Origin of the sequence: Proteus vulgaris (assembly GCF_023100685.1) — a bacterium.
Classification (GTDB): domain Bacteria; phylum Pseudomonadota; class Gammaproteobacteria; order Enterobacterales; family Enterobacteriaceae; genus Proteus.
This window is the reverse complement of sequence record NZ_CP090064.1, coordinates 3,282,665-3,398,007: the sequence shown is the minus strand read 5'-3', so window position 1 is coordinate 3,398,007 and position 115,343 is coordinate 3,282,665. Positions and strand designations below refer to the sequence as shown.

At 37.6% G+C, this 115,343-nt stretch carries 118 protein-coding genes, 2 tRNA genes and 6 pseudogenes (1 of these 126 cut by a window edge); 67 read left to right on the top strand and 59 right to left on the bottom strand.

Translation table 11 applies throughout. The annotated features are described in order from the left end of the window. Window positions 1-640: 640 nt before the first annotated feature. Entirely contained in the window at window positions 641-1,276 is a 636-nt protein-coding gene (locus LW139_RS16380; protein ID WP_109409787.1) for a response regulator transcription factor, read from the bottom strand. A 467-nt stretch (window positions 1,277-1,743) separates the two neighbouring features. Between LW139_RS16380 and LW139_RS16375 the strand changes: the two genes are divergently transcribed. Continuing rightward, the gene (locus tag LW139_RS16375; protein WP_227335973.1) at window positions 1,744-2,739 is read left to right on the top strand and encodes a LacI family DNA-binding transcriptional regulator; all 996 of its coding nucleotides are present in this window, start codon (window positions 1,744-1,746) and stop codon (window positions 2,737-2,739) included. Window positions 2,740-2,785: 46 nt separating this feature from the next. Here LW139_RS16375 and LW139_RS16370 read toward each other — a convergent pair whose 3' ends face one another. Then, on the bottom strand, window positions 2,786-4,252 hold the full coding sequence (locus LW139_RS16370) for a glycoside hydrolase family 32 protein (protein ID WP_247850257.1): 1,467 nt from the start codon (window positions 4,250-4,252) through the stop codon (window positions 2,786-2,788). A gap of 275 nt (window positions 4,253-4,527) precedes the next feature. Here LW139_RS16370 and LW139_RS16365 point away from each other — a divergent pair, with 275 nt between their 5' ends. The 3 genes from LW139_RS16365 to purT all read left to right on the top strand — a co-directional run bounded on the left by LW139_RS16365 (window position 4,528) and on the right by purT (window position 7,928). Continuing rightward, window positions 4,528-5,475 carry an aminoimidazole riboside kinase gene (locus LW139_RS16365; protein ID WP_109409790.1) on the top strand — a complete coding sequence of 316 codons (948 nt, stop codon included), beginning with the start codon at window positions 4,528-4,530 and terminating at the stop codon, window positions 5,473-5,475. Window positions 5,476-5,709: 234 nt separating this feature from the next. Then, entirely contained in the window at window positions 5,710-6,621 is a 912-nt protein-coding gene (gene rarD / locus LW139_RS16360; RefSeq protein ID WP_247850256.1) for an EamA family transporter RarD, read from the top strand. 122 nt (window positions 6,622-6,743) lie between these two features. Then, window positions 6,744-7,928 carry a formate-dependent phosphoribosylglycinamide formyltransferase gene (gene purT / locus LW139_RS16355; RefSeq protein ID WP_247850255.1) on the top strand — a complete coding sequence of 395 codons (1,185 nt, stop codon included), beginning with the start codon at window positions 6,744-6,746 and terminating at the stop codon, window positions 7,926-7,928. 43 nt (window positions 7,929-7,971) lie between these two features. On the opposite strand, the gene modA is transcribed toward purT, so the two are convergent. Together modA and LW139_RS16345 are read right to left on the bottom strand one after the other, a co-directional pair. Further along, window positions 7,972-8,691, bottom strand: a complete 720-nt coding sequence (gene modA, locus LW139_RS16350; RefSeq protein WP_166539783.1) for a molybdate ABC transporter substrate-binding protein — start codon at window positions 8,689-8,691, stop codon at window positions 7,972-7,974. 11 nt (window positions 8,692-8,702) lie between these two features. Beyond that, window positions 8,703-9,755 carry an ABC transporter substrate-binding protein gene (locus tag LW139_RS16345; RefSeq protein WP_166539784.1) on the bottom strand — a complete coding sequence of 351 codons (1,053 nt, stop codon included), beginning with the start codon at window positions 9,753-9,755 and terminating at the stop codon, window positions 8,703-8,705. 218 nt (window positions 9,756-9,973) lie between these two features. Between LW139_RS16345 and htpG the strand changes: the two genes are divergently transcribed. From htpG to LW139_RS16320, 5 genes are all read left to right on the top strand, one after another. Beyond that, window positions 9,974-11,851, top strand: a complete 1,878-nt coding sequence (htpG, locus tag LW139_RS16340) for a molecular chaperone HtpG (protein ID WP_208105135.1) — start codon at window positions 9,974-9,976, stop codon at window positions 11,849-11,851. 181 nt (window positions 11,852-12,032) lie between these two features. Continuing rightward, entirely contained in the window at window positions 12,033-12,677 is a 645-nt protein-coding gene (adk, locus tag LW139_RS16335) for an adenylate kinase (RefSeq protein WP_023582632.1), read from the top strand. 174 nt (window positions 12,678-12,851) lie between these two features. Then, window positions 12,852-13,832, top strand: a complete 981-nt coding sequence (gene hemH, locus LW139_RS16330; RefSeq protein WP_247850254.1) for a ferrochelatase — start codon at window positions 12,852-12,854, stop codon at window positions 13,830-13,832. Window positions 13,833-13,994: 162 nt separating this feature from the next. Then, the gene (gene wzz(fepE), locus LW139_RS16325) at window positions 13,995-15,113 is read left to right on the top strand and encodes an LPS O-antigen length regulator Wzz(fepE) (RefSeq protein ID WP_247850253.1); all 1,119 of its coding nucleotides are present in this window, start codon (window positions 13,995-13,997) and stop codon (window positions 15,111-15,113) included. Window positions 15,114-15,216: 103 nt separating this feature from the next. After that, entirely contained in the window at window positions 15,217-16,527 is a 1,311-nt protein-coding gene (locus LW139_RS16320) for an inosine/guanosine kinase (RefSeq protein ID WP_072070131.1), read from the top strand. Between the two features lie 112 nt (window positions 16,528-16,639). Here the strand turns inward: LW139_RS16320 and ybaL are convergent, their stop codons facing one another. Together ybaL and LW139_RS16310 are read right to left on the bottom strand one after the other, a co-directional pair. Continuing rightward, window positions 16,640-18,400, bottom strand: coding sequence for a YbaL family putative K(+) efflux transporter (gene ybaL / locus LW139_RS16315; protein ID WP_166539787.1), 1,761 nt, complete (start codon window positions 18,398-18,400; stop codon window positions 16,640-16,642). Window positions 18,401-18,639: 239 nt separating this feature from the next. Continuing rightward, window positions 18,640-19,878, bottom strand: a complete 1,239-nt coding sequence (locus LW139_RS16310; RefSeq protein WP_166539788.1) for an MFS transporter — start codon at window positions 19,876-19,878, stop codon at window positions 18,640-18,642. A 261-nt stretch (window positions 19,879-20,139) separates the two neighbouring features. Between LW139_RS16310 and ushA the strand changes: the two genes are divergently transcribed. Further along, window positions 20,140-21,804, top strand: coding sequence for a bifunctional UDP-sugar hydrolase/5'-nucleotidase UshA (gene ushA / locus LW139_RS16305; RefSeq protein ID WP_166539789.1), 1,665 nt, complete (start codon window positions 20,140-20,142; stop codon window positions 21,802-21,804). Window positions 21,805-21,924: 120 nt separating this feature from the next. Here ushA and ybaK read toward each other — a convergent pair whose 3' ends face one another. The 4 genes from ybaK to copA all read right to left on the bottom strand — a co-directional run bounded on the left by ybaK (window position 21,925) and on the right by copA (window position 28,077). After that, on the bottom strand, window positions 21,925-22,404 hold the full coding sequence (gene ybaK, locus LW139_RS16300; RefSeq protein WP_109409801.1) for a Cys-tRNA(Pro)/Cys-tRNA(Cys) deacylase YbaK: 480 nt from the start codon (window positions 22,402-22,404) through the stop codon (window positions 21,925-21,927). A gap of 34 nt (window positions 22,405-22,438) precedes the next feature. Continuing rightward, window positions 22,439-23,248 (bottom strand): TraB/GumN family protein, encoded by an 810-nt coding sequence (locus tag LW139_RS16295; protein ID WP_247850252.1) that lies wholly within the window; start codon window positions 23,246-23,248, stop codon window positions 22,439-22,441. Window positions 23,249-23,358: 110 nt separating this feature from the next. Then, window positions 23,359-24,765: a YadA C-terminal domain-containing protein gene (locus tag LW139_RS16290; protein ID WP_247850251.1), complete on the bottom strand. Its 1,407-nt coding sequence runs from the start codon at window positions 24,763-24,765 to the stop codon at window positions 23,359-23,361. A gap of 369 nt (window positions 24,766-25,134) precedes the next feature. Further along, window positions 25,135-28,077 (bottom strand): copper-exporting P-type ATPase CopA, encoded by a 2,943-nt coding sequence (gene copA / locus LW139_RS16285; RefSeq protein ID WP_227335965.1) that lies wholly within the window; start codon window positions 28,075-28,077, stop codon window positions 25,135-25,137. A gap of 134 nt (window positions 28,078-28,211) precedes the next feature. Between copA and cueR the strand changes: the two genes are divergently transcribed. Further along, complete coding sequence (cueR, locus tag LW139_RS16280; protein ID WP_109409590.1) at window positions 28,212-28,625, top strand: Cu(I)-responsive transcriptional regulator; 414 nt, start codon at window positions 28,212-28,214, stop codon at window positions 28,623-28,625. On the opposite strand, the gene LW139_RS16275 is transcribed toward cueR, so the two are convergent. The 5 genes from LW139_RS16275 to tesA all read right to left on the bottom strand — a co-directional run bounded on the left by LW139_RS16275 (window position 28,579) and on the right by tesA (window position 32,438). After that, window positions 28,579-29,067: an NfeD family protein gene (locus LW139_RS16275; RefSeq protein WP_109409666.1), complete on the bottom strand. Its 489-nt coding sequence runs from the start codon at window positions 29,065-29,067 to the stop codon at window positions 28,579-28,581. The genes cueR and LW139_RS16275 overlap by 47 nt on opposite strands. Window positions 29,068-29,069: 2 nt before the next feature. Beyond that, window positions 29,070-29,993 (bottom strand): SPFH domain-containing protein, encoded by a 924-nt coding sequence (locus LW139_RS16270; protein WP_227335964.1) that lies wholly within the window; start codon window positions 29,991-29,993, stop codon window positions 29,070-29,072. Between the two features lie 37 nt (window positions 29,994-30,030). Continuing rightward, on the bottom strand, window positions 30,031-30,888 hold the full coding sequence (locus LW139_RS16265) for a co-chaperone YbbN (RefSeq protein ID WP_166539794.1): 858 nt from the start codon (window positions 30,886-30,888) through the stop codon (window positions 30,031-30,033). Window positions 30,889-30,972: 84 nt separating this feature from the next. Continuing rightward, window positions 30,973-31,758, bottom strand: a complete 786-nt coding sequence (locus LW139_RS16260) for an SDR family oxidoreductase (protein ID WP_166539795.1) — start codon at window positions 31,756-31,758, stop codon at window positions 30,973-30,975. A gap of 50 nt (window positions 31,759-31,808) precedes the next feature. Then, the gene (tesA, locus tag LW139_RS16255) at window positions 31,809-32,438 is read right to left on the bottom strand and encodes a multifunctional acyl-CoA thioesterase I/protease I/lysophospholipase L1 (protein WP_227335963.1); all 630 of its coding nucleotides are present in this window, start codon (window positions 32,436-32,438) and stop codon (window positions 31,809-31,811) included. Here tesA and ybbA point away from each other — a divergent pair. Further along, a complete protein-coding gene (gene ybbA, locus LW139_RS16250; RefSeq protein ID WP_109409595.1) occupies window positions 32,409-33,095 on the top strand; it encodes a putative ABC transporter ATP-binding protein YbbA in 687 nt (228 codons plus the stop codon). The two genes, tesA and ybbA, sit on opposite strands and share 30 nt — an antisense overlap. Further along, a complete protein-coding gene (gene ybbP, locus LW139_RS16245; RefSeq protein ID WP_247850250.1) occupies window positions 33,092-35,533 on the top strand; it encodes a putative ABC transporter permease subunit YbbP in 2,442 nt (813 codons plus the stop codon). Before ybbA ends, ybbP begins: the two co-directional genes overlap by 4 nt. Before the next feature lie 85 nt (window positions 35,534-35,618). Here ybbP and LW139_RS16240 read toward each other — a convergent pair whose 3' ends face one another. The 7 genes from LW139_RS16240 to ppiB form a co-directional block, all read right to left on the bottom strand. Next, entirely contained in the window at window positions 35,619-37,781 is a 2,163-nt protein-coding gene (locus LW139_RS16240; RefSeq protein WP_247850249.1) for an ornithine decarboxylase, read from the bottom strand. A gap of 176 nt (window positions 37,782-37,957) precedes the next feature. Further along, window positions 37,958-38,983 (bottom strand): mechanosensitive ion channel family protein, encoded by a 1,026-nt coding sequence (locus tag LW139_RS16235; RefSeq protein ID WP_109409598.1) that lies wholly within the window; start codon window positions 38,981-38,983, stop codon window positions 37,958-37,960. A gap of 67 nt (window positions 38,984-39,050) precedes the next feature. Next, window positions 39,051-40,310, bottom strand: a complete 1,260-nt coding sequence (locus tag LW139_RS16230) for an MFS transporter (RefSeq protein WP_166539799.1) — start codon at window positions 40,308-40,310, stop codon at window positions 39,051-39,053. Between the two features lie 123 nt (window positions 40,311-40,433). Then, on the bottom strand, window positions 40,434-41,501 hold the full coding sequence (gene purK / locus LW139_RS16225) for a 5-(carboxyamino)imidazole ribonucleotide synthase (RefSeq protein WP_247850248.1): 1,068 nt from the start codon (window positions 41,499-41,501) through the stop codon (window positions 40,434-40,436). After that, entirely contained in the window at window positions 41,498-42,019 is a 522-nt protein-coding gene (purE, locus tag LW139_RS16220) for a 5-(carboxyamino)imidazole ribonucleotide mutase (protein WP_227335958.1), read from the bottom strand. Before purE ends, purK begins: the two co-directional genes overlap by 4 nt. 134 nt (window positions 42,020-42,153) lie before the next feature. Then, window positions 42,154-42,876, bottom strand: a complete 723-nt coding sequence (locus LW139_RS16215) for a UDP-2,3-diacylglucosamine diphosphatase (RefSeq protein WP_227335957.1) — start codon at window positions 42,874-42,876, stop codon at window positions 42,154-42,156. A 12-nt stretch (window positions 42,877-42,888) separates the two neighbouring features. Next, a complete protein-coding gene (gene ppiB / locus LW139_RS16210; RefSeq protein WP_036934689.1) occupies window positions 42,889-43,383 on the bottom strand; it encodes a peptidylprolyl isomerase B in 495 nt (164 codons plus the stop codon). A gap of 375 nt (window positions 43,384-43,758) precedes the next feature. Between ppiB and cysS the strand changes: the two genes are divergently transcribed. After that, window positions 43,759-45,150, top strand: coding sequence for a cysteine--tRNA ligase (cysS, locus tag LW139_RS16205; protein WP_109409603.1), 1,392 nt, complete (start codon window positions 43,759-43,761; stop codon window positions 45,148-45,150). A 97-nt stretch (window positions 45,151-45,247) separates the two neighbouring features. Here cysS and LW139_RS16200 read toward each other — a convergent pair whose 3' ends face one another. The 4 genes from LW139_RS16200 to folD form a co-directional block, all read right to left on the bottom strand. Further along, a complete protein-coding gene (locus LW139_RS16200; RefSeq protein ID WP_109409604.1) occupies window positions 45,248-45,691 on the bottom strand; it encodes a hypothetical protein in 444 nt (147 codons plus the stop codon). A 236-nt stretch (window positions 45,692-45,927) separates the two neighbouring features. Beyond that, window positions 45,928-46,869 (bottom strand): 1-phosphofructokinase, encoded by a 942-nt coding sequence (gene fruK / locus LW139_RS16195; protein ID WP_109409605.1) that lies wholly within the window; start codon window positions 46,867-46,869, stop codon window positions 45,928-45,930. A 641-nt stretch (window positions 46,870-47,510) separates the two neighbouring features. After that, window positions 47,511-47,723 (bottom strand): ribosome-associated protein YbcJ, encoded by a 213-nt coding sequence (gene ybcJ, locus LW139_RS16190; protein WP_109409606.1) that lies wholly within the window; start codon window positions 47,721-47,723, stop codon window positions 47,511-47,513. 3 nt (window positions 47,724-47,726) lie between these two features. Continuing rightward, on the bottom strand, window positions 47,727-48,599 hold the full coding sequence (gene folD, locus LW139_RS16185; protein WP_109409607.1) for a bifunctional methylenetetrahydrofolate dehydrogenase/methenyltetrahydrofolate cyclohydrolase FolD: 873 nt from the start codon (window positions 48,597-48,599) through the stop codon (window positions 47,727-47,729). Window positions 48,600-48,789: 190 nt separating this feature from the next. On the opposite strand from folD, the gene LW139_RS16180 reads away from it, so the two are divergent. Next, window positions 48,790-48,866, top strand: a tRNA-Arg gene (locus tag LW139_RS16180). A gap of 76 nt (window positions 48,867-48,942) precedes the next feature. Here the strand turns inward: LW139_RS16180 and LW139_RS16175 are convergent. The 10 genes and pseudogenes from LW139_RS16175 to LW139_RS16130 all read right to left on the bottom strand — a co-directional run bounded on the left by LW139_RS16175 (window position 48,943) and on the right by LW139_RS16130 (window position 55,134). Then, window positions 48,943-49,131, bottom strand: a complete 189-nt coding sequence (locus LW139_RS16175; protein WP_099660096.1) for a helix-turn-helix transcriptional regulator — start codon at window positions 49,129-49,131, stop codon at window positions 48,943-48,945. Window positions 49,132-49,184: 53 nt separating this feature from the next. After that, a pseudogene (locus LW139_RS16170) lies at window positions 49,185-49,657 on the bottom strand (SAM-dependent methyltransferase). 46 nt (window positions 49,658-49,703) lie between these two features. Next, the gene (locus tag LW139_RS16165; protein WP_211838185.1) at window positions 49,704-50,414 is read right to left on the bottom strand and encodes a hypothetical protein; all 711 of its coding nucleotides are present in this window, start codon (window positions 50,412-50,414) and stop codon (window positions 49,704-49,706) included. Between the two features lie 73 nt (window positions 50,415-50,487). After that, a complete protein-coding gene (ssb, locus tag LW139_RS16160; protein WP_100160156.1) occupies window positions 50,488-50,985 on the bottom strand; it encodes a single-stranded DNA-binding protein in 498 nt (165 codons plus the stop codon). A 58-nt stretch (window positions 50,986-51,043) separates the two neighbouring features. Then, on the bottom strand, window positions 51,044-51,871 hold the full coding sequence (locus LW139_RS16155; RefSeq protein ID WP_099660098.1) for a YfdQ family protein: 828 nt from the start codon (window positions 51,869-51,871) through the stop codon (window positions 51,044-51,046). 65 nt (window positions 51,872-51,936) lie between these two features. After that, window positions 51,937-52,311, bottom strand: a complete 375-nt coding sequence (locus LW139_RS16150; protein ID WP_006533955.1) for a hypothetical protein — start codon at window positions 52,309-52,311, stop codon at window positions 51,937-51,939. A 326-nt stretch (window positions 52,312-52,637) separates the two neighbouring features. After that, complete coding sequence (locus tag LW139_RS16145; RefSeq protein ID WP_247850247.1) at window positions 52,638-52,841, bottom strand: hypothetical protein; 204 nt, start codon at window positions 52,839-52,841, stop codon at window positions 52,638-52,640. 241 nt (window positions 52,842-53,082) lie between these two features. Next, the gene (locus LW139_RS16140) at window positions 53,083-53,838 is read right to left on the bottom strand and encodes a DUF1828 domain-containing protein (RefSeq protein ID WP_247850246.1); all 756 of its coding nucleotides are present in this window, start codon (window positions 53,836-53,838) and stop codon (window positions 53,083-53,085) included. Beyond that, window positions 53,835-54,395, bottom strand: coding sequence for a hypothetical protein (locus tag LW139_RS16135; protein ID WP_247850245.1), 561 nt, complete (start codon window positions 54,393-54,395; stop codon window positions 53,835-53,837). Before LW139_RS16135 ends, LW139_RS16140 begins: the two co-directional genes overlap by 4 nt. Window positions 54,396-54,459: 64 nt before the next feature. Continuing rightward, window positions 54,460-55,134, bottom strand: a complete 675-nt coding sequence (locus tag LW139_RS16130; protein WP_247850244.1) for an XRE family transcriptional regulator — start codon at window positions 55,132-55,134, stop codon at window positions 54,460-54,462. A gap of 95 nt (window positions 55,135-55,229) precedes the next feature. Between LW139_RS16130 and LW139_RS16125 the strand changes: the two genes are divergently transcribed. The 46 genes and pseudogenes from LW139_RS16125 (at window position 55,230) to LW139_RS15900 (ending at window position 86,080) form a co-directional block, all read left to right on the top strand. Further along, entirely contained in the window at window positions 55,230-55,457 is a 228-nt protein-coding gene (locus tag LW139_RS16125) for a helix-turn-helix domain-containing protein (RefSeq protein ID WP_036900931.1), read from the top strand. A 38-nt stretch (window positions 55,458-55,495) separates the two neighbouring features. Continuing rightward, window positions 55,496-55,954: a YmfL family putative regulatory protein gene (locus LW139_RS16120; RefSeq protein ID WP_135022262.1), complete on the top strand. Its 459-nt coding sequence runs from the start codon at window positions 55,496-55,498 to the stop codon at window positions 55,952-55,954. A gap of 88 nt (window positions 55,955-56,042) precedes the next feature. After that, window positions 56,043-56,222, top strand: a complete 180-nt coding sequence (locus tag LW139_RS16115; protein ID WP_109395845.1) for a hypothetical protein — start codon at window positions 56,043-56,045, stop codon at window positions 56,220-56,222. Then, window positions 56,212-56,391 (top strand): DUF4222 domain-containing protein, encoded by a 180-nt coding sequence (locus tag LW139_RS16110; RefSeq protein WP_247850243.1) that lies wholly within the window; start codon window positions 56,212-56,214, stop codon window positions 56,389-56,391. The genes LW139_RS16115 and LW139_RS16110 overlap by 11 nt, the downstream gene beginning before the upstream one ends. A 9-nt stretch (window positions 56,392-56,400) precedes the next feature. Continuing rightward, a complete protein-coding gene (locus tag LW139_RS16105; RefSeq protein ID WP_159242322.1) occupies window positions 56,401-57,522 on the top strand; it encodes a replication protein 15 in 1,122 nt (373 codons plus the stop codon). Further along, window positions 57,519-58,157 (top strand): phage N-6-adenine-methyltransferase, encoded by a 639-nt coding sequence (locus LW139_RS16100; RefSeq protein WP_247850242.1) that lies wholly within the window; start codon window positions 57,519-57,521, stop codon window positions 58,155-58,157. Before LW139_RS16105 ends, LW139_RS16100 begins: the two co-directional genes overlap by 4 nt. After that, complete coding sequence (locus LW139_RS16095; protein ID WP_159242324.1) at window positions 58,154-58,546, top strand: hypothetical protein; 393 nt, start codon at window positions 58,154-58,156, stop codon at window positions 58,544-58,546. Before LW139_RS16100 ends, LW139_RS16095 begins: the two co-directional genes overlap by 4 nt. Further along, window positions 58,546-58,716, top strand: coding sequence for a Lar family restriction alleviation protein (locus tag LW139_RS16090; RefSeq protein WP_115349545.1), 171 nt, complete (start codon window positions 58,546-58,548; stop codon window positions 58,714-58,716). The genes LW139_RS16095 and LW139_RS16090 overlap by 1 nt, the downstream gene beginning before the upstream one ends. Before the next feature lie 62 nt (window positions 58,717-58,778). Beyond that, on the top strand, window positions 58,779-59,165 hold the full coding sequence (locus LW139_RS16085; RefSeq protein WP_247850241.1) for a RusA family crossover junction endodeoxyribonuclease: 387 nt from the start codon (window positions 58,779-58,781) through the stop codon (window positions 59,163-59,165). Between the two features lie 18 nt (window positions 59,166-59,183). Beyond that, the gene (locus LW139_RS16080; RefSeq protein WP_223672903.1) at window positions 59,184-59,987 is read left to right on the top strand and encodes a KilA-N domain-containing protein; all 804 of its coding nucleotides are present in this window, start codon (window positions 59,184-59,186) and stop codon (window positions 59,985-59,987) included. After that, window positions 59,984-61,009, top strand: coding sequence for a DUF968 domain-containing protein (locus LW139_RS16075; RefSeq protein ID WP_247850240.1), 1,026 nt, complete (start codon window positions 59,984-59,986; stop codon window positions 61,007-61,009). The genes LW139_RS16080 and LW139_RS16075 overlap by 4 nt, the downstream gene beginning before the upstream one ends. Before the next feature lie 27 nt (window positions 61,010-61,036). Beyond that, window positions 61,037-61,420 carry an antiterminator Q family protein gene (locus tag LW139_RS16070; protein ID WP_247850239.1) on the top strand — a complete coding sequence of 128 codons (384 nt, stop codon included), beginning with the start codon at window positions 61,037-61,039 and terminating at the stop codon, window positions 61,418-61,420. A 313-nt stretch (window positions 61,421-61,733) separates the two neighbouring features. Beyond that, complete coding sequence (cspE, locus tag LW139_RS16065; RefSeq protein ID WP_041701226.1) at window positions 61,734-61,946, top strand: transcription antiterminator/RNA stability regulator CspE; 213 nt, start codon at window positions 61,734-61,736, stop codon at window positions 61,944-61,946. Between the two features lie 7 nt (window positions 61,947-61,953). Then, entirely contained in the window at window positions 61,954-62,094 is a 141-nt protein-coding gene (locus LW139_RS16060) for a hypothetical protein (protein ID WP_419775812.1), read from the top strand. 339 nt (window positions 62,095-62,433) lie between these two features. Continuing rightward, window positions 62,434-62,511: transfer RNA gene (locus LW139_RS16055), tRNA-OTHER, on the top strand. A gap of 83 nt (window positions 62,512-62,594) precedes the next feature. After that, window positions 62,595-63,002 carry a phosphate-starvation-inducible protein PsiE gene (psiE, locus tag LW139_RS16050; protein ID WP_063109078.1) on the top strand — a complete coding sequence of 136 codons (408 nt, stop codon included), beginning with the start codon at window positions 62,595-62,597 and terminating at the stop codon, window positions 63,000-63,002. 147 nt (window positions 63,003-63,149) lie between these two features. Beyond that, window positions 63,150-63,419 carry a hypothetical protein gene (locus LW139_RS16045; protein ID WP_069367018.1) on the top strand — a complete coding sequence of 90 codons (270 nt, stop codon included), beginning with the start codon at window positions 63,150-63,152 and terminating at the stop codon, window positions 63,417-63,419. Continuing rightward, window positions 63,419-63,889, top strand: coding sequence for a lysozyme (locus LW139_RS16040; RefSeq protein WP_247850238.1), 471 nt, complete (start codon window positions 63,419-63,421; stop codon window positions 63,887-63,889). Before LW139_RS16045 ends, LW139_RS16040 begins: the two co-directional genes overlap by 1 nt. Next, window positions 63,871-64,029 carry a hypothetical protein gene (locus LW139_RS16035; protein WP_247850237.1) on the top strand — a complete coding sequence of 53 codons (159 nt, stop codon included), beginning with the start codon at window positions 63,871-63,873 and terminating at the stop codon, window positions 64,027-64,029. Before LW139_RS16040 ends, LW139_RS16035 begins: the two co-directional genes overlap by 19 nt. A 2-nt stretch (window positions 64,030-64,031) precedes the next feature. Continuing rightward, window positions 64,032-64,562, top strand: coding sequence for a hypothetical protein (locus LW139_RS16030; RefSeq protein ID WP_247850236.1), 531 nt, complete (start codon window positions 64,032-64,034; stop codon window positions 64,560-64,562). A 247-nt stretch (window positions 64,563-64,809) separates the two neighbouring features. Continuing rightward, window positions 64,810-64,941, top strand: a pseudogene (locus LW139_RS16025) (lysis protein); the annotation flags it as partial. 413 nt (window positions 64,942-65,354) lie between these two features. Next, window positions 65,355-65,741, top strand: a complete 387-nt coding sequence (locus LW139_RS16020) for a hypothetical protein (protein WP_247850235.1) — start codon at window positions 65,355-65,357, stop codon at window positions 65,739-65,741. 201 nt (window positions 65,742-65,942) lie between these two features. Next, on the top strand, window positions 65,943-66,308 hold the full coding sequence (locus LW139_RS16015; protein ID WP_247850234.1) for a hypothetical protein: 366 nt from the start codon (window positions 65,943-65,945) through the stop codon (window positions 66,306-66,308). A gap of 63 nt (window positions 66,309-66,371) precedes the next feature. Beyond that, window positions 66,372-66,719, top strand: a complete 348-nt coding sequence (locus tag LW139_RS16010; RefSeq protein ID WP_247850233.1) for an HNH endonuclease — start codon at window positions 66,372-66,374, stop codon at window positions 66,717-66,719. Window positions 66,720-66,901: 182 nt separating this feature from the next. Then, a complete protein-coding gene (locus LW139_RS16005; RefSeq protein WP_123822424.1) occupies window positions 66,902-67,396 on the top strand; it encodes a phage terminase small subunit P27 family in 495 nt (164 codons plus the stop codon). Continuing rightward, entirely contained in the window at window positions 67,393-69,123 is a 1,731-nt protein-coding gene (locus LW139_RS16000) for a terminase large subunit (RefSeq protein WP_247850232.1), read from the top strand. Before LW139_RS16005 ends, LW139_RS16000 begins: the two co-directional genes overlap by 4 nt. After that, window positions 69,120-69,281 (top strand): hypothetical protein, encoded by a 162-nt coding sequence (locus tag LW139_RS15995; RefSeq protein ID WP_247850231.1) that lies wholly within the window; start codon window positions 69,120-69,122, stop codon window positions 69,279-69,281. Before LW139_RS16000 ends, LW139_RS15995 begins: the two co-directional genes overlap by 4 nt. Further along, entirely contained in the window at window positions 69,271-70,500 is a 1,230-nt protein-coding gene (locus tag LW139_RS15990; RefSeq protein WP_247850230.1) for a phage portal protein, read from the top strand. Before LW139_RS15995 ends, LW139_RS15990 begins: the two co-directional genes overlap by 11 nt. Beyond that, window positions 70,490-71,095: an HK97 family phage prohead protease gene (locus LW139_RS15985; RefSeq protein ID WP_247850229.1), complete on the top strand. Its 606-nt coding sequence runs from the start codon at window positions 70,490-70,492 to the stop codon at window positions 71,093-71,095. The genes LW139_RS15990 and LW139_RS15985 overlap by 11 nt, the downstream gene beginning before the upstream one ends. Window positions 71,096-71,110: 15 nt before the next feature. After that, a complete protein-coding gene (locus tag LW139_RS15980) occupies window positions 71,111-72,340 on the top strand; it encodes a phage major capsid protein (protein ID WP_247851232.1) in 1,230 nt (409 codons plus the stop codon). 46 nt (window positions 72,341-72,386) lie between these two features. Then, window positions 72,387-72,728, top strand: coding sequence for a head-tail connector protein (locus LW139_RS15975; protein ID WP_432652192.1), 342 nt, complete (start codon window positions 72,387-72,389; stop codon window positions 72,726-72,728). A 6-nt stretch (window positions 72,729-72,734) separates the two neighbouring features. Beyond that, complete coding sequence (locus LW139_RS15970; protein WP_247850228.1) at window positions 72,735-73,061, top strand: phage head closure protein; 327 nt, start codon at window positions 72,735-72,737, stop codon at window positions 73,059-73,061. Further along, a complete protein-coding gene (locus LW139_RS15965; protein WP_247850227.1) occupies window positions 73,048-73,437 on the top strand; it encodes a hypothetical protein in 390 nt (129 codons plus the stop codon). Before LW139_RS15970 ends, LW139_RS15965 begins: the two co-directional genes overlap by 14 nt. Continuing rightward, window positions 73,437-73,838, top strand: a complete 402-nt coding sequence (locus LW139_RS15960; protein WP_247851230.1) for an HK97-gp10 family putative phage morphogenesis protein — start codon at window positions 73,437-73,439, stop codon at window positions 73,836-73,838. Before LW139_RS15965 ends, LW139_RS15960 begins: the two co-directional genes overlap by 1 nt. Before the next feature lie 11 nt (window positions 73,839-73,849). Further along, a complete protein-coding gene (locus LW139_RS15955) occupies window positions 73,850-74,323 on the top strand; it encodes a phage tail protein (RefSeq protein ID WP_247850226.1) in 474 nt (157 codons plus the stop codon). Further along, window positions 74,323-74,673 (top strand): phage tail protein, encoded by a 351-nt coding sequence (locus LW139_RS15950; protein ID WP_109848304.1) that lies wholly within the window; start codon window positions 74,323-74,325, stop codon window positions 74,671-74,673. Before LW139_RS15955 ends, LW139_RS15950 begins: the two co-directional genes overlap by 1 nt. Before the next feature lie 44 nt (window positions 74,674-74,717). After that, complete coding sequence (locus LW139_RS15945) at window positions 74,718-74,927, top strand: tail assembly chaperone (RefSeq protein WP_247850225.1); 210 nt, start codon at window positions 74,718-74,720, stop codon at window positions 74,925-74,927. Window positions 74,928-74,932: 5 nt separating this feature from the next. Then, window positions 74,933-78,253: a phage tail tape measure protein gene (locus LW139_RS15940; protein ID WP_247850224.1), complete on the top strand. Its 3,321-nt coding sequence runs from the start codon at window positions 74,933-74,935 to the stop codon at window positions 78,251-78,253. Next, window positions 78,254-78,853 (top strand): hypothetical protein, encoded by a 600-nt coding sequence (locus LW139_RS15935; protein ID WP_247850223.1) that lies wholly within the window; start codon window positions 78,254-78,256, stop codon window positions 78,851-78,853. Continuing rightward, window positions 78,850-79,431: a hypothetical protein gene (locus LW139_RS15930; protein WP_247850222.1), complete on the top strand. Its 582-nt coding sequence runs from the start codon at window positions 78,850-78,852 to the stop codon at window positions 79,429-79,431. The genes LW139_RS15935 and LW139_RS15930 overlap by 4 nt, the downstream gene beginning before the upstream one ends. 13 nt (window positions 79,432-79,444) lie before the next feature. Continuing rightward, window positions 79,445-79,720, top strand: a complete 276-nt coding sequence (locus tag LW139_RS15925; RefSeq protein ID WP_247850221.1) for a hypothetical protein — start codon at window positions 79,445-79,447, stop codon at window positions 79,718-79,720. Between the two features lie 55 nt (window positions 79,721-79,775). Then, window positions 79,776-80,174 carry a DUF6950 family protein gene (locus tag LW139_RS15920; RefSeq protein ID WP_247850220.1) on the top strand — a complete coding sequence of 133 codons (399 nt, stop codon included), beginning with the start codon at window positions 79,776-79,778 and terminating at the stop codon, window positions 80,172-80,174. After that, window positions 80,175-83,192, top strand: coding sequence for a phage tail tip protein J-related protein (locus LW139_RS15915; protein ID WP_247850219.1), 3,018 nt, complete (start codon window positions 80,175-80,177; stop codon window positions 83,190-83,192). A 3-nt stretch (window positions 83,193-83,195) separates the two neighbouring features. Further along, the gene (locus LW139_RS15910; protein WP_164526500.1) at window positions 83,196-84,227 is read left to right on the top strand and encodes a hypothetical protein; all 1,032 of its coding nucleotides are present in this window, start codon (window positions 83,196-83,198) and stop codon (window positions 84,225-84,227) included. A gap of 35 nt (window positions 84,228-84,262) precedes the next feature. Beyond that, on the top strand, window positions 84,263-85,612 hold the full coding sequence (locus LW139_RS15905) for a hypothetical protein (RefSeq protein WP_247850218.1): 1,350 nt from the start codon (window positions 84,263-84,265) through the stop codon (window positions 85,610-85,612). A 54-nt stretch (window positions 85,613-85,666) separates the two neighbouring features. Then, window positions 85,667-86,080, top strand: a complete 414-nt coding sequence (locus tag LW139_RS15900) for a hypothetical protein (RefSeq protein ID WP_161737893.1) — start codon at window positions 85,667-85,669, stop codon at window positions 86,078-86,080. Window positions 86,081-86,163: 83 nt separating this feature from the next. On the opposite strand, the gene LW139_RS15895 is transcribed toward LW139_RS15900, so the two are convergent. The 4 genes and pseudogenes from LW139_RS15895 to LW139_RS15885 all read right to left on the bottom strand — a co-directional run. Continuing rightward, entirely contained in the window at window positions 86,164-86,304 is a 141-nt protein-coding gene (locus tag LW139_RS15895) for a DNA polymerase III subunit theta (RefSeq protein ID WP_109395815.1), read from the bottom strand. Between the two features lie 13 nt (window positions 86,305-86,317). Further along, complete coding sequence (locus tag LW139_RS20790; protein ID WP_353853201.1) at window positions 86,318-86,455, bottom strand: YnfU family zinc-binding protein; 138 nt, start codon at window positions 86,453-86,455, stop codon at window positions 86,318-86,320. A 231-nt stretch (window positions 86,456-86,686) separates the two neighbouring features. After that, window positions 86,687-87,913: a tyrosine-type recombinase/integrase gene (locus tag LW139_RS15890; RefSeq protein ID WP_109409634.1), complete on the bottom strand. Its 1,227-nt coding sequence runs from the start codon at window positions 87,911-87,913 to the stop codon at window positions 86,687-86,689. A 226-nt stretch (window positions 87,914-88,139) separates the two neighbouring features. After that, window positions 88,140-88,544: pseudogene (locus LW139_RS15885) on the bottom strand (tyrosine-type recombinase/integrase); the annotation flags it as partial. A 13-nt stretch (window positions 88,545-88,557) separates the two neighbouring features. Here LW139_RS15885 and LW139_RS15880 point away from each other — a divergent pair. The 5 genes and pseudogenes from LW139_RS15880 to LW139_RS15860 all read left to right on the top strand — a co-directional run bounded on the left by LW139_RS15880 (window position 88,558) and on the right by LW139_RS15860 (window position 92,101). Beyond that, window positions 88,558-89,420, top strand: a pseudogene (locus LW139_RS15880) (DDE-type integrase/transposase/recombinase). Then, on the top strand, window positions 89,338-89,673 hold the full coding sequence (locus LW139_RS15875; RefSeq protein WP_247850217.1) for a hypothetical protein: 336 nt from the start codon (window positions 89,338-89,340) through the stop codon (window positions 89,671-89,673). Before LW139_RS15880 ends, LW139_RS15875 begins: the two are co-directional and overlap by 83 nt. A 63-nt stretch (window positions 89,674-89,736) precedes the next feature. Continuing rightward, window positions 89,737-90,018, top strand: a complete 282-nt coding sequence (locus LW139_RS15870) for a DUF6694 family lipoprotein (RefSeq protein WP_109409637.1) — start codon at window positions 89,737-89,739, stop codon at window positions 90,016-90,018. A gap of 118 nt (window positions 90,019-90,136) precedes the next feature. Beyond that, window positions 90,137-90,808 (top strand): DUF7424 family protein, encoded by a 672-nt coding sequence (locus LW139_RS15865; protein ID WP_247850216.1) that lies wholly within the window; start codon window positions 90,137-90,139, stop codon window positions 90,806-90,808. Window positions 90,809-91,441: 633 nt separating this feature from the next. Further along, the gene (locus LW139_RS15860; RefSeq protein WP_109409639.1) at window positions 91,442-92,101 is read left to right on the top strand and encodes a hypothetical protein; all 660 of its coding nucleotides are present in this window, start codon (window positions 91,442-91,444) and stop codon (window positions 92,099-92,101) included. 111 nt (window positions 92,102-92,212) lie between these two features. On the opposite strand, the pseudogene LW139_RS15855 reads toward LW139_RS15860, so the two are convergent. After that, window positions 92,213-92,437 (bottom strand): annotated as a pseudogene (locus tag LW139_RS15855) (hypothetical protein); the annotation flags it as partial. Here LW139_RS15855 and LW139_RS15850 point away from each other — a divergent pair. Further along, a complete protein-coding gene (locus LW139_RS15850) occupies window positions 92,418-92,564 on the top strand; it encodes a hypothetical protein (RefSeq protein ID WP_162557018.1) in 147 nt (48 codons plus the stop codon). The pseudogene LW139_RS15855 and the gene LW139_RS15850 sit on opposite strands and share 20 nt — an antisense overlap. 179 nt (window positions 92,565-92,743) lie before the next feature. Here LW139_RS15850 and LW139_RS15845 read toward each other — a convergent pair whose 3' ends face one another. The 18 genes and pseudogenes from LW139_RS15845 to tssC form a co-directional block, all read right to left on the bottom strand. Continuing rightward, complete coding sequence (locus LW139_RS15845; RefSeq protein WP_247850215.1) at window positions 92,744-93,271, bottom strand: hypothetical protein; 528 nt, start codon at window positions 93,269-93,271, stop codon at window positions 92,744-92,746. A gap of 305 nt (window positions 93,272-93,576) precedes the next feature. Continuing rightward, window positions 93,577-93,742, bottom strand: a pseudogene (locus LW139_RS15840) (hypothetical protein); the annotation flags it as partial. A gap of 724 nt (window positions 93,743-94,466) precedes the next feature. After that, on the bottom strand, window positions 94,467-94,775 hold the full coding sequence (locus LW139_RS15835) for a helix-turn-helix domain-containing protein (protein WP_166539844.1): 309 nt from the start codon (window positions 94,773-94,775) through the stop codon (window positions 94,467-94,469). Window positions 94,776-95,350: 575 nt separating this feature from the next. Then, on the bottom strand, window positions 95,351-97,087 hold the full coding sequence (locus LW139_RS15830; RefSeq protein ID WP_247850214.1) for a type VI secretion system baseplate subunit TssF: 1,737 nt from the start codon (window positions 97,085-97,087) through the stop codon (window positions 95,351-95,353). A gap of 60 nt (window positions 97,088-97,147) precedes the next feature. Continuing rightward, on the bottom strand, window positions 97,148-98,479 hold the full coding sequence (locus LW139_RS15825; RefSeq protein WP_227335936.1) for a VasL domain-containing protein: 1,332 nt from the start codon (window positions 98,477-98,479) through the stop codon (window positions 97,148-97,150). Window positions 98,480-98,518: 39 nt separating this feature from the next. Further along, complete coding sequence (gene tssM / locus LW139_RS15820; protein WP_247850213.1) at window positions 98,519-102,067, bottom strand: type VI secretion system membrane subunit TssM; 3,549 nt, start codon at window positions 102,065-102,067, stop codon at window positions 98,519-98,521. A 5-nt stretch (window positions 102,068-102,072) separates the two neighbouring features. Next, window positions 102,073-103,527 carry a type VI secretion system protein TssA gene (gene tssA, locus LW139_RS15815; protein ID WP_247850212.1) on the bottom strand — a complete coding sequence of 485 codons (1,455 nt, stop codon included), beginning with the start codon at window positions 103,525-103,527 and terminating at the stop codon, window positions 102,073-102,075. A 5-nt stretch (window positions 103,528-103,532) separates the two neighbouring features. Then, entirely contained in the window at window positions 103,533-104,183 is a 651-nt protein-coding gene (gene vasI, locus LW139_RS15810) for a type VI secretion system-associated protein VasI (RefSeq protein ID WP_247850211.1), read from the bottom strand. Continuing rightward, window positions 104,180-104,977 carry a Fis family transcriptional regulator gene (locus LW139_RS15805; RefSeq protein ID WP_227335933.1) on the bottom strand — a complete coding sequence of 266 codons (798 nt, stop codon included), beginning with the start codon at window positions 104,975-104,977 and terminating at the stop codon, window positions 104,180-104,182. Before LW139_RS15805 ends, vasI begins: the two co-directional genes overlap by 4 nt. Further along, a complete protein-coding gene (gene tssH / locus LW139_RS15800) occupies window positions 104,974-107,610 on the bottom strand; it encodes a type VI secretion system ATPase TssH (RefSeq protein ID WP_247850210.1) in 2,637 nt (878 codons plus the stop codon). Before tssH ends, LW139_RS15805 begins: the two co-directional genes overlap by 4 nt. A 9-nt stretch (window positions 107,611-107,619) precedes the next feature. Further along, window positions 107,620-108,375, bottom strand: coding sequence for a type IVB secretion system protein IcmH/DotU (gene icmH, locus LW139_RS15795; protein WP_166539852.1), 756 nt, complete (start codon window positions 108,373-108,375; stop codon window positions 107,620-107,622). Next, window positions 108,368-109,726 carry a type VI secretion system baseplate subunit TssK gene (tssK, locus tag LW139_RS15790; RefSeq protein WP_247850209.1) on the bottom strand — a complete coding sequence of 453 codons (1,359 nt, stop codon included), beginning with the start codon at window positions 109,724-109,726 and terminating at the stop codon, window positions 108,368-108,370. The genes icmH and tssK overlap by 8 nt, the downstream gene beginning before the upstream one ends. A gap of 2 nt (window positions 109,727-109,728) precedes the next feature. Further along, entirely contained in the window at window positions 109,729-110,283 is a 555-nt protein-coding gene (gene tssJ, locus LW139_RS15785) for a type VI secretion system lipoprotein TssJ (RefSeq protein ID WP_166539854.1), read from the bottom strand. 1 nt (window position 110,284) lies between these two features. Beyond that, entirely contained in the window at window positions 110,285-111,526 is a 1,242-nt protein-coding gene (gene tagH / locus LW139_RS15780; protein ID WP_247850208.1) for a type VI secretion system-associated FHA domain protein TagH, read from the bottom strand. 5 nt (window positions 111,527-111,531) lie between these two features. Further along, entirely contained in the window at window positions 111,532-112,581 is a 1,050-nt protein-coding gene (tssG, locus tag LW139_RS15775; RefSeq protein WP_166539856.1) for a type VI secretion system baseplate subunit TssG, read from the bottom strand. Further along, a complete protein-coding gene (gene tssF / locus LW139_RS15770) occupies window positions 112,545-114,329 on the bottom strand; it encodes a type VI secretion system baseplate subunit TssF (RefSeq protein WP_247850207.1) in 1,785 nt (594 codons plus the stop codon). The genes tssG and tssF overlap by 37 nt, the downstream gene beginning before the upstream one ends. A 1-nt stretch (window position 114,330) precedes the next feature. Next, complete coding sequence (gene tssE, locus LW139_RS15765) at window positions 114,331-114,768, bottom strand: type VI secretion system baseplate subunit TssE (protein ID WP_166539858.1); 438 nt, start codon at window positions 114,766-114,768, stop codon at window positions 114,331-114,333. A 5-nt stretch (window positions 114,769-114,773) separates the two neighbouring features. Next, window positions 114,774-115,343 carry the 3' portion of a type VI secretion system contractile sheath large subunit gene (gene tssC, locus LW139_RS15760; protein ID WP_247850206.1) on the bottom strand. Its footprint extends 909 nt past the window's final position, so the window shows 570 of its 1,479 coding nt (coding positions 910-1,479); its start codon lies beyond the right edge, outside the window; the stop codon is at window positions 114,774-114,776.

Genomic DNA, 115,343 nt, shown 5'->3' with positions numbered 1-115,343 from the left:
AATTTCTTAAGTAAAAGGGAGTATAAAGGATAATACTTATTATTCTTTCTTATTTTACGACTAAATTTACGACAATTTAAATACGTTAATTAGAATATTCTTATTAATAAAATTTCGTTTAAATCGAAAGTTAAATCGCAAAAACAATCTCTAAATGAACATAAGAAAAAGAGACCAGGATCCATTTTGTATTATTTTTTAATCATTAATAATTTCTATCGTAAAATAAGAATAAAAGAAAATGGAAATTTAAAATGAGAATGTTCATATTTATAAAAAGTAAAAAATGATTTATATCAAATGAAATGCTTCATGTATTCTTATATTGCATGGTTAATAAAAAATAGTCATTATAGTGATTAATAATAGCGATTATGAAAATAAAATATACGAATGTTTTAAATCGAAATTAAACGAACCATAATGAAAGGGTGGCATCAAAATAAGTTGCCGCCCCTTCTATCGTAGAATGGAGTCTAACGTATTAATTATTCCCATATTAGGTGCAAATCATCCCAAATAGAATATTTTAGAAGTATAGGTTTCTCTCATTAATAATAGATAATGAAAATTAAACAGGTCATATCGTTATATCTTTAGATAATACAACCTATTGATAAATAAAAATCACTTGAGGGAATTAGTTTATTCTTAAGTCATATTTCTTAAAGAAATCATACTCTTGTACTAATTGTGGTAGTGATCTTATTTTCAATTTTGTATACATATTTGAGCGATGTACTTCAACTGTACGAGGTGATAGCGAAAGTTTTTCTGCCGCTTCTTTGCTCGTATTTCCCTCAAGGATCATTTCCATAACTTCTTTTTCTCTATTTGATAACTTACCAAACTTATCTTTTAAAGATATATATGTTCGGAATTGCTCAACTTCACTTTCATAATGAAGGAATGATTCTGAGACAATATTAAGAAGTTCATTTACATTTAAAGGGCGAGTTAAATATTCAAAAGCACCTGATTTAAATGCACTACGACAACTCTCAATAGAACTATCCCCAGAAATAATAATAACCGGGATGATGTTTTTCAATTTGTTGAGTTCTTTAATCAGTGCAATTGATGGTGCCGCACTGCTTTTTGTATTAATGATGATGCACTCTTTATGTGCTCCTTTTGTTGAAGAAAAATAGTATTTCAAGAAAGCCTGTTCATTTGAATAGGTTTTCACATTAGCAGCTAAAGAAGAAAGAACAGCTTTAAGTTGAACTTTTGTACTGTCATCTTCAAATGTGATTAAGTGGATTATTGATTCCATATGTTGCTCCTGGTTTTACTCAGCTCGTTCACTAAAAGTGAATGAGTAACGAAATTTGACTAATTTATAAGTTTTTTATGTAGGGTAACATTCACGTAACGGAGCCATATTCAGAATATATCAAATTAAAAATGATTAATACTTCTGTATTATATTATAGATAAAATATCAGAACTTTGTTTTGTTTCAATATTTGTATTTTAAAGATAAGAATAATTTATTTCTATAATGGATGTTCGAATAACTATTATTAATTGTAACTAAGTTTTTTACCGTAAGTGATTTTAACTATATTAAACACACTCAATAAGTAAAAAAAATAATATATCTAGGTGTCTATTAGCGAGGAAATTAATAGTTATATTTAGTTACAATAAAATTCCCTTTGTGGCTTTTTGACTTTACTTCTTGTAAAATAGCACTTTATTTATACCTATTCCTTTTAATAAACCAATCGAGCCAATACTATGGCGTCACTGAAAGATGTAGCTCGACTTGCATCCGTTTCTTTGATGACAGTCTCAAGAGCGATTAATAACCCTGAGTTATTAAAACCAGAAACACTGAAACAAGTCCAAAGTGCTATTGATCAACTTAACTATGTTCCAGATTATTCTGCACGAAAAATCCGTGGACAAGGAACAAAAGTTTCCTCAATTGGCGTTTTAGCAATTGATACCGCAACGACACCATTTTCTGTTGAAATGATTTTATCTATTGAACAAACAGCAAGAGAATTTGGATGGAGTTCATTTGTGGTCAATTTGACTGCACAAGATTGTTATGAAAATGCTATTTGGCAGCTTTTAGCCCAGCGCCCAGATGGGATCATCTACACGACAATGGGATTACGTGAAATTTCTGTGCATGAAAAATTGCATGATAAGAATCTAGTGTTAGCGAACTGTTTGGATAAGGCACGCTCTTTTCCAACTTATATTCCAGATGATTATCATGGGCAATATTATGCAATGAAAAAAGTCATTGAAAAGGGATATCGTCATCCTTTGTGCTTCTATATACCTGAAGAATCGGTTGCGGGGCCTATTCGCCGTAAAGCGGTTGAAGATGCTTGGCAAGAAGCTGGACTACCATTAGCGCATTTACGCCAATATACGATGATGTTTGGTGATGAGCATTATCGTGATGTGATTGAAATATTGAAAAAGCATTGCACTCATCAAAAAGCAGATTTTGATATTCTGATTTGTGGTAATGACCGTATTGCTTTTTTGGCTTATCAAGTCTTGTTGTCTATGGGATTGCGTATTCCAGATCAGGTTGCTGTTTTAGGATATGACAATATGATTGGTACAGGAGATCTGTTTTATCCTCCATTAACAACGGTTCAACTACCTCATTATGAATTAGGTAAAGAAGCAACATTACATATTATTCAAGAACGAAATCATCAAAATACAGTACACGTACCTTGCCAATTAGTTGAACGTGAGTCGTTATAAGGACTCACGTTTTATCATCATTCAAATAGAATGAATGTTTTTAAAATTAGCCGATATGATTTAATCGCCAATATTCACCTGATAACAATATTGCTTCACCACTCATTGCAAAAAGGCGTAAAGAGCGTGCGTCTTGTGGCGCATAATATCGACTACTTAATGTATATTCACCTTGATTAACAAAGACTTCTATTGATGAACGATCAATGAATATGCGCAAGTTTAATTGACAGCCTTCAGGTAATGGAATACTGCGAGCACCACTGATATTGTATTGAGGATAATGACGATTAAGCACTAAACGATTTGATTGATTATCTACAAAAAGCTCAAGCCCTTCACCTAGCCATAAGCCAAATTTTTCGGCTTGGCTGTCTAAAGACCATGTTAAATCGAGTTCGATAGCTGATGTGTTATCAATTAACTCTATAGATTGATGGCTTAATGTAAGAGGTTTAATGGTGTTTTTTTCTTGGCGTAATGATTCAACTTCTTTGACTGGCACCATACGTAAACGGTTTTTGCTCTTATCAAAGGTAATTTCGCGAGGTAATGTGAAGCAACCAGACCAAAACTCCGCTTTTGATGGCATGGGTGAATTCCACATATCCATCCAGCCCATAGAAACACGACGACCATCAGGAGTCATAAATGATTGGGGGGCATAATAATCATGGCCATTATCTAACTCAACAAAGTGACCTTGTGGTTTAAAAGGTTGGCTTGGTGACCATTGACCGATTAATGCGCCAGCTTGAAAGAGGTTCCGGTATTGATAACCTTCTGCGCGTTTTCCTTGGGGCGAAAAGACAATCGCGAATTGATTGTCTTGGCTGATCGGGAAGAAGTCAGGGCACTCCCACATATAGACGTTTTTATCGTCAGTTTTTCCCAAAATAGTGTAATCGTTGCTCCACTGTTTTCCTTCTTCAAATAAGGTTTCACTAGAAAAAAGTAAAACTTGCCCTTGATCTTTTTCATCTCTGGCACCGACAACCATCCACCATTTCCCGTCTTGATACCACACTTTAGGATCACGAAAATGCATATAACCTTTAGGAGGTTCTAAAACGATCCCTTTTTTCTCAAAATGAATACCGTCTTCACTGATAGCCACACATTGTGCTTCATAAATTTGGCTATCATCACCTTCTTCGCCTAACCAATTATGACCAGTATAAAAAAGGTAGAGTTTACCGTCATGACTAATAGCTGAACCTGAAAAACAACCACTTTTATCGTAATCATCACCAGGAGCTAACGCAATCGGCTGATGTTGCCAGTGGATCATATCGGTGCTTGTGGCATGTCCCCAATGCATTGGACCCCAATCTTGAGAATAAGGATGGTGCTGATAAAAAGCATGATATAAACCATCATGATAAATAAGACCATTAGGATCATTTAACCACCCCGCAGGTGCAGCTAAATGAAATTGGGGATAAAAAGTATTACCTCGCTTTTCAATCAAGGTATTTAAGGCATTTGTTGATTGTTCTAAACGGTGTTTCATATCATTATCCTTATTATATTTTCAGTGTCGTTAGCCCACGTTTTTAGGTTATAAAAGAATAAAAAAACAGATTAAACTATACGTTTCCCTTCCTTGTTAACGATAACATTAGAGGGCAAAAAAACACTTTTCATAAGATTGACTTTATCATAATATCTCATTATGTTAACGTTATCAGAGTGGATTTACGAGCAATATCTTCCTTTAATCGTTATGAATAGTTATAAAAACAGAATATAGTGAAGAAAAATAATTGCTTATCTTCAGGAGAGATTATGAAAGTCTGGTCTTTAGGTGATGCTGTTGTTGACCTGATCCCATTGCAAAATATGCAATATGAAGCATGTGCTGGTGGCGCGCCTGTCAATGTTGCTGCGGGTGTTGCTAAACTTGGTCAACAAAGTGGTTTTATTGGGCGTGTGGGTGAAGATGCGTTCGGCCATTTTATGCAAAAAACATTGTTTGATCTGGGGGTTGATACTCGAGCAATGGAATTTGATGAGTTTCACCGTACCAGTACAGTTCTTGTCTCTTTACAAGAAAATGGTGAACGTGATTTTACTTTCTTAGTCGCTGAATCTGCAGATCAATTTTTAACAGAAAAATCTTTACCAGCGTTCGAAAAAGATATTTTGCATTTTTGCTCTTTAGCATTAGTGAATCCCATTTGTCGCTCAACTTTGGATACAGCTATTAAGAGTATTAAAGAGACGGATTCATTGCTGAGTTTTGATATTAACTTACGCCCTCAAATGTGGCGTGATCACGAAGAAATGCGCGAAGTTATCGATAATTATGCGCATAAAGCCGACATATTAAAATTATCAGAAGATGAACTTACGTGGATGACACAAGAAGTGACATTGAATAATGCCCTTAAAAAATTAGAAGGTTATCCCGCGCGTTTAAAAGTGATCACTCAAGGCTCTAAAGGATGTTTAGTGTTAACACCAAATACTCAAGTTGCATTTAGTGCTTTTACCGTTGAGTGTATTGATACTACGGGAGCAGGGGATGCCTTTATGTCTGGTTTGTTGGCGGCACTTGCAGAATATGGTTTTGCTGAAGATGAACAATACTTATCAAGAATAGTGACGCAAGCGGCTGCTTGTGGTGCTTTGGCCACAACTCAAAAAGGGGCGATAGCAGCGGCACCAAGTCGTAAAAAATTACATGATTTTGTTCAACAACAACCTCCTTTGCATGTTCGGGAGATTTTCTGATAGCTCACTGATTTTTTCTGGTTGTGGTTTTTACCACGCTTTTCTCTTAATGGTATTTCCTTACCCTCCATTAATACTGGTTTTTCTCGAAGCCATTATTAGTGGAGATTTTTTTATCTTTTCGATTAGACGCTTCTATTTTTTATCAATCAATCAGCGATGTTGATCATATTGTTCTGTCTGTTTTAAGCGTATGATATTAAAACATATCAACTTTTATTGATGGAACATTAAATGTGGGCTCAATCGGGCGCAGTATTAGCCATTTTTTCTTATATTCTTTGGGGTATCACTCCTCTGTTTTATCGGCTTTTACCGGGTGCCCAACCATTAGAAATGTTAGCCCAGCGTCTAATTTGGTCTATTCCTTTATTATTGCTAGTGTGGCTTTTTATCAAGAATAGAACTCAATGGTGTGCGGTTTTCCAAGATAAACGTTCTGTTTTTATGTGTTTATTTAGCTCAATGGCAATGGCGGTTTCTTGGTGTACCTTTACCTATGCATTAACGCATCAACAAGTATTAGAAGCGAGCTTAGGGTATTTTATTAATCCACTTTTCTCGATTTTATTAGGTGTCATTTTTCTGAAAGAAAAGCTTAATCCTGCAGAAAAGTGGGCGGTTACTTTAATTTGTGCGGGGGTGGGATACCAGCTGTGGATGTACGGGGAATTACCAGTGCTGGCTATTATGATGGGAGGCGCATTTGCTGTATATGGATTAATTCGTAAATTTATTCGTTTTGATGTCATAACCTCTTTATTTATGGAAACTCTTTGGCTAATGCCATTAGCAATAGGCGCGACCATTTGGTTGTTTATGACAGATAAAAGCGCGTTACCTTCTGCAGATAATCTGACTCGTTTTTATTATGTTTTAACTGCACCTGTTACCATCTTGCCATTATTGTTTTTTACGGCAGCCGTGAAACGAACTACGCTAACAGTTATTGGACTAGCGCAATATATAGAACCTACTATTCAATTTTTACTGGCTGTTTTCTTATTTCATGAAGCTTTTGATGAAGTTAAAGGTGTCAGTTTTTCTCTAATTTGGCTGGGGCTTTTATGCTGTATCTTGGCACTTATTCGAAAACGTCTTAATTATCTAAAAATCCAAAAAGGAAAACGCAGCCAAATTTTGTAATGGTTTTCTTTCTTTGAGTGATTATTTTTGCCTGCCTATTTTTCTATCAAGTAAAATCCGTTATGCTACTCAAAGGCAATCGTTTGCGTCATTGTATTTTTTATAAATAGTGAGGATGAAGAATGACTGTGTTGGGTACGGCTCTTACAGCTAATGCAACAAAGGTAATGCTATTAGGTGCAGGTGAATTAGGCAAAGAAGTCGCGATAGAATGCCAACGCTTGGGAATTGAAGTGATTGCCGTTGATCGCTATCTCAATGCACCCGCGATGCATATTGCACATCGCCATCATGTGGTGAATATGCTTGATAGCAATGCATTAAAGCTCATTATTGAACAAGAGCAACCTGATTTTATTGTTCCTGAAATTGAGGCGATAGCAACCTCGTTATTGGTTGAATTAGAACAAAAAGGGCAAAAAGTTGTTCCTTGTGCCCGCGCTGTAAAGCTCACAATGGATAGAGAGGGTATCCGTCGTTTAGCTTCTGAAACATTACTTTTACCAACATCAAATTATCAATTTGTTGATGATGAAGTGAATTTTAAAAAAGCCGCTTTAGATATCGGTTTCCCTTGTATTGTCAAACCTGTCATGAGTTCATCGGGGAAAGGGCAAAGTGTTATTCGTAATGAAAACGATTTAGCTCAAGCTTGGATTTACTCACAAGAGGGCGGGAGAGCAGGAAAAGGACGCGTTATCGTTGAAAAAATGATCCCGTTTGATTTTGAGATCACGTTACTGACTATTCACGCTGTTGATGGTATCCATTTTTGTGCTCCCATTGGTCATCGGCAAGAAAAAGGGGATTATCGTGAATCATGGCAACCTCAAAAGATGAGTGACATCGCACTTGCTAAAGCACACCATATTGCGAGTAAAGTGGTTGAGAACTTAGGGGGGTATGGTTTATTTGGTGTTGAGTTGTTTGTTCAAGGTGATGAGGTATTCTTTAATGAAGTCTCACCTCGCCCTCATGATACGGGATTGGTGACACTAATTTCTCAAGATTTATCAGAGTTTGCGCTTCATGTTCGTGCTTTTTTAGGCTATCCCATTGGTGGAATTCGCCAATTAGGCCCTTGTGCATCAGCGGTTATTTTACCAGAGCTTTATAGTACGAATATTGTGTATTCTGGTATTGAAAAAGCGTTGAAGGCGGATCGTCAAATTCGCCTTTTCGCCAAGCCTGAAATCGCAGGCTCTCGCCGTTTAGGTGTTGTACTTGCCCATGCTGATACAATAAAACACGCGCTTGATGAAGCCAAAGAAGGCGCTCAAGCCATTGTTGTGGGTGATGCTAAATAATTTTATATCATTAGTTATCCATTTTACTGCTAAGTGAACACTATCAGCTTAGCGGTAAAAATCCGGCTTTAATAAAATAGTCTTTTGCATAAGGGGATAAAATTTCCTGATATAAACTATAAGCTTGTGAATGGATGAGTGTTGCACAATAGTGTGCTGTGACATTAAAAGGTTTTGGAATAGTGAATGTTTTTAGTTCAGGAAATTCACTTAATTGTGTTTGATAGTGCTGGTAACCAATAAAGGCATCGGCTTGATGAGTTGTAATTAAGTAATGGGCTGCCATTCTACCTTTAGGAATAGTAAGTGAATGTTCACCGCCAACTAAAGAGAGCGCTCTTATTTTTAATGTCTGGCTTAAATCAGGATCAATTTGTGCAATATTATCAAAAAGCTGCCAACTATAATCACCTGATGGATCAGATTTTGGTGTGGATATCGCTAATTTTAATGCGGTATTTGATAATACAGTAAGCCAAGTATCCAGCTCATTAATATCATTACGACGAGTTGTAATGCAAAGTTGATTTGCAATAAAAGGGGCATATTGTAGTGCTAAACCTTTATCGATTAATTGCTGTGGATTATTTTTATCAGCAGAAAGAAATAAATGACAAACTTCTCCTTGTTCAATACGTTGGCGTAATAATCCTGCAGGCCCAAATGTAAGTGCCCACTTTTCACCAGTTTTTTGCTGATAATGCTCAATAAAAGCAGGTAGCGTTGCTTTTAAGCTACCTGCTGCAAAAAGGGAAAATGTCATTGTGTTATATCCTACTCTTTCCCTTGATATTGAGTACGATAGAATTTTTGATACCAATCATTAGCCGCTTTTTGCATATCAATATCGCTAAATTTTTCAGGATATAGTTTTTTTGCCATCCACAACTCACCAATTGCCATGGCTTCTGGCATTGGGTATCCCCATGCTTTTGCATATTCAGGCATTAAATAAATGCGATTATTTTTAACAGCATTAATGACTTGCCAACGTGTATCTTGTTTTATTTCATCCACAACTTGTGGGTATCTGTCTTGAACAAAGATAACTTCAGGATCCCATGCAATAACTTGTTCAAGAGAAACTTGTTTATATCCTTTGACGGTTGATGCCGCAACATTGAATGCGCCAGCGTGCTCCATCATCAAGCCTGTATACTTACCTGAACCATAAGTAGTTAAGTCTGGGTTTGCCATGTAAGCCCGCACTCGTTGCTCTTTAGGAATATCTTGTAAGCGCTGACTTACTTGCTCACGTTGTTTAAAAGTATCATTTACTAAGGTTTTTGCATTTTCTGATTTATTGACGATATCCCCAATCAACAAAATGCCTTCTTTTAGCCCTTCGTTATAGGCTTGTTCTTCGTTTTGTAATGTTGGATTGAGTGTTGATTTATCTTCATTAGCTTCTTTGCGTAATGAAATCGCCACAACAGGAATACCAAGAGCAGAGATCTTATCGATCATCTCTTTTGGGGCGTAATTGGTTACAAAAACAACTTGAGGTTGTAGCTTTACTAAGCTTTCAGCATCAAAACTGGTGAGATCGCCCACTTTTGGGGTATTTTCCAGTGAGGGCGCTAATTGTGCATAGCCATCACCTAATTGTTGTTTCCAGTTAGACATTACACCAACAACTTTATCTGTAGCATCAAGTTGAACTAGTAAATTCAGTGTTTGATGTTGTAAAACCACCGTTCTTTCTATTTTATCTGGAATGGTCACGGTGCGACCAATTTGGTCTACGATTTGTCTGTCTGCGTAAGAGAAGGAAGAAAGGGAGAGTATGCCAATACCTAATAAACAGTGCTGTAATAAAGCTTTCATAGTCATAAACCTAAGTTAATATCGCTATATAATAAAATATACAGCTAAAAATATACAGCAAGTATTATTTTTGCTCAAACTTTAATCATATAAGGTAGTTAATTAATTTTATAAGCTTAATTTTTTACTCAACCCTTGAAACTTGCTTATCTATCCCCACTTTTTACTCATATTGATTTTTTTTCGCCAAATTAGGATTAATTGAGGTAAAAATGAGTATGAAAGGTCAGGAAACAAGAGGATTTCAGTCAGAAGTTAAACAACTTCTTCAATTAATGATCCATTCTCTTTACTCCAATAAAGAAATTTTCCTTCGCGAATTGATTTCGAACGCATCAGATGCGGCTGATAAATTGCGTTTCCGTGCATTATCAGATGCAGCACTTTATGAAAATAACGGTGAATTGCATGTGCGCATTTCCACTGATAAAGAGAACCGAACTCTGACTATCAGTGATAATGGTATTGGTATGACTCGTGATGAAGTCATTGATAATCTAGGTACTATCGCAAAATCAGGTACCAAATCATTCTTAGAATCTATCGGACAAGATCAAGCTAAAGATAGCCAGTTAATTGGTCAGTTTGGTGTGGGATTCTATTCAGCTTTTATCGTTGCAGATAAAGTGACTGTGCGCACTCGTGCTGCAGGTGAAACAGCCGATAAAGGCGTTTTCTGGGAGTCTGAAGGTGAAGGTGATTACACCGTTGCTGATATTGAAAAAGCGGATCGCGGTACTGAAATAACGCTTCATTTGCGTGAAGGCGAAGATGAGTATTTAGATGATTGGCGTCTACGTAGCATTATTAGTAAATATTCTGACCATATTTCTTTGCCTGTTGAAATTGAAACGAAAAATGAAGAAGACGGCACAGTAACGTGGGAAAAAATTAATAAGGCGCAAGCGCTGTGGACTCGTAATAAAGCTGAAGTAAGTGATGATGAGTATAAAGAGTTTTATAAGCATATCTCTCATGACTTTGCTGATCCATTAAGCTGGGTACACAACCGCGTTGAAGGTAAACAAGAATACACAAGTTTATTATATGTGCCTTCAAAAGCGCCTTGGGATTTATGGAATCGTGAACAGCGCCATGGTTTAAAACTGTATGTACAGCGTGTTTTTATTATGGATGAAGCTGAGCAGTTTATGCCTAATTACCTACGTTTTATTCGTGGGTTAGTTGATTCTAATGATTTACCACTAAACGTTTCGCGAGAAATTCTACAAGACAGCTCTGTTACACGTAACTTACGTAGTGCATTAACTAAACGTGCATTACAAATGTTACAAAAACTGGCTGAGAATAAGCCTGAAGAGTATCAAGCATTCTGGAAAGAGTTTGGTTTAGTCTTAAAAGAAGGTCCAGCAGAAGACTCATCTAACATTGAAACTATTGCTAAGTTACTGCGTTTTGCATCAACGCATAACGACAGTGATGCTCAAACGGTTTCATTGGAAGATTATGTTAGCCGCATGGTGGAAGGTCAGGAAAAAATCTATTACATCACCGCTGATAGCTACGCTGCTGCGAAAAATAGCCCTCATTTAGAGCTGTTCCGCAAAAAAGGTATCGAAGTATTACTGTTATCAGATCGTATTGATGAATGGATGATGAATTATCTGACAGAGTTTGATGGCAAGTCATTCCAATCTGTCAGTAAAGCAGATGAATCTCTTGATAAACTGGCTGATGAAGAAAAACAAGCTGAACAAGAAGAAACAGATAAACAATTAGCACCTTTCGTTGAGCGCATTAAAACTTTGTTGGGCGACAGAGTTAAAGAGGTGAAATTAACACACCGCTTGACAGATACCCCTGCGATTGTGACAACCAGTGCGGATGAAATGACCACACAAATGGCGAAATTGTTTGCAGCAGCAGGACAAGAAGTGCCAGAAGTAAAATATAACTTTGAGCTAAATCCAAATCATCCATTAGTGAAACAAACAGCCGAGTTAACGGATGACGCTTTATTTGCTGATTGGGTTAATTTATTACTCGATCAGGCATTATTTGCTGAAAGAGGCTCTTTGGAAGATCCAAACCAGTTTATTCGCTTAGTGAATCAACTTTTAGTTCAAAAAGCGTAACTGTTTTCGTTTTCAAACATTTAAACCACGTTTCTCTGAAAAGAGAGCGTGGTTTTTTCTTTTTCGACAAAAATAAAATGCAATCGCTACCGTGATTTCTTGAGCGATGACCTCACAAAATGGTATGGTAATGCGTTTTCGAGTTTAAATATAAAAAATTAAATGCAAGGGGATTTACGCGATGCGTATCATTCTGCTAGGCGCTCCAGGCGCTGGTAAAGGCACTCAGGCTCAATTCATTAAAGAAAACTATGGTATCCCACAGATTTCAACTGGTGATATGTTACGTGCGGCAGTAAGTGCAGGTACAGAACTAGGACTGAAAGCAAAAGCACTGATGGACAATGGTCAGTTAGTTACTGATGAATTAGTTATTGCGTTAGTTAAAGAGCGCATCAAACAAGACGATTGCCGTAATGGTTTCTTGTTGGATGGGTTCCCAAGAACAATTCCGCAAGCTGATGCAATGAAAGAAGCAGGGATCAATGTGGATTTCGTACTGGAATTCGCAGTACCAGATGACATCATTGTAGAACGTATTATTGGCCGTCGTGTTCACGCACCATCAGGTCGTGTTTATCATGTGAAATTTAATCCACCTAAAGTGGAAAATCGTGATGACGTGACAGGTGAAGAGTTAACAACACGTAAAGATGACCAAGAAGAAACCGTTCGTAAACGTTTAGTTGAGTATCATACTCAAACGGCACCGTTAGTTTCTTATTATCAGAATGAAGCTAAAGCAAGCAATGCAAAATACTTCAAAGTTGATGGTACACAAAAAGTTAGCGAAATTAATGCTGAACTGAAAAGTATCCTTGGCTAATTTGTCATCGCTATGATTAATCCCGGTTGAGCCGGGATTTTTTTTACCTTATTTAACCGGTATAAAATAAGTTAAAAAATTCGATCCAATAAATTGACAAGCACAATTCATTATTTTCCTTTATTCTTCTACCCTTTGGTTATCCTAATAAAAATAACTCTAAGGAGTCATGGTATGAATCATGCTAAGTATGGCGTTCTTCTCGTTAATCTTGGTACACCTGATGCGCCGACAACGGGTGCTGTCCGACGTTATTTAGCACAATTTCTTAGCGATCCTCGTGTTGTTGATGTTTCTCCTTTAATTTGGAAACCAATATTACAGGGCGCGATATTGCCGTTTCGTTCTCCTAAAGTAGCAAAACTTTATCAACAAATATGGATGAAAGAAGGTTCCCCTCTGTTAGTTTATAGTCGCGCCCAACAACGCGCGCTTGCTCAGCGATTACCTAATATACCTGTGGAATTAGGGATGTGTTATGGCAATCCATCGCTAAATGAAGGGATTGAAAAACTGTTACAACAAGGTGTTGAGAACCTTATTTTGTTACCACTTTATCCTCAATACTCTTGTTCTACCTCTGCCGCGGTATTTGATGGTGTAAGCAAAATATTGAAAGGGATGCGCACTATTCCATCCTTAAATTTTATTCGTAGCTACCCTGAACATCCGCTTTATATCAAAGCACTTGTTACCTCTATTGAGAAGAGCTTTCAGCAATATGGAAAACCTGATCGTTTAATTCTCTCTTTCCATGGTATTCCAGAGCGATTTATTAAAACAGGGGATATTTATTATGATGAATGTTGCCTTACAACTGAAAAGCTTAAAGAACAATTAGAAATACAATTAGGCTACCCTAAAAAGCAGGTCATGTTGACATTCCAATCACGTTTCGGACGTGAGCCTTGGTTATCACCTTATACTGATAAAACAATGGAAAAGTTGGGAAGTGAAGGTGTTAAACACGTTCAAGTTGTATGCCCGGGCTTTTCATCTGATTGTTTGGAAACATTAGAAGAAATTAACGAACAGAACCGTGAATTCTTTATTCATGGAGGGGGAAAACAGTATGAATATATCCCTGCATTAAATGATGAACCTGGGCATATTGACTTGCTAGAGGTGATGATCCGTGAGATATGCAAAAAATAATTACTGAATTCTATAAATAAAATTATCGGATTTGATGATATATTAATTTGATCATATTTCAGTTATATATAAACTTATCTTTTCTCATTTTTTAAGTGTTTTAGTGTTAATCACTAAAATGCTGATAAACGGACACTGCATTACATAAATTTAGGCAGGAAAATGAATAGTAAGCTTTCAAAACCACAATCTTCAGAAATTGATAAAGGGAATTTTGATGACTTTTATCTAAAACAGAACGATGAAATCGATCTTTTTGAATTATTTTCTGTTATTTATAAATCAAAATTTGTCATTATTGGTATCACGTTATTATTTGCTATCGTTGGCTTTACTGTTGCAAGTTTTTTACCCCAAAAATGGACAAGCCAAGCTGCAATTACCAAGCCAATGCTCGATGAAATGAAGCAATTAAGAGCGACATTGACTGAACTAAGCCTAGTGGATGTTGATACGGGTGTTAATGGTTCTTCTGTTTATCAAAAATTTATCAATAACTATAACTCTCGTGTTTTGCGTGAAGAGTATTTGATAAGCACAGATTATTACAAAAGCTTGTTGGCTAAAATGGAAGAGCCAACGCCACTCGATAAACGTAAATTAATTGAAGAAATCGTAACGAAAGATATTAATTTAAAAGCTTCAGATGATAAAAACAGTGAAGAAGAGTTTAGTGGCGAAATTAATCTAAGCTTTACGGCACCAACCTCAGAAGAGGCTTACGATTTACTTTCAGGCTATATTCGTTTTATTTCCACCAAAGTACGTATGGAAGTGAAAGACGAGATTGATGATCAAATTGAACGTAAATTAAGCTTTGCTCAAAAAGCGTATGAAATGGATTTAGAACGTATTGCTAATGCACGTAATGTAAATGTTCAACGCTTAAAATATGCGTTAGAGATTGCTAATGCGGCAGGAGTAAAAAAACCAATTTCAAGTGAAGGCGCACAAATTAAAGATGACCCTGATTACTCTATTGCCATGGGTTCTGATGCGTTAAGTAGTAAATTGGCTATCACAGAAGCTATCACTGATCCAACAACAGTGAGTGCTGATCTGAAAAACCGTTTATATAACATGAAGCAGTTAGAAAAAGTGAAATTAGATGAGCTTCAATTTGTACCATTCAAATATATGTTGAAGCCTTATGAACCCACTAAAAAAGATGCGCCTAAACGTGCTCTGATTTTAGTCGGTGCTGCTTTTGTTGGTTTTATCCTTTCTGTAATGGGTGTTTTACTGAGCTATATGGCAAGAAGCCGTCGTAAAACCGCATAAAAATATCGCCAAATAAGTAGGTGTACAGACGTACACCTACTGTCTCTCCCATAATATTGTGTTAACATTGCGCATCTTTTTTAGCTGTGTAGCATCGTTCACAATGAAATTCCCTGGCAAACGAAAATCCAAACACTATTTTCCCGTTAGTTTACGAGATCCTTTACTACAACCCATCATCAATATGACGGAGAGCGAATCTTCGCGCGCCTATATTGTCGGCATTGACCAAACATTGGTGGATATCGAAGCGAAAGTTGATGAGGCATTTATTACCCGTTATAACTTGAGTCAGGGACACTCTCTAGTTATTGAAGATGATGTCGCAGAAGCGCTTTATCGTGAATTAACAGATAATAACTTAATCACTCACGAATTTGCGGGTGGCACTATTGGTAATACACTGCATAATTACTCTGTATTGGCTGATGACCGTTCTGTGTTATTAGGTACTATGTGTAATAACATTCAGATTGGTAGCTATGCTTATCGCTATTTATGTAACACGTCTAGCCGCACTGATTTGAATTATCTTCAAGGTGTTGATGGTGCTATTGGGCGCTGTTTTACGCTGATCACAGAAAATGGTGAACGTACTTTTGCAATTAGCCCAGGCCAAATGAACCAACTTCAGCCTGAGAGTATTCCAGAAGAGGTGATTGCAGAAGCTTCTGCATTGGTTTTAACCGCTTATTTAGTGCGTTGTAAACCTGGTGAGCCAATGCCTTTGGCTACCATGAAAGCGATTGAATATGCGAAAAAGTATGACGTACCCGTAGTGCTTACATTAGGTACTAAATATGTTATTGCAGATGATCCACAATGGTGGCGTGATTTCCTAAAAGAGCATGTATCTGTTGTGGCAATGAATGAAGATGAAGCATTTGAGTTAACAGGGCATTCTGATCCTCTCCTTGCCTCTGATGTCGCATTAGAATGGGTTGACTTAGTTCTTTGTACCGCAGGCCCCGCAGGGCTTTATATGGGGGGGTATACGGAACAAAGCTTTAAACGTCAAACAACGCATCCTTTATTACCTGGTGCAATTGCTGAATTTAACCGTTATGAATTTAGCCGTGCAATGCGCTACAAAGATTGTGAAGAGCCAGAAAAAGTTTATTCCCATATTGAGCCTTATATGGGTGGCCCTGAGAAAATCATGAATACAAATGGTGCGGGTGATGCAGCATTATCGGCATTACTGCATGATATTACAGCAAATAGTTACCATCGAATTAATGTGCCGAATTCGAGTAAGCATCCTCGAACTTATTTAACCTACTCATCATTAGCACAAGTGTGTAAATATGCTAATCGAGTGAGTTATCAAGTGTTAAGTCAGCATTCACCTCGTTTAACGCGTGGTTTACCTGAAAAAGAAGACAGCTTAGAAGAAGCCTATTGGGAACGTTAAGTTTATATTGTTTCTCAGTTTTGTTTTATCAGAGTGAAATAAAAAACCTATCAATTTTGATAGGTTTTTTATTGACTTAAATTTGTAGCGTTAACAGGTTATCTATATTTGGTTATTGTGCTGCACTTGGAGCAATAATTTGCTGACCATTTTCAGGAGTATCATCAATAGCACAACCAAACTCTACTTCCTTCACTAACATATCAGCCATTGCAGATGCAGTTTGATCTTCATCGATAATGACGTGATTTGCACCTTTTTCAAGGATAAAAGATGCTTCTTCATCGTAGTTAGCCCGAACAATAATATCGTCGAAATGAGCACGAACAATGATATTTAAATCAGGGTTCATACTTCTTGCTGTTTCGGCAATATCAGCGGCTTCATAACCATTAGGGATAGTCAGTAGTAAAGATTTAGCACAATCAATACGGGCTAAAGCAAGTGATTCTTTTGTTGAAGCATTACCCAGTACCGTATTTAAGCTTTTCTCTTTTAATTCCGTGAATTTATTACGGCTATTTTCGATAATAACCAATGGAATAGATTTAGCTAATAATTTTTCAGAAAGCATACTTCCCGCGCGTCCATAGCCAACGATAATAGCGTGGCCACAGATATCAACAGGAACTGGCATCTCTTCTTCCAGCTCTTCTTGTTGTAGTTGTTCCACTTCTTCTTTTGTCTCTGTTTTTGCCAGATAACGGTCTAATAAAGAGAACAATACTGGGTTTAGCATAATAGAAACTAAAGCGCCGGCTAAAACAAGATTACGTGCATCTGGCTCTAAAACGTTTAGAGCAACACCAAGACCAGCAAGAATAAAGGCAAATTCACCAATTTGAGCAAGACTAGCAGAAATAGTTAGGGCTGTTCGTCTAGAATGCCCAAACATTCGTACAAGTACCAGCGCTGCTGCTGATTTACCAATAATAATGATAGCCAACGTTGCTAAGATGCCGAGTGGGTGTTCAATTAAGACCATAGGATCAAACAGCATACCTACAGACACAAAGAACAGTACTGCAAAGGCATCACGCAGTGGCAAAGTATCTTGAGCAGCTCTGTGGCTTAAATCAGACTCATTGAGTACCATACCGGCAAAGAATGCGCCTAATGCGAAAGAAGCATCAAATAAGGTTACAGCGGCATAAGCGATACCTAAGGCTAGAGCTAACACACATAACGTAAAGAGTTCACGAGAGCCCGTTGCTGCGGTTTTGGCTAAAATCCAAGGAATAAGCTTACGGCCGACAACCATCATGATTAAGATAAAGGCAACGACTTTACCGATAGTGATCCCTAAATTAATCATCAGTTGAGAAACACTGGTTTGGTCGCTACTTTCCAGCATATTGGCGGCAGCGGGTAGTAGCACAAGGGCTAATACCATTGCTAGGTCTTCAACTATCAGCCAACCAATAGCAATTTGGCCTCGTTGGCTATCAATCAGGCCTCTTTCTTCAAGTGCTCGTAAAAGAACAACGGTACTTGCCGTTGATAGACATAAACCGAATACAATGCCACTAAATAAACCCCAGCCAAAAAATGCCGATAATCCCAATCCTAATAGTGTTGCGACTGCAATTTGCGCAATAGCACCCGGAATAGCGATAGCTTTTACCGCCATAAGATCTTTTAAAGAAAAATGTAAACCCACGCCAAACATTAGCAGAATGACGCCGATTTCAGCGAGTTCAGGGGCGAGAGAGGTATCAGCGACAAAGCCTGGGGTAAATGGGCCAGCGAGTACACCCGCAGCAAGATATCCTACTAAAGGTGAGATTTTTAGCCGTTGAGCGATCATGCCTAAAATGTAAGCAAGTGCTAACCCACCAACAATGGTGGTAATGAGGGGTGTTGAATGCGGCATCAATTCTCCTTCTTTTTATAAAACTACATGTATCGGGGGGGGCGAGTATATAGCAGGCGGATAGTTTAACGTATTTATGCAATAAATTCGCTAAAAATTATCGATTATTTATAAAAATAGCAAGTTGATTGAGTTTTATGACGCAAATGCGTTTTTTTATGTTATTTTAATAAGTCTTGTCTTTTAAGGTAAGAGTTACCCTGTTATTGGTTCATTTAAATAACAGGGTTAATTACAGCTTATTCAGTTTTATCTACCCCAATATTAGGAAGAAAAATGGTGAAAATACCTAACAGTGGGAGATAAGCACAAATATGATAGACATATTCAATACTCTTCTGATCTGCAATATACCCTAAGACTGCAGCACCAATCCCTCCCATTCCAAAAGCAAGTCCAAAGAAAAGCCCTGAAACCATACCTGTTTTACCCGGAATTAACTCTTGAGCATAAACCAAGATAGCAGAAAATGCTGAAGCTAAAATTACACCAATGAATACAGTAAGTACGCCAGTCCAGTACAAGCTGGCATAAGGGAGTATCAGTGTAAAAGGTGCAACACCTAGAATAGATCCCCAAATAACGTATTTTCTACCAATTTTATCGCCTACAGGGCCACCAATCATGGTGCCAGCAGCAACAGCAAAGAGAAAAACAAATAGGTGAATTTGTGCATTTTGTACTGAAACGCCAAATTTATGTATTAAATAGAAAGTATAGTAGCTACTGATGCTTGCAAGATAAAAATACTTAGAAAAAATCAGAATAAGTAAAATGGCTAAAGATCCCAAAAGGGCTTTGCGTGGCAATATTGCTTTATTGCTGAGTCTTTTAGGTTGTTTTTTCTGAGCTTCTTGTTGAATTTTATACCAACGGCTAACTTGTAATAACACGACAATAGCCAGCAATGCAGCAAGGGAGAACCAACCGACATTTCCTTTGCCATAAGGTGCTATCAGTAATGCAGCCAAAAGAGGGCCTAATGAGCTACCGAGATTCCCGCCTACTTGGAAGAGCGATTGTGCAAGTCCGTGCCTTCCACCTGATGCCATTCTAGCAACACGGGATGATTCAGGATGGAAAACAGATGAGCCAGTACCCACTAACCCAGCAGCAAATAATAACATTGGGAATGTATCAGCAAAGGCAAGGAGAATAAGCCCTGTTAGAGTAAAACCCATACCAATAGGTAATGAGTAAGGCTTAGGATATTTATCAGTATAGAGGCCAATAAATGGCTGTAATAAGGATGCTGTAATTTGATAAGTCAACGTTATCATCCCTATTTGCACAAAACTGAGAGAAAATTCAGATTGCAACATAGGGTAAATAGCTAATATCAATGATTGGATCATATCATTGAGAAGATGTGAAAAACTGATGGCAGTTAAAATACTAAAAACCGTATTACGCTTGTTGGCTTTTCGTTGTAAAACATCAGTTTCTTCTATGGGAAGCGTTGGGTCAGCATTACTCATTTTAATTCCCTGTCATATTATTTTGTTAATGAATTGTTTCTATTTTTATTAGTCTAGTTTACATCTATTTGGAGTTGAGTGCTTTTGTGAGAAATAGAGTTTGATTCATGTCTCAAAAAAACTATTGGATCAATGAAATAATTAAAAAATTATATAACCTACGTCATAAAATACAGCAAAAGTATTTAACTTCTGTCTTTTTTTTCTACAGTAGATGCATGGCAGAACCTTCTCAATAAATAATATACATGGGGATATACCATGAGCTTATCTTTTAAATTATCGGCATGCGCTTTGACCGTTTCTTTAGCTATGGCGCCGGCGTTGTCTCAGGCATGGGAAAAGGATAAAACGTACGAAATTACTATTTTGCACACCAATGATCATCATGGCCATTTCTGGCATAACGATCGTGGTGAGTACGGCTTAGCAGCTCAAAAAACCGTTGTTGATAATATCCGTGATGAAGTGGCTAAAAAAGGTGGTAGCGTACTGCTGTTATCAGGTGGCGATATCAATACAGGTGTTCCAGAATCTGACTTACAAGATGCAGAGCCTGATTTTAAAGGTATGAATCTTGTGGGTTACGATGCAATGGCACTGGGTAACCATGAATTCGACAATCCGTTAGATGTTTTACGTCAACAAGAGAAATGGGCAACATTCCCGTTCTTGTCTGCAAATATTTATCAGAAAAGTACAGGTGAGCGTTTATTTAAGCCTTACACCATTTTTGATAAGCAAGGTGTGAAAATTGCAGTGTTGGGCTTAACGACTGATGATACTGTGCGTATCGGTAACCCAGCAAACTTCCCTGATACTGAATTCCGTAAGCCTTCTGATGAGGCTAAAAAAGTTGTAGAAGAACTGCGTACAACAGAAAAGCCAGACATTATTATCGCAGCAACCCATATGGGTCACTATGATGATGGTAATCACGGTTCTAACGCACCAGGTGATGTGGAAATGGCGCGTGCCTTACCAAAAGGCTACCTTGATATGATTGTGGGTGGTCACTCACAAGATCCTGTTTGTATGTCTCAAGAGAACAAAAACTACAAACAAGCTGATTATGTACCAGGAACGCCTTGTGCGCCTGATAATCAAAATGGTACATGGATTGTTCAGGCTCATGAATGGGGCAAATATGTTGGTCGTGCAGATTTCGAATTCCGTAATGGTGAATTCACGTTAAAGCATTATCAACTCATCCCAATCAACTTAAATCAAAAAGTGAAGAAAGACGACGGTACTACTGAACTTGTCTACTACACAGAAGAAATTCCTCATAACCCAGATATGATGAAATTGCTAACCCCTTACCAAGAAAAAGGTGGCGAGCAACTGAATGTTAAAGTTGGTGAGGTTGTTGGTAAATTAGAAGGTGATCGTAGTAAAGTTCGCTTTGTTCAAACCAATATGGCGCGTTTATTACTATCAGCTCAAGCTGAACGTGCTAATGCAGACTTTGCCATTATGAGTGGTGGTGGTGTGCGTGATTCAATTGAATCTGGTGATATCACTTACAAAGATGTATTGAAAGTTCAACCATTTGCAAATGAACTGGTTTATGTTGATTTTAAAGGTGAAGAGGTAGAGCCTTATTTGTCAGCCGTTGCTTGCATGAAAGTAGACTCCGGTGCTTACGCACAATTCTACAATGTTAGCTTAACAGTTGATGCCGATTGTAAAGTCAGCGATGTTAAAATTGCAGGTAAACCATTAGATAAAACCAAATCTTATCGTATGGCGACATTAAACTTTAACGGTATTGGTGGTGATGGATATCCTAAGATTGATTCACACCCTGGTTATGTGAATACCGGTTTTGTTGATGCTGAAGTATTAAAAGGCTATATCGAATCACACTCTCCATTGAAAGCTGCTGATTTCGAACCTAAAGGCGAAATTGTTTACAAAAAATAAGTCTTATCAATAACGCTTATATAGACAAAAGGCGACATTAATGTCGCCTTTTATTTTTGATTTAAGTCACGTTAATTTTTTATTTTGAGGATGTGCCTTAAAATAAAAAATCATTAATGATTATGATTCTTTACGGATTAGTGCAAACTGAGCACCTAATACAGAACCTAAATCTTTTGCTGATAATTCAATATCTAAGCCACGTTTACCGCCAGAAACAAAAATGGTGTTAAATTCAAGGGCTTGTTCATCAATTACAGTGGGTAACCGTTTTTTCTGACCTAATGGACTTATTCCACCCACTAAATAACCAGTCACTTTTTGTGCAATTTGTGGATCTGCCATATCTGCTTTTTTCGCTTTAAAGCACTTAGCGACAAGTTTTAAATCTAACTGACCAGAAACAGGAGTGACTGCAACAGCAAGATTTTTAGCATCACCATTTAAAGAAACTAACAATGTTTTAAAGACTTGACGATTATTCAAACCCAGTTTTTCAACGGCTTCATCACCAAAATTATGAACATTAGCATCATGCTCATAAGGATGGAGGATAAATTTAATTTTCTGTTTTTCTAATAAGTTTACAGCGGGAGTCATAGTTATTCCTACTTACAAGGTTAGAACAATATGTTTATGCTTGGTGCGTTAATAAATCGATCAAATTCTCTTCACCAAATAAATGAAGGGCACCTACAGTCACTACGTAGCGGCCTGCCGGTAATTTAGATAATATACCTACCCATTTTTGGTTACGGCTTTGCATTAAAATATCAAATACAGCTTTACTAAAAGTATTTGGTAACGGTGGCTGCTTCTCTCTACTATTATAATTTAACCACCAATTGATCATGATTTGCAATGTACGTGCGTTCTCGTGCCAATTTTTTAGTGTATCTTCGAGTAATTGCTGGCCATCTTCAGGGAAATCTAATAACAATGCGACCTGACTCTCAATACCTTCGAGTTCAATAATACTTCTTTCATATTCATTAGCATGTTGGATAACTTGATAATCAATACCATATTGAGGTTGTAATCCAAGTTGCATCGCTTGTGTAGATTGTAAAATTAAGGCGATTTGCCAAAGTGGCTTATTGTCGAGCTGATAAAGAGAAAGGGAAAGATCTTCACAATGCTGTGTTATTTGAGAAAAAAGAGAGCTATTTAAGCGCGTCTCTAATGAGCCTCTAAAAAGAGACGATTGATCAAAAGGTTGTACATCAGTTGAAATGTCGGCTTCAACAATAACAGCATCTGCTTTTTTTATTTCGCTTATAAGTACATTAGATAGCGGTGTCATTGTTGGAACACCCATATGGATACTACCCACAAGGTGCAAAGAGACATTATTAGGTAGCATAATATCGACAGCGGGATAAGGGTAATGGGGAGTATTTTTTATCCCAACCCAGTGTTTGATTTTCTGAAAAATACCCGTCATTGATATGCTCCTTTGAATATAAAATCACAAGGTTTTAGCATAACGGATTTGTAATGGAATGAAACAACGAAAGCCAAGCTTTACTTAGCTTTCGTTGTTTTTATGTTATTTTACCAGCTTACCCCAACACCGCCAGCAGAGACCCAGCTTGATTCATTCCATGCAGTAGAGGCTCTTATTTTAATATTTTCATTAATACGATATTGCATACCCCAAGCAAGAGCAGTGGCATTACGATAATTACCTATGCCGATAGCGGTACTAAATGTAGCAGAATCGGTAAAAGGTAAATTACTCATTGCTGCCACAGAAGCAATACCTTGGTTGGCGCGTTTTTCAACTTTATAAAAGCGATTTTGAGTATCAGATTTAAAATGTTCAAAATCATTTTTTAGCGTTTTAACTTCGCTTCTTGAGATTGATTGTTCCATATAAAGAGTAGCAAAATGGTTTTTTAATGAAATATTGTTTCCATTAATATTTAGATTATCGATATAGTTATCTTTAATATTATCTATGTCTTCTTTATTTATATCAATATCTTTTCTATTGGTATCAATGCCTATTCTATTGGTATCAATATCTTTTTTATTGGCATCAATGCCTTTTTTATTGTTATCAATATCTTTTTTATTGGCATCAATGCCTTTTTTATTGGTATCAATGTCTTTTTTATTGGCATCAATACTTTCTTTATTGTTATCAATATCTTTTTTATTGGCATCAATGCCTTTTTTATTGGTATCAATGTCTTTTTTATTGGTATCAATGTCTTTTTTATTAGCACCAAAATTGTCTTCATTTGCTAATATTCTTTCTAAATTCATTGCGTGACCAGATTGATTAACTTTGCTCATCATTTTATTAAGCTTAATTTGATTATCAAACTTACTCAGTTCAATATTGTTCTTTTTGATTAACGTAATGATCTTTTTATTGAATTCATTTTCAATTGAAAATAAATCTCCTTGGTTTATTTCATTGTTATTTTCTCCATGAACAATATCATCATATTGTTTAATGGTGAGGTTAGGTAATGTCGTTTGTGCAATCTGTATATCATCATTTGTATGTTCGGCTAGAAAGTGAAGAACGGCTTTTTTATTAAATGAAATATGTGGGGCATCGTTTGATTCTAGTAGATTATCTTTTATTTTATTATAAAAAAAAGAAGCAATTTTTGATCTTATCTCTATATCTTTCGGTGAAATAATTAAACTATTTTTTATTTTAATATTTTCTTTTGTAATACTTTCTCCGAATGTTGTTTTTATATTCCCAATGTGTTTGTTGAGCTTTTCTATTATCTCATCAGTTAATGATATTTTATTTTTTTCTAACTTAACATAATGGTTACTTATTTTTTGATCAAAAGATGAGGGGGATGTGATTATCGTATCTGGTTCAATAGCGATAAATGGAGTTTTATCTGGTGTTATATAATATGTTTCATCTGAAAATACATGAGATGAATAAATTAAAGGTAAGATTATAATAATAGTCTTATTTAAATTCATTTTTAAATCCTTTTAAAAACATCATTTTTGTGTGAGATTCTTTATTTTATTTAAATAATGGTTTTCTACAATAATAAATAGAAATTAAATGAAAACTTGTTCTTTTTTTAAAACTATAATTTAAGTTTATTGTGCCACTAAATTTTAATGAAAAACTTATAATATATTGCTATCCTAGCGTTAAGAGGGCGGAGTAATGACTCTCTTGTATAATGAGAAATTCCTCTTTGACTGGCCGATAGAAATATCGGCTTTTTTTTAACCTTTTGAAAATGCTAATAATGATTAATAGAAAACAAAAAATAAGATAATAAAAAACCCCTTTTACAGATAAGTAAAAGAGGTTTTAGGAAAATACTTTATTAAGTATTATTGTTTGGGTTTAAAACGCAATAGACGGTTTGCGTTACTTACTACAGTGATTGAAGACAATGCCATTGCTGCACCAGCAACAACAGGGTTTAATAACGTGCCTGTAAATGGGTATAAAATACCGGCTGCGATAGGAATACCTAAGCTGTTATAGATAAAGGCACCGAATAAATTCTGCTTCATATTACGTAGCGTACCCTTTGAGATCTCAACGGCATCAGCAACACCATGCAAACTATGACGCATTAACGTGATAGCGGCTGTTTCAATAGCGATATCACTACCACCCCCCATTGCAATACCGACATCAGCTTTGGCTAATGCAGGGGCATCGTTAATACCATCTCCGATCATTGCAACACGACGTCCTTCAGCTTGAAGCTCAGTAATAGCTTGTGCTTTACCTTCTGGCATCACACCCGCAATAACCTGATCAATGCCTGCTTCTTTTGCAATTGCATTCGCTGTAATTGGGTTATCTCCCGTTAACATCACGAGTCGATAACCTTGATTATGTAAACGTTGTAACGCACTTACAGTATCTTCTCTAAGAGGATCGCGAATAGAAAGTAGTGCCGCAATTTTGCCGTCTTGTGCTAATAAAACCGGAGTAACCCCTTTGGCTGCCTGAGAGTCAATTAGCGAATTAACTTCACTAATATCAACACCAGAGTCAACCATCAATTTGGGGTTACCTAAAAGCACTATTTTACCCTTAATTTCACCACTTAATCCCATACCTGCTAATGTACGAAACTTATTTACTTCGGGTAAATCAATGCCTTCAGCGCGTGTTAAAATTGCCTTAGCCAATGGATGATTAGAGCCATTTTCCAGTGATGCTGCCAATGCAAGTGCTTGAATTTCATCTACTTGATTGAAAGTATGAATTTCAGTGACTTGAGGCATACCTTCTGTCAATGTTCCTGTTTTATCAAAGACTAAAGTATCTAGCTTACTGGCTTGTTGTAGCGCATCCGCATCACGGACTAACACACCATATTCAGCCGCACGGCCTACACCTGAAATAATGGACATTGGTGTCGCTAAGCCTAAGGCACAAGGGCAAGCGATGATAAGAACCGTTGTGATAATTACGAGTGCATAGGTAATTTGTGGCGAAGGGCCAAAGAAATACCAAATAGCACCTGCAATTAAGGCAATAATGACAACAATAGGCACAAAAACACTTGAAATTTTATCCGCTAGCTGACCAATTTCAGGTTTACTACTTTGTGCTTGGCGAACTAATTTAATGATACGTGCCAGTGTTGTTTTGCTTCCCACAGCCGCCGCTTTAAATAAAACTGAACCATCTTGAACTGTGGTTCCGGCATGAATAGTATCGCCCACTGTTTTTTGCTGTGGGATGGGTTCACCAGTCAACATGGCTTCATCCATCCACACTTCACCTTGAATAATTTCACCATCAACCGGTACTTTATCACCTGTTGCTAAACGTAATGTCATTCCTTGTTTAACATCAGCTAATGGCATTTCAACTTCACCGTTTTCAGTGATGACCCTTGCTGTAGGTGGCGTTAAATCTAATAGGCGCTCTAGTGCTTTAGATGAACGCTGACGCGCTCTTTGCTCAAGCATATGACCTAGATTGATTAAACCAATAATCATCGCACTGGCTTCATAATAGAGATGTCGAGCTTGAGCAGGGAACACTTCTGGCCATAAATTCACGGTAATGGAATAGAGCCATGCTGTTCCTGTTCCTAACGCAACGAGGGTATCCATTGTCGCACTGCGGTTTTTTAAACTTTGCCATGCACTACGATAGAAATGACCACCAGCAATAACCATAACAAACAATGTTGCAATACCAATACCTAACCAAATACTGTGGTTAGCTTCGGTTAACATCATATTGTCGCCAATCATTCCCCAAATCATGACAGGGATACCAACAACTAAGGCCAATGCAGCTTGCCAGCGAAAACGCTTCATATTAGCAACAGCGACTTCTTGCTGGCGCTCTCTACGTTTTACATCATCTTGAATAATTTCAGCGCCATAACCTGCTTTTTCAATGGCAGTCACTAGTGCATCATGATCAATTTCACCTGTCACTAATGCGCTACGTTCAGCAAGGTTTACACGTACATTCTCAACGCCATCAACGGATTGTAATGCTTTGTGAACCTTGTTTACGCAACTTGCACAGGTCATGCCATCAATTAAAAGCTGAACACTGCTGTCATCATCAATGTCTATTTCTGAGCTATTTTCAATGTCTGCATTTTCAACTGGAATGTCACAAACAGCCGCTGACGATGCTTCCAGTTGTTCATGCATTTGCGTCAGCGGCTCAGTTTTTGGGAAATCAGTACCTGCTAGTTGTGCTTCAAAACCAGCATCTTTAATAGCTGTTATTAATGTCTCTGTGGTAGCAGATCCGATTACTTTTGCATGAGTTAATTCAACTTCAGCACTATCAACGCCTGTTGTCGCTTCAAGTGCTTTTTTGACTGAGCCGACACAATGGCCACAATTTAAGCCTGAAAGGGTTAAATAAATTGTGTTATCTGTGGGGGCTAAACTGGCTTGAAAACCTTCAGCCGTAATTGCTGCAATTAAGGTATCTGCAGTAGCATCGCCAAAAACTTCAGCAGACTCCTTTGTCACATTAACCGCAGCCACACCTTCAACGGCTAATAATGCTTTTTCGGTTTTACCTACACACTTCATGCAGTTAAGGCCACTTAGGCTTAATTTTACATCAGGCTGAGTTGCAATTTTAGCTTCATAACCCGCGTCTTCAATCGTTTTGATTAAACTTTCAGCAGTTGCATCACTGTCAATTTTAGCGTATTGAATAGTCACATTTGACTGTTCTATATCATTGCGAGCATCAAGTGCTTTTTTTACACTGTTAACACAGTGGGAGCATGAAAGTCCTTGTAATGCGAGTAGCGTAGTTTTTGCCATGTTAGTTTATCTCCGAAATAAAAAGCGTTACCTCTATTATTGCGCAATATCCGGTAACTTGCTTTCTTTAAAGGTTTTTTCTTATCAGAGATAAAGGCTAAACCTTTCCGCAAGGGGAAGGTCAAGGGGGAATTTTGAATATTAGTGAAATCGCAAACAAAACAGGATTAACAGCTAAAGCCATTCGGTTTTATGAAGAAAAAGACTTGATTACACCCCCAGGAAGAGGTGAAAACGGCTATCGTTATTATCAGGCACAACATATTGAAGAGTTAACATTATTGCGACAAGCTAGAGAGGTTGGTTTTAACCTAGAAGAGTGTCGTGCATTGTTAATGCTATTAAGAAATCCATCACGACATAGCGCTGATGTGAAAGAAGCGACGTTAAAAAAGGTGGCTGAAATTGAGAAGACTATTAACGAACTTAATGCAATTCGTCAACGTCTTCTCTTGTTAGCCAGTGAATGTCCTGGCGATGATGGTGCTGATTGCCCCATTATCAATCATTTGTCAGGGTGTTGCCACCATCAGAAGCAGTCGGTTTAAGTGGAATAACGTGTAAAGTAATGCCATCAATAGCAATGACTTCGACTTTATCACCCGCTTGTAATGGCGTGTCTGAGTAAACACGCCAACTACCATCGGCTAGTTTTATGCGGCTAAACCCATTTTCTGTATCTGATGACAGAACAGCGTGAACACCAATCAGTTGATGACTTTTCTGATTTAAGTTCTCAGCTTCTTTTGATTGTTTTCTGCGTTTAAGCCAAAGGTGCCAAAGAACAGCACTAATAACTGTTAATATCGCAAATAACACACCTTGAGTAGGCCAGTTAATAGGTAGCATCCATGCGAGTAAAGAAACGCACAGTGCTGCCATTCCTGACCATAAAAGGTATCCTGCTGTTCCAAGCATTTCTGCAATTAACAGCAAGCCACCAAGACAAAGCCAGAAAAGTGCGGGGTGAGCACTAATCCATTCAATCATCATTAATTACTCTTGTTACCAGAGTCATTTTTTTTGGTATTAAGGAGCTCTGAAATACCACCGATTGCGCCCATTAAATTACTGGCTTCTAGTGGCATCATGACAACTTTACTGTTGTTGGCTGAGCCAATTTGTGCGAGTGCATCAGTATATTTTTGAGCAATAAAGTAATTAACAGCCTGCATATCCCCTTTAGCAATAGCTTCAGAGACCATTTGTGTTGCTTTAGCTTCAGCTTCTGCGGCACGTTCACGGGCTTCTGCTTGTAAGAATGCTGATTGACGCTCACCTTCAGCCTTCAGAATTTGTCCTTGTTTCTCACCTTCTGCTTTTAAAATAGCGGCTTGACGAATACCTTCAGCTTCAAGGATATCTGCACGTTTAGTACGTTCAGCTTTCATCTGAGCGTTCATTGCAGAAATCAATTCTTTTGGAGGGCGTACATCACGAATTTCAATACGGGTAATTTTGATACCCCAAGGGTTTGTTGCATCATCTACAATCAGTAAAAGACGACTATTGATTTGGTCACGTTGAGAAAGAATTTCATCAAGTTCCATTGAGCCTAATACTGTACGGATATTCGTTAGTGTTAAGTTGATAATCGCAAGTTCAAGATTATTAACTTCATACGCAGCTTTTACTGGGTCAATTACTTGAATAAAGCAGACTGCATCGATGCTGACGTTGGCGTTATCACGAGAAATGACTTCCTGAGAAGGAATATCAAGTACTTGTTCCATCATATTAATACGGCGACCAACACGATCGATGAAAGGAATAAGAATTTGAAGTCCTGGAGTGAGTGTTCGTGTGTAACGACCAAAACGTTCGACAGTCCACTGATAACCCTGTGGAACGGTTTTAACACCGCTTAAAACTAAAATAATAGCGAATAAGATGATAATACCAATGACTATTTCCATATATCTGTCCTAAGTCTGCTTTTATAAGAAAATAAAACTAATAAAGTAAAGAATACACCATACGGCGATATTTAGACGCTAAATTATCATTAGTGCCTAAGGCAGATAAAATATCCATCAGTGTTTTCTTAACTTGGCCATCACCTGCATTTAAGTCTTTTTTGATAAAGCTAAATAGCAATTCTAATGCTTCTTCATTACGGGCGACTTCATGTAATTTTAGTGCAAGTTGAATGGCAATATCAGTATTTGCAGGTTGTTGACTAAAATCATTTTGTAATTGCTGAATTTCTGGGGTATCAGCCGCTTGTTTTTGTAATTCAATTTGTGACAGTAAGCTATGATAATAACTATCTTGATCTTGTAATGGGATAGTGATTAACAGTGTTTGTGCTTCTTCATTTTTATTTAAAGAAACAAGAGCACCAGCTAAAGCTAGTGTAATTTCACTATTTTTAGGCGCGAGTTGATGTGCTTCTTTTAATAGAGGTAAAGCTTCATCCGCTTTTCCTTCTGAAAGAAGTTGCGCTGCTTGTGCTGCTTTTAGCTCTTCAGGTTTTGGCAATACATTGGCTAAAACTTGGCGGACTGCTTCTTCAGGTTGAGGACCTTGGAAACCATCGACAGGGCGACCTTCTTGTAAAATATAAACAGTTGGGATCGCACGTAGACCAAATTGTGAGGCGATCATTTGTTCTGCATCGCAATCCAATTTTGCCAAAATAAATTGATCGGCAAATTCGGCTGCCAGTTTATTCAATGTTGCACCAAGCTCTGCACAATGAGGGCTATGTTCTGAATAGAAATACATCATGACGGGTTTGGTCATGGATTGTTCTATAACTTGTTGAATATTTGATTCATTTACATCAACAATATGTGCAGTTGCTAACATTAACTTGTCCCTTTTTGAGAGTTTTAAATATAGATGCGATTTATAACGCTATTTCATTAATAAGTAAGGGTGAAACCAAAAAAATCAAGCCTTGCCACTTTGGCGACTTAAAATTGCATCCATCAAGGTATCAGGTAGAAAACGCTTTAATATTCTGACAGCATAAGTTAATAGCGTCACGGGATAACGTATCTTAGGTTTTGGACTTTCTAAAGCGTGTACAAGCTTTTTCACGACATCTTCAGGTGTTAATGTGAAACGACTCGCAATCCCCGGATTTTTTACGGGTTTATCTTTCTCAGCTTGAGCAACATTTTCAGTGAAACAAGTTCGTATTGGACCTGGCTCTATTAAACTCACTTTAACACCGGTATGTATTAATTCCATTCTTAAGGCATCAGACCATGCTTCTACGGCATATTTACTAGCTGCGTAAGCGCCTCTGCCAGGTGTTGAGATAACGCCCATCACTGAACTGGTTTGAATAATTCGTCCTTCACCATGGGGCAACATAGCTGGTAATAGTAAGGTAGTTAATTGATGCAAACCAAAAAAATTTGTGGAAAATTGCTTTTCCATTTGTTGGCGACTAATCGCATCTAGTGGGCCGTATACACCAAACCCACCATTATTAAATAATCCATATAAACGACCATTTGTTAGATGAATAACCTCTAATGCCGCTTTTTCAACACTTTGCGCATCATCGAGATCAAGATAAATAGGCTCTAATCCTAGTGTTTCCATGCGTTTAAGATCTTCATCTTTACGGCAAGCGGCAAGGACTCGATAACCTCTTTTCTTAAGCGCTTTAGCTGCACAAAGCCCTATTCCACTAGAACTTCCTGTAATCAATACCGTTTTTTGCATAATTTTACAATTAATCTCGTTTAATCTACGTTAACTACTGTCAGAATAGTCTAACGTGTTAAGTAAGGGGATAATGTTTTATCCATCCATTGCGCAATAAAAGGCTGAGCATCTTCATTGGGATGTATACTGTCGTTTTGCATCCACTCAGGCTTATCTGCGATTTGCTCCATATAAAAAGGAAGCAGAGGGATCGCATTATCTTCTGCAAGTTTAGGATAAATCGCTGAAAATGATTGTGTATAGCGTTTCCCGTAATTAGGTGAAATCATAATTTGCATAAAAAGTGGAGTTGCGCCCGACGCTTTAACTTGTGCAATGATGTTTTGTAGCGCGTCTTTTGTTTGTGCAACAGGGTATCCCTGTAAGCCATCATTTGCACCTAATTCAATTAAAACCCAGCGTGGTTGATGCTGTTTTAATAAATCAGGAAGTCGATTTTGCCCCTGAAATGCAGTTTCACCACTAATACTTGCATTAACCACGTTAATTTCAGGGTGGGTCGTTTTCCAATTATCGGCAAGGCGCTGTGGCCATGCACTCTCAAGAGGAAGACGATAGCCTGCACTCAAGCTGTCACCAAAGATTAAAAAGGTATCAGCAGCAATCGCCTTAAAGCTAAACATCATCATAACGATAAGGAAAAATGTATGTCGACGGAAAAGGTTCTTGAAGTTCATCAGTTAACCAAACAAGTAGGACAAGGTGATAGTCAGATCTCTATATTGCAGGGTGTTGAGTTAGTTGTCGAGCCTGCACAAACAATTGCGTTAATTGGTGAATCAGGATCGGGTAAATCGACGTTGTTAGGAATTATTGCCGGACTTGATGATGGAAGCGCTGGCAGTGTGAAATTAATGGGACAAGATCTCACAAAAATGAATGAAGAAGAGCGTGCTAAATTACGTGCTCAACATGTTGGCTTTGTTTTTCAATCATTTATGTTAATTCCGACATTGAATGCACTCGAAAATGTGCAGTTGCCCGCATTATTAAAAGGTGAGTCCGAAAAACACAGTTATGCTCGTGCGGTAGATTTACTTAAGCTGTTAGGATTAGGGGAACGCTTGCACCATATGCCAGCACAGCTTTCGGGTGGTGAACAACAACGTGTGGCATTGGCTAGAGCGTTTTGTACTCAGCCTGCTATTCTTTTTGCTGATGAACCAACAGGAAATTTGGATCGTAAAACTGGAGATAAAATTGCTGATTTGCTGTTTTCTCTCAATCGAGATTATGCAACAACATTGATTTTAGTTACTCATGACAATGAGCTTGCTGCTCGTTGTCAGCGGCGTTTACGATTAGTTGATGGACAACTTAAGGAGGAGTCATGATTTGGCGTTGGTTCTGGCGTGAATGGCGCTCTCCTGCATTATTAATTGTTTGGCTTTCTTTAGCACTTGCGGTCGCCTGTGTGCTTGCTTTAGGGCGTATAGGTGATCGTATTGATAAAAGTATTTATGCCCAAAGTCGAGATTTAATTGCGGGCGATTTAGTGCTACGAGCATCTTATCCCGTTGATGAAAACTGGCTTACTGAGGCGAAAAAAATGGGGTTAACCCTCAGTCGCCAAATGCAATTTACTACAATGTCTTATGCGCCAGAAGGAGATACACCACAGCTTGCATTAGTTAAAGCAGCTGATAATTTGTATCCACTTTATGGTGAATTAGAAACAGAGCCAGCGGGTTTGAAACCAGAAAAAGGAACTGCGCTTGTTGACGCCAGATTACTGGAACTATTGGATATAAAAGTCGGTGATAAAATTGATGTAGGTGACGCTACATTTACAATCAGTGGCGTATTAATTCAAGAGCCTGATAGCGGATTCAACCCTTTCCAAATAGCGCCACGTATTTTAATTAATCTTGATGATGTCGAATCAACAGGTGCAGTACAACCTGGTAGTCGCCTAACTTATCGCTATATGTTAGCGGGTAATGAGTCGGTAATTGATAGTTATCAACAACGCTTTGATCCTTTATTAAAGCCCGATCAACGTTGGAATAGTTTAAAACAAGACAGTGGTGCGCTTTCACAATCTATGGAAAGAGCAAAAAACTTTCTTTTACTCTCAGCTCTATTAACGTTACTACTCGCAATATCGGCAGTAGCGGTTTCAATGGCACACTATTGCCGCAGTCGTCATACCTTAATTGCGGTACTAAAAACTTTAGGTGCAGATAAACGCGCATTGCGAAAATGGATAGTAGGGCAATGGGGCGTTATTCTTATCGGAGCCGTCATTGTTGGCTCATTGACGGGGCTTCTCTTTGAAAGCATTCTGTTACAAATTTTAGCCCCTGTTTTACCTAAAAGTTTGCCTGAAGCGAGTTTTTTACCGTGGTTTTGGTCAGTAGGCTCTTTATTGTTAATCGCCTTATTAACAGGGTTAAGGCCTTACTATCAGTTAATGGCAACCCAACCTTCTCGTGTATTAAGAAGTGATACCACAGCACCTATCTGGCCTCTGCGTTACTATTTACCACTCGTAGCGTTAATTGTCATTGGTGCTTTAACGCTTTTTGCTGGAACAGGGGTTTTATTGTGGTCAATTCTATTTGGTATCGTTGTTATCGCCTTTTTACTGGGGATTATTGGTTGGCTTGGGTTGTGGGTATTAAAGCAGTTTAAATTTCGCCAACTCAGTGCTCGGTTGGCAGTAACTCGCTTGTTGCGACAGCCTTTTCAGACCATGACTCAACTGGCTGCTTTTGCACTTTCATTTATGCTGTTAACGCTATTGGTGCTGATCCAAGGTGATTTATTAGATAAATGGCAAAAACAGTTGCCAGAAGATAGCCCTAATTATTTTCTGATTAATATGTCCGCACCTCAAGTTCAAGAAATTAACACCTTATTGGCACAATATAACGTCGAACCTACAGACGCCTATCCTGTAGTATTAGCGCGCTTAACGCAGATTAATGAGAATAATGCCAAAGAGTGGGCTGATAAACATGATGCGGGTAATAACACCGTTCGCCGAGAACTTAATCTAACGTGGCATAGCGAATTGCCAAAAGATAACGTGATTGTAGAAGGAACATGGCCACCAGTGGGTAATGGTGTTTCTCTTGATCAAGGTGTTGCCAAACAACTTGAGATTAAACTGGGCGATGAATTAACTTTTGTGGGAGATACTCGAGAGTTTAAGTCAGTTGTGACGAGTATTCGCCATGTCGATTGGGAAAATATGCGCCCTAACTTCTTCTTTATTTTTTCTGAAGAAGGATTAAATAATCAACCAGAAAAATGGATGAGTAGTTTTTATTATAATGGAGATGGTGCGTTAATTACGGCGCTTAATCGGCAATTCCCAACCGTAAGCGTGTTAGATACAGGCGCATTAATTCAGCAAGTGCAACAAATCTTACAGCAAGTCAGTCGCGCATTAGAGATTATGGTTGGGTTGGTGATGATTTGTGGTGCATTATTATTAATTGCTCAAATTCAGGTAGGAATGACACAACGACGCATTGAGCTGGTGGTTTATCGCACACTGGGTGCGGGTAAATTATTATTACGACGCACTCTTTGGGCGGAGTTTGCTTTATTAGGCTTAATGGCTGGTTTAGCCGCAGCCATTGGCGCTGAGATGGCATTAGGTCTATTGCAGAAATTTGTATTTAATTTTTCTTGGCAGCCTCAATGGGGAATGTGGCTTACTGTGCCTATTATCGCGGCACTTCTATTGTCTCTGTGCGGTAGTATTTTAGGTGTAAGGCTGTTGCAAGATAAAGGGCAATACCGCCGGATCCAAGGTGAGTAGTGAAAAGAAACAAGAGCTATAAATAAAGTTAAATAAAAATGCTGATGCCATCAAACATCAGCATTTTTTATGGAAAAATAAAGCATTATTCTTTTATAACATAAGCATAAATACGCTTACTACCATCATCTTCATTATAAATATAAACACCCTGAAGTTCCGTTGAAAAACCCGGAAGCTGGTTAATGGTTACTTCAAGGGCTTGAAAATAACGCAACACCGCACCTCCCCAAATTTCACCAGGAACTGTACATAAAACACCCGGCGGATAAGGTAAAGCGCCTTCTGCAGCAATTCTGCCGTCTAATTGACTTAAAGGTAAAAACTCTACATTGCCACGTACAAATTCAATATTAGCTTGTTGAGGGGTTAGCGCTCGCTTAGGAAAATGATTTTTTCTAAACATCTGTTTTTGCAGTAATTTGATATTGTATTTGATACAAATATCATGCATTTCCTGACAGAGTTGACGCAAGGTATAACCTTGATAACGAGATGGATAACGACGACAAACAGAAGGTAATACCTGTTCTAATGGGGAGTCATCAATTAGCCGTTTTTCAAATCCCATAATTAATGAAATTAAGCGCTCAAATTTATCATTATGCTCTGCGGGGGTGAGTAAAAATAAAATAGAATTTAAATCACTTTTTTCAGGAATAACGCCATGTTCCCGCAAATAGTTTGCCAAAATAGATGCTGGCACACCAAAGGATTCATATTCTCCAGTATGAGGATCGATCCCCGGCGTTGTAAGCATTAATTTGCAAGGATCAACAAAGTATTGATTGGTGGCATAACCTTCAAATGAGTGCCAATTATCATTAGGAACAAAGTTGAAAAAGCGTTGATCGTGAGCGATTTCATCTGTGTCGTGATCTTGCCAAGCAATACCATCAATAACTTCAGGAATAAATGGCTTAATAAACTGGCACTGTCTAAGTAAGGATTTACGGGCCTCAACGCCTTGCTTAACACAATTCATCCACATAGCTTCACCGCTTTTGCCCGAATGCATCTTTGCATTGACATCTAGAGCTGCAAAAAGAGGGTAAAAAGGGCTGGTGGATGCATGCATCATAAAGGCATTATTCATACGCTTATGATTAACATATCGAGATTGTCCTTTGATATGCGCATCTTTTTTATGGATCTGCGAGGTTTGTGAGAAGCCAGCTAGTTGCTTATGGACAGATTGAGTGACGAGAATACCAGGATCGTTTTCATTGAGCGTCAGTAACAAAGGCGAACACTGTTTCATCATTGGGATAAATTGTTCATAACCGACCCAAGCAGAATCAAATAAAATGTAATCACAAAGATGACCAATTTTATCAACAACTTGTCTGGCATTGTAAATAGTACCGTCATAAGTGCCTAGTTGAATAACGGCCAAACGAAAAGGACGCTTATCGAATTGGCGTTCAGGCGTAATCTCTGCAATTTGTTGGCGTAAATAGCTTTCTTCAAAGCAATGTGCATCAATACCACCGATAAAACCAAAAGGATTGCGAGCTGTTTCTAAATAAATAGGGGTTGCACCCGCTTGAATAAGTGCGCCATGGTGATTAGATTTATGATTATTTCTATCAAATAACACTAAATCATTTGGTGCCAATAATGCATTTAAGGCAACTTTATTGGAAGAGGAAGTTCCATTTAAGACAAAATAGGTTTTATCTGCATTAAATACTTGTGCTGCATAGGCTTGTGCATCGTAAGGTGCACCTTCATGAATAAGTAAATCTCCCATTTCCACATCAGCATTACAAAGATCAGAGCGAAATAGATTTTCACCAAAATATTGATAAAATTGCTCACCGGCAGGATGGCGTCGGAAAAACTCGCCACCTTGATGCCCAGGGCAATCAAAAGCAACATTTTTTTCAGCAACATAATTAACTAAGCGTGAGAAAAACGGTGTAGTTAGATTTTCTTCATATTGATGAGCTGCTTTATTGATCAAAATACTATTCTTTTGATGTGCGCTTTCATCTGTAATGACAACACCCGAAACTTGATTAAGTAAGTCAGCACCAATGCTATCGTTAAGATCAACAGCAATAAAGATAGGTAATTCAAAGCCTGTTTGTTGAATACGTACTAATTCACCTAACTCAATATCTGGCAATGACAATATCACCGCTGATACTTGCGTTAAATTTGCATCAACAATATCAATAATAGGGCGTTCACACGAAAAATAGTGTGAAAGCGAGGGGCGACACGCCAACTTCATTTTTTTCATTACACTCGTGTTTAATCAATCGGAGAATTGGCGAACAATATACTTGGTTGTGAATATGATTGAAATAAATTAAAGCAATAAGATTGATAATTTTATGCATAATAAATGCATAACTTACCGTTATTGGTGATTGGCAAATGGATAAGTTTATAAGAGGCTAAACTTATCCATTTCTATTATTGTGGGATAGAAGACGATTTTTCGATATAAATTGTTTGAGATGGAAATGCAAAGTCAGCGCCATGTTTATGCACAATCTCAATCATCTTCAAATAAACTTCCTGCTGAGCTTCAAGCCACTGTGCCCAGACAGTTGTTTTGGTAAAACAATACACCATGATATTGAGTGAAGAGTCTGCGAATTGATTAAAATAGACTAACAAGGTTTGTTGCGTATCAATTTTGTCATTTTGCATTAGCATGGTGCGGATATCTTCAACAATCACACCAATTTTATCTGAATCTTCGTAACGTAAACCGAGTTCAGTTTCAATACGTCGATTAGTCATTCGGCCCGGATTTTCTACACTAATAGAGGAAAAAATTGAGTTAGGGATATAAAGTGGTCGATGATCGAAAGTAATAATTTTAGTAATACGCCAACCAATTTCTACTACCGTACCTTCAATATTACGATCAGGTGAGCGCACCCAGTCACCAATATTAAAAGGGCGATCGAAATAGAGCATAACACCAGAAAAAAGGTTACTGAGTACATCTTTACTTGCCATACCAATGGCAATACCACCTAATCCGCCAAAAGTCATTAAGCCAGATAAGCTCATACCAAAATGCTCACCAAACAATAAGATGATGATGACAAAAAGGGTAATTTTAAATATCCGAGAAATAATACGGGCAGAAGTGGGATCACTACCTTTTCTAATCTGTGATTGCTCTAATCTATTAATAAGTAAGAAAAACTTACGCATTAAAACTAAGGCTATGCCAACGTAAGTAAAGAAATTAATCATCCTAAAAGAGATAAAATGGAGATTAAAATCAACAACAGCCATTTCACAGTATTGGCTTAAGATAATTACTAAACTACAAAGGAAGATGGCTTGGCTAATATGAATAATAATATTTCTACGACGTTTTTTCTTTTTGTCATGAAAAAGAGAGACGGCGACAAAACCAATAAAACAGGCTAAAGCAATGCCTACACCTATTGAGTATTTTATTATTAATGCATCATTCATCAGCTTAACATCTCCTTAGAAAATGCGTTTGTATAATACGTGATCTATTACCATGTTTATTTAATCGTTATTTTTTCTGTTCACTAGCATGCTGAAATTTAGGGTAAGTCGGTGGTTTCATAAAGAGTGTTACCGCAAGGATCAATAGCACAGGTATAGTTAAAATTAAGAATGCAGGCGTGAAACTCCCTGAGATGTCTTTTATTGCACCCGCAAAGAACGGCGCTAAACAAGCAAGCGTCGAAATTAAATTCATGACTGAAAAGAGTTCGAGATAAGGAGAGCGACCAAAGTAGTTAGCCAGTAATATACTTGATGCTAAAAAGGTCATTCCATAACCGATACCGACACAAACTGTAAACAGGATCAGATAAACCCAAGAGTTTGCCATGCTGAGTGCTAACAGCCCAATAATGATAATACTTAAACTAGCAATAAGTAATTTTTTAGGCTCTAGCCATTCACCAATCGCGCCACCGGCTAAGCGTGAGAAAGCGTTGATAAATGCCATGCTACTTAATAAGGTCGCGGCAATGGTTTCGCCAAAGCCATTTTCAATAATATGAGCAACTGCAAAGCTATTAACGGTAATACCGCACCATAAAAAAGCAGTATAAGTGGCAGCGATTACATAAAATTGCCATGTTCTCAAAGCATGGCGTGCCGTCCAAATTTCTTTAGTTTGATAGATACGTTTTGTGCTTTGGAGTTGGCTAATTCTTTTGGCATGCTCTTGCTCTTTACTTCCTTCACGTAAAAAGAGAATAGTGAAAAGAGTAACAACGGTAAGAGTGATCGCTGAAATAAGCCAATGCATACGCCATGTATGCCATAAATGCGTGGCTAAAAAGTAGATCCAAGGCCCCGCCACACCACCTAATCCGCCAATAGTGAAATAAACACCGAAGGCAAAAGATTGTTTTTCAAATAAACGAGAAATTACGTAAGTTCCGGGTACTGTTGCAAGTAAGGTAAAACCAATACCTAATAGTGCAGTACCAAGGAAATATCGAGCAATGGTGTAGGTTTCATAAAGAAAATAAAAACCGCTGACGAAAATCATCAGTCCAATAAGAAGGGTAAAGCGAACACTTAATTTACGAATAAGTAAGGTGGGTAAAAAGCTAGCAAGACCACAGGTTAATCCTAATAACGTAAAACCAAGGCCCGCTTGAGTCCAATTCCACTCTAGCTCATTTATCATGCTAGGAAGAACAACACCCAAAGATGTAAATGTGGTAGCGGTAGCTAAAAAATAGACCAAACCCAGTAATATCAGCATACTCCACTGATAAATGGGCCCAAAACTCTGTTGTGTGGCTTGCATCCTGACTCCATTAAACGGGTGCAGTAACCTGAATAATCAGGAGAAAATAGCGAATAACAGACCTCTTTAATCAAGGTCTGTTCGTTTAAAGGCTATTATTCTCTAACTTTATGAGTCGGACTGCTAGCTTAATTTTTCTAAAGCCCATTGGATGGGTTTTTGATAGTCATCATCAAGCATAAGACTCAATGATTTAAGTGTCTCTTTCAGCGGTTGGTTATCACGATGAACAAGATTAAGATGACCCACTTTACGCACGGGGCGAACTTCTTTTTCATACCAATGTAAATGCACTAAAGGCAATGAAAGCCATTGAGGATTTATATCAGTACCAATCAAATTAACCATCACCGCAGGTTGGCAAACTTCAGGTTTTGGCATTGGTAAATCTAAGATTGCACGTAAATGTAACTCAAATTGGCTAATTGAGGCACCATTTTGTGTCCAGTGCCCACTGTTATGAACTCGGGGTGCTAATTCGTTGATAAGTAATTTATCGCCGACAATAAAACACTCCATCGCCATTACACCGACATAATTGAGTTTATCAAGGATAGATGTCAGCATTTTTTCTGCTGATTGTTGTAATTCTGGGGTTGGTGTTGGTAATGCAACACTCATACGCAAAATGCCATCTTGATGAAGGTTATGTGTTAAAGGATAAAATACACAATGACCGTCTCTATCTCTGGCTCCAACTAAGGACACTTCACCAGAAAACGGAATACCTTGCTCTACAATACATTCACCATAAATTTCAGTGGGTAATTGCTGCTCTTCACCAGGGTGAATTCGCCATTGTCCGCGACCGTCATAACCACCAACACGACGTTTCACGATAATAAAATTACCTAACTGAGCAAAAATATCAGGCCATTGTGCTGGAGATGTTAAGGCTTGCCAAGGTGCGGTTGCTAGGCTTAGTTCATCAAGAAGTTGTTTTTGAGGCAATCTATCTGCAAGTAAAGGGAAAATATCACGGTTAACAAAGTTAGTATGACGTTCTAACTCTTTTGTTAAAGCTGTTTCTGGCCAACGTTCAATTTCTGCAGTAATAATGCTCTTTTGATAGGGAACTGCTTCAGGTTCTGCATCTAATCCTACAGGGTAAACTGCAATGCCTAAAGGTTCACCCGCTTGTCTTAGCATTCTACCTAATTGGCCATTTCCAAGGACACAAACCGGTTTCATAGTGCCTCTCTTGGATCTGGGTTATTTAATACATCGTCGGTTTGTGCTGTGCGCCATGTAGTCAGTGCATCTAAAATAGCAGGAGAATGTAACGCCAAAACTTGGGCTGCTAATAAAGCCGCATTGGCAGCACCTGCTTTACCAATCGCTAAGGTTCCTACTGGAATACCTTTTGGCATTTGTACGATTGAATAGAGGCTATCAACACCGCTTAATGCCGCACTTTGAACAGGGACACCGAATACAGGTACTAATGTTTTAGCTGCAAGCATTCCTGGTAAATGAGCTGCTCCTCCAGCACCAGCAATAATGACATCAAAGCCATTACTTTTTGCTTTTTCAGCAAAACTAAATAACTTATCAGGGGTACGGTGCGCAGAGACAATCTCAACATGGTAAGGAATGTGTAGTGTATCTAATACATCAGCGGCATGAGACATGGTTGCCCAGTCACTTTTAGATCCCATTACAATGGCGATACGAGGAATAGCGGTATTTAGACCAACGTGAGAAGACATTACTTAACTGCTCCTGTAAGTATAAACGGATATAGCCTAATAAATTGAGAATGATAGTATCACGCTAACACGCCAAGGAAAACGTTTGCGTAAAGAAAAAAAAGGCTTTTTATAGAGAAAATAAGTGAAGCAACTTAAAAGGGAAAATGGATCAGTTCTATTTTTTCAGCGGTGACTTTAAACATAGAACCTTCGGTATGCCAAGCGCCTAATACACCACGGTAATGTGTTTTATCATCAATGTTGACGGTATGAATTGCCGGACGATGCGTATGGCCGTGGATCATCCATTCTGTATTGAAGTGTTTAAAAGTATCAATCACAGCCTGAGGGTTAACATCCATAATGGCATCTGATTTGTACTGATTTTCGTGCTGGCTACGTGATCGCATTTTGTCAGCGATACGCAGTCTAATAAATAGAGGCAGTAATAAGAATAGGCGCTGGATAAATTTATTATGCACTTTTTTACGGTAACGTTGATACGATTCATCATCCGTACAAAGTGTATCACCATGCAAAACTAGGATGCGATGTTTCTCTATTTCGAGCACTTTTTCTTGAGGAAGTAGAGTGATACCACTCTCTTTTGCAAAACGAGAGCCAATTAAAAAATCACGATTTCCATGAATAAAATAACAGGGAATACCCGCATTTTTTAGTGTCATTAGTGCTTGAGCAATTTGTTGATGTAATGGATTAGGATCATCGTCACCTATCCAAAAATCAAAAAAATCGCCTAAGATATAGAGCGCTTTAGCATGAATGGCTTGCTCTTTTAGAAAGCGAAGAAAACCGGCAGTGATTGCCGGTTCATGTTCACTTAAATGCAGGTCTGCAATAAAAAGCGTACACATAAAGAGTAATGCTTATTCGCTAACCGTTACACTTTTAATGATGATATCTTCACGAGGAACATCTTGGTGGAAACCGCTACGACCTGTGGAAACAGCTTTAATTTTATCAACAACATCCATGCCTTCAACAACTTCAGCGAAGACACAATATCCCCAACCATTTGCGTTTTCAGCACGGAAGTTTAAGAAATCGTTATCTGCAACGTTGATAAAAAATTGTGCAGTCGCGGAATGTGGATCGTTAGTACGAGCCATTGCTAATGTACCACGATTATTTGCAAGTCCATTGTTTGCTTCGTTTCTAACAGGTGCTTTGGTTGCTTTTTGGTTCATACCAGGTTCAAAACCACCACCTTGGATCATAAAGCCATTGATGACACGGTGGAAGATAGTGTTATCGTAGAATCCTTCTTTACAGTAGTCTAAAAAATTTTCTACGGTTGCAGGCGCTTTGTCTGCAAATGTATTAATCACGATATCGCCGTAATTGGTATGAAAAGTAACCATATTCAGATCCTAATATAATTTTAGCTTTACCCAGATTTGGGCATAAACAATAGTCCCGTTTTTTATATCACAGTTGCCTTATTTAGTCAGTATTCATCTTTTTTTTGCGCGGTTTTTCTAATTAAACGGGCATATAAAATAGGGAAAAAACACTTTTCGCCAAAATTTAGCTTAATAACATAAGTTTGATTGTTCACTATCAACGATTGAACAGTGAAAATAAGGGCTAAGCAGAGTAATATAATAGCGTAGATCTTGAGTTTGCTTTGTTTCCAAGATCCAATATCCTAATTAATATCGTGCTATAGTAGTCGTTATTTTCTTTTATATAAAAACGTAATAAACACGTACAGTTGAAAACGGGAACGTCCACCGATGCTAAAGATTTTTAATACTCTCACTCGCCAAAAAGAAGAATTTAAACCTATCCATGCAGGGAAAATAGGTATGTACGTGTGTGGCATCACTATTTATGACCTGTGCCATATTGGTCATGGACGTACATTTGTGGCTTTTGATGCCATAACCCGTTATCTGCGTTATTTAGGCTATGACGTTAATTATGTGCGTAACGTAACGGATGTGGATGATAAAATCATCAAACGTGCGATCGAGAACAATGAAACGTGTGAGCAATTAACAACTCGCATGTTAGCTGAAATGCATAAAGATTTTGATGCATTAAATATTGCTCGCCCTGATTCAGAGCCTCGTGCGACACATCATATTGCTGAAATCATTGAATTAACGGAAGCGTTAATCAAACGTGACCATGCTTATGTTGCTGAAAACGGTGACGTTATGTTTGCGATTGATACCGATCCTGATTATGGGTTGCTTTCTCGTCAAGATTTAGAACAACTGCAAGCAGGTGCTCGTGTTGAAGTGGCTAATGTGAAACGTAATCCTATGGACTTCGTTTTATGGAAAATGTCTAAGCCGGGTGAGCCAAGCTGGGAGTCTCCATGGGGAGCCGGTCGTCCTGGTTGGCATATTGAATGTTCTGCAATGAACGGTAAAGAGTTAGGACACCATTTTGATATTCATGGTGGTGGTTCAGATTTAATGTTCCCACACCATGAAAATGAAATTGCTCAATCAACCTGTGCTCATGATGGCCCGTATGTAAATTACTGGATGCATTCAGGTATGGTGATGGTAGACAAAGAAAAAATGTCTAAGTCACTTAATAACTTTTTCACCATTCGTGATGTATTAGCTTATTACGATGCTGAAACGGTACGTTATTTCTTATTATCCGGTCATTATCGTAGCCAGCTTAACTACACAGAAGAAAATCTAAAACAAGCACGTACCGCTTTAGAGCGTCTCTATACGTCATTACGTGGTACTGATGCTAATGCACAACCTATTGGCGGCGAAGCGTTTGAAGCACTGTTTATAGAAGCAATGAATGATGACTTCAATACACCAGAAGCGTATTCAGTATTATTTGATTTAGCGCGGGAAGTAAATCGCTTAAAAAGCGTGGATATGAATAAAGCTAATGGTTTAGCTGCGGTGTTACGCAAATTAGCTAAAGTATTAGGTCTGTTAGAGCAAGATCCGGAAGCCTTTTTACAAAGTAGTGCTAAAGCAGACGATGCTGGTGAAGTTGAAAAAATTGAAACTTTAATTCAACAACGTAACGATGCACGTAAAAATAAAGATTGGGCTGCAGCCGATGTCGCGCGTGATGCATTAACTGCGATGGGAATTGTGTTAGAAGATGGCCCTCAAGGTACAACTTGGCGCCGTAATAATTAATATAATTAACGTACCATTACACTTAATACGTGTTTCTAAAAAATATCGGATATTTATTATCCGATATTTTTTTGCTATTTATTATTTAGTATTTTATTTATTGACTAATAATACTGGTTTCTCTTTCATTATCTTTTTGTTTGTCTTTAAAATAATTTATGACATTCTCAGAAAAAAAGAGTCTATGAGTTAAGATAACTATAATAGAAAAAGCAACAAAACCAAATTCAGACATATTGGTTAATGACATCGAAACACTTAGTATAAAAAATAGCGAAATAGATAAGCATACCCATGATATTTTTAGAAAAGAGTAAGCATTTTTACTGTTTCTTGCGAGTTTTATCCATGCAATAACTTGTATTATCATTGTAATAATCAGGCACAGCATAATAAATAGGCCTAGAAGCATCGTTTGACCACCGCCCATCGCCATTGCTAATAAATAAATCGGTGCTCCAGCAACCAATATAAACAAACTTATACCTAAAAATAGTACTGAAATAACTTGGATCCATAAAAGTACTATGGGCCTTTCCATAATTTCTCCTAAAAACAAAATAAGTTTTTATTAGCTTTAGAATATCTTTATTAACTTTTATTAAAGTGAAGTTTATCGAATAAATAGAAAAAATAAAGTTTGATTTAATAATAAGTAAATATTAATCAATTTAAGAGATTCTATTTTAGAGTTTCTATAAATATGATATTAATATATTTAATTGGAACAGTGGTAACTCTATTTAATATCATTCGATATACCACTGGTATTATTACTTATAATTTTAGAGGAGTTAATTCTACTTCTGCCATCATTTTTGCCAATTGTTCACGGTCACGAATACCAACATTGGTCTGACTTACTGCAAGAGCAGAAACGGCAGTTGCAAGACGTAATGTATGCTCACTAGTTTGTCTCATCATCAGTCCATAAATTAGGCCGCCAACCATAGAATCACCGGCACCTACAGTGCTGACAACATTACATTTAGGAGGCGTTGCCATCCATGCGCCAGATGCATTTACCCACATTGCACCTTGCTCACCTAATGAAATAACAACGTGAGCAATACCTTGTTGGCGTAATGCTTGGGCTGCTTGTACAACATCAGAAAGTTCAGGTAAAGGCCGGCCAGCCCAAATTTCTAATTCATGATGATTAGGTTTAACAAGCCAAGGAGAGGCTTTTAATCCTGCGACAAAAGCATCTCGACTACTGTCAAAGATCAAACACATGCATTCACTGCGTAAACGAGTCATCCATGCAGTGAAATCATTAAGATCAACACTTGAAGGTACACTACCACTGACACAGATCATATCAAACTGACCAGCCCAGCTTAGTGTGTCATTCACGAAACGAGTCCAATCTTGTTTTGTAATTTCAAAACCAGAAAAATTAAAATCAGTGACTTTGCCATTAGGCTCAGTAAGTTTCACATTTATGCGAGTACGGCCTTCAACCATTTGAAAACGGTTTGCAATACCTGAATCACTAAACTCTTTTTGAAACCCATCTTGATTTTCTTTACCTAAAAATCCACCAACAGTGACATCAACGCCGAGACTTTTTAAGACTTTAGCAACGTTAATACCTTTACCAGCAGCATGAAAGCCTGCTGTTTTAACACGATTAACTTCACCAAGTTCAATAGGATTACTTAAACCAACAAGATCATAAGCAGGGTTAAGTGTGATGGTCGCAACTCTGCGTTTCATGCTAGTTCCTTACCTTAAATAAAAGAATAGGCATCATTTTTTGCTGTTGTTTAGCAATGATAGAGATACCTTGAGTGGGTAGGCCGAGCATAAAATCTCCTGTTAGATGAAGGGCAAAAAAGATCTAAATATCACAAAATAACAACTAAGATTGTATCATTGGGCTGAATCGTTTCAAATTATAGCGTGTAATTTAGTACAAACAATGTTCTTTTGCCTAATAAAAGTAGAAATAAATTAGATCTAAATCACATTTTAGTGCATTTAAACATGAACAAATGAGTAAAAAGTGTCAGCAAAAAGGTTTGTTGCTGAAGTTTTACAGTAATGGTTAAAAAGTATTATTTATATATAAAATAATAACTTACATAGTTTTTTTTATCTATTTCTTGATGAAATGTATAATGTGCTGAACATCTAGGAGAGATTATACCAAGAGATATACCTAAAAATAATGATTTGAATTTAATTAAATTAAACTAAATTTGTTATTTTGATTTTAATTCAATTAGTTATGATTATCTCTTTTTTTTAAAGATGATTAAATAAGGAAAAACAGAGGAAAAAAGAAGAAAAGTGTTCAAAAGAAAAAAAGTGCCACTTAGGGTAGCAGCACTTTTTAATTTTAACTGACTTGCTGATTATTTGCTGACACTGACCGAGAACTCACCAAAGGTGACAATTTTTCCATCAACGATTTTACAACGCTTACGGGTTTCAACTATGCCATCAACGCTAACTAAGCCTTCAGCAATGACACTTTTAGCAGCAGCACCGCTTTCTGTCCAACCTTGAAGTTTTAATAAATCACAAAGCTCGACATAGTCGTGCCCATCTAATTGAAATGTTTCCATTGATTAATTATTTCCTGTTTCAGGATCGTGATACTCTTCACATGCTTGTAAAGTGTTTTGAATAAGTGTGGCAACAGTCATTGGACCGACACCACCTGGGACTGGCGAAATCCAACCTGCGCGTTGTGAAGCGACTTCAAATTCAACATCGCCCACCACTTTACCACTTTCAAGGCGGTTAATACCGACATCAATGACAATGGCACCAGGTTTAATCCATTCACCGGGGATAAAGTTAGGTTTACCTACCGCGACAACCACAAGATCAGCGTGTTCAACATGAAAACGTAAATCTTTAGTGAAACGATGAGTAACCGTTGTTGTACAGCCTGCAAGTAAGAGCTCTAGGCTCATTGGACGACCCACAATATTTGACGCACCAATAATAACCGCGTTTAAACCATTCATAGGGATATCACAACGTTCTAGCAGTGTGACAATACCGCGAGGCGTACAAGGGCGTAATTTTGGTGCACGTTGACATAGGCGACCAACATTGTAAGGATGAAAACCATCCACGTCTTTATCTGGGCGAATACGTTCTAGTACTTTAACGTTATCAATTCCGGCAGGTAAGGGGAGTTGAACGAGAATACCATCAATCGTGTTATCTTCATTAAGCTGGTCGATCAGGTTTAATAAATCAGCTTCACTGGTAGTATCAGGTAAGTCATAAGAGCGAGAAATAAAACCAACTTCATCACAAGCACGGCGTTTACTTCCGACATAAATCTGTGATGCTGGGTTATCACCCACTAAAATAACAGCTAAACCAGGCGCTCGTTTTCCTGTATTAATACGTTGTTTTACTTTTTCGGCAACTTCGCTTCTGATGGTCTGCGCAATCGATTTCCCATCTATAATTCTTGCTGACATCTATACATCCAAATTATTCAATTACGGTATTGCTCTATTTTGTCAGATCAAGAGCAATCTGTCAGTCGAATACTTGCCATATTTTGACCATATAGTTTGATATCGTTGAAAAATCGTTGACTCTCAGAATGTTGAACGTATAATTCACACCCGTTATCAGCAGTGATTGCTGACGTCTAATTTCTTCTAGGCGCCCTTAGCTCAGTTGGATAGAGCAACGGCCTTCTAAGCCGTAGGTCACAGGTTCGAATCCTGTAGGGCGTACCATTTAAAATCAATGAGTTACAAGGTTTTAAAAAGAAACCCGCAAGAGATGCGGGTCAAGTAACGGGTCAAGTTAGCATTACAGTTTTTCACTTCTAACCCACTCTTCATAGACATGTTCTGGCCAGCCTAAAAATGTACCACCTTTTGTTTTTTGTGGTTTTGGGAATTCCTTTCTCTTTGCATACATTCTCCATAACGTAGTTTTGCTTTTCCCTGTCAATTGAACCATTTCTTTCATTTTTATATATTTTATTAGTGCTGACATATTTTCTCTCCACACTGTCCGTACACAGTTTAAATAATGCTGGTGGTAATTATTTACTGATTTCCTTTATAGAACGCCATCCAATGTGTTTTATCGTTTTTCCCTACACGCTGAACGGCAGTTGGTTTTTCATTAGTTAAAGCTAATATTTGTTTAACGGGTATTTGAGTTTCATTCCACTTAAACAATAAGGTTCCATTTGGCTTTAACACACGAAATGCTTCAGTAAATCCTTTTTTTAAATCTTCTTTCCATGAATTTTTATTTAACGAACCGTATTTTTTAAACATCCAGCTATTTTTACCTACTCTAATTAAATGAGGAGGTCAAACAGCACCTGATAAAATGTATTATTAGGAAATGGAAGATTTTTAAAATCAGAAATAATATCTGGTGTTATATTTAAAATTCTCCCGTCACATAAAATATGTTCTTCGGCTCTAATATCATTAAATAAAACACGGTTATCTTGTTTATCAAAATAAAACATACGAGAGCCACAACACATATCAAGTATCGGTTTCATAATATCCTCTGGACTTAAATATAAAATCCTCTGATAGTGTAAGGTTTTATAATTCGTCGAAATATAATTTAAAGTCATTCTCTATATCTGATAAGAATAATAGAGAGTCTTCTAAATTTATTGTGTTTAAGAACTCCGTTGCGTCTTGCTTGCTATTTCTTTGTTTTATTTTAATAATTAAATTGTCAATCATTATTTTTGATTTTGAACTAAAATCATATAAATAATAATAATTTAAAGATATTATTGGGTTTGATGATGTTGAGTTTGCATATATTAGAGATAGTGAGTCTATATCAAATTCGTATATTGTTGCATTGCTTATTTGTTCATTTTTTGAATCTAATGCTACAAATGCATATATATTTTCACCAATAATAACATCAACATATCTACAATTTTCATCATTAATTAATTTTTTAAATTCAATTAATTGCTTTGTTATTATTATTAATTTTTCAGTGTAGTTTTTGAATATGTTAAAATATGCTTCTGTTAATTTTCTATCCTTGATTTTTTCTAAAATTTCCAAGTCTTTCCTTTGTCTAAAGTAAATAATAATTGTTGTAAATAAACCCAATGCGGATAAGAAAGCAAATACTGTAGATAAATAAGAAAAAACAATGCTTAACTTTTCTTTATCTTGTGCATCAGTGGCAAATATATCAATAATGAAGATGCCAAATATAATTAAAAATATTAATGATATTGATATCCAAAAAATTAAGCTTTTAATTCTTTCTGATAATGTAATCATAGCGTGTTCCAAGCGTAAATATCAGAATCATACTCACATCCGTGTGACTAATCTACTGTCGAAAGTTCCCCTTCTAAAGCATATTAATAAAATATCGTGGATACATAAGTCCAATTGGAGCAAAAGGAATATCATCTTCAAAATCCATTGGTGGCTGATTACTTTGGGCTTGAGGTTGAGCTGGTAGTTGGTTTTGCTGTGCCGGTTGTGATCCTGCTGATTTACTAGCACCGCCTAACATCTGCATTGAACCGCCAACCTTTACAGCAATTTCAGTTGCATAGCGTTTAACGCCGTTATCATCCCACTCGCGCGTTTGTAGTTGGCCCTCAATATAAATTTGAGAGCCTTTGCACAAATAGCCACTTGCGATATCTGCCAGCTTTCCAAACAAAACAACACGATGCCATTCTGTTTTTTCGCGATTTTCACCCGTTTTTTTATCACGCCATTTTTCACTTGTGGCCACAGCTAAATTGGCAACAGCACCACCAGAAGGCAGGTAGCGAATTTCAGGATCGCGCCCTAAATTGCCGATAAGAATTACTTTGTTTACTGATCCGTTAGCCATTTTCAGTTATTCCTATTTGAGTAATATCGCCACCAATAAGATGGCGATTAATTAATAATTAAGCTGAAAATTTGCCAATGAATGTTTCGATTTCACTTTCATCGAATTCATCACAAAGCAGATTGCGAAACTCTTGAGCAATTTGTTCTTCAAGGTTTTCAAGTTGAACAATACGGAGCACTAAGGTAGGAACATCACCGCCAGTAAGTACGCTATAACGCAATTTAATGTTACGTTCTTTTAACTCGTCATACGGAGTGCAGGTGAACTGGAATGCTGTTGGCATAACATCTTTGCTTCTTGCTTCAACATTTTCTAATACTGAACGTTTGGCACTAAAATCGTGATCTTCATGTTCAGCAGAGCGTGTTGATTCAATCGTAATACGGCGAACAGCAGAAATAGCTTGTTTGATATCTAGAACATTACCGTCAGCATCGAACGCCATTAAATAATCACGCCAGTCTTCTAACCATTCCGCTAATTCTTTTTGACGATGTTTGACACCATCAATTTTTAATAGTGCTGCGAATGGGGCTGTTTGTTTTAATTTCACAAGAGCCGTATTATCAGCATGACCAGGCTCACCAATTGTGCCGATATTGAAAATAGTTTTGGCACTCATTTCATTGGCATCAATAAAGCAGCTAACACCTTCATCAATTGCATTCTTGATTGAGTATTTAACAAAATCACTGATGCTTGTTGTTTTCATTTCACCACGGAAACGGAAGCGACCTTCTTGTAAGTTTTCTAAACTACTTACTTTAAAGTCATTAGGAAGGACAATGGCAGGGCAAAGAGACTTCTCTATTGCATCGAGACTTAATGAAGCCACCGCCATATTTTGAATTTGCGAAATAGCATTACCGTCTAATTGAGACATGAATAAACTCCTACTTATTTAAAAGCATTAAATTAAATGGATAGGTTTAATTAAAAATAAGGAAACTAATTAACGGATTTTAATTTCCCGTCGGGCTGACCCTGCAAAGAAAATAATTGACCTTGGTCTTCTTGCATAATGGTCAACTTACCACCTTTACCCACGTACATTGGCGTTTTGGTGGTGTCTTCTTCAGCCCGTTTTCCGCGTGGTGTTGGTGCAGAGAATTTAAGTTTATGAGTTATTTCAACTCGTTTTTCTTCCATTGAATTACTAAGGCGAGCAATATCTAATTCAATAGTGACCTTGCCTTTTCCACCATTATTTAAAACGCCTAAAGCCACATCATTTAAAACAGCAGAGACTTTATTTTCAAAAACGCCAGCGTCCAATTCGGAAAGAAAGTCGGGAACATTTGTCTTACGATCTTCTTGGCTCATTTCTATAACCTCACGTTATCACTTCACACAATAAGAAAGGGCACTAGCTACCTGATATGGACTGTCATGGATGAATGCCAGCACCCTTACTTATTGCTAGAGTCATAATCAAAAAGAGCGGACCACCTGTGGTTTCATCAGCCCGATTGGGATTCGGATTTCTAGCTGACTGCAGGTTACTTTTTTTCACGCCCACGCTCTTTGGTTATAAAACTAACTTTATAAAAATGGCTGACTGAGCAGAACATTATCACCACACCCCCGTTAATGGTTTAAGACTCAGCCAGCCATTGTTTCTCTTCACACGTTCTCTTCACACATAAAAATCATTTTCTTTGGGTCTGAATAGCACTTTTATTTGCGTACTCTGCTATTTCAGCATCCAGTTTTGCTAGTTTATCCACCAGCTCTTCACGTCTTGCGTTTAACTCACCGAGGACTTTGATAGACGATAGTTTCTTTTCCATCCAATCAACAACATCTGCATCAGTGAAATTAGCTGGCGGTATGATTACTGGTTCAGTTGTCATGATAGTTCCTACAATTCAATTCATTTTTCATCAACGATTGTTATCTTATAGATTTAGTATATGCATTGTGCGCAAATGCGTCAAGCGCATATATTGTTTTTGTCAAAATAGGAATGGACGGACTTTATCCGTTTGACTTTTTATTTATGTCTTTAAAAATCTCAGATTGGAATGCAGATCACTTCTTTGGAGGGGGAGATGGTACAAAAAAGCCCTCGAGAGGAGGGCTGGGTGGTGAGAGTTATGCTGCTAGTTTAGATATCCATTTATCTCTTTTTGCAAAAGGTAAGACATGGCTTATTTCATTAAATAAAAGAGACAGTTGTTGCATTTGAGCGCCAATTGATTCGCTATCAACAACGACATATCGATTATTTAATGTAGCGTTTGCATTTTTTAGATCAATTAGTTTACCGAGTAGAGAGTATGCACTATTCCAACTTCCACCTTGTTTTACGCTAGATGTAAAAAGATACTTTGGTTCTTCGGTATTAACTGTTACTGGAATGACTATGTTATGTCCGCTCATTCCTAATACATTAGACCTCAATAAAATCTTATCTTTTAAGCTGGAGTGATATAAATAATCTATAACTTCACTTTCAAATTTCTCAACCCTGACCGATTGATGCCAGTCAATAGATAAGGTGGAGGCTAATATTCCAGCTCTGATTACATTGGATGTAGCTGAACCAACTGTATCTTCTGTTGCCCAACTAACAATTTCACCTCTGTCGTTAAGCTCTGCGCCTTGATGGCTTATAAAGCTACGTATTTCATCAATTCTTTTTTTTGTAAGTGAAATGCCCCTTGCCTCCATATTCATTAGCGCGTCGCATCGGTCACTTACAAGATATTTACCATTAATTTCTTTTACGAAAGCGCCAACATGCTCCCCATCATCACAGAAAGTGAATGGGCTGATGATTCTCAGTAATTCAGCACCGATAGGGTGGCACTCAAAACCAAGATTAGATATGACTGTTGAGCACATCATAATGGCAATCCTATTTGTCCAGATATATCTTCTAAAGGTATAGGGAGTTCACCTGTACATTTTATATTTAAATGCTTACAAAAAAACTGCCAAAACCCTCTAATATCATCTGATTTTATAGCTTCTTTAATTGGGAATCCTACTTCACTATAGCGCCCAGCCTCTTCATAGTAAACATGGTAGTGAGCGCCTAAAATATAATTTACAAAGTCAGGGTGATCTACTTTATATCTATTCGTATGTCCATCAAATGGATAGCTATCAACTGCAAATATTCTTTTTTTGTTATAAAGTGCTACGATGTTTATCTTTGGAAATTTTTCATCGCCATCTTGCTTCGGTTCATGATCAGGCTTCCATTGGATTAAAATATTTAATCCTTGCAACGGTATTCCATCACTATCTAATGGCAAAATATTCATTTGAAGCCATAAAAGCGGCCTGTTTGGGGGCGGCTTTTCCGTCCAACTAATACCAGAGAAATCAATGTGCTTTTCACAGTATAGAACATTGTCAACTTCTACTTGGCTAGGTTGATAATCAGTACACTTTGCCACTATTAGTCATCCGTTAATATTTAATTAAAACCACACCCTAAAACGTGTCGTCAGGCCATTGTGACTAGTCAACTAATGGTGGAACAAGGGTTAGTTTTGTTTCACTTTCGCATTTATCAATATATTTTGTAGGCTTAACGATAGCTGATACATAATGCATAGTATCAACTTGACCTGGAGATAAAGTTATTGGCTTATGTGAGTTATTGATACTGGTAAACTGGTAGTCACCATCTCTTGTCTTGTTGAAGATCTTAATCATATTGTGTCCTTCAACGGTGCGAACAAATACTTCATCACCAGATCTGACATTGGTGTTTGGTTCAACGACAACAAATTCACCAGATTGAATGCGTGGCCACATACTATCGCCTTTAACCTTCAGTCCGTATGCATCAACGTCGTCGCTGTATATCTTCAGCCATCCATTGTGAGCCTCAATCATATCAACAGCACCATCAACACCTAAGAACGCCTCACCACGTACTTGAACCATTCCTGAGGGCACTTTTCCTATAAATTTGATTTCATCTGGCTCTGGTGAATTTTCAGTAAATAAATCAGCAACAGATACACCTAGTGCTTCAGCTATCTTTACTAAAGTGTTTTCTGTGTAGCCTTGTATATTTCTTTCAAGGCGAGAAATGTTACCCACATCGCTATTAATAGCGGTGGCCAGCTGAAGGATTGTTAATCCTTTTTTCTTTCTCAGTTCTCTAATTCTTGTTCCTATTTTCATTCCTCAATTCAACTTTATTTATGCGTACAACACAAAGCGTGTTGCGCATATTTGATTCTATGATAATATGCGTATAGCGCATTTAAGGGGGCTATATGCAAACACCATTAAGGAAAATTCGGGTAGAGCTAAACCTAACAATTTCAGAAGTGGCTAATGCCATTAATTGTGATGTAGGAAATCTTTCACGATTAGAAAGAGGTATTCAAACAGCTTCTTTGGAACTGGCTGAAAAATTAACAGCTTTTTATCGTGGGAAAATAACTGAGTTAGAGATCTTATACCCACATCGTTATCAACAACAAAATAGCAAAACCGTTTAAAGCAGTTAACTACAAGAAATTATCAATGGTGGTAGGAAATGAGTAACCAATCAATAAAACAGGTAGTGAAAGAAATGTGTGAAGCGACAGCTGGTGGACGCGAGGCAATGGCTGGAGCACTAGGTCTGTCTTTAACATCATTCAACAACAAGCTTTATGAGAAAAATGGTTGTCGCTCATTTGATTTAAACGAGTTGTTAGCGATGCAAGATATTTCTAAGACCGTTTTATTTGCTGAATTTGTCGCTCGTGAATCAAATCGTTTACTCGTTGACAGAATTAGTCCTGCGGAACTGGATGAAACGGAATTGTTTGTACTGCGTAGTGGTGTTGACGAAATGCAGGGGCGTTTAGCTTTATTCATGAAAGATAGCTTGGCTGATGGCGTTATTGATAACGAAGAAGAGCGAAAGATAAAAATGATGTTGGATGGATTAATTTCACAGATCCGCACATTTATGAATGCGTTTGTTTCGTTACATCAAAAGAGAAATTAAAGATGGCTATATCCAGAAAGGGTGAAGCCAACGATGTACGGTCGCTGGCTTCGGTTTGCAAATTTCAATTGTGTGAAGAGAAATTAGCATGAGTAGATTATCAAACTTAGCATGCCGTACGCAAGTACGGGCTTCAATGCGTGATGGTCGTTTTGTCTATGAAATTAAAGTACCAGAAGGCTATGAAGAAACAAACTACCAATTTATGCGTTGGCTTGTAGATGATTTCAATTCAAAACATGGTTTAAGGGCGGGCAATGAACAATGAGAACCCAAACCAACTTGATCGCTACTACAAAAATAACAGGGGTATCGTTGTTCATGTTGTTCGTTATGACAGAGAAAAACAGCGTGTCATTTTTATGCTTGATGGTTGTGACGATCCGCAATGTGAACCCTTGCAACGATTTAAAGAAAAATACACAAGAGTTAAGTGAGGCGTTGCTATGACGACTATTTTTGATGTTGTACAAGCCATGTCAGGGCAGAAAAACGTCATTGTTATTCCTGTTCCATATTTGGATTTTTTCAAGGGTGATCAGCAAGCTCATGCCTTGTCTGCAATTTTAAATCAACTTGTCTTCTGGTCTGGCGTGTCATCTAGTGCAGATGATGGTTGGTTCTATAAAAGCCATGAAGAGCTGGCAGAAGAGATTCACGGGCTTTCAGGTGAAGAACAGGCTCGACGCCTCGTTGATAAATTACGTAAAAAGTATTTTCCCGGTGTCATTGAGACTAAAACAAAAAAGGTCAACGGCACACCCGTTACTCACTACAAGATAGATGGTAATAAACTTATCTCTATGATTTTTCCGTCCATTTCTGAAACGTCGAAACTGAGGAATGGAAACGTCGAAAGCGAGGAATCGGAACGTCGAAACTGCGGAATGGAAACCGCAGAAATGCAGAATCATGGAAACGTCGAAAGTGAGGAATCCTATCTTTATACAGATCTTAACTCAGATAAAAACTTACAGATCACTAAAGACCTTTCGTCGCAGAATTCTAACGAATCCAGCGACCAGCCGAAAAATGATTTTTTAACTCGTTATCCAGAAGCCGTGATTTACAGCGCTAACTTTCAAAAATGGGGTGATGAAGGTGATTTAAAAACGGCAAAATGGATGTTTGGTCGTGTTAAAAAACTGAATCCATCAGCGTTAGAGCCTACTTGGTATGACTGGGCTAACGATATTCGTTTGATGCGCCAAATTGATGGACGTACTCATGAGCAAATTTGTGCATTATTCGACTGGGCTAACAAAGATTCATTCTGGCACCAAAACATTTTAAGCCCTCGTAAATTACGTAAACACTTTGATGAGCTGATCGTTCGTAGTCAAAAACCAAAGGATGAGCCAAAGGTTCAAGTTGATACCGTTGAACGTGACAGTGCATTCTCACGCTTAATTGGTTCTCGTTCTAAACCTCAAAACCGTATTGAAGAAATTGCGCTTGAACTAGCAGGTAAGACAGGTATTCGCCGTATGAGTGAGTTTTCTGGTCGCCAAGCATGGAACAGCATTTGGAAGCAAGCGACTGAAATGTCACAGGAGGCTCAGCAATGATTGATTACGCATTGAAATTACAGACATTGAAAAGCCAATCAGCTCACAAATTAAAAGAAATTGGCGATCAGTGGCGTACACCTGAAAACCTGTATTGGGGTATCAATTCACTCTATGGGCCGTTCACGCTAGATCTATTTACTGATGCACAAAACAGCAAATGCCCTCATTTCTACACGGTTGAGGATAACGCGCTTACTCAGGACTGGTCGGAAAAACTCAAGGAAATTGGTGGTTCTGCTTTCGCTAATCCACCGTACTCACGTAGTTCATATCATGAAAAACAAGCTGTTACTGGTGTTCGCCACATTATGAATCATGCGTTAGCAATGCGTGAAAAAGGCGGGCGCTACGTTTTTTTGTTGAAAGTGGCCACAAGTGAAACATGGTGGTGTGAAGAAGCGGATCATATTTGTTTTATTCGCGGTCGTGTTGGTTTTGATGTTCCGGAATGGTTTGTTCCAGCAGATGAAAACCAAGTACCAACGGGAGCAATGTTTGCTGGCGCTATCGTGATATTTGATAAAACGTGGAATGGCAAACCAATGGATTACATTCAACGTAGTGAGTTGGAGCAAATCGGTAAAACATTTGTTGAACAGGCTAAATGGCTTGTATCGAAAGGTGTTGCATGAAAATTACAGAGCAAATCTTAGCGTTGTACAAAGTGGGTGAAGAAGTTAATCGCGACATTGTTATTCGTGATTTAGACACTAATTTAGCTGGCGCATCAAGAGCGTTGGCACACCTTTGGACTTTAGGTGCATTAGTCAGAATTAGCGAAGAACGTCCATTACGCTACAGAGTAACTAAAGAGGCAGAAAGAGTTTATTCAGTAATAACAGAATCACGTAAATCAGGTGAGTCAGTCTACATTGAAAAGCTGAATACTCAGAAGGCTAAAAAATGCGCTTTGCCAACTATCAAATGGGTAAAACACGCCACCTCTAATTTTGCTCTCATGGGTAAATTACCAACCGAGCCGTATGACTCATTAGTGAGAGCTGTAAGAGGTAATCACTAATGAACAATAAAAGCTGTCCATTCTGTAACTCTAAAAAACTAGAAGTCATGCAAGTGATGATCAATACATTCACTCGCTGTCAGAAATGTGGAGCAAGAGGCCCTATTGCTAATAATGCGGATGAAGCTATGAAGGCTTGGGATAAAAGGAGTGTAAACGATGCTAACTAAATACATGTTGTTCGTTGGTTTTTGGTTCGTTGTGACATTACTGATTGGGTTGCGGGGTACTTATGCCTGAATTAACCCTAACACTACCATTTCCACCTAGCGTGAACACCTATTGGCGAAACACAAAGAGAGGAACCTTAGTCAGTGCCAAAGGGCGGGTCTTTAGATCAAATGCTATTGCATCAGTCTATAAACAATTAAAGCGTAGACCTAAAGCCATTGAGAGTGATGTGGTTGTTTCAGTGAAATTATATCCACCAACTAAGCAGGCTAGAGATATTGATAATTTCTTAAAGGCACCTTTTGATGCGCTTACTCATGCGGGTGTATGGGTGGATGATAAACAGATTAAAAAAATGGATGTTGAATGGATGGACGTTATTAAAGGCGGGAAGCTTGAAATAACCATTCGTCAGCATAGTAAAAGCGTGATGTACGGTCACGAGTAAAACGTGGAGAGAAATAGCATGAATGGATTAATTGTTATTGATGGTTTTCAGGTTCGTAGAGATGTAGCCGGTCGCTATTGTTTAAATGATTTACATCGAGTATCGGGTGGTGAAAAGCGCCATCAACCATCGAACTGGAGTTCATTGGCTCAAACCAAAGAGTTAATTGATGAAATTTCGACCGCTCCTGAGATCACAGGAGCGCCCATTGTGACAGTCGCTGGTGGATATAACCAAGGGACGTATGTTTGCAAAGAATTAGTGTATGCCTACGCAATGTGGATCAGTGCTTCTTTTCATTTAAAAGTGATCCGTACCTTCGATGCTTTAATGTCACAACAGCACCAAGAGAAACTCAGTGATAAGGTTCAAGCGGGTGTAATACTGCTTGAGTCAATGTCTAAAAGTTTAAATTTTTCGAATTCATCAAAATTAGGGGCTTATCAAAAATTACAGGCCATGGCGGGATTACCTGAGTTAGCCCCTGTTTATGCGATTGATGCACCAAGTGGATCTATGGATGGTTCAAGTCGTCCAACAGTTGCATTATCAACGCTGATCAACAAACACAACCTACCTATTTCAGCACAGCAAGCCTATAAGCGATTAGCCGAACTAGGCATTGTTGAGCGTTTATCACGCCCAAGCACGAAAACTGCTAGCAAAACGAAAGAGTTTTGGTCTGTTACGGCTAGAGGTTGTCAGTTTGGGAAGAACATGACCAGTCCTAATAATCCTCGCGAAACCCAACCGCATTTCTTTGAGAGTAAAACGGATGAGCTGATCCGCATGGTGATGCTGAATAAACAGGTGAGTGCATGAAATTATTATTAACGCCTTATATTCAAAAAGAATTGGGGATTGTGTTGCTTAAACCAGGTGCTGAATTACTCGAGCAATTTAAAAAGCACCATCGTGTGATTATCAGTGATGTGCCTAAAAGTTTAGATGTGTTGCCCTCTGGTGCATTAACGGGTGATGAACAGCCTATTTTAAACAATAAGCACATCATCCAATTTCTCAATAACAAAAAAGTGATCCACACCATCGATAAAGTATCACCGATGGATACGTGGGTTATCCGTCATATTCAATGCTGTCAGATTGATAACGATGAAGATAATTATCATCACCATGAGTTAGTGACGACCTTTCACGAGGCAGGCGTGATCCGCACCTGTTGGCATCATGATAACCATATTCGTCATTCATCTGCAGGGTGGGTTGCTGAATTAGCTCATAAAAATCGTATTAATTGGATGTTAGACACTATTCGTTTTCGGTTGAGATTAGATAGTGGCCACCAGCTAACGATACCTGATTTTTTCTCATTTGCAGTAATGCATAGCTTGGTTGATGAATTACCCGAAGCGATATTGCGCCAGATTTTAAATTGGTCAGATAAACAAGAAGAACGCAGAGTTCACGGTGGTTTTCCAGAAGCTGACATTATCCCAAGCAACGTAACAGCATTATCTGCAATGAATGAGCGGTTAGATGCCATAAAGCCGGTTATTAAAGTTGCGGTTGATCCTGAGCCACCAGCGTCATTTCTTCTTAAACCTAAAATGCAACGTTGGGAAAATACCAAGTGGCTTCAATGGGTAAAAACACAGCCTTGTTGTGTTTGCGGACAACAAGCTGATGATCCACATCATATCATTGGCCATGGTATGGGAGGAATGGGAACGAAAGTTCACGACTTATTCACTATTCCATTATGTCGGCAACATCATGATGAGTTACACCGCGACCCAAAACAATGGGAAGTCACTCACGGCAATCAACTCGAATTGTTATTTCATTTTTTAAACCGTTCATTAGGTATCGGTGCATTTATTTAACGTGTGTACGGCACGAGGGGTATAGGCATGAGAGATATACAGGAAGTTTTATCGCGTTGGGGAGCGTGGTCGGCAGATAATACAGAGTCGGTCCAATGGTATTCGGTTGCTGCGGGATTTAGTGGATTAATACCAAGTAAAGTTAAAGCACGTCCTCAATGTTGTGAAGACGATGCAATAATTATTTCTAGTTGCATGGCGCAATTAAATAAAAAGAATAGTGAGATGCATGACCTATTGCTTGATTACTATTTATTCGGAATGACATTTATGCAACTGGCTAACAAGCACAATTGTTCTGATACTCACATAGGAAAAAAACTGCAAAAAGCAGAAGGGATAATAGAAGGTATGTTAATGATGTTAGATGTCTCCTTAGAAATGGATCGATACATAGAAAAAGTCACATAACGCGCTTTACGATCGTAAAAATGATGATATTGTGATAAGAGTGACATCAAGGTCAGCCAACTTATAAACCCGCTTTTGCGGGGTTTTTATATATAAAATAAAGTTTGCTATCTGAGTTTATCTATGGCTTAATGACATCACTGGTTTGGAAGTACAGGCCTATTTATGTTAGTCAGTTTAAAGTTGTTCACCGTTTAGCGTTATCCTCGATACCACTTCATTGCGAATTCCTTCTAATTAATTCCCATAAGTAAAAATAAAAAACAAACCCTCATATGCCTTATGGCAAATTAAAGAAATTAAAGGAAATTCTATGTCTAATACAATGACTGGTTCAGTAAAATGGTTTAACGATGATAAAGGTTTTGGTTTCATCACTCCTAAAGATGGAAGTAAAGATGTATTTGTACATTACTCTGCAATTCAGAGTGATGACTTCAAATCCCTGATGGAAGGCCAAGAAGTTTCATTTACCATTGAAAATGGTATGAAAGGTCCAGCAGCAGGCAACGTGGTGGCTCTCTAAAGGCGCTATTACTATTCGCCTCTATTTTAAATGTCCTTGTTGTAGCGGTTCACAATATAGAACATCACAATTTGATGTTACAGTGAACAATCCACACGGTGCAAAATGTATTTTTTGTAAGGCTGTGATGGCTGCTCAAATGAGTTAAGCGTTAAATAGTTGAATATATAAAACCTCGTTTTGGCGGGGTTTTTTTGTTGCTTAAATTTAAAGATGATCCCTTTATATTTTAAAACGTACATATTCATTAGTGTGTGGTAAACTTAGAAGAGTAAACATACCTCATTGCTATCAACAGCAAACCTTGCATTTGCAAGTTTTTATCGAAAATAGATGTGGTATCTAAAGGAATGATTTCCTAAGGAGATGCCTATGAATTGGTCTGCGCTATTACATCTAATCCCCGCTTTTTTACGGAATGTAATTATCATTGCTTTATTGCTCTTAGTTGCATTTATGATAGTTCGTTGGTTCAGGTAAATTCATTCCGCCATTAGCTTAACTGGGAGAGTATTTAGTTTTATTTAAACTAAAAGTCGAGGTTCGATACCTTGATGGCGGCCCAATTAAATATAAAGCTTCTCATCTATTTTTTATTTTAATCTATAGAAAACTTGATATTAGGGGCATAAACTCTTAGGAGTTATTATGACAGGACTAAATCAAACAAAAGTAATTAGTCGAGTTTTACAATGGATTAGTAGTGTTGGCCTGATATTGCTTGCAATTATTTTAATAATTTTTTTAGTTAAAGAAACTATTATTCTTGCTAATTTGTTGTTTACAGTTAGTGATCCAGTTTCAATTTATTTATTAGTTGATGGACTTATCATTTACTTTCTTTATTTTGAGTTTATTGCCTTAATTATTAAATACTTTCAATCAAATTATCACTTTCCATTACAATATTTTATTTATATCGCTATCACAGCTGTAATTAGACTTATTGTTGTTGAACATAAAAATCCGCAATTACTTATCGTATATTCAGGAACAATCCTTATTCTAGTTATTGCATTGTATATTGCTAATGCAGAAAGATTGAAGCCAGAATAAGCTAAAGTATCTCATTTAAAAGGTCGCCACGTGCGGCCTTTTTTTATATACGTAGATCATAGTATCAATCACATACTGATTACTTCACATAAAAACTGTGTATCTGTATCTCTTTAACTAAACTCGGACACTCCGTAGGGGGTGACTATGCGCATGGAAAAATTGACCAATGCTACCTACGGAACAGCTGGCTTAACTGCCTTTTTTGCAAGTCTCTCACTTTATGAATGGGGATTTGTAATAGGGATGGGATTCAGCATGCTCCTTGGATTAGCAACTTATCTGATGACATGGCGAGAACAACGAAAACGAACAGCGTTATTTGCTGAATTAGTTCATCGAAATTGTTCTAGCGATCCGCAAGACATAGAAAAGATAGTTGGCGAGATGCTAACTAAAGCTAAAAAGGACATTTAATGAACCTAAAACAAAAGGTAGCTGCAGTTGCGAGTGCTGGTGCGGTAAGTATTGCGATAACAGTGATTGGTTACTTTGAAGGTGTTCGTTACGAGCCTTACCGTGATGTTGCTGGAATTCTGACGGTTTGTTATGGCCACACTGGAAATGACATCATTCAAGGTAAGACATATACACAGCAAGAGTGTGACGAATTACTGCAGAAAGACTTTATTAGAACGCAGCAGCAAGTTGATACCCTGATTAAAGTACCGCTGGATGATAAAACAAAAGCGTCTCTATATTCTTTTGCCTTTAATGTGGGTACCACAGCTTTTGCACGTTCTACGTTGCTAAAGAAATTAAACGCAGGCGATCAGTATGGCGCTTGTGAAGAAATGAAACGATGGGTTTATGCAGGTGGAAAGGTATGGCGAGGGCTAGTCAGTCGTAGAGATGCGGAGTCAGCACTATGTCATGGAAATCTTTAATCATCATTATCAGCTTTATCCTCGCATTACTCATCACAGTCGCTGGTGGCATTTATCTCTCAATTGATAATTCATGTATTAACGATAAAGCAAGCTTAGACAAGCGTTGTCAGATAGCTCTCTCACATCGTCGGTACTAATTATGAAACATTGGAAACTTTACATTGTCATTGTAATGGTAGGAATTGTCGCTGGTGGTTATATTGCCAACATCATACAAGATATCATTACTCAAAGAGATAATTTAATAGTAGAGAATAAGCAATTAACAAAAGAAAATAATAGTTACTCAAAGCTGTTAAGTGATCAGATATTTCAATTTAATAGATTTAATCAAATAGCGACTACAGCCTACCGCTATGGCATTCAGGTAGATGCAAAATCACAGGAGAAAATCATTGAATATAGAACGATCCTTAAAAAAGAGCCGACTTGTGATTTGCTTGTTCCTCAACATATTACTGATGGGGTGCTCAAGCACACCTATGAGTTACGGTCAATGTATAGAGATACCCAAGACATTGACTCAACCAGTGTTAGTGCCTCTACCGTCCGAACTTTAACATATTGCCAAGTGGTATTATGGATACCTTCCTTGTTATCGACAATAGAAAAAGCTAATGAGCAATTAAAAGCAATACGGGAAATTGAAGCGAAGAAAGTAAAAAAATAGACCCGCGGGTTTAATGGGGGTCTGAATGTTTTAGATAACATGGATCTTATTATTTTGCCCAAGTGAACAGGTCGCTCTTCACTGGAACATCAACCGTACTCCGTTGCTTAAATAATAGCCATTTTATATTTGTAAAGGTTCATAGCCACTAGTTAATAGCTGGTGTTTTTGTATCTGTAGAAAGGATGGTTGATTTCATCAGGCTGACGGGGAAGCCGTAAGTGATTAAGGTAGCGTAGTGATACGTGATGATGCAACCACCATCAGACCTACTAACACCACAATCAGAAATTATTGGTTATTCTGAGAGCGAATTGCAGAATCAGAGCAAGTAATATTGGGATTGCAGGATTACATTAAAACGGAGTGTGTGAACTAAAAAAAGCCCAGCATGGGTGCATGGGCAAACTAGCAAGATATTAATCAAAGTATAGCGATACTTGCTTACTATAGCTTAAGTAAGTATATATACCAGATTGATAATTCTGATTAACCTATTTCTTACCTAAATAAAAAACGCAATATAAAAATAACCCTGTGAGTTTGGGCTCCCACAGGGCTTTCACTAGTATGCGTGAAAACAATAAGTTACCAATATCTACTAAGGCAATCTATTAATAATCAACGCTATTTTTTAGAAAAAAAGCATGACGAAGATTATTTACTATTGGGACAGTTCTTAGATCAATAAACAATAAGTAATGTATATTTAAACAGTACCTTTAAGTGATTAAAGGTATGAAAGTGTGAGGTTAAGATAACTTCATAATAAACACTAAAGGAGTAGTGAATATGTTAACTATTAAAAATGATGGAAAAGATACACAAGAGTATGTTGAATTAACGTCAGACCAAATTAAGGGGATGGTACGTACTCCGCTTGGAGAATATTATCAAGGTGCTTTACTTATTTCTGTTATTCGACGTTCATTTCCAAAGTCTGTTGGTCCTGTTGGTCATTGGCAACAAGATCCTATTTTAGGTCGAGACAATTATTTCGTGGTTTTTTGTTTGGAGAATAAATTATTTTTGTATAACTTTATTCCTGTGATTAATTCCACGAGAGACGATTGGTCAACAGACGATACTTCAGCATATCCTATGGATGTAGCGCAAGATGAAGATTATATGATTAAAATGGTTCAAGGTATTGAATTCCCATACGCTAATGAATTTTAGTTTATAAAACCCTATCTATTCAAATAAATACAGCCTCACTTAATAGTGAGGCTTTTTAATTCGTCGCATTATCACCGTTTCTTATTATGGAGAGACATAAACATATTTAATTCTACAAACGTCATTCATTGAGTGGCGTTGATAGAGTTTGTATCGATAGCCATCAGTTAATAACTGGTGGTTTTTTTATTGGAGATAGATATGTCAGATAACACTATTCAATTAAAAGTCTCAGTAGATACAAGTGAGCTAGATAAGTTAGAAGAACAACTCACTCGCATTAAACAACTGATGCAAGGTACGGGTGTAAAGCCTAAATTAACACCACAGTTCTCTGGTAAGTTATTTATCAAAGACGCTTTTATTAATTCTGCTGAGCTAAAAGATGTAGCTGTTAGTTATCAGTTAGAACAGGACACTAAGGCTGAGTTAGCAGATTTACGCATGCGAGCCAATAGTCAAGATATTGCTATCACTGAGCTTAAGAAAGCAATGGAAACTCAGCATCAAGCGTGGGCACAAGCTGTGAGTGAACTAAATAACAGAACGTGGTGCAGTCAGAAGTAAAGGTGAAAATACCCTATGTTCAATAAAGGGTATTATTCTCTTCTTTAAATTATAGGAAATAACATGCCACCTCGCATACCTCGCGCATGTCGTAAACAGGGATGCGCCAAGACAACAACCGAACGTAACGGTTACTGTGAAGATCATCAGAACCTAGGATGGGAAATGCACCAGCGTGGTAAGTCTCGTCATCAACGTGGTTATGGTACAAAGTGGGATAAACTGCGAGCTCATATACTCAAGCGTGATAAGTATCTGTGCCAGGAATGCTTAAAAGCAGGACGAGCCACTGAAGCAAAAACGGTTGACCATATCATTGCTAAGGCGCATGGGGGTACCGATGCAGAAGATAACCTACAAAGCCTGTGTTGGCCGTGTCATAGAGCTAAGACAGCAAGGGAAGGGAAATAATTCCGTAGCTTAAAGCAACCCTATTATTCATAGGGGAGGGGGCGGGTAAAATCCCTACCACTCTCGCCACCTAGGACCGCCCCCTTAAGTCAATTTTTATACCCGCGAAAAATGAAATTAAAACTGGCTAATTGTTTAGCCATATTTATGTATCGGATCTTGAATGATTTGGAGGTTTATTTATGGCTGGCACTCCGGGCAAATCTGGTCGTCGCCCGAAGCCTACCGCCAGAAAAGAATTGGCCGGTAATCCGGGAAAACGAGCGCTCAATAAAGACGAGCCGGTATTCACACCATTAAAAGGTGTGACGCCACCAGATTGGTTTACCGAAAACAAACTAGAGCTTGCTGTTGTTATGTGGGAAGTCACAATCAAGGAGCTTTGTGGTCAAGGCATATTATGTATTACTGATCTCGCTGTGCTTGAACGTTGGTGTGTCGCCTATCATATTTGGCGTAATTCGGTAATTGCGATCATGCGTGATGGTACTCGCTTAATTGGTGCCACGGGAGGACCAATAAAAAACCCTGATTTAACGACAAAAAAAGAACAAGAAAGTGAAATGGATCGCACGGGCGCAATGCTGGGTTTAGATCCAAGTAGTCGTCAGCGATTAATTGGTCTTGCGGGGCAAAAAAAGCAAGATAACCCCTTTATGAGGATTATTTCATCATGAGCCGTAAATCTTACCCGAACGTCAATGCGGCAAATCAATATGCGCGTGATGTGGTGCGTGGCAAGATTGTGGTATGTCAGTATGTAATTGATGCCTGCCAGCGACATATTGATGATATGGCGCAAGAGAAATCGCGAAAATTTCGCTATCGATTTGATAAGGATTTAGCTGAGCAAGCTGCAAAGTTTATTCAGTTATTGCCACACACCAAAGGTGAGTGGGCATTTAAACGAATGCCTATTACGCTTGAACCTTGGCAGCTATTTATCGTTTGTAGTGCATTTGGGTGGGTTCAAAAAGGAACAAAACTTCGTCGCTTTCGTGAAGTATATACCGAAATTCCGCGTAAAAATGGGAAATCAGCTATTTCCGCAGGCGTTGCGCTGTATTGCTTTACTTGTGATAACGAATTTGGTGCGGAGGTTTATTCTGGTGCCACGACAGAAAAACAAGCATGGGAAGTATTTAGACCAGCTAAGTTGATGTGTAAGCGCACTCCGTTGTTAACCGAGGCATTTGGCATTGAGGTTAATGCAAAAAACATGAATCGCCCTGAAGATGGGGCGCGTTTTGAACCGCTGATTGGTGACCCGGGTGATGGTCAGTCTCCACATTGTGCAATCGTGGATGAATACCATGAGCATGATACTGACTCCCTTTACACAACGATGCTAACAGGAATGGGTGCTAGACGTCAGCCGTTGATGTGGGCTATCACAACAGCGGGTTATAATATCGAAGGACCATGTTACGATAAGCGCCGTGAAGTGATCGAAATGCTCAATGGAACAGTGCCTAATGATGAATTATTTGGTGTCATTTATACCGTTGATGAAAAAGACGATTGGACTGATCCGAATACACTGAAGAAAGCTAATCCCAATATGGGGGTTTCTGTTTATAGTGAGTTTCTTATTAGTCAGCAAAATAGAGCTAAAAACAACCCTCGATTAGCCAGTATTTTCAAAACTAAACATTTAAATATTTGGGTTTCTGCTCGCTCGGCTTTCTTTAACATGTTGAGTTGGCGAGCGTGTGAAGATAAAACACTCACGTTAGAGATGTTTGAAGGTCAGTCTTGCTATCAAGGTCTTGACTTAGCTAGAAAAATCGATATGAATTCACGAGTAAAGTTGTTTACGCGTGAAATAGAGGGCAAACGTCATTATTACTGCATTTCACCCAGTTTTTATGTGCCCTACAATGCAGTTTTTAGTGCTGATATTGAAAATCAGCGTACTGCAGAACGATTTAAAAAATGGGTAGAAACAAAGCATTTAACCCTTACTGATGGCGCAGAGATTGATTACCGCGTTATTTTGGAAGATGCAATAACAGATAACCTCAACACACCCATTAGTGAAAGCCCAATTGACCCTCATGGAGCAACTAACTTATCGCATCAGTTAGCTGATGAAGGGCTAACCCCTATCACAATCGTTCAAAACTACACAAATATGTCAGATCCAATGAAAGAGCTTGAAGCTGCAATTGCCTCTGGGCGCTTTCACCATGATGGTAATCCGATTATGACATGGTGTATGGGGAATGTGGTTGGTAAATATCTACCAGGCAATGACGATGTGGTGAGGCCCATTAAAGAGCAGAACGAGAACAAAATTGACGGTGCAGTTGCATTAATTATGGCAATTGGGCGAGCAATGCTACATGAAGAGCGTGACTTCCTTTCCTCTTTAGATCCTAACGAAGACCTTTTATTCCTATGAAAAATCTATTACTTGATATTACTGCATTGGCTGGTGTTAGTGCGGTTCTGGCGGGGTGTTATCTAAAATATGGTGTTGCTAACACGCTGATTATCGGTGGTTGCATTGCAATAACTTATGCCTTGGCGGTAGCCATGAGGGGGAAGCGTGCTAATTGATGCTTTATTTCGCAATGAATCACCCAGTTTAGAGAACCCTAATACACCGATTACTGCCGACTCTATTGATAATGATGGATTATTTACGGCTGATGTGTATGTGAGTCCTGAAACATCAATGAAGTTAGCCGCCGTTTACGCCTGTATTTATGTGCTTTCATCGTCTATTGCCCAGATGCCACTGCATGTAATGCGAAAGTCGGGTAATAGGGTAGAAACTGCGCGTGATCATCCTTTGTTTTATTTAGTTCATGATGAGCCTAACGAGTGGCAAACCAGCTATAAATGGCGTGAAACAAAAGAGCGTCATGTTTTGGGTTGGGGAAATGGTTATACCCAAGTGATTCGTAACCGAAAAGGCGAGGTGACAAATTTAGAAGCTTGTATGCCGTGGGAAACGACACTGCTTAATACCGGTGGTCGATATACGTATGGCGTTTATAACGAATTGGGTAATTTTGCCATTAGTCCTGATGACATGATCCATATTCGAGCGTTGGGGAACAATCAAAGAATGGGAATTAGCCCCATCATTCAACATGCGGAAACCATTGGCATGGGAATGAGTGGGCAGAAGTACACTAGCTCCTTCTTTGGGGGGAATGCTCGTCCTGCGGGGATTGTTTCAGTAAAAGGTGAGTTACAAACAGCTGGATGGGAACGACTGAAAGATATGTGGCAAAAAGCTTCCCGAATGCTACGAAGCCAAGAAAATAAAACCATGCTTTTACCTGCGGATCTGGATTACAAAGCGCTGACTGTTTCTCCTGTTGATGCACAACTGATTGATATGTTGAAACTTAATCGCTCAATGATTGCAGGGATCTTCAATGTGCCGGCTCACATGATTAACGACCTCGAAAAAGCTACTTTCTCAAACATCTCAGAGCAATCCATCCAGTTTGTACGACATACCATCATGCCGTGGGTGGTGAACTGGGAGCAGGAATTAAACCGACGTTTGTTTACTCGACAAGAGCGAACGGCTGGCTTTTATGTGCGATTTAATTTAGCGGGATTACTACGTGGAACACCAAAAGAACGTGCTGATTTCTACCACTTTGCGATTACAGATGGTTGGATGAGCCGTAATGAGGCGCGTGCCTTTGAGGATATGAATCCTGTTGATGGTCTTGATGAAATGTTAGTGAGCGTTAATGCCACCAAACCTGCGGGTGAAAATATCGAAGAACAAAAAGGGGATAACGATGAGCAATGAAAAAGAAACACGATGTTATGTCGGTGAGGTTCGGGCAGAGGCGGGAGAGGAAAATAAGCCGACACATATCGTGGGTTTAGGCTCTGTCTTCGACTCCCGATCCGAACTGATTTATGGATTTCGTGAAATTATTAAACCAGGGGCGTTTGATGATGTACTCAATGATGATGTTCGCGGGTTATTTAATCACGATCCGAATTATATTTTAGGGCGAACAACAGCAGGAACCTTGTCGCTTAGCGTCAATGAACGTGGACTTGTTTACGATATAACGGCACCTGATACACAAACTATTCGTGATTTAGTATTAGCACCGATGCAACGTGGCGATATCAACCAAAGTTCTTTTGCCTTCCGTGTAGCCAGAGATGGTGAGGATTGGTACCAAGATGATGAGGGTGTCGTTATTCGTGAAATAACACGGTTTTCTCGACTTTATGATGTTAGCCCTGTCACCTATCCGGCATATCAAGATGCAGACTCTGCGGTTCGCTCAATGAATGCATGGAAAGAAGCCAGAGACAGTGGCGATCTTCAAAAAGCAATTAATCAAAAATTGGCGCGTGAGCGTCTTATGACTTTACTCAATGCATAAGGTAATACTATGACTATGAAGCTTCATGAATTAAAACAAAAACGTAACACTATCGCGATTGATATGCGCGCCATTCACGAAAAAGTGGGTGATGGTGTAATGACTGAAGAGCAACGCACTCAATGGAATAAAGCGCAAACTGAACTTGAAAATTTAGATGCTCAGATTCAGCGTGAAGAGCAACTACGCTCATTAGATCAAGATTTGGTTGATGACAAAGAGAAAGAACAGCGTGGCCAACAACCGAATAACCCTGAAACAGAGCAAGCAGAGCGCCGTAATCAAGCGTTTGATCGCTTCCTGCGTTGTGGTTTCGGTGAACTCACTGCAGAAGAACGTCAAGCGGTCAAAGAACTTCGTGCACAGGGTACTTCGCCCGATGAGAAAGGTGGCTATACCGTTCCTACTCAGATGTTAAATAAAATTGTTGACCAAATGAAAGCCTATAGCGGTATTGCAAGTGTGGCTCAAATCTTACCAACTTCAACAGGCCAAGATATTACCTGGTCAACATCCGATGGAACTGATGAAGAAGGAGAATTGTTGGGCGAAAACACCGCAGCAGGTGAACAAGATGTTGAGTTTGGTACTGCCATTTTAGGGGCTAAAAAACTCACATCAAAAATTATTCGTGTTTCCAATGAGTTGTTACAAGATAGTGGTGTGGATATTCAAGCCTATTTAGCAAAACGCATTGCTCAACGTATTGGCCGTGGTGAAGCAAAATATTTAATTAAAGGCACAGGCAAGGGATCACCTGTACAACCATTAGGCTTGGAAACAGCGGTGACTAATACTGTTGATGTCGCTGGTGCCTCATTAAGTTGGAAAGATATTACCGAATTAGAGCATGCAATTGACCCCGCTTACCGTAATAGCCCTAAATTCCGTCTTGCTTTTAATGATGACACACTGAAAAACCTAAAATTAATGGAAGATGCTCAAAAACGCCCTTTATGGCTTCCATCCATTTCAGGTGTTGCCCCTGCACAAATTTTAGGTATGCAGTATGTAGTTGATCAGGCGATCGACAAAATGGAAGCGGGTAAAAAATTCATCTTCTGCGGTGACTTTGACCGATTCATTTTACGTCGTGTGACCTACATGACTCTAAAGCGTTTAGTTGAACGTTACGCAGAATATGATCAGACAGCTTTCTTAGCTTTCCATCGCTTCGATTGTGTGCTTGAAGATACTTCTGCTATTAAGGCATTAGTAGGTAAAGGTGCCAGTAGCACGAAATAAGCATTAGCAAGTGATAAAACAGTCACCGCTTAATTGCGGTTTTTTTGTGCCTGCGATCTGGGTGATCGCAGGTATTGGGGGATTTATGCCACTACCCACACAGGAAAAGTTAAAGCAACAATGCCGGCTAGATGAAGATAATACCTTCGAAGATGAACTGCTAAAAACTTATCTGATGGCGGCAAAACAACGAGCTGAAGGCTATATCAATCGACATCTTTATGAAGAAAATATACCAGAGGAAGATCCTGACGGTTTATTAATCACTGATGATATTGAATTGGCTCTTATGCTGGCCGTTGGCAATTTCTATGAAAATAGAGAAACAGCCATATTACCAGCGGGATTTAAATTACTGCTCGACCCCTATCGTCATATTAATTTGTGAGGAATGATGAAAGCCGGTGAACTCAACAAACGTATTTCCCTTTCTCACTATGTTACAGAACGTGATGATTTAGGGAGTGAAAAAGTCGTTTCAAAAAAAGTGGCTGAGGTATGGGCTAAAGCCGAATCGATGTCGAACCGTAAGATTCGTACCGCAGACCAAGATCAGGTAATTGAAACCTATCATTTCACTGTTCGACCTCGTTCTGATGTTGATATGGGGTGGTTGGTGGGCTATCAGGGGCGACTATTTACTGTACGCGCTGTTGACCGAAATCAGGCTGATAGAACCATTATTACCACGGAGGCGAATATACAACATGATAGAAGTTGATATTAAAGCCGATCTGGAGCGTATTACGGGGTTGTTAGCTTATCCGTTAAAACTCCCCTCCGATAAATTAGAAGGGGTCATCTATCAACGGATTAGTGATCCAAAGATAGACTCTGGATTAGCCCTCACATCACTGGTTCAAGCCCGTTTCCAAATCGTTATTCAAGTACCTGATGACTATCCAAAAGCCTTAAAACTGGAATCGACTCTCTGTCGTGAGTGGGAGTCCATCCAACATGGTTATATTGGCAACTACCCTGTCCAAACTGTTCAGCGAGGCAATTTTCTGCAGGACATGATTGAGCAAACGGAAAATCGCAAAATCTACCGCATTTATCGTGATTTTATTATCACTTATCCCGAGGATGCAACGTGATAACCAACCTTAGCGTGACAGGGTTGGATGAATTAGGGCAAAAATTAAAGCAATTAGAAGTTGAATTAAAAACCAAGATATTACGTGAAGCAGGGCGAGAAGCCATGCAAGTTGTGAAAGATGATATGGAAGCGCATGCAGGGTTTGATGCAAAAAGCACTGAGTCTCATATGCGAGACAATATCACCATCAAAACGACACGAGTAAAAAATACGAATGGGGCTGTCATGGTCACCGTAGGACCGACAAAACCTCATTATATGAAAGCTCGCGCTCAAGAGTTCGGCACCATCAAACAAGTTGCCAGTCCTTTTATTCGTCCAGCCCTCGATTACAACCAACGTGCGGTGCTCAATACCTTAACTGAGCATATTCGCCATGCCCTTTCTTTATATACTTAGGAGTGAAAATAATGGCAGATCAAAAAACATCGCCAGAATACGCCATGCTACCTGCTGGTACTGTCGTTAAATTTGGTAAAGCAGGTGATACCGTTGAGCAAATGAAACCACTGATTAACTGTAAGGCGCTAGGTGCTACTGGTCAGTCAGGAAGTTTTGTTGATGTCACGACGCTCATTGATAAAAACAAACAATTTATCTCTGATTTACCGGAAGGACCTGAAAAGTCGTTAGGCTTTATTGACGACCCTGAAAATGAAAACTTTGTTGCGTTCTTGAATGCAGCAGAAAAGCGTGAAACGGTGCAGTTCTATTGTGAGCTTCCTAATAAACGTACCGCAACGATGATCCTTTCATTGTCAGGCTGGGAATTAAATGACATCTCCGCGCCGGCTAATGAAGCCATTCAGATCACCGTAAAAGGAAAACAAAATAACCTTGTATGGGGAACTTCTTCTGCAACATCAACAGGAGATCAGGGTTAATGAAAGGATTAAAAGCCTCTTTACTTACAGCGAAACCTCAAATTATCGAAGTCGATATTCTATGTGGAGTAAAGGTAAACATTCGTCGCATGACGGCGAATGAGTTGATGAATTTGGAACTTGAGGTTTCTGAATTAAATCAACATGGTAAATTACGTGAGGCATCATTACGAAACGTAGGTATGTTGCTGAATTGCCTTGTTGATGATGAAGGTAAGCCAATCAATAAGTCGTTATTACCCAAACCTGAAGAGCTGGTGAATGTTCACGATAACGCCATACTGATAGAAGCGATTAATGTCGTGAAGCAACATTCCATTGGCACGTTAGACGAGGCAAAAAAAAACTAGCGGGTAGCCCGTTACTCTATTTTGCTTATCAACTTGCTGAAGAGTTGGGGGAAATTGATCCGTATTGTGTCCTCAATTTGCCTGCCAACACCTTGTTAGGCTGGCAGGCTTATTTTACGCTTAAATCAGAAAAATCAGGTGCAACACCCCCATCAAATACACCTCCCTCTACTGAAAATCCACATCAACCAACAACCACCTATAAATCTGTTGAACAGCAGTGTTCTGACGTAATGAAAATGATAGGAAGATAAAGATTATGGCCACAAATTTAGCCGATTTACGGGTTGGGCTATTGCTGAATGACGCTAGTTTTAGAAGCAATATATCCGGCGCATTAAATCATGCAGGGCGAGAAACAGAGCGTTTTTCTAATAAAGCAAAACGTGAAACAAAAGCGGTTGCAGATGGATTTTATTCAATCAGTCATCAGGTGACAAATGTTGCAGGAAGACTTGCTATGTTAGGTGGGGTGAGTTTATCCATTGGTAGCATTTTAAATATTTCTCGGAAGTATAGTCAGGCAATTTCTGATTTAAGCGCAATAACCGGTGCTTCGGTTGAGCGCATGAAAGAGTATAGCCTCGCTTCTCAAGAGATGGGGCGAACGACGGAGTTTGGTGCGATAAAAGTCGCGGATGCCATGAAACTTATTGCGTCAGCAAAACCGTCATTACTGCAGACTGCAGGTGCTTTGGAAGATGTAACGGCTAAATCGATTACCTTGGCGCAAGCTTCAGGTATTGAGTTAGCCGATGCGGCGAAATCTCTTGCCTTAAGTCTCAATCAGTTTGGTGAGTCCGCTGTCTCATCTGAGCGTTACATTAATGTGTTAGCAGCAGGTGCGAAATATGGTGCATCTGAAATAAACGAAACAGCCCAAGCCATTGTGAAAAGTGGTACCGTTTCTTCTCAAGCCGGTGTTTCATTTGAGCAACTTAATGCTTCAATCCAAGTTTTAGCCGGAAAAGGGATTAAGGCTGAAGTTGCCGGTACGATGTTACGTAACGTGTTCTTAGCCCTAGAGCGCTCGGCAGATAAAAATCTACGCCCTTCAGTTGTCGGTCTATCTACTGCATTAGAAAACCTCGATAAGAAAAACTATTCTACCACTGCATCTACAAAGATATTTGGTCGCGCCAATGTCAGTGCAGGTACTATTTTAGTTAAAAATAGAGATCAACTTGTCGATTTAACCAAAGCACTTACTGACACTGAAACGGCGTATGAACAAGCAGGTAAAAGGGCACAAAATCTAAATGCTGATTTAGAATTAATGGAAAAGTCGTTCGAAGGCTTGGCTATTAAAGTCGGTACCAGTGCCGATGGTCCTTTACGTACAGGTGTTCAGAATGTTACTTCCGCTGTAAATGCACTAAATAATAACTTCTCAACTTTAGCTAACATTGCAACTTACGCTGTTTTACCTGTCATTGGTGCCAGAATGACTAGAGGGCTTCAAGAGCAAACCAAAGAATGGGTGAAAAATGAAGCAGCAGTCAGAAGTAATGCTAAGCAACAGGCTGAAACCGCCAGAAGAGGGATTGCTTCAGCTGATGCCACCATTAATAAACTTGCTCAGCAAGGTCAGGCATTGACTCAACAGAGCGCTATAATGAATCGGCATGGTTTACAGATGCAAGGATTAGCGAGTGAGCGAAATCGTCTTGTGAGGCAGGAAGCGGAAGCATTAGCGTTAAGATCCAAATATACCGATCAGCTTACAGCAGCTAATAATCGACTTTCATATAGCCAAAGAGCATTGCGAGCATCTAGCTTAGGACTCCGAAGTGTTGTTTCCGCCTTAGGTGGGCCAGTGGGTGTGTTGGCTTTAGCGGGTTCAGCTATTTATTACTTTGCAACTAGAGCTGATGAGGCTAAGTTGAAAATAGAAGGGATGAAAGGGGCTGTTGTCGAGACTATTACTGAGCTTCAGCGTCTTTCTAAGGTAAAAATAGAAGTTCAACTTGATGAAATAAAAGAAGAACTCTCTCTACTAGAGGCAGAAAAGAAGCGCTTGTATGGAGAGCAGGTTACTTATTCAGAAAAACGTGAAGACGAAATGTCTTCGATAAAAAATGGCAGTTGGTTTGGTTATGCCACGGTTAGCCTTTGGGGAAAAGACTCTGAAGAGTTTGCAAAAGGACGAAGAAAAGTATTAAGCGAAATCGAGGATATAGATAAAGAAATTGAAATTCGGAAGCAAAAAATTGCAAACCGAGAGAGTACATTAAAAACAGGCGTTTTTAGCCAATCCACTAAAGAAGATAAACTAGTAGGAGATGGTAGTGGCGGTAGCAGTGGAGGTGGTAATGATTTAGAAAGCAACAAAGGTTCTACACAAAAAGTTAGCCAATATCATCAATTACGTATGCAAATAGAGCAAGAGCACGCAGCAAGTTTAGAGCGAATATCCTTAAGCGAATCGGAAACAATGCGCAAGCTTCAGGAAAATTTGAAAGCAGGTGGCATGAAGCAAGCAGAGTATGAGCGATTAAAAACACTCAATGCTGAAAATCACATGAAACAGCGTTCAGAGTTAGCAGAAAAATACTCTCCTATGCGCGCATCCATCCGAAATGAACAAGAGATGACCAAAGAGCTTAAATCACTCTTTGAGCAACAATTGTTGACTGAAAAAGAATACCAATATGCACGACGTCAAATGGCGCAAGATACGACAAAGTATCGATTATCAGAGCAAGCAAAAGGGATTTCTCTCCCTAATATCAGCATTCTTGGTGAAATAGATCCGGTTATTCAACTTAGAAACCAACTGGAAGAACAAAAGGCACTTTATCAGGCTTATTATGAAGATGGATTAGTCAGCAAAGAGCGCTATGAGCAGTTAGTTATTGCGGCTACAAACAAGTCAAAAGAAGCACAATATCAATCAAGTAAAGAGCTGTATGCCTCGCAGGGAATGTGGCAACGCATGCAAATGAATTTGGTTGATACAATAGAACAAAGAACTGCGAATTCAATGACTGGTATTTTGATGCGTACAAAGTCATTTTCCGAAGGTGTTAAAGACTTTTCAGCTTCCATTGCTAGTTCTATTATTTCAGATTTGATCCGTATCGCCATTCAAGCCCAAATCACTAATGCTTTAACTGGACTGTTTGGTGGTGTATTTGGTGGTGGCAGTAGCGGTGCGGCAAGTGGTGCTAAAGCGGGAAAAGCAGGTGTAAAAGCAAACGCTACAGGGGATGTTTATAGTTCATCAAGCCTTAGCCAATATAGTAATCAGGTAGTTAGTTCACCAACATTATTTGCCTTTGCAAAAGGTGGTACGCCTAATCTTGGTTTGATGGGGGAAGCTGGAAGCGAGGCGATCATGCCTTTAAAACGTGGACCTGATGGATCTTTAGGTGTTAGAGCAACTGGAAGCAACTCTATTGCTTCGGGTGATACCATTATTCACCAAACATTTCACGTAACAGGTAATGGCGATGAAGCGCTTTATCAAGCTATACAGGAAGCAGCAAGAATGGGAGCAGAACAAGGCGCATCAAAGGCTAAATCTGACATTATGCGAGACTTTCAAACCAATGGAACATTAAGAAGGAATCTACGATAAATGGCAACGATATTATCGTGGCCACAATCCATCGTGCCAGCCACATTAAGTTGGCAACTCGTGAGTAACAGCAAAACCTTTACATCAACCTTTACGGGGAGTGTGCAGACAGTGCGCTTCCCCGGCTCTCGTTGGCGTTGCAGTATGTCATTTAATAATTTGACCGATGAGCAAGCAAGGGTTTTAGAGGCGTTTGTTGCCGAGTTAGATGGTGAAAGTGGTCGAGTGAAAATTAGTGATTGGGCGCGCTCTGGTTTAACTCAACGCGGTAAACCTAAAGTTAGCCAACCCAATCAATCTGGAAAATTATTAGAGAGTAAAGACTGGTTACCCAATAGCATTGTTTTACGTACTGGTGATTATATCACGATAAATGATGAACTAAAGCGAGTGACAGCTAATGTGATCAGCGATGCACAAGGAAATGCAACAATTCCTATTGCCCCCATATTACGTTATGCACCTGCAATAAATGATTTGATAGAAAATGAAACGCCCTATGGTATTTTTAAACTAACCAGCAATGATCAGGGTAATTTCCAACGTAAACCAGGCATACTGACCAGCACTTCTTTATCATTCGAGGAGGCGTTAACATGAAATATCATCCCTTTAGTAATGACATGGTTAAGGCAATTAATGAGGGATATTATTTGGTTGTAGCTTCTCGTTTAGATCTAAAATCAGGCGTGGTGCGCGCGCATACCGGTGTGGGTAATATCATTATTGCAGGTGAAATTTACCAAGGTGTTGGTCAGTTTGGTGCAATTGAGTCTGTGGGGGAAAATATGACCACAAGCCCGCAACAGCTTATTATGAAACTCTCAGGTTTTGATTCTTCTTTAATTGGTGAGGTGATGAATGAGCGAGTTCGTGGGCGAAATGCACAGTTGATGTTAGTTGCATTAAACGAAGAGGGAAAACCTGCAATTGCTGAAGTCTTATTTGCGGGACAAATATCCACAATTGGTGTGACAACGGGAGAAGAGAATGAAATAGCAGTCACTGTTTCAAACCGTTTCGAACGCTGGTCTTATGGTTTGCCTGACAGATTTACTGATGAATCATGGTCTAAACGAAAAAAGGGCGATAGGATATTTCGTTATGTGGCGCAGATGGCTGATAGAGCTATTTATTGGGGTAGCAAAAAAAATGCACCTGTGTTTATTTATAAATGATTAAAGGTTTGCTATGAAAAATATATTTATTACGGCAACGTTATTATTCTGTTTTTCTGCTTCAACTTATTCTTTTGACTCCAATAAGGAATGGTATGAGGGATGCCCTAAATATACCAATGAAGAAATAGAAAACTTAAAAGGAGGGCGAGTAGAAACAGTTGAAGAATTACAGCAGTACTCAAAGGAATATCTAGAAGAAAGTAGTAAAAAAATTGACTGTGAAATAAAAAATTTAGAAGAATATAAGAAGCTCTTAATCAAAAAAATAGAAATAAAAAGTAATTAAATACGCTTTTTTCATCAACCCGCTCCGGCGGGTTTTTTATTGTCTGGAGAAAATCATGAGACACCCTCAATGGACTACCCGCCTACCTGAAACTTTGAAAAATGCCATTAACCGCCCTTTTGCATGGGGTGAGCATGACTGTTGTTTGTTTGCTTCTGATTGCGTTATGGCTGTTTGCGATTTCGATCCCTGCGAAAACATTCGTGGGCGCTATAAGACAAAAATGGGTGCATTCAGAGTATTACAAAAAGAGTTCGGAACATTGGAAGGTGCTGTGAGTCGTTTTTTTGATGAAATTCCAACAAACGAAGCTAGGCGTGGCGACATCGTGATGTTTGAAGGGGATGAAGGAAAAACATTAGGCATTTTGTGGGCGGGTAAGTTATGGGCTGTTTCAACGGATGGCGTTCGTGCCGTGAGCAATAAACCAATTAAAGCATGGAGGGTACAATAAATGGGTAAGACTGTCACAAGCGTTGTCTCTGCTGGCTTAATGATAGCGGGGGTTATTGCCACAGGTGGTTTGGGTACCGCATTGATTGTTGCTGGTATTGCTGTTCAAGCGGCGAGTGCGTTTATCTTTAAAGATAAAGTGCCTGGTTCTGGTTATCGTGACCAATCTGAACGTAAACAAATGCTACGTTCAGCCTCTGCACCGGAAACGGTGGTTGTAGGTAAAACAATGATGTCAGGTTTGCTTTTCTTTGCTGAAGAAGAGGAAGGAGAACAAGACGAAAATGAAGAGCTCTACATGGCGTTAGCCATAGCATCACATCCCATACATAAATTAGGTCAAATTTATTTTAACGATGACAAAATTGAAGATTTAGGGGATAACGCACAATATGAGTTTCATAATGGCAGAACTGAAGTAGATCCCTATTTATTAAAAAAAGCGCCATCATGGAAAGAAGATATGATTGGTCGAGGTCTTGCATGGTTGCGCTTAACATTACGTTTCGATCAAGAAAAATTTCCTTATGGTGTACCTAATGTCAAAAGCGAACTATGGGGAAAAGAAATTTACGATCCCCGCACTGAGAAAACAGAGTGGTCGAATAATGGGGCTTTGGTCATATTAGATTACTACCGCCATTACTTAGGTGTTCCAGACTCCGATATTGATTGGGATGCATTTAAAAGTGCAGCAGATATTTGTGATGAAACCGTACAAACGCCAGATGGAAAAAATGAGCCTCGATATACATTAAATGGCGCTTATGAACTTGAAGAAAGTCCTGCCTCTGTATTAGAGATGATGCATAAATGTATTGCTGGTGAGCCGACCTATATTGCAGGTAAGCATGGTATTTTGATGCAGGTTTATAATGGACCTGCATTACTCACAATTGATGAGTCACAAATTATCGATACGGTAACGGTGACGCCAGAACTTTCTTTGCGTGATGCGACTAATGCGATTTACGGTACTTTTGTTGATGCAGAGCAACAATATAACAAAACTGATTTTGAACCCGTAGTTATTGAGGAGTGGATAGAAGAAGACGGCTTAGAAATTAAAGAAAATATGGACTATCGTTTTGTAACCAGTCCATACCAAGCCAATCGACTAGCCAACCTCTACTTACGTAAAAAACGCGCAGGTCGTCGTATTCAGTTACGCATGAATTTAGATGGATATGCTTATCGCCCTGGTGACGTTGTAAAACTCGAATTACCTGCATTGGGGATCAGTGATTTAGAATTTCGCATTGCTGACTGGAAATTTCATCCATCAGAGGGGGTAGAAATTACTCTCGAAGAAGATGGTCCTTATATTTATGAGGACTTAGCCAGTAAACCCTTTGTTAGACCCCCATTCACTAAACTACCCACTGGTGGCGTACCAGCACCTATTAATCTGGCTTTTGTTCCTCTTTCTGTTACTGACATTGTTCAGGGATATATCTCATGGCAGAACGTGGCATCTGATATTCGCTATAACACGGTTAATATTCTCCAGAATGGCAAGGTTATACAGTCTATTCAAGTGCCGGGTGAGCGTGTTGATATTAACGGTTTAACTCGAGGCACTTATCGTGTCGAGGTGAGAGCTATTAATGTGGCCGGTGCCATGTCTGCACCCGCTATCAGTGATTTTGCTATTCAGGCACCGCCTGCACCGATTGGCGTTGAAATAACACCGGGCATGTTCAGCTTAACGGCATCTCCTAAACAAGGCGATAGTGCTGTCTTTGGTTATACGTTTGAGTTTTGGTTTAGTGATAAAAAACTCGCTAACCTCTCTGAAAATGAAGTGATCAACAAAGCAAACAAAGTTGGTCAAGGAAACTTCTGGACGCAGGAGAATTTAAAAGCTAGCCACACGTATTATTTCTATATCCGAACGATCAATAGTTATGGCAAATCCGTATTTGTAGAAGCTTCAGGTATTCCAGTTTCATTGCCAGACGACATATTTGATGATTTAGATAACACGGTTAGAGAAACGGATGCGTTTAAAGAGCTGGATAAAAAACTTGATTGGAATGCTGAGACAGCAATTATTCTTAGTAATGCAGACTCTCAACTATCACGCAGTTTGTTAGTGAAACACGGTCAATCACAAGCGGGTATTCGCGAATTATGGCAAGTTCGTGCAACGGATAACGAAGCCTGGGCACAGGAAGTTAAAGAAATTTACTCTGCGGTTGGTGATAACACGTCTGCAATTAAAGAGACTCAAACTTCAATTACTGAGCTAAATAAGGCGTTCGGTCAAACAACTACGGAGATCCGCACTGAGTTAAAAACAACTAATGATGCAACAAATAAACGCATTGATGGTACCAATCAAGATTTAGCTAATACTAATCAGAAGTTAGGCAATACAGATAAGGAAATGGGGCGTATTGCTGCGGATGTCGTGACAAATAAGGAGGCTATTAGTAAAACAAACGAAGCTATGGCTAAATCCGAAGAGCAAGTACAAGCGCAATTTGGCGAACAGCAGGGTATGATTAACCAGAAAATGCAGGCTGAATTTAGTCAGACAGGCGATGGTGTTGTCACGCACTCAATTAATATCACGATTGTTCATGACAAAGTTAAATACAATGCAGCAGGACAAGTGATCAGCGCTCAAGTTAAGAATGGAAAGCTTGAAAGTTTTATAGGCTATAACGCCAATAACTTTGCGTGGTATAACCCAGCAAACGGCAAGATGGAATTATTTATGTACGTTAAAAACGGCCAGATGTTTATGCGTGAGGCGTTTATTAACGAAGCATGGCTGAATTCTGTTGTTGTTACTGAATATATTAAATCAGGCGATTATGTGCCGGGTAAAAGTGGTTTTTTGATTGATGGGAAAACCAATAATATGGAAATAAATAATGCCACATTTCGCGGTAAGTTGGATATTGGTACCAATAAAACCGGTGAACGCATCGTTATCACTAATGATCGTATTGCTGTTTATGATGATAAAGGTGTATTACGTGTTGAAATAGGGAAAATAACAGGGGTTTAATCAATGTATGGAATGTATATAAAACCTGATCATGGTTCTTCTTTCTTATTAGACTCTGAAAAAAATCAACCTATTGGATTTTTATCTAGAATAGATATGCCATACTCTTTAAGAGAGGGATGGAAAAGTACTCCTCACAATATTAAAGATATTAATAAATATAATATTATTTTTATTCCACGAATAATGTCGAGAACCTTTAAAACACCAGGCTCTTATGATTGGGGAAGTTGTAATATCACTAATTATAAAATTGAAGGTAATAATTTTTTATATTATGGCGATAATGGTTCAGACCCCATATGGAAAGACCCAGAAGATGATGCTTGGTCTTCTGATGATCCCTTTTTCAGAATGGATATTTACGGTTATTTAAAAGAGCGACCTAAATATGATTATGGAATACAACTTCGTGGAATGAATAATATCTACAACCTTAATTCTGAATTACGAGGTTATTGTGTTTATGCGGAGATTGTTAGTGTCACAGGTGGTAAAGAAAATGGTTGGTTTCCACCAAAAGAATTTTTCTTAAATGAAAATAACCCAATGTTATTTGTAAGACCAGAAAAAGATGGTGTGACTTTTTGTTATAACAAAATGAGAGGATTAACAGTCTCTGAAACATGCAAAGTGTATGTTGTGATTTTCAATACCAATCTAAGGTTGCAAGCACCTAAATCAGGTGTCGTTATTTATAACGAAAAAAAAGAAATTACTTATACCTCTAAATATAAACCTCTCCATCTAGGGCAATCAACGTGGTTTGACCGAAATAATGGTGGAATCTTTGAGCAATTGAAAAAGCCAATGATATTGCCCGATTCTCATTTTGTTAATTGGGTCGTTAATCGGGGTTATATGGATTACTACCGCACTGGTTATTATTTTATGAGTAATAACAAAGTTGGTATGAGAGATATTTATTATTTGGGTGGTGAGTATGGCGGGCCATATGGGCCTAGCGGGAGTAATGGCTATAAAACGAATTATGATTTATACGGTATCGAACTCAGCGACTACTTCAATATTTAATTAACCCTTCATTTATACCTCTAGGAAAATTATTCATGATATACACAACAGGCACTGTTAACACAGTGTCAGGGTCTGCTATTGTCAAAGGCACTGGCACTAAATTTAAAAATAATAATCCCGCCATTAATATTGGAATGACGATTTTAATTAAATCGGGAAACACGAATATTCCGTATATGATTAAATCCGTTAATTCCGATACTGAATTAGTATTAGCACAACCTGCATTAGCCACAGCAACTAACACCACATTCTCAATTCATATTACTGAGCCAGATAATAATAGTGATGCAGCTAGAACGATGGTTGCCATAAATGCATACGCACAATATTTCCTTGATGCAATGAATACATGGATGAGTGAAACAGGACAGACAAAAATTGAGATACCAAATGGTGAAGTTATCACACTCGATAGCATTAAGAAGATGCAGGGGGATATTAGTAGTAAAGCAGATTTAACTTTATCAAAAACACAATCATTCACATCAGCGATAGAAGCAACAACGAAGCTAATTTCAAAATCAGCGGATGGTAAAACATCAATATCATTAACGACCAGTAATGCAGGTGGGACTAACATTGAGCTCAATTCTGTATCAGGTTATAACGGAATCCAAATACCAAAATTATCAGGCACAATGATGTTGATTGGTGATTACGGTATTGGTGGTGCAGGTCTTAGCGAACCATCATTAGTCTCATGTTTTTATGGCTCATCTTCTGGTTCACCAGGGTTTCCAAGTAATGGTGCCGGCTGGCAATCTACATATAACGGAAATCGCCGAGCTATGTTATTTATGAATACATCTGGCATATTAATGAGTCGTTTCAGTTCATCAAATGATGTTGTTGATACTACGACACCTTGGAATGCGATATGGAGCGCCAAAAACACAACGGTAGACAGTAATGGTTTTATTAAACGTGCATCTCCAATTATCGACATTAACCCTGATGGCACATTTACCACTAACGATGAATCAGAAGGCGCTACTGTTACTCGAGTAGCTCAGGGCGAATACCTTATCGAGGGTGTATTAGGTTTTAATGCTGATGCAGGCTGGGGCGGTGTCGATGGTGGTATTGAAATTCCGCTAGATGTCAATAAACAACCACTGATATGGGTTAACTCTAAAATCAACAAAGACGGCTCTATTCTCGTTAAAACGTATCATCGCACTCCCCCTAACGCACCTGAGTTTGCTAATAATGAAATTGACGGTTTCAATGATGGTGACCCAATTGATATTCCTGATGGTCGTTTTATTTCCGTTCGTGTGCAGATGCCAGAGCAATCAATCTATAACGTGAGAATGCGTAAGATGGAAGAAGCGCAGAAAGCGGAAGAGGAACGTAGACAACAAGAAGAGGAAGTTTAATATAATAATTAGAGTGCTACACTAAAATATTATCATGTATAAGTTAGGTGTTTTATGAAGATTAGAGAAAATGATTTTTGGGTTTATTTTTCATCTAAAAATGAAAGTAATAACACAAATAATGACAAAATTGGTAAGTGGATGTATTTTTTTAATGATGCGGAATTCACAGATAAAATATGTCAAAAAGCAATTTTAAATAGCGTAGTCGAGCATTGTAAATATACGAATAATGCTGAATCTGGAGTTGCGTGTTTTTACTTAAATATTGATGACATTGAAGGGCATAAAAAAGTTATTAAGTTTTTTTTAGATAATAAATTAATTCCTATAAATAAATCAGGTAAATTTAAGAATATATCATTCAAATTAGACATGCAGACAATGAATCGGGAATATGGAGACAAGTTTGAAGGTAAGTTGTCATTAGAGCATTTTATTGATTTGAGTTCTGGTATTTTTAAGTGATATAAAATCAGGACACCAATAAGACACCAAAAATTGATAACTGATTGATTATATAACTCAGTCGGCCCAATCGAGCATCGGCGCTACTCCGTTTTCAAATACTGCACTGAATTACCATCTGGCAGTTTCTTGCTTCTCTCACGATAAAACGCTAATCGTTCATTAAAATACTCGCGCAAATGTGCTGGTTGTTGTCGTTCAACGTCTACGGCAACAACTGGCATATTGAGTTTAGTTTTATATTTTATTGAAATAAAACATGTAACCGCAATTCGGACACAATAAGATTAGGTTTTTCTTAAGTTTATGTTTGTTTTGTTTGGCAACATAAGAACAACTTGGGCAGGTAACTTCTACTAGTGCGTCTTGAAACATTCTTATCACATTAAAAGCTTTCATATCTTTCACCCATTATAGGGATATCGTGATTCAGTGTACGTTACTTTGTACTAAAATGCTCAATTTTTGTTCTTTTATTTGTAGAGTTCAATGTTGATAACTGATTTCTATGACAATGACAGGCATATAGAGCCATTCTCATTTTTAGCATTCCTTATTGTGGGTTACATCTATCCGACAATAAGGAATTTAAATGATATACAAATACTATGCTTCTTTTAGAGACGATAGTTTTTCACACCATGTATCAAGCGTTTCTCGTTTTTCTCTTAAATAATCATATCTATCATAATGCTTTTGAGAAACTCCTGGTCTTTTGTGGTTTTGCACCATATCCCTTAACTCAGAACTTATTCCCATTTCTCCAGCCAATGTTTTGAATGTTCTTCTCACATCTCTAGGTGTAAATTTCTCAAACTCATTTTTCTTACAAAATTTATTTAATTGTTTAGCGTATTCAGACGTTAGCAAGTGTCTTTCTTTAGTATCAGCAGGGAAAAGATAATTTGATGTTGGATACAATAGTTCTTGGATATTAAGAATATCAATAGCAGGCTGTACCAGTGGAATGACATGATAATCGCCTGTTTTTGAAATATGAGGTGGAACCGTTAATGTATTGTTCTTTTTATCCCAATTGTCGCGAGTATTGGCCAGAATTTCCCATGGCCTTTGTCCTGCGGAATAAACGCAAAATAGAAATAGACGCGCATAATCTGAGTTAATAGGGCATTCGATGGTGGGCTTATTGAATAGCTCTAATAATAGCTTCAACTCATCCCATGATAAAAATCTATCTAACGCTTTATCTGCACCTTTTTGTCTAGGAACCACAGTGACAGGATTTCGTTCCAATCCATAAATAACGCGCTCGTTTATTTTTGCTGGATCATTATCGGCAAACAAACCGAAGTTGAATACCGCATGTAGATTTGCTCTTACTTTGTTCGAACCTGCCAAAGCACCTCGGGAGATAAACTCAGAAAGTATTCTTTTTATATGATCTGGAGTCACATCTTTTGCAGGCATAGAGGCATCAATATGCTTACTATCTAGAACCTGATTTAGTCTGTTTTGAGTTTTATCATATGAACGCTTGCCTTGTCGTTTTTGATCTTCAATGTAATCATCAAAAAGCTGTTTTACTGTGGCGTGTTCATATTTAATTCTCTCTGGGGATGATGATTCGGTAGCAGCTGCTACGGATTTTACTGCAGCATCTGCTAGTGATAAATTAGGGTAATCACCAAGCGATATAAATTTCTCTTTTCCATCTTTGAAGTAGCGGTAGACGAAAACTTTTCTTCCAGATGGATATGTTTTTACACCAAGGCGTCCAGTGCCTCTAGTCGCTGATGCTTGCCAAGTATAATACGCAGATTTCTTTGGTTTCAGTCCTCGTATTTTACTATCAGTCAGTAATACGCTAGCCATAACTAATTTCCATTTACGGGTTGTTTGCGGGTCAAGTAACGGGTCAAGTAACGAAGAAATGATATGAAACTAGCTGAAATCATGCAAGGTATATAAATCCTTGTAAATCAAAAAGATGAAATCTCATGAAATTATATAAAACTCAATGAAATCAGTATATAACGCCCTTCTAAGCCGTAGGTCACAGGTTCGAATCCTGTAGGGCGTACCATTTAAAATCAATATCTTACGCTAATTTTAATCCAACTTGATTTTTTCTTTGTGTCGTATTTGTGTCGTTATCATTAAAAACGTCATCAATTTTACGTGCGTGCTCTGTCAAATGGTTTGGTGCTAGATGAGCATACCTTCTAACCATTTCGATACTTTCCCAGTCTCCCATTTCTTGTAATGCTGTTAGTGGTACGCCAGATTGAATTAACCAACTTGCCCAAGTATGTCTTAAGTCATGAAAGCGAAAGTTTTCGATACCAGCTCTTTTTAATCCAGCACGCCAGCCACTGTTGTCATCAACTCTCATTTTTCTAACCTGGGGTGTCATGGCTCCATCAGGACGTTTTTTTGACTCTGTATGAACAAAGACATATCTTGAATGCTTTCCTATCTGATCTCTTAAAACTTTACATGCGGTATGTAGTGGTTTAATACATTTGGCCACCCAACTGATTGTGGATCAGAACTATACAGTTGCTGATGCAATTAATGCCATGAATATTGGTATTTCCACTATGACTCGCTGGATAAAACAATTACGGGACGAAAGGGCTGGGAAAACGCCCAAAGCGTCCCTTATTACATCTGAGCAAATTGAAATACGTGAATTAAAGAAAAAACTTCAACGTATTGAAATGGAAAATGAAATATTAAAAAAGGTTACTGGTCCTTGATGTCAGACTCCCTGAACAATTTGCGTTAATCGGAAAACTCAGAGAGCGTTATTCTATAGTCACTTTCTGCCATGAGTTCGGGGTTCATCTCAGTAGTTGTAAATGCTGGAAATGTCGTTGTGTTGAGCCAGATAAAAGACGTATCAAGTTACGGAGCCAAGCTAATAGGAAAGCGTTGGGCATATCTCTCTGTTGTACTTGACTTGTTTGCCCGAAAACCGGTGGGGTGGGCTATGTCGTTTTCACCTGATAGTCGACTGACGATGGCTTGGGAAAGACGGGGACATCCAATGAGAGTCATGTTTCACAGCGATCAGGGTAGTCACTATACCAGTAGACAATTTCGGCAGTTACTATGGTGTTATCGGATAATATAGAGTATGAGTCGACGAGGAAACTACTGAGATAATAGTCCGATGGAGTGATTCTTCAGGAGTCTAAAAAACGAGTGGATACCGATGGATTACATAAGCTTTGGTGATGCAGATCGTGATATAACAGATTATATTATCGGATATTACCGTACACTCAGACCTCATGAATATAATGGTGGGTTACCACCAACCAAATCTGAAAAGAGATACTGGAAAAACTCTAAAACGATGGCCAGTTTTAGTTGACCACTACAGTAAATTCTCAGGGAAATTAATTGATACAATTCAAGGTTTAGCTGTCTTGCCTGAAAATACTAATGCGGTAATGGCTAACGCTCAAGCGAATAGAAATATCTCTGTTCAGATTGGGGATACAACAATTTACCAAAGTATTGCATCAAGTGATCCTCAAAAAGCGACTTCACTTTCTTCTGATGCTTACAATAAAGCTAATAGGTTAACTTACCAAAATTTAATGAGCGCTATATCACCTAATTGATAGTTTTGCTTTCTTTTGCTGTTATTCATTATTATCCTTGATGAATCTTTTTAGGAGGTAGATGTGAAAAAATTTCTAACGGTAGCTGTGCTATCTTTATTTCTCATTGGCTGTGGCGAGGCTAAATTTAAAGCATCGTCAACTGATGAAATAAAACAATCAATGCAATCAATGAAGGAAGAATTGCCAGCAGAACAATTTGCTCAATTACAGAAAGCTGTATTGAAAACAATGTTTGAAGTTGGTAGCACGAAAGGAAGTGATCAAGAGAAACAGCAGTTATTCAAAGATAAACTTGATGGTAAAACAGCCAAAGAAATAATTGAAATGGCAGAAAAGAAATAGCAGTCAAAGTGCTATAAGTCGTATTTAGATTGTTCTCTGCATTTTTTGCTTGCTATAAGCCTTTATGATGGTTAAATGAAATTGTAAAGTTTTGTTTAATTATCATAAGGGTTTTTTGATGAAGAAAATATTTATGGTTGCTGTTATATCTTCCTTATTAGTTGGTTGTAAGGTTGATTTAGAAACAAAAATAAATACAGATGACTTATTATCTAGTGAGCAAAAATTTGTTAAAGGAGATATTAATTTCGAAGTATCTTCATGTAATGATTTTGAAGACTCCAGAAAGGAATCTAAATCATTAATAGAATTAAAAAATAAAGTACCTACAATTTTTAAAGATGCGGAATATGTTGAATGTTATAAGCAAAAATTTGATTCATTCGCACATTTCTCAATACCTGTTGGTGTTGGCAAGGTTGGAGAAGATAAGAAGATTATTGATACGGATCTAATGATTATCTCTTACAAAGATATATTGGCTGGTGTTAATGCTTCAGAAGGGTTAATTAAAAGAATCAAGCAAGCAGAAAAAGATTCACATCAAAAGATGGATTTTAGTATCAGCATTATTCTTATACCTGGTAACGTGAAAATTGATAAGGCAGTTGCGTTAGGCGTGACATTTACAGGAAGCACATCTAAAAATGACCCGGTGTTAATAAGCGGAATTAAATTTGACAAAAAACCACTGACTTTTAAATTATCAGATGTGTCAGTAAATGAATTAATGCAATATGGCCTTGTCCCATTCTTAGTAACTCCTGAATATTTCACACAATATAAGTGATATATATCATTATATTAAAGCCCTTTAACGATGAGTTGGGGCTTAATTTTGATGAGTAAATAGTCAATCATTGATAAAGTTGGTATTGGGATCGAGGTAACAGAATCACTAGGGTGGATGCGTAAGGTAGATACTTTCGTGAACAGTATGCGCGTAAGTGAAATGACTTTTCTAGTATGTTAAGAATCATGGTTTATGTATCTAACAGAAAATAGTTTTCGGACACGTTAGAAAAACTGTAAATATAGGGTGATAGCGACAAAAATAAATATTAAACCCTAACAAATCCTAACGTTTTTCTAATGCCTCAATCTTAAGTTTTCCTAAGGTTTATTAGCGTTGAATCTTTGGATATCTTAGGTAAATGATAACATTTGATAACGTTTCAGATGATAAGGATTGCTAAGGTAAATTGCACACTGCGCAGGAGGCGAACTTACTCAAAGCCAGTCATAGTAATGATTAACGTAATTTATGCTCAAATTTAGATATATAGAAATGTTAAGGTAACTACGTATTCAATGCTAAGGTTTGCTAAGTTTTTACTATCAACTTAGCATTATGATTAGATAGCTGTTAACTTCAGCATATGTTGGGGGTAGCCGTAATAATAAAACTAATTTGAGAATAGAAATGCTAATAAATAAATTAAAAAATAAAAATGAGTCACCAGAAGACATTATAGAGAATTTGATATATGCCTATCAAAATTCAAGAGAAACATATGTTGAAAACAAGAGAGTGTTTCGTGGGCGTAGTCATTCTGTATCGGGTGTTTTTGAAGATCTATTTGCTGATTATTTATCAAAAAATTTACCTGATAGTTATCAATATTTCGTAGATCAGCAATTGTTTTCATCAACAGCAAATATACGATTTTTCCCAGATATATTAATTATGAATGATAGAGTAAGTAGTGATATCATCGACTTAAAGCTTGATTTTGGATGGTCTAGAAATGATATTTTTGCATTTTGTGATACGTGGAATAAAAAAATAGATAAATTAAAAGGAACGAGTTTCACTTTCAATGATGGGATAACTAAAGAAAAAAAGAATAGTTCTTTTTCTGATAATTTAAAATATCATGTAGTAGTTTCGACAAAATTAAATAATGGAAGTAATTTTATTGAAATAAAAGATAATGTGACAAAAAACTTGGAGCATGTTGAGTTATACATACTCACTGATAAGGTACATCCGAATGATTACAATAGCACCGCCGAAGAACGGGTGAAAAATATACATATATGCATGAGTGAATTTTCAAGGTTAATGAATAATTTATCATAATAATATAATTCTTTTAGCACTTAACGGACAAAAATATAGTTTAAATTGTCCGTTATTATAGATAGCAAAATTTGTGATAACAATTTTTATACGTTAAAATCAATAGTGGCTTTAGTCCTGCAAATAATTCAATTTATTTACTATATCCTTGTGCTGTTTCCACGCTGAATAAATATCCTTATCCCATGCTTTACCACCTTTCGTTTGATAGCCAGCATCGTTAATTCGTTCAGCGATAATACGCCCGTTATCTATACCTTCGGATAGCACCAAATTAACCACAGAAATGATAGCAGTCTCATTATAGGTATCTGCCTTGCCAGCAATGAGAAAAGCAAAATCAATCAGGATCACCACGTCAGGAACGGTAATAAAATTCCCTAAGCTAGTTAAAACAGCTACAGGTCGCTATGAATGGTTTAATGGTTATCAGCTAACAGAAGCACAGATAGTTACTGGTTAGTAAAACTTAGTATCAATAAGCTTGATTTGAAATCGAGAAATTTAAAAGAGGATATTTCACCTCTTTAAACAACTCAATATTATTAGCCTAGTTCGCAACTAACCCTCTTTAAGACGGCCAGTTTAGCTAATATCAAATAACTAATGTGATTCGAAATTATTTTGTTGAAAATAGCATCATTATATAATCATTAAACCCAGCTCACCATTTGATAGATGGATACTATCGTGATATTGGTACACATATTTATTAAGTCTACTTTGTGCTTTATTTTTATCGGTCTTGCTTGATTCTGTATAAAAACCGATACACCAAAAAGAGCGACTTACATCAGCAGATTGTCTTATAGATAATACCTTAGATACATCGCTTTCCATTTTTGATAGTAGTGAACAAGCATTTTTAGCACATTTTAATTCAATGAAAATATATGAATTTTTTTTACACCGTTTTTTCCTAAACTTTAGGTCAATAAACATATTAATATTGGTTTTATTCTTCCGTCTATCGCAAGGGTATCTAACTTCTCGTTCTATTTCTTTTATTGAGTCGTGATGAGACATGTAGAATTCCAGTTCTAGCTGAAGCCATTTTTCCCAGTCACTTATCTTATTGGTACAAATCATATCTAATCGATTCTTGATATGCTCTTGTTCAAGAAACATATGAATCAAGGCTTTTACAGTATTAAAATCAGCCCGCTCCATGGAAGTCCTCAATGTAGTACAACATAAAAATAACATGCAGATTAAACTGAGTTATCTGAATTGTGGAGTATTATTTTTCTGTACTAAATAATATTGCTTTAATCGGGGAGGTTCTCGGCAAAAGTCAAAAAAACGAGGGTGAAATATTTTTCAGCTACTGTTGTTCTGTTTGAAATGAAGACAGTGAAAAACACGGGGAGGTTTATTTATAGTCGTTGTTTCATTATCTGCAATAAAATTACTATTGATGATATTTTTGCAATTATGATGGCTTTGGGAAAGCTGAAGCCTGAACCTCTTAATATTTAAGTCACAAAATAAAAAGGCAGCATAATTGGGGGCATGATACGAAATTGAATAAATTTAACAATTTGTCGTGCATGTTCTGTCAAATGGTGGTGCTAAGTGAGCATTCCTTCTAACCATTTCGATACTTTCCCAGTCTCTGATCTCTTGTAATACGGTTAATGAAATACTAGAGCAGATTAACATCTATTTAAGCAGTAAATATAACCATTCACTAAAAGTGTGGTGTCAACGAGATCGCCCAGAAAACACACACTTTCCTCTTATTAATACAATAAAATCAATAAAATAGATTGTAATAATTAAATTAGCGCTATAATGAGAAAAAATTTAAATCCTGAAGATGATGCTAAGTTACAAAAAAATACGAGCTAAAATTTAAATGCCAGTGACTTTTGTTGTAGATAATAATAAGGATAAGTTGAAAAAACTACTTATAGAAAAATAAATGGTAAAACAGCTCAAGAAATAATTGAGGTGGGTGAGAAGAAATAACAAATCTCGCGAAAGGGAGCTTTACTCTAATATCAAGTCATCCGATTTATGGTGGCAAGATAAAATTAAAAATTTTTCCTTCAGAGCTTATTTATTGGCTAGGTGAGTATTTTAATATTGAGAAGTCGATGAGTTATCATCAGAAGAAATAGTAGCTTATTTGATAGAAGGCTCTAATAGAAAATTATCTCATGTGCTAGAAATTCCATTAAAACATTCAATTTCTAAAAATATTAACAATTGATTCTTTGTTTTAACAAAAAAATCAATCGATTGATTATGTAAGTGGATAATATTTTATCTAATTGAAAGAAAGCAAAAAGTCGCGACGTTTTTTTTCGTTAAAATAGCTTAGATGTTAAATCAGCTAACGCTAGAAAATTTTCTTTATTTTTTATTTAAGACTGCGACGTTTTCTATTTCTTGAGACAACAATATCACTTGATGATAAGGCTGTTTTAGCCCATGTATTTATCATGGGGGACATTACTTCAGAATGGATCAATAAACTTTGTGGAGAAACTCCTAATATTAGGGCTATGGTAATTAATTGATCTACCGTTATTTTTATATGGCCATTTTCTAAACGTGAATAGTGTTGCTGGCTTATTCCGAGCTTCCGTCCCATTTCAACACCGCTTATTTTTAATTGTTTTCTTTTCTGCTTAATTCGTTGACCTACCACAATACTAATTGCGTTCATATTTACTTCTCCTTTTTAAAAAGATAGTAGCGTAAAAACACTTAAAGATCGATATTAGCGATCAAAAATCAATTATTGATAGTTGCTGTCTATTGATATTTGCTTATTAAAAGATTTAAACCGTTTTACCTAAAACAACTATTTAGATAAATTATGTCAGCATTTAATGGTTTTTTCGTTTGTTAATGACGAAATAAGAGTATTAAATAAGAATAATATTATTTAAGTGGATTTGATATGAGAAGTGAAACTACTCTTTTATAGAGTTGTGGTGATGAGATGGAGAAAAAAATACACTTATTTTGTGTTTATGCCTAATAAGCTAGATTTCAATGATTCAGGTTTTTTATTATCAATTTATATTTTTGATATCTTATATTTCTATCCAGTAATTAATTATGTCAATTATTTTTTAAAATCATCTTTATATTCATGTTAACGCAATAAAATTGTTGTAATATCTTAATTGAAATAAATGAACATATTTAAATAAAAAAGATAATATAACTCATTATATTGCTTTGATTGATTTAAAAAATAAAATCAAAAAGAGCCCTATTAAAGGCTCCTTATGATCACAATAATGATTTGTAACCATTTAATGGGGATGGTGATAAAAACCATTTTAAATTATCATCAGTATTAAATTTAATTTTCATTTCCAATAACATATTCTCTGACAAACAAAATGGGAAAAAATGATAAAGATGTGAAACGAAAACAAATGCATCTCCTTCATTGTCAAAATAGTTAATATCAATGGTTAAGGTTAAAGATAAGCAACGGTGTGGCTTGCCTTTTAAAATATAATCATAAGTATAACTATTTAAATCAATACATCCGTCTAATGAACTTTTTATTTTTCTTGTGATCTGTTTATCTAGTTCCGTATAAATTAAATAATCACTCAGCATATTTTTTATTGTTGAGATAGACATTAGCATAAAGGCATTAGCACTATAATGTGATAATAAATGCCAATAACATTTATCATCAACAATAGGAGGGAAACATTCTGATAATGGTGTGATATTTGTGAGTAATAAATTATCAGGCATATTTTCACTATGTGCATTTAATACACCAATACTGTTATCCTTATATTTTTCAAAGCCAATATAGGTACAAGAAAAATGTAAACTAGGTGGCGAGATAAGTGCTTCACCTTTGTTATCATAAAAATGAATAATGTAAAATGTGCGTCCAGTAATATCTTTATCTATAGTTAATGAATAAAAAAGAGAATTTTGATATTGAGGTAGTAGACGAGATGCTGAAGTTAACTCTGTTATTGAATAAAAATGACAATAAAGACCTCGTTCTTTTTCATGAGGTTCAAGTGATAGCATGATTTCAGATAAACTTGAAAGATAGTGGTTATCAGGGATCGGTAATAAATAAGACGACTTATTCTCTTGAAAATCAATAATAACAGTATGTTCTTTCTCTTTATCAACGGAAGGAACACAATTAAGTAAGAAGCAGTTTTTACACTGCTCTTCTGTTAGTGAAATTTGCTTATTTAAATAGATATTAATCGTAAATTTAGTGCTTTTTTGCCAATCTAAGTTCTTTATAATAGTTGGAATATCTAAGCTAATAAAGTGATGAACATGAGGAAGATACAATCCTTCAAGTAATTGTTGTGGTGCTTTTGGGGTATTTTCTGATTGTGAAAAAATAGGATATTTTTCACCTATTTGAGTATTAAAACAAAATATTGCGTTATCACCATGATAATTTTGACCTGCGTGTTTTAATTCAATATAGTCAAAATATTGAGTTAATCCAAGCAACAAAGTGTCTGCAATATTTTTTATTGGACTGAGAAATAAATTAAGAGAACAAGATTGTGTATGTTCGATATTACCAAGATATTTAAAGGTTAAAGAGATACAGCTTTTATTGGGTTGATGTGTCACTTTTTTCTCCGTAAGAGAATAAGGCTCAATATATAAATCACGACAACTTGAAAAGCATGTATTATTATCACCTAATGCACTGCTATTTTTAGGAATAAAATAACTGTAATTAATTTCTTTTTCACAGCTAATTTGAATAATTGATGTTGATGGCACACCTTTAATTGCCTGAGAGCCTAATCGTTGTAATAAAGGAAGTGTAATTTCAGGGAATGCATCATCAATTTTTTCTTGCAAATGAGCAGAAAGAAAAGCAAATCCTTCCATTAAATAACCTGTTTGTGGATCGTCTGGTTCTAAGACTTCTGCTAAGTGTGGTTTTTTTTGTGCGTAGGCTTTTGCCAGTTTTTGTAGGTATTGTCTTTCTTTTAAGTATTTAATTTCACTCATGTTAATCTAATATCTACCTTATTAATAATAAATAATATCTGCCATGATTTTTTGTTGTTTTTAATAAGAGTAAGGCTTTAATCCTAATTCTTCTGCTTCTTTTTGAAGAAAATAATATCGTGCTAATAATCCATTAACGTCTGCATCAAGGTTATTAATTAATGCGGGTGAAATACTCTGCTCTTTATTTATTGTCTGTGAAAATTCATACAGTTTGTTTTCAATTGGAATAGCTTTATTATGACTTTTTTGTATTTCGTAAACAGCAGTTTTTAAATAAGAAAGAGTGAAACTGCCTCGATTACGCTCTTGTTGAACAATTCTGTCAGAAAGTTGTTGAATTAATTTATTGGTATCAGACCAACTGCTGTCAATAGGCGCATTTTCTAATCGTGTAGTGAGGATATTTTGCCATTGTCGTGTTGCGTAAGATTGATCAGCATTATTAGGCCAAAGCTTTTTAGCTACCTCCAGCATATGATCTGATTTTCTTAAAGCAAATAGAGGAGACTGTTTTTCCATTAAAATAAGGTTATTTGCGTATGAACTAATATTCGGTTGATATAACCACTGTGTAATGGCACCTTCAGGTTGAGATGTAATGGCAGATAACTCTTTTTGCATCGGCAAATACAGCGATACACCAATAACAAAAAAAATAGCGCTACTAGTGAATAATCCAATAAAAAAACCTTTTTTTGCACTCATTGATTTTTTCTCAATAGGAGGATCGTCATATAAAACGACTTCGGTGATGGGATTAGGTTTAGACGTATTATTTTCTTTTATCTCATCAGATGGACTGATATAGACAATAGGGGGGATCTTAACCGTAGCATTATTACTTTTTTGTGTTGTATTTTTTGTTGTTTGCTCTAAGGTTTTTGCTGCATTTTGGAAAAACCAGAGTAAATTTTCTAGCTTTGGTAATTTCGGCCAATCTGTATGAGCAATTTGATCAATAATTAATTGTAGAGCTCTTTCTGAACGATAAATTAAACGTAAATCAGAAGGAGAAAAGGTTAATTGACGTAATAAAGCCCCTGCTTTGGTATTAAACCAATTCAATACATCACATCGATGGTTTGATTGGAATGGCCAAAGGTTATCCCATTGACTCACCACAATATTGGCAAGTAATTCACATCCTTCAGTAAAACCATTTAGCCCATTAAGATGAAGGCGAGCAAGCGTGTAATAAACGCCACTTTGCAAGTCGATACCGTGAGTTTTAAATAACGTTAATGAAAGAGACTCAATAAGTGTCCAACTGATCTCAGGCTGAGAAGGATGATTGAGTTTATTAAATTCCGCTTTTAATGCAATAAATTCAGGGATATCTAAAGGAGAGCCTGCAATTTTTATCACAAATTTTTCTTTTGGCGTATTCATGAAAGATCCTATCCCCTCATAAATATGAGGGGAAATCAGTTAATAAAGAGTTTCTGGTAATTTGAAACGCGTAAATAATCCACCAAAGAAAGGATTATTAGATTCATCGATTGTGATCCGATATGTCATATCACCACCATCAAGAGTGAATTTCACATCGAAAGAATGTGGTTTTATGTTGGTAAGTCTGCCGCCATTAATCAGTCGCATTTGTGCCCAAGGACCACTAAATAAAATAGCTCGCGGTGATTTATCGCCAGAAATGGGTACTAAGGTGAGTTTGCTTTCAACATTTGAACGCATTGAGTTGGGCCAAACCATATGCACGGTATGACTTCTGCCGTGTGAATAATCAAGCAATTGACCATCAAGATTTAAAACACTACGACGCTTATTACCTGTTAGTGATAGCGCTTCAATAGCAAATTGCGCTTCTAAATTGCCTTGTGCATTAAAGAATGTATTTCTAATTCGATTTGCTATTTCAAGTTGTTCTAATACATCTGGACGAATAAGTGATTGACCATCGCTGTTTTCAATTAAGTTGTTTTCAACAAAAAGGCGTAGATTTTGCTGGTAGAAGCTATCTAATGTACCGTTAGGCTTAAAAAAACGTTCAAACTCACTTAAAGGTACATCTTGTGTCGTCGCTGCGTTAAACGGATAACGACCTATAATGTAGGTATGATATTGCTTAACAACGGTTTCATTCCACTCAACTTCCATATAGCGAATTGCTTCTTTTTGTACAACATTCCAAGCTTGATCTGCTAATTGACCTACCCAACGATTCATTGGTTCAGGTAATGTTTTCGCTGATTGAGATAATTCAAAGATAATGTCACGATTATTATCGTCAAGACGGGATGTCACCGCTTTTAATGCAGCTTTACCCGGGACGGGTGAATTATAAATGCCTAATAAATAACGATGTAATTCATTTAATTTTTGATTAAGATTTTGCAGGTTTTCACCATTATTACTGACTAAAATTTCAGTTTGAGGAGCAAATTCTTTATCTAGCCGTATGAGTAATTTATATTTTAATTCATCCATTAATGCTTTTTGGTCAGCAACAGGTAGTGAACTATCTATTTTTGGTAATGTTGTATTATCTCTTAATACTTGTAATGCTCGTCGTATTGGTTGTTCACCACTAATAATTTGTTCTAATGCATTAATTTCATCTTGTAGTGATTCAAACTCCCTTATTTCAAGGTTACTGATGGCAGCACGCCATTGAGCTGTATAATCATTAAGATATTGTTCAGTGATTTGGCGTTGGATCTCTTTTCGATCATTTTCACTATATTGAGTGTTTGTACTTAAATTTAAGACCCATGCATCTAAAAAGGTCAGATCCACCAATTCATCATTATGTTGAGTAAAGTAGTTTGTTAACCCATACAGTGTAAGAAGCTGAGGCATTTGAAGTTTATCTTCATTTATAGCAGCAAAAATACTGTCAAAACTAGGGCCAACTTGATGACGTATATTTAATGGTGATGAAAGCACTTGGTTTGCTTTAAGGCGTAATGTTTGGTAAACACGTTGATAAAGAGGTAAACGGCTCAACTCTTTTTGTGCTGTATTAATGGGTTGAGTAAAAGGCGCAAAAGCATTAATTGCCGTTGTTTCTCCAGCTTTACGTTGAGCTTGCCAATCGGTATGTTTTAATGCGTATTGTAAATGTGACATTAATTGAGATTGGATATCACGCTGGCCTGTAAATAAGTGACTCCAATAATTAGCCATAAAGTTTTCAACAATCTCATTATTGCGTCCACTTTTGTCTTCAAGCATGCGCATAATGCGTAATATCTCTAATTTTTCCTCACTCCCTGCTTTGGCTTTATTTAACTCAACAAGTAAAGAATTCATTATTGAAGGCAAATAATGTTCTGTTATTAATTGAAGGTAAACATTTTCGACATAAGGGCCGACATTCTTTCCTTGATATAACCCAAGATCAGAAAATAGGTCACTTTTCTCACGATAATTACCGTAAGCTAATGTGGCATCTAATAACGGATTTAATACAGCAAGTTGCTCTTTTCCCGCCGTATTTGTCGTTATTGTGGTATCAGAAGCGCGAAAGGCTTTTACTTCATTAAGTACATTTTCACCAGACTGATAGTTCTTGCTGTAATAGTGGCTCCAGCCATTCCACAAAGCGATAATACCAACAAAACTGATAACAGAAGCTAATAGGACTCTTCTACGATGCTTTTTAAGCCAGAATTGACTTTCAGCAGCCAAGTTGGGCTCTGATAGTAAAACATCTTGAAAAAGCGATTGTGTAAAATAGCTGTGAGTTTCAGCAATTGGCCAAGTGGCTAAAGGTGCTGTTGGTAAATGATATTGCACAGATGCTGTTTGGCTAAAGATATTATCAACTTGCCCGACTTGTGTTGCTGATGTGAGATATACACCACGTAATTGAATATCTTGTTGTTTATCACTAGATGTTAAAGCATCAATTAGATTGATTACATTGATTTTCAACCCTTGAATTTGTCTGATAAAGCTAAATAACTTAGTGCGCTGGCTTTCATCTACACGATTAATCATCATCTCAGGAAGGGCGCTATTCATTTGGCTTACCCATTGTTCCCAAAATGTGTTCAGCTCTTTTTCCCAGCTATTTTTGTTATTTAATTGAAATGTCACACCCAAAATTTCATCACGTTGTTTCGTTTCTAATGATTGAAACATCGCATCAAATCCCTGTAATAAATCGAGTTTTGTAAATACGATATAAATAGGTAATTGACTATTAAATGCGATGCGAATTTCTTGTAACCGCATATGTAATGAGGCAATAAATTGGCTATTTTTTTCTTTGTTGTTTGTCAGTAGTTGTAATATATCGATAGTAAGAATAATGCCATTCATTGGTTGGCGAGCACGATGTTCATTCAACCAACCTAGTAATTCATTCCATAGTCGGTGATAAAGTTTTGGTTTTTCTAAAATGAGGTTAGGCTGTGTAATTAGCTTCCCTTCAGGTATTAATAATATCGCTTGATCGGCGAGTCGCATTTTTATATGTAAAGGCAGTTTTTGTTCGCTAACAATATTTTCAATAGGCGCAATATCTAAGGTATTTAAGCTATTTTTTAATAAGGTATTTTTGCCACTTTCATCAGTACCTAAAACAAAATACCAAGGTTTTTGATAAAGCGCATTGGTGTGTCCATTTTGATGTTTAATAAACTGCGATTTCCAGTAATTTAAATAACGAGTTTGGTGTTCAATATCATTACGGACAGGGTCAACAATGGCTAATTCTACCTCTAATTTCAGCCCTTCAAGTTTTTTAACTCGAAGCCATGTTGCAATTCCAACCCAACTGACAACCACTAAAATAGTGATAACAGTAGCTAACCAACGTGCGCTAAGTGAGCGTAATGGATAATCACCTTTAAATTCATAGTTTGCTCCCCACCACCAGATCCAAATAACAAACAATGCAGGAATTAAAGCAACTAAAAGTAAAAATAGGGATTTAATTTTTGATTTATCAGAAAAGAAAATTTTTTTTATAAAATCTGCTATTTTTTTTCCAGAAAGAAAAGACCAATTCATTATTATTATTCCCTATGAGAAAACGAGTTCTGTTGATGTTCCATTTTTGATGCTAATTGATTTAATAAATTGGGTTCCCACTCTGATAATGAATATCGAAGTGCATCTTGATAAAGCTGATCAAAATAAACATTTGCGATGGAACTCATTTTTGACGCTTCAAAAAGTTGTGCAGAAAGTAATTGTAGATAAAACCGTTGACGGGGTTCAGTCGCTACTGAAATAGCGTTATCAATCATTAATAATGCGGCATTAAGTCCTTCTTGTTCAAAGCAATCCATAATTTCTTGTTGCTCATTGTGTAGTGATAACGAAGGGCTTACTTTATTATTAGCTTGGTTTTCTAAACTCCCCAGCCATAGATGAGTTTCTTCTGAAATAAAGGGAGTCATATCAGAGAAATAGAGATGATTAAGCTGAGGTAATCTTATTAAAAATAGTGAAAGCTCTTGAGCAATGGCTGATGAAACATCAATTAGCCCTAATAGTTGTGCGGTTTGAGCTGCCATAAAATGCCCATCTAACCAATAAGGTGCTAGCGTTAAGCTTTGCTCAATATCATTGAGTAATGAGATAGACGGCTGTGAGAGTTGTGCTTTGTAATCAGTTACTCTATCAATCGCCACGGCAGCTAAAGGGGTTTTACCTTGTTTATCGCTTATGGGAAGTGTTTGAATATTGTGCCAAATAGCATATCGGCGTAGGCGATAACCGACCGCATCATTAGGCGTTTGTTCACAAAGAATGCCAGCGACTTTTAATAGTGTCTGCTTCCATTGGCGGTCATCACTTTGATTAATTTCAACATAAGGTTGCTCTGCCTGTGAAGTCACGCTTACTGAGGTTTGAGGCGATGTTTTTACTTCATTAATGGGTTCTGCTTTTATACTTTTTTCAACTGTAATGGCCGATTTTTGTGTGTTTTCTATATGTTGATACGCTTGGCTTAATTCATCCATTTGCGTGGATAAATTAGGCTGATTGTTGTGCCAAAATTGTGCTAAATAGGCAAATTCACCCAAAATATTATCACGTTGTTCAGGTGTGGCTTGCTGGCAAAAACTGTTTTTGACTGACTCAAAACGTTTAATAATTTGCTGTGCTAAGCGTAGTTTTAAACGTGGATTACTGGGAGAACTTGTATCCCAATAATGTTGCATATAGGCGCTGGCAACCGTGGCAGCAATGACTAGCCCTTCAGGAACCGCAGCATGTTGTAGCGTTCTTAAAAAATGGACAAGTAAGCGAAAGTCTTTAGTTTGTGTAGCAAAGAGTTGTAATGCTCGACGCTGAATATCATCAATATCTAAAGTGCTGTGGCTTAGTGAACCAAATTTTATCATTTCACTTTCGATATATTCCCAATCGGCGTTATTTTCATCAAGCTGGCTACTTATTTTAGCCTCATCCAAAGGTGCTAAAAGTTGTTCTCGCCATGTACAAAGCGTTTTTGTTGTCATTTTTATCACCAATGACAGGCGGAACGCAGAGGTTTTATCTCTTCGTTAATGCCTGAAATATTAAAGGTTAATTGCTCATCATTCGCTAATTTGATGGTTAGTTTTGTGCTGGAAAGTAGTTGTTTGATTTCATCAATGCCGAGTATGCCGCGACTTGCTTCAAGCAAATAACCGTCTTCTCGTAGAAACCATTCGCTACTTAGTTGTGTTTTGTCCGTGATGAGTTGGATACTTCCTGCGATTTGTTTTTTGGGTAACGCAATTTGCATACGAGTAATGTTGTCGATACAACTGAGCATTAAAATAGGGCGAGGTGGCTGATATCCCATTGCTGGGATGGTCATAATAACGGGATAAATACCTTTATTATGAGCTGTGACCATAAACCCAGCGGTGTGATTTTCACGTTTCATTTCATGCTCTAGCGCTAAACGCCAAATATCGCCCATCGCACTTACATCAACAGTAGAAATGGGTTTATTTCCAACGTTAATTTGGTCATAGCAAGATAAACGCATAAGTTGAGATGTCTCTTCACGACACTCAAAGAGAGCGTGTTCAGTAAGGTTGGTTTTATTTTCTTGCTCTTGTGCAAAAACGTGACTTATTGAGAAGAGAGCGAGAAAAATGAAATAAACTGGTTGTGAATAAATCATTTAAGACACCCATATTTTTTTAATTTATATAAAAGCGAACGCTTTGAAATATTTAAATTTTCAGCGATTAAATTGAGATCATCATTATTGTTTTCTTGTTGGTAACGCAGAATTGACGCCTCATAACGTTCAGTAGCTAAAGTAAGATCGTTTACCTCAGCAAAAGAATGAATTGGAATCTGTGTTGGAGTTAAATTCGATACAGATAATGAACGTAACGTCTGGTTAATTTTCTCTTCTTTTTCTTGTTGTAATTTCAATAGATATTGCAGATCAGCAATTTTCTGTTGTGATTGAGAAAATGCCAAAATGCTTTTTAATTGATGATGAAATACATTGCAGTAAATAGAAAAAATACCTTGCTCATAAACCATTTCATCGAGATCTTCCCCTAACATAATAATTAGCCCGTAAGGTTTATTATTAAGATCAACAAAGGGAATACTAAATAGCCCACAATGCACGGGTTGTTTGGCGATAAATTGCTGTAAAGCATGATCGCTAATATAACTGCCTTGTTTTAGATCATTCCAGAGAATAGGTTGTGGTTGTGATAGAAGCTGGATCAACGGGTGATCCGCTTCTGTAATATCGACATCCAAATGTTTTTTCTCTACTTTTTCACTAAGATCAATACTCCAGCTCTCTAAGCGATTCTCTGATTTATTAATCATTGAAACAATGAGTGCGCTGAATGGACTACGAGGCATACTCAGCTCAAGAAATTGGCTGGTCAGTGAGTCCACATCTAAACAAGTTAAGAGAGAGAGCGCATTTTTCAGTCTGTGCTTCATAGTTCTACATTTACCTCTGCAATGAATTGGTTATCTTGTGTTGATAACCGTATCGTCCTGATATCTTCATTCTTTGCACTGTGTTGCAACAGAAGAAGTGAAAGAGGGGGTAATAACGCACCATCAATAATGGATTCTAAAATTCTTGCACCGTTTTCTGCTCGTGAAGCGCGTTGTAATATTTCATCGGAAACGGTCTCTTCCAGCTTGATCTCTGCATGAAAACGTTGCGTAAGTAATTGAGTTAAACGTGTTAGTTTGTGATCAATAATTTCTTTGAGAATAATCTGCGTTAGCGGTAAGAATGGGATCACTTCCATACGCGCTAAAAGGGCGGGTTTAAAGAAGGTGGTTAATTCGGGATAGAGCGCATCATGCAATTCATCCGGTTTGTCGGCATTAGCCATAATGACGTGATCACCTAAATTAGACGTTAGGAAAAATGCAACGTTTTTACAGTCAATAACACGACCTTCACCGTCGGCTAATTCTCCTTTATCAAAGGCTTGATAAAACAGATTTAAAACATCGGGGTGTGCTTTTTCTACTTCGTCCAGTAGTACAACGGAATAAGGCTTTTTGCGAATAGCTTCGGTTAATACTCCGCCTTCACCATAACCTACATAACCTGGTGGTGAACCAATTAAGCGAGAAACAGTATGTTTTTCTTGAAACTCTGACATGTTGATCGTGGTGAGATATTGTGTTCCGCCAAACATCAACTGAGCAATTTGAATTACTGTTTCTGTTTTACCAACACCACTTGGCCCGGCTAATAAGAATGCTCCCAATGGACGGCCTGAACGACGTAAATCGGCACGCGCTGTTAATAAATGCTTATGAAGATGTTTGATTGCAAGTGATTGGCCTTTAATACTTTGTTCAAGGTAGGTTGGTAGCTCTGTCGCTACTTGTAATGCATCTTGTGATAAGCGATTAAGAGGTACTCCTGTCCATTCCGCAATCACGGCAGCAATTTGTTTTTTATCGACATGAGGAGAGACCAATAGAGAGTGTTGATGTAATTCATTTAGCTCTTCATTTAGTGCATTTAATCGAGATTTCAGCTCATCATTGTTATTTTCAATACTTTCATTGTTTGCTTCTTCTTCAAGTGATTTAGTTAATATTGATAATAAAGTTGACCGTAATTTGATAATTTCACGAACAATATTTTTCTGTTTTCCCCACGCTTGTTGAAGCATTTCAATTTGTGTTTCAATCTCAATAGACTGATTTTCTAATATTGCCAAACGCTCTGAATGATTTTTTAAACCTACTTGCTGTTCACGGGTTAATACATCACGTTCTATCTTGATTTGATGGCGTTGCGTTTTTAATGCTGATAGCTGTTTAGGCGGAGTTGAAAGGTTGATAGCAGCACGAGCACAAGCGGTATCAAGTACATCAATGGCTTTATCTGGAAGTTGGCGTCCTGAAAGATAGCGTTCACTTAATTGTGCTGATGCACAAAGTGCTTCATCATCAATAAAGACGTGATGTGCTTTTTCATAAATAGAGCGCAATCCACGCATAATAATAATGGCTTCGTCTGCGGTGGGCTCTTTGACTTGAACGAGTTGGAAACGGCGCGCTAACGCTGCATCTTTTTCAAAGTATTTTTTATATTCACTCCATGTGGTTGCGGCAATGGTACTTAATTCACCACGGGCTAATGCAGGTTTTAGCAAATTGGAAATATCTAAGCCACCTTGCTGATTTCCAGCTCCAATCAAAGTATGGGCTTCATCAATAAATAAGATAATAGGAGTCGGTGATTGTGCCACTTCTTGCATAATGCCTTTAAAGCGTTTTTCAAATTCCCCTTTAACAGCCGCGCCTGCTTGTAATGCACCTAAATCTAGTGTTAACAACTCACATTCTTTGAGTTTTTCGGGAATATCACCCGCAACAATACGCAAAGCTAACCCTTCAATTAAGGCACTTTTACCCACACCTGCTTCACCAACTACTACGGGGTTGTTTTTCCGACGACGACAGAGAATATCAATCATTAAATCAATTTCATGGTCGCGACATAAAACAGGATCTAGCTGGTTATCTCTTGCTTGTTGCGTCATGTTTTGTGTAAAACGCGCAAGCATAGAGTCCGATTGAACATGACGATTGGATGATTTATTAGCTTCTGTTATTGGTGCTTCTACTGATGTCAGAGTCCACTCATCAAAGTTGAGCTTGAGTTGCTCTCTATTGATTTGAGAGAGTAATTCAACTGCTGCTTTTGAGAGATAACGATGGGGCATTTGCAATAAAGTGAGTAACAAAGCGCCTGAGCGTAATTCATTATGGCTAAGTTCTGCTGAAGCCAATAGCCAGCTATCTTTTAGCCATTCGACTAATAGAGGTGAAAAATTAGGATAACTTTGTGTCACGCTCTGTTGTTGTACTGTGTGGAGATTTAAAAGCTCAGTTAATTCGGTGGGATTGATATCAACTTTATTAAAGATAGTACGGATATCCGTTAGTGGTGTTTCCAGCAGTTGTTGTAATAATTGGTCTACTGTAATTTCGAGTTGCTGGTGGCTTACACAAAACGCAGCCGCATTTTCTAAAGCATGTTTAGCAATAGGGTGAAGTCTATTAACTAATGTTGAGAGATCAATCTGGATCATAATGGCGTCCTAGCTAAGAAGTGTATTAAGCTGTTCCAAAATATTGAGAGTTTGATGTCTCAATCTAGAAGCATAAATAGTGTAAATAATGGTGGCGAAGATCAGTGAGCCAATGGCGATATAACGAACACCAAAGCGTTGTCCTAAACGATATTGATGTGATTTATTGCCATTTTCTTTATATAAAATAACAGACTGAGGATCGCCTTTAAGTTGTTGGATTTGTTTTTGAAGTTGGCGAAGTAATTTATTAAAGTCATCCCCATAGCCATTGCTGACTTTATAGCGACCGCGATAGCCAAGGCATAAGCAGAGATAAATAAACTCTAATAAATCGAGGTAGCGTTTAGGCTCACCTAATAAGCGTTCTATTAATACGAAAACCTTTTCACCACCCCATGATTCATTATGAAAATGAACTAACAGGGATTGTTTTACCCAATCGTTATCTTGATCCCAGCCTAATTCTAATGCTGCTTCATCAATAAATGTGCATAACACATAGCGGAATGAAACAATGGCGCCCGGCTCATAACCGTGAGTTTGAAGTTGTTGTTCAATGGCTTGAATGTCAGTCACAACTTGCTGAAAAAGTTTGTCTGATAATGGTGTTGCTGACATTGATTTCATTCTGATCACCATACCCAGCAACGGTGTCGCGACATCAATCATTGGATTGATGTTGTTACCGCGTAATGGCAATTGATATGATTTATGGCTCACTTTTTTTTCAGCGATCTCTTGGATTAATGATTGATCACTCATGTTGGGTTCCACTTCTTATTGCCCAAAGTTGAATATCAAGTTCAGGGAATTGTCCTGATACGTGAAATGCAATATTTCCGTGTTTTTGTATATCAGCCCAAGACTCACCTTGTGGATCTAAGCGGAAATAGGTATAGCCTGAATGATAAGGCAACTGGCGAGGTGCTGTTGATAGAGCAATAAAACCAACTCCCGGCATCTGAACACTGACTAAATCACGGATTTGATTCACTGAAGTCACTTTAGCCTGTTGTGCGAATTGTCGGCGCAGTTGCTCTTGAGGTAACTGAGCGCGCACTGCAATAATAAATTCAGCACTTTGCAGAAGTTGTCTATCATGAATTGTCGCAACTCGAATCCCATGTTCTTGTTTTTGTAATGGGATCGGCACGGCTCTTGGTGTTAAAACAACACTTAATGCTTGTCGAATAGATTTAATCAGAGGCAAAAAGCCTGATGCTAAATCATAGTGACGATAAATCGGTAATTTATCAGGCAAACGGGAGCCATTAGTAAATGTTTGAATTTCGCCACTAAATTGCAATAGTTCCCTGAAAAGCTGTTCTGGATGAATCACTGTCTGTTTAGATAAATGTGAAAATTGAGGATAAGCGCGATTAAGTAGCTGTAGCATCATAAATTCAGCCACATCGGCAATTCCTTGCTGACCTGGAGAGCCAATTCTTTCGGCTATTTGGCGGCCTCGTTCAAATAATGCGCCTTCAACTTCAGCTAGCAATTCCGATAAAATAGGGCAAATTCTTGAGTTTAAGCAGGTAGGAATAAAGTTTTTATCTAGAATTAAACTCCCATCAGCACTGATTTCTCTTATTTTGCAAATTGGAAGCATTACATAAGCGTCTAACTCTGTTTTCCCTAATTTTAAAATAGGATTGAGCTTCGCAATATTAAGCTGGCTAATATCCCCATTCTCAGTATGCAAATCACGTACTTGTGTTAACACCTCGCTATAACGGGCTAACAAATGATTGCCATTATGGGAATGAGAGATTTCACTGACTGTACTGTTTTGTAATGGCAATGCTAAATAAACAACATTGTCACAGCCTTCATGAATTTGTGAAATATCAATAGGTGAAGGAAGGTTATCTTGTTGTGGAATAGAAAATAGCGTGCCATCAGGCATAATGCCGGCAGCTTCTTTCAGTCCAATACGACCAAGATTTAATAATTCAGTATTTAGCGTTAGTTGGCTCAGGCCATAGTAATGAGCGTGATAGGTTTTTATCAGCGTTTCAATAATATAATCTTGATAACGTTGCTGTTGCTGAAAATGTTGAGGTTTAATAAACAACCCTTCATGCCATATCACTTTATTTTTTGTTGACACTGTTATTGTTCCTCTTCTTTTCTAAATTCAATTTCATTTTCTTTGATATGGACTAGTAGATTGTAATGACGACCAATTCCATTGATTTTCAATACTTTTTTCCATTGAGTAATATTGACATCAGAGTAATAAGCAATGATCCCGATATACTTATTCTTTTTATCCAATTCAATGAGATCGAGAGGCTTATATTGATCAGGCAAAAGAGTGTAATCTTGGTGATCGATATAATTTCTTTTTAATAGCTTTTTCAGATCGCAATTTTCTTCAATAATTTGGTCTTGATCTAAAGAGGCAAAGATCGAATCTTCATTCATATAAACAATTTGTAATTGAACAGGGGTTGCCTCTCCTTGATCGTTAGGATTGATTTCAGGCTCCGCTAATAATGTGAATGCAACGACTGAAGGTTGTTCTTTTTCTGCTCCTACGGGCGTTGAAGGATCCCACATGACTTTGCCTATTTTTGATATTGCTTCAATAGGGCCACTACACCCACTAAGTTGAGTGCTTGCAAAAATAAGAAAGAGATAAGTCGTGAGTGTTTTTATCGACATATCACACCTCATCAAGCCCTTTTCTTAAGGCTCGGTCATAAGCGTGGGTATAAACCTCGTAAAATAGCTTCTCAAAACCTTTTTGGCGAGATGATGCTAACTCATTGTAATAATTGGTATACATATCCCAAGCCCAAGCACTGTCATTCGGATTGTTATCGTAACTACGGCGATAATGAGAAAAGCGTTTTAATAAATGCTCTGGCGAAAATGCATCTAGTAAGGTAGCTAATGCAGCTGAAATAGCCTCTTGATTGGCATGATAATGTAGTTGCACATTATGTAGGCTTTCCGCCACTGCTGAAGGTGCAGATAAATGCACTGGACTACGTTCGTCCGTAAACATTAAGCGCATTACACTGTCATATTGGTTATTTAAACGAAGAGGATTATCTTCGATTGGTCGCAATTGTTTATCTTGTAAATTTTCTTGCTGTTGTAATGCCAATAAACCTTTAATTGCTGATTGCGTTGTTTTTCCTAACTCAATGAGAAAATCATTCGCTTGCTGAGAGTTTTGCAAGTTAAGGTGTACACCTAACCCTTTCATTAATGGATTAATTGCAACATAGTCAATATCTGTATTTATCTCATTATCCTGGGATGTCATTTCGGGTAAATCCATAAATTCTTGAACCATAAAAGCTCCCTGATTATCTGAATGAGGCGAAGAAAGCGAGTGGTGGTGTGAGTTAGAAGATGATGACTGAATAAGCTCTAGGCTTTCGCTTTCAAGGGCTTTTAATGGATCATGCGTCATAGCACCTGAAACCGTTGGGGCTAAAGGCATATAATTTTCTGTTTTATAAGCAGGGGGCGTGTTCTTTTGTAGTAAGGGATCTAGCGGATTATCATCAGTCACAATCAAAGATTGTGGTGTCATTGCCATAAGATCCTGTTTGTCGTTTTGCGTTAAATTAATATTAACGGACAAGACTAATTGACCGATCCTGATTTGATCGCTTTGAGATAAACAAACAGCGCTAATATCTATGGGGATCAGGGCATTATTAATATAAATAGGCTCTGAAAGCGTTTTTAAACAAAACTGCTTATCTTGCCAAACAATAGCGCATTGTGTGGCAGCAATAGAAGATTGAGTATCTTGTATTACCCAGTGAGATTGTTTACTACTACCAATTGTGCCACCAAGCTGGGTAAATTGACTATTTGGCACATAGCCACTTTCAAGCAACTCACTATTGATTAAGCGAAAAGAGATTGTGGGTAAATAATTATCCATAAATATTATTCCAAAATAGTCATTGTCACACTGGGATTGGCTTCAGGTTTTCCTAGAAAGCTTTGCCAACCTAATTGATTGTGTTGCGCTCTGCCTAGGCAAATACCATTCGTTTGTTTGTCCGCAATACGTAGGCGTAAATCCCACGCAAGTTGCTCGTGCATGATGTAAGAAACAAAAGTAATGAGTGACAAAAAATCTTTGCCATTGGGAAGAAATGACATATAGCGTTCAATAGATAACTCACTGATTTCAATGGTGCATTTTCCATTACAATCATAGATGTGAGAGCCAATATTAAAATTTTCACCTAAAACCATTTTGGGGCGTGATTTTTGCCCTGAATGACGAGCAATAATCCCTAAACGGTTTTGTTGATCTTCTGGGATAGGCACTTTGCGTATTTCCCATCCGATCAATTCAACTTTTTCTAAATCAAAACAGTGAGAAATTAAGCTACAAATAACATCAGGAGAACGACTTGGACTCGCAAGTAATCCGGCATAAGCAAGCATTTTGCTGTGGTTGATATTCATCATGCCACGATTGGTTTCACTTCCTAATCCCACAAGTGAAAACATATAACGAGAAAATGCATCATGGCCACCATCTTCGAAACAGATGTAATAGCGATATTTACGCCATATACGATGAAGTAATGTGACTAAGCGATGATTAAATAAATTAAGATAATCCGTTAATTGATTTGCTTGTTGAGCCTCTTCCCACGCGAAATGATCAAGGTAATAACCGGGTAATGGTGATTGACTACCATGTAATCCTAAAAAAGAGACTTCTAAATCAAACTTACCTTGTTCATCTTGGCGCAAGGAAACAACATCTCGAGTTGGAAATGCCGTATTAGCACTTGATCTAAACTGAATAAAATTTTCATTATTGAATGCTGTTTTTTGAGAATGCAATTTATTAAGCAACTCAACTAATTGATAGAAACTATATTCAGTAACAGATTTGCCCGCTTTTTTATTTAGCCAGCTTTGTATTTTATCAATATCTATTATTTGAGTATTTGCTGGTTTATTTTCGCTGGCCAAAGATAAATTTCCTTATTATCTAAATTAATAACTTCCAATTCGTGAAACATATTAACGCTGGTATAAAGGGTGAAAAATTGTGCTAATACAGAACAAAATAGATACATGGCGCCTTCTGAAATAAAGGCATTTTGATGTATCGATAATGTTGTTTTCACACCTCTTACAGGCAAACCTTTATATAAGTATTCGATAGACTCTGTTTTTAAATCAGTGATTGCATCAAGACACTTTTGAGACTGACGTGCAGATTGTTGAAAAAAACTCGCTTTAAAATCATACAATTGTAAAATTTGTTTAAGTGCCGTCAAACTTAATAAAGATTGATAATTAATGGATAAATTAGTCAACTCAGACCAATACAGCGTATTTCCTAATAAAGGATAAAGCGCTTTTGTTGGCTTAATAATATTACTGGTAGATGAAATGCCAGCAATAGCAGTATGTTCATCAAACTTTATTGAATGAGACGACAATGAAGAGGCTAAAGTACGATTAGTACAGTTCATTGAGACTGAAATACTCTCTTCACAGTTGAGTAAATTTTCTTCATTATTTCGTACAAAAGACAAGGTATGTTGATAACCATAATTAGATTTATGGTGTGCGATTTTTAAGCGATAATAGCCTGTTCTTTCTGGGTTTTCGTGATTATTTTGATGATGAAAACTTTCAAAAGCAGTGTAACGAGTAATATAGGACTTCTGATTAGGAATATAACGCCAACCTTGAATGGTATTTATTGAAAAAATATCATAGCAATCTTGTTTTTTATGGCTTTTATTCAGAACATATTCCGTTTCTTTTCCCGTTAAATTAATTGCCTCACTCTCAGATTTAAATAAATTAACTGCAGGTACGCAATTAATCTTGATACTCTCTTCAGTGATAAGCATTGCTTCTGGAATATCACATTCAAATTGAATTGATAATGTAAAAGCATCCGACCTTAAGGCAGGAGGGAGATTGTCTAATCCCTTTATGGCAAGAGACAAAAATGCTTCAGGAAAACAAAAATACTCCTGTAATAAGCGATATCCTTCATAGCTATTTTTAGGGTAAGGTAAAAGGGAGTCTTCAGCATGAAAGCCAATAGGCTCAACAGAAAAATGTTCTAATGTAATTTGATGTTTAACTGTAGTTATTTTTGCTTTCTTGATTTTGCTATTTAATAAATAAAATAATTGGGTCGTTGTATAAGAGAGCCCATTAAGGTAAATACACAGTTTCTCTAAGCCAACTGCTACTAGCGACTGTAATTGGTTTAGAGAAAAATGAATATCCAATGTATCTTTATTTTGAGTAATACGTGTTATTTGCATGGGGAGAACCCACAAATCGCGACATTGTGTAAATTGGCATTGATGCCAATTATCATCATCATTTTGAGCCAAGTCATTTTGAACATATAATGGGCGACTAATAAACGCTTGCTCTTTGGCTATTTTAATAGCGTGTTCTTGAGATGGCTCTGTTCGATATTCCATAACTGTCATACTAGGAAATGGACGTGCGTAAGCAGGCCATAGCATATTCACTAAACTGTTTGTTAGTTCAGGAAATTGTCTATCTATCTGTTCTCGTAAATTACCTGATAAATAAGCAATACCATCTAAAAGGCGTGCGGCATCAGGATCACGCACTTTTTCAGATATTTGATTAATAAGTTGCGGTTTTTCAGTTGCAACATACTGCTCAAGCTTATCGAGATAGCTTAATTCATTATCAAAATAGTGATTTGAAGACATATTAAAATTGCGTCAATTGGTATCTACGGTTGCTGTCTAATTGCACGTTAAATTCAATAAATTGCTTTTGATTTTCTAATAAGATAAAAGCAGTAATACTAAATTGCAGTGACAATGGTTCTGCTTCATTTTCTATAAAATGAACTGTGACATTAGTTATTCTTGGTTCATAAGTAGTAATGCAATCCGCAATAATATTGGATAAATGAACCTTGAAATCGACTCCTGTTAATGTCGCATCATTTAAATCAGGAACGCCTAAAGCGGGAGTACTTTGACAACCTAAAGGTCTACTATTTAAAACCTGATTTAAATTTTGCTTAATTGACATGAGCAACGCTTGGATTTTGGCGCGTTGGGAAGAGCCTACGCTCTTCCCTTGTATGCGCTCAAATAAACTGGAAGCGGGGTTATCTTCCAAATTATATAGAGCTGTCATTGCACTTATTCCTTATCTAAGCGACCAACAAGTGATAATTCAAAGTTTGCACCCATATATTTAAAATGAGGGCGAACTTGAATAGCCACTTGATACCAACCTGGATCACCATCAACATCAAGAACTTGGATTTGAGCTGAGCGAAGAGGGCGTCTACTACGAACGTCTGCTGGTGGATTTTCCTGATCTGCAATATATTGTTTTAGCCAGATATTAAGCTCTCGCTCAAGATCTTGACGCTCTTTCCATGAGCCAATTTGTTCGCGCTGTAGTACTTTAATATAGTGTGCTAATCGATTGATAATAAACATGTAAGGAAGCTGAGTTCCTAACTTATAGTTAGTTTCTGCTAATTTTCCTTCACGCGTATTAGGGTAGTTTTTCGGTTTTTGTACTGAGTTTGCAGAGAAGAATGCGGCATTATCACTACCTTTACGCATGGTTAAAGTGATAAAACCTTCTTCTGCTAATTCAAATTCGCGTCTATCAGTAATTAAAACTTCTGTTGGAATTTTAGTTTGTAATTCACCCATCGCTTCAAAGTTATGAACAGGTAAATCACCTACGGTTCCGCC

Coding starts and splice junctions, on each gene's coding strand:
- LW139_RS16380 (WP_109409787.1), bottom strand. CDS start 1,276: ATGGAATCAATAATCCACTTAATCACATTTGAAGATGACAGTACAAAA.
- LW139_RS16375 (WP_227335973.1), top strand. CDS start 1,744: ATGGCGTCACTGAAAGATGTAGCTCGACTTGCATCCGTTTCTTTGATG.
- LW139_RS16370 (WP_247850257.1), bottom strand. CDS start 4,252: ATGAAACACCGTTTAGAACAATCAACAAATGCCTTAAATACCTTGATT.
- LW139_RS16365 (WP_109409790.1), top strand. CDS start 4,528: ATGAAAGTCTGGTCTTTAGGTGATGCTGTTGTTGACCTGATCCCATTG.
- rarD (WP_247850256.1), top strand. CDS start 5,710: ATGTGGGCTCAATCGGGCGCAGTATTAGCCATTTTTTCTTATATTCTT.
- purT (WP_247850255.1), top strand. CDS start 6,744: ATGACTGTGTTGGGTACGGCTCTTACAGCTAATGCAACAAAGGTAATG.
- modA (WP_166539783.1), bottom strand. CDS start 8,691: ATGACATTTTCCCTTTTTGCAGCAGGTAGCTTAAAAGCAACGCTACCT.
- LW139_RS16345 (WP_166539784.1), bottom strand. CDS start 9,755: ATGAAAGCTTTATTACAGCACTGTTTATTAGGTATTGGCATACTCTCC.
- htpG (WP_208105135.1), top strand. CDS start 9,974: ATGAAAGGTCAGGAAACAAGAGGATTTCAGTCAGAAGTTAAACAACTT.
- adk (WP_023582632.1), top strand. CDS start 12,033: ATGCGTATCATTCTGCTAGGCGCTCCAGGCGCTGGTAAAGGCACTCAG.
- hemH (WP_247850254.1), top strand. CDS start 12,852: ATGAATCATGCTAAGTATGGCGTTCTTCTCGTTAATCTTGGTACACCT.
- LW139_RS16320 (WP_072070131.1), top strand. CDS start 15,217: ATGAAATTCCCTGGCAAACGAAAATCCAAACACTATTTTCCCGTTAGT.
- ybaL (WP_166539787.1), bottom strand. CDS start 18,400: ATGCCGCATTCAACACCCCTCATTACCACCATTGTTGGTGGGTTAGCA.
- LW139_RS16310 (WP_166539788.1), bottom strand. CDS start 19,878: ATGAGTAATGCTGACCCAACGCTTCCCATAGAAGAAACTGATGTTTTA.
- ushA (WP_166539789.1), top strand. CDS start 20,140: ATGAGCTTATCTTTTAAATTATCGGCATGCGCTTTGACCGTTTCTTTA.
- ybaK (WP_109409801.1), bottom strand. CDS start 22,404: ATGACTCCCGCTGTAAACTTATTAGAAAAACAGAAAATTAAATTTATC.
- LW139_RS16295 (WP_247850252.1), bottom strand. CDS start 23,248: ATGACGGGTATTTTTCAGAAAATCAAACACTGGGTTGGGATAAAAAAT.
- LW139_RS16290 (WP_247850251.1), bottom strand. CDS start 24,765: ATGAATTTAAATAAGACTATTATTATAATCTTACCTTTAATTTATTCA.
- copA (WP_227335965.1), bottom strand. CDS start 28,077: ATGGCAAAAACTACGCTACTCGCATTACAAGGACTTTCATGCTCCCAC.
- LW139_RS16275 (WP_109409666.1), bottom strand. CDS start 29,067: ATGATTGAATGGATTAGTGCTCACCCCGCACTTTTCTGGCTTTGTCTT.
- LW139_RS16270 (WP_227335964.1), bottom strand. CDS start 29,993: ATGGAAATAGTCATTGGTATTATCATCTTATTCGCTATTATTTTAGTT.
- LW139_RS16265 (WP_166539794.1), bottom strand. CDS start 30,888: ATGTTAGCAACTGCACATATTGTTGATGTAAATGAATCAAATATTCAA.
- LW139_RS16260 (WP_166539795.1), bottom strand. CDS start 31,758: ATGCAAAAAACGGTATTGATTACAGGAAGTTCTAGTGGAATAGGGCTT.
- ybbA (WP_109409595.1), top strand. CDS start 32,409: ATGTCGACGGAAAAGGTTCTTGAAGTTCATCAGTTAACCAAACAAGTA.
- tesA (WP_227335963.1), bottom strand. CDS start 32,438: ATGAACTTCAAGAACCTTTTCCGTCGACATACATTTTTCCTTATCGTT.
- ybbP (WP_247850250.1), top strand. CDS start 33,092: ATGATTTGGCGTTGGTTCTGGCGTGAATGGCGCTCTCCTGCATTATTA.
- LW139_RS16240 (WP_247850249.1), bottom strand. CDS start 37,781: ATGAAAAAAATGAAGTTGGCGTGTCGCCCCTCGCTTTCACACTATTTT.
- LW139_RS16235 (WP_109409598.1), bottom strand. CDS start 38,983: ATGAATGATGCATTAATAATAAAATACTCAATAGGTGTAGGCATTGCT.
- LW139_RS16230 (WP_166539799.1), bottom strand. CDS start 40,310: ATGCAAGCCACACAACAGAGTTTTGGGCCCATTTATCAGTGGAGTATG.
- purK (WP_247850248.1), bottom strand. CDS start 41,501: ATGAAACCGGTTTGTGTCCTTGGAAATGGCCAATTAGGTAGAATGCTA.
- purE (WP_227335958.1), bottom strand. CDS start 42,019: ATGTCTTCTCACGTTGGTCTAAATACCGCTATTCCTCGTATCGCCATT.
- LW139_RS16215 (WP_227335957.1), bottom strand. CDS start 42,876: ATGTGTACGCTTTTTATTGCAGACCTGCATTTAAGTGAACATGAACCG.
- ppiB (WP_036934689.1), bottom strand. CDS start 43,383: ATGGTTACTTTTCATACCAATTACGGCGATATCGTGATTAATACATTT.
- cysS (WP_109409603.1), top strand. CDS start 43,759: ATGCTAAAGATTTTTAATACTCTCACTCGCCAAAAAGAAGAATTTAAA.
- LW139_RS16200 (WP_109409604.1), bottom strand. CDS start 45,691: ATGGAAAGGCCCATAGTACTTTTATGGATCCAAGTTATTTCAGTACTA.
- fruK (WP_109409605.1), bottom strand. CDS start 46,869: ATGAAACGCAGAGTTGCGACCATCACACTTAACCCTGCTTATGATCTT.
- ybcJ (WP_109409606.1), bottom strand. CDS start 47,723: ATGGAAACATTTCAATTAGATGGGCACGACTATGTCGAGCTTTGTGAT.
- folD (WP_109409607.1), bottom strand. CDS start 48,599: ATGTCAGCAAGAATTATAGATGGGAAATCGATTGCGCAGACCATCAGA.
- LW139_RS16175 (WP_099660096.1), bottom strand. CDS start 49,131: ATGTCAGCACTAATAAAATATATAAAAATGAAAGAAATGGTTCAATTG.
- LW139_RS16165 (WP_211838185.1), bottom strand. CDS start 50,414: ATGATTACATTATCAGAAAGAATTAAAAGCTTAATTTTTTGGATATCA.
- ssb (WP_100160156.1), bottom strand. CDS start 50,985: ATGGCTAACGGATCAGTAAACAAAGTAATTCTTATCGGCAATTTAGGG.
- LW139_RS16155 (WP_099660098.1), bottom strand. CDS start 51,871: ATGTCTCAATTAGACGGTAATGCTATTTCGCAAATTCAAAATATGGCG.
- LW139_RS16150 (WP_006533955.1), bottom strand. CDS start 52,311: ATGAGCCAAGAAGATCGTAAGACAAATGTTCCCGACTTTCTTTCCGAA.
- LW139_RS16145 (WP_247850247.1), bottom strand. CDS start 52,841: ATGACAACTGAACCAGTAATCATACCGCCAGCTAATTTCACTGATGCA.
- LW139_RS16140 (WP_247850246.1), bottom strand. CDS start 53,838: ATGATGTGCTCAACAGTCATATCTAATCTTGGTTTTGAGTGCCACCCT.
- LW139_RS16130 (WP_247850244.1), bottom strand. CDS start 55,134: ATGAAAATAGGAACAAGAATTAGAGAACTGAGAAAGAAAAAAGGATTA.
- LW139_RS16125 (WP_036900931.1), top strand. CDS start 55,230: ATGCAAACACCATTAAGGAAAATTCGGGTAGAGCTAAACCTAACAATT.
- LW139_RS16120 (WP_135022262.1), top strand. CDS start 55,496: ATGAGTAACCAATCAATAAAACAGGTAGTGAAAGAAATGTGTGAAGCG.
- LW139_RS16115 (WP_109395845.1), top strand. CDS start 56,043: ATGAGTAGATTATCAAACTTAGCATGCCGTACGCAAGTACGGGCTTCA.
- LW139_RS16110 (WP_247850243.1), top strand. CDS start 56,212: ATGAACAATGAGAACCCAAACCAACTTGATCGCTACTACAAAAATAAC.
- LW139_RS16105 (WP_159242322.1), top strand. CDS start 56,401: ATGACGACTATTTTTGATGTTGTACAAGCCATGTCAGGGCAGAAAAAC.
- LW139_RS16100 (WP_247850242.1), top strand. CDS start 57,519: ATGATTGATTACGCATTGAAATTACAGACATTGAAAAGCCAATCAGCT.
- LW139_RS16095 (WP_159242324.1), top strand. CDS start 58,154: ATGAAAATTACAGAGCAAATCTTAGCGTTGTACAAAGTGGGTGAAGAA.
- LW139_RS16090 (WP_115349545.1), top strand. CDS start 58,546: ATGAACAATAAAAGCTGTCCATTCTGTAACTCTAAAAAACTAGAAGTC.
- LW139_RS16085 (WP_247850241.1), top strand. CDS start 58,779: ATGCCTGAATTAACCCTAACACTACCATTTCCACCTAGCGTGAACACC.
- LW139_RS16080 (WP_223672903.1), top strand. CDS start 59,184: ATGAATGGATTAATTGTTATTGATGGTTTTCAGGTTCGTAGAGATGTA.
- LW139_RS16075 (WP_247850240.1), top strand. CDS start 59,984: ATGAAATTATTATTAACGCCTTATATTCAAAAAGAATTGGGGATTGTG.
- LW139_RS16070 (WP_247850239.1), top strand. CDS start 61,037: ATGAGAGATATACAGGAAGTTTTATCGCGTTGGGGAGCGTGGTCGGCA.
- cspE (WP_041701226.1), top strand. CDS start 61,734: ATGTCTAATACAATGACTGGTTCAGTAAAATGGTTTAACGATGATAAA.
- psiE (WP_063109078.1), top strand. CDS start 62,595: ATGACAGGACTAAATCAAACAAAAGTAATTAGTCGAGTTTTACAATGG.
- LW139_RS16045 (WP_069367018.1), top strand. CDS start 63,150: ATGCGCATGGAAAAATTGACCAATGCTACCTACGGAACAGCTGGCTTA.
- LW139_RS16040 (WP_247850238.1), top strand. CDS start 63,419: ATGAACCTAAAACAAAAGGTAGCTGCAGTTGCGAGTGCTGGTGCGGTA.
- LW139_RS16035 (WP_247850237.1), top strand. CDS start 63,871: ATGTCATGGAAATCTTTAATCATCATTATCAGCTTTATCCTCGCATTA.
- LW139_RS16030 (WP_247850236.1), top strand. CDS start 64,032: ATGAAACATTGGAAACTTTACATTGTCATTGTAATGGTAGGAATTGTC.
- LW139_RS16020 (WP_247850235.1), top strand. CDS start 65,355: ATGTTAACTATTAAAAATGATGGAAAAGATACACAAGAGTATGTTGAA.
- LW139_RS16015 (WP_247850234.1), top strand. CDS start 65,943: ATGTCAGATAACACTATTCAATTAAAAGTCTCAGTAGATACAAGTGAG.
- LW139_RS16010 (WP_247850233.1), top strand. CDS start 66,372: ATGCCACCTCGCATACCTCGCGCATGTCGTAAACAGGGATGCGCCAAG.
- LW139_RS16005 (WP_123822424.1), top strand. CDS start 66,902: ATGGCTGGCACTCCGGGCAAATCTGGTCGTCGCCCGAAGCCTACCGCC.
- LW139_RS16000 (WP_247850232.1), top strand. CDS start 67,393: ATGAGCCGTAAATCTTACCCGAACGTCAATGCGGCAAATCAATATGCG.
- LW139_RS15995 (WP_247850231.1), top strand. CDS start 69,120: ATGAAAAATCTATTACTTGATATTACTGCATTGGCTGGTGTTAGTGCG.
- LW139_RS15985 (WP_247850229.1), top strand. CDS start 70,490: ATGAGCAATGAAAAAGAAACACGATGTTATGTCGGTGAGGTTCGGGCA.
- LW139_RS15980 (WP_247851232.1), top strand. CDS start 71,111: ATGAAGCTTCATGAATTAAAACAAAAACGTAACACTATCGCGATTGAT.
- LW139_RS15970 (WP_247850228.1), top strand. CDS start 72,735: ATGAAAGCCGGTGAACTCAACAAACGTATTTCCCTTTCTCACTATGTT.
- LW139_RS15965 (WP_247850227.1), top strand. CDS start 73,048: ATGATAGAAGTTGATATTAAAGCCGATCTGGAGCGTATTACGGGGTTG.
- LW139_RS15955 (WP_247850226.1), top strand. CDS start 73,850: ATGGCAGATCAAAAAACATCGCCAGAATACGCCATGCTACCTGCTGGT.
- LW139_RS15950 (WP_109848304.1), top strand. CDS start 74,323: ATGAAAGGATTAAAAGCCTCTTTACTTACAGCGAAACCTCAAATTATC.
- LW139_RS15940 (WP_247850224.1), top strand. CDS start 74,933: ATGGCCACAAATTTAGCCGATTTACGGGTTGGGCTATTGCTGAATGAC.
- LW139_RS15935 (WP_247850223.1), top strand. CDS start 78,254: ATGGCAACGATATTATCGTGGCCACAATCCATCGTGCCAGCCACATTA.
- LW139_RS15930 (WP_247850222.1), top strand. CDS start 78,850: ATGAAATATCATCCCTTTAGTAATGACATGGTTAAGGCAATTAATGAG.
- LW139_RS15925 (WP_247850221.1), top strand. CDS start 79,445: ATGAAAAATATATTTATTACGGCAACGTTATTATTCTGTTTTTCTGCT.
- LW139_RS15920 (WP_247850220.1), top strand. CDS start 79,776: ATGAGACACCCTCAATGGACTACCCGCCTACCTGAAACTTTGAAAAAT.
- LW139_RS15915 (WP_247850219.1), top strand. CDS start 80,175: ATGGGTAAGACTGTCACAAGCGTTGTCTCTGCTGGCTTAATGATAGCG.
- LW139_RS15910 (WP_164526500.1), top strand. CDS start 83,196: ATGTATGGAATGTATATAAAACCTGATCATGGTTCTTCTTTCTTATTA.
- LW139_RS15905 (WP_247850218.1), top strand. CDS start 84,263: ATGATATACACAACAGGCACTGTTAACACAGTGTCAGGGTCTGCTATT.
- LW139_RS15900 (WP_161737893.1), top strand. CDS start 85,667: ATGAAGATTAGAGAAAATGATTTTTGGGTTTATTTTTCATCTAAAAAT.
- LW139_RS15895 (WP_109395815.1), bottom strand. CDS start 86,304: ATGCCAGTTGTTGCCGTAGACGTTGAACGACAACAACCAGCACATTTG.
- LW139_RS20790 (WP_353853201.1), bottom strand. CDS start 86,455: ATGTTTCAAGACGCACTAGTAGAAGTTACCTGCCCAAGTTGTTCTTAT.
- LW139_RS15890 (WP_109409634.1), bottom strand. CDS start 87,913: ATGGCTAGCGTATTACTGACTGATAGTAAAATACGAGGACTGAAACCA.
- LW139_RS15875 (WP_247850217.1), top strand. CDS start 89,338: ATGAATATAATGGTGGGTTACCACCAACCAAATCTGAAAAGAGATACT.
- LW139_RS15865 (WP_247850216.1), top strand. CDS start 90,137: ATGAAGAAAATATTTATGGTTGCTGTTATATCTTCCTTATTAGTTGGT.
- LW139_RS15860 (WP_109409639.1), top strand. CDS start 91,442: ATGCTAATAAATAAATTAAAAAATAAAAATGAGTCACCAGAAGACATT.
- LW139_RS15845 (WP_247850215.1), bottom strand. CDS start 93,271: ATGGAGCGGGCTGATTTTAATACTGTAAAAGCCTTGATTCATATGTTT.
- LW139_RS15835 (WP_166539844.1), bottom strand. CDS start 94,775: ATGAACGCAATTAGTATTGTGGTAGGTCAACGAATTAAGCAGAAAAGA.
- LW139_RS15830 (WP_247850214.1), bottom strand. CDS start 97,087: ATGAGTGAAATTAAATACTTAAAAGAAAGACAATACCTACAAAAACTG.
- LW139_RS15825 (WP_227335936.1), bottom strand. CDS start 98,479: ATGAATACGCCAAAAGAAAAATTTGTGATAAAAATTGCAGGCTCTCCT.
- tssM (WP_247850213.1), bottom strand. CDS start 102,067: ATGAATTGGTCTTTTCTTTCTGGAAAAAAAATAGCAGATTTTATAAAA.
- tssA (WP_247850212.1), bottom strand. CDS start 103,527: ATGACAACAAAAACGCTTTGTACATGGCGAGAACAACTTTTAGCACCT.
- vasI (WP_247850211.1), bottom strand. CDS start 104,183: ATGATTTATTCACAACCAGTTTATTTCATTTTTCTCGCTCTCTTCTCA.
- LW139_RS15805 (WP_227335933.1), bottom strand. CDS start 104,977: ATGAAGCACAGACTGAAAAATGCGCTCTCTCTCTTAACTTGTTTAGAT.
- tssH (WP_247850210.1), bottom strand. CDS start 107,610: ATGATCCAGATTGATCTCTCAACATTAGTTAATAGACTTCACCCTATT.
- icmH (WP_166539852.1), bottom strand. CDS start 108,375: ATGAGTGATCAATCATTAATCCAAGAGATCGCTGAAAAAAAAGTGAGC.
- tssJ (WP_166539854.1), bottom strand. CDS start 110,283: ATGTCGATAAAAACACTCACGACTTATCTCTTTCTTATTTTTGCAAGC.
- tagH (WP_247850208.1), bottom strand. CDS start 111,526: ATGGATAATTATTTACCCACAATCTCTTTTCGCTTAATCAATAGTGAG.
- tssF (WP_247850207.1), bottom strand. CDS start 114,329: ATGTCTTCAAATCACTATTTTGATAATGAATTAAGCTATCTCGATAAG.
- tssE (WP_166539858.1), bottom strand. CDS start 114,768: ATGACAGCTCTATATAATTTGGAAGATAACCCCGCTTCCAGTTTATTT.